Source organism: Paenibacillus sp. FSL R5-0810, from assembly GCF_038002285.1.
Classification (GTDB): domain Bacteria; phylum Bacillota; class Bacilli; order Paenibacillales; family Paenibacillaceae; genus Paenibacillus_AQ; species Paenibacillus_AQ lactis.
In genome coordinates this window covers 3404972-3520314 of the sequence record NZ_JBBOCF010000001.1, presented here as the reverse complement: position 1 = coordinate 3520314, position 115343 = coordinate 3404972, and the positions used below count along the sequence as shown (strand labels likewise).

The following is a 115343-nucleotide window of genomic DNA, read 5'->3' as shown; positions in this document are numbered from 1 at the left end:
CGGCCTGCAGTGGGGGGCACCGACGAATTTCAACCTGCTCAGCGGGAACGCCGCGTTTCCGATCAACTATGGGAACTCCCGGGAATTGGTCTACGAAACGCTGTTCATGGTCAACCAGCTGACAGGGGAACTGGAGCCGCTCCTCGGCACCAAGTACGAATGGACGGACGATCTGAACATGAAGGTTGAGCTTCATCCGGAGGCCAAGTGGAGCGACGGAAAGCCGTTCACTTCGGAGGACGTTGTTTATACGTATCAGCTCGGCAAAAAATACGACATCAATTGGAGCAGCTTCTGGACGTATATTGCGGACGTAAAGGCCGATGGCCCCCATGCCGTAATTATTACGTTGAATGAAAAAAATCCCAACAAGCTGACCGTGCTGGACAGCATTGAGCTGATTCCGATGCTGCCGAAGCATGTCTGGGAAGAAATCGAGAAGAAGGCGGGCAATGATCTTGCGACGATCCGTAAGGAAGTGAACGCCGACCCGATCGGAACGGGACCGTATAAGATGTATTTTTACAATGACCAGAAGATCACGATCGTCCGGGACGACAACTACTGGGGGCAGGTGCTGTTCGGCAAGCTGCCGGCACCGAAATACATTACCCACGTCATCTACAAGGATAACGCCGCGGGCGACTTGGCATTCAAGAGCGGTCAGGTCGACGTATCCCAGCAGTTCATTCCGCAGGTATGGAAAATGTGGGAGGACGGCGCCCCTGTCCGAACATACCTGAAGGATGCGCCGTACTATTTGCCGGGCTCCATGCCATCCATCTTCTTCAATATGTCGAAGCCGGGGCTTGATAACCCGGATGTCCGGAGGGCGATCGCCATGGCGATTGATTACGGGAAAATCTCGGAGCTTGCCATCAGCGGCTACTCTGCGCCAATGGAGCCTTCCTTAACGCTGAACACCGATGCTGAGTCGAAATACGTGGATCAGGAGGCCATCAAGCCGCTGCAATGGACGACCGACGTGGAGGGCGCAAACGCCTTGCTGGATTCGATCGGAGCCAAGAAGGGCAAGGACGGCATCCGCGTTTTGAACGGCACACGGCTGGGTCCGTTTGAAATTGAATGCCCGTACGGATGGTCGGACTGGAACGCAGCGTTGGAGATCGTTGCCCAGAACGCCAAGGCCATCGGCATCGAGATCCGCACGAAATTCCCGGAGGCGCCGGTATGGACCAACGATCTGCAGACCGGCAAATTCGACATCATCATGAACACGCCGGCCGGCGGCGTCAACCCAAGCCAGCCTTGGGACCGCGCCAGAACGATCATGTATTCCAAGGGCGTTGCTCCGATCGGCGAGATGGCGTTCTGGAATTGGGGCCGTTACAAGAATGACCAGGCGGATGCCATCATCGAGAAAATTCCGGCGACGACGGACGAGGCGGAATTGAAAGCGCTCTATACCGAGCTCACCCAAATCTGGCTGAAGGACATTCCGTCCATTCCGCTCATGTACCGCCCTTGGGTGTTCGATACCGTCAATGAATCGGTTTGGAAGGGCTTCCCGAGAGAAGGCGACGGCAGCAATATCCCGCCTCAAATCTCGATGGATGGAGCAGGCATCAAGGCGCTGTATCAGATTCATAACTGATTGTTAAATCAAACGCGCGTGAAAGACCTATATTAGCGGACGAATGAGGCCCTGATATAGGTCTCTTTTCCAGCGAAACATTTCGCGACAACTTACAGGCCATGGGGGTGAGCTGCTTGAGCGTTTACGGAAAATACATCGTCAAGAAGTTCTTCTGGTATTTCCTTACGCTGGTCATTGCGGTCGGGCTTAATTTCCTGCTGCCGCGCATGATCGAAGGCAATCCGGTGAGCATGATCGTCTCGGAGATGACGCAGGGCATGACGGACAGCGACACCATTAAGCGGGTGTACGAGACGTTCCTTATTGAGTTTGGCATCGACAAGCCCTTGGGCGAACAGTTTTTGATCTATGTGAAAAATCTGCTCAGCGGCAATCTGGGCACGTCCTTCGGGCTGTATCCGAAGCCCGTCACGGAAATTCTGGCCTCCGCCGTCCCGTGGACGATCGGCCTTCAGCTGCCGGCCATCCTGGTCGGATGGCTGCTTGGCAATATCCTCGGCGCCGTTGCCGCATACCGCAAAGGCGTGTTCGATAAAGTGATTTTTCCGGTCGCCTTGTTCGTGAATTCCATCCCGTTCTTTACGCTGGCGATCATTATGCTGTACGTGTTCGCCCTGTCCCTGAATTGGTTCCCGCTGCACGGCGGCTATGACTACCAGCTGGTGCCTTCCTTAAGCTGGGAATTTTTCGCTTCGGTCATCCGCCATCACACGCTGCCCTTTCTGTCGATCGTACTCGTCACGATCGGGGGCCAAGCGATCGGCATGCGGGAAATGTCCATCTACGAGCTGAACTCGGATTATGTGCTCTACAGCAAGCTGCTCGGCATCCGGGATTCCCGGATTGCAAGATATGTGTTCCGCAACGCCATGCTGCCGCAGATTACAGGGCTTGCCCTGTCCATCGGCACCATGGTCGGCGGCTCCCTGATCTGTGAGATCGTATTCAGCTATCCGGGCATCGGCACCTGGATGTTCACCGCCATCCGGCAGCTAGATTATCCGCTGATTTCGGGCTGCACGCTGCTCATCGCGATTGCCGTGCTGCTCGCCAACTTCACGATCGATATCATATACGGCTGGATCGATCCGAGAATCAAGGCCGCGCAGATGGAGGATCAGTGATATGAACAGTTCATTCCGCATCTTGATCAAGTCGCCGAAGTTCATGTTCGGGGCGTGCACGCTGCTGGCCATGATCGGTCTTGTGCTGATCTATCCGCTGTTTAACCGCAGCGACCCGTTGGAGATGATCGCGCTTGCGTACCAGCCGCCCGATGCCAAGCTGCTGCTGGGCTCCGACAACTTCGGCAGGGATTTGTTTCTGGAATTGATCTACGGTATCCGCACATCGCTCCAGGTGGGGCTTATTGCCGGCGTGTTCGCTACCGCGATCGGGCTCGTGATCGGACTGACCTCCGGATATATCGGCGGCATGATCGATAACCTCCTGACCGCGGTCACGAATATTTTCATCGTCATTCCGTCCTTTGTCATTCTCATTCTGATCTCGGTCAGCATCGATTCACGGAGCTCCTTCGTGACGGCGGTCATCATCGGGGTGACTAGCTGGCCGTGGACGGCGCGGGCTGTCCGGGCCCAGACCTCCTCGCTTCGGAACCGGGATCACGTGAATATCGCCAAAATATCCGGATACAGCACGCCGCGGATCATCGTGTCTGAAATTCTTCCGTATATTGCTTCCTATGTCGTCATGGCCTTCGTGCTGCAGACCGCGTCGGGAATCCTGTCTGAGGCTTCCATCTCCATGCTTGGACTCGGCCCGTACAATACGATTTCGCTCGGCATCATCATGAACTGGGCGCTCGTGTTTGAAGCCCCGGTAGCCGGCGCATGGTGGGCGTTCATTCCGGCGGCGATTTCGATCGCCATGATCACGTTCTCCTTGTACATGATGAATACGGGCATGGACGAAATATTCAATCCGAAGATTAGGAGCTGATGGATGACGTGAGTACGCATATTCTGGAAGTCAACGAATTGAAGACGTATTACCGGACCCGGCTCAAGGAGCATGTCTATGCGGTGGATGGCGTCACGTTCTCGCTGGAGGAGGGAAAGACGCTCGGCATCGCCGGCGAATCGGGCTGCGGCAAATCGACGCTGGCCTTAAGCCTGATGGGATTTTACTTTCCCCCGCTTCATTTCGGAGGCGGCTCCATTATCGTCGGCGGAAGGGATATCATGAAGCTCGGGAAGGAGCAGCTGCGCTCCCAAGTGTCGGGCAGGGAGATCTCCTACATTCCGCAGGCGGCGATGAATGCGTTGAATCCGACGCTGCGGATCATTCGTTTCATCGAGGACATCATGAAGGAGCATCGGCCCGAGCTGACCAAGAAGCAGGTATGGGATATGGCCGCCGAGCGGTTCGAGACGCTGAACCTGTCGCCGAGGGTGCTGAATGCGTATCCGAATGAGCTGTCGGGCGGCATGAAGCAGCGGACCGTCATTGCGATCTCCACCATTTTGAACCCGAAAGTGCTGATCGCGGACGAACCGACCTCCGCCCTGGACGTTACGTCGCAAAAGGCGGTGATCAAGCTGCTGAAGAGCTTGCTGGACAAAGGCTTTATCCGGTCGCTCGTATTCATAACGCACGAGCTGCCGCTCTTGTACCATGTCACGGATGACATTATGGTCATGTACGCGGGCGAGATCGTGGAGCGGGGAACCGCCGAGCAGATGATCTTTGATCCGATCCATCCATATACGAAGAAGCTGATGGGCTCCATCATCGTGCCGGAGGAAGGCATGAAGGGCCATAAGCTGGCGGCCATTCCGGGAACGCCGCCGAACCTGAAGAACGTCCCGGAGGGCTGCCGGTTCGCGGATCGCTGCACGTATGCCCAGGAAGCGTGCCGCCAGGGAAAGATTGCGAACAAAACCTTGGGGGACCGGACGTACCGATGCATCGTCGAGCCTGAAACGCTTAGGGAGTGGTATGCGAATGAAGGGGAATAACGTGCTGATCGAAGGAAAGAATCTGACGAAGGTATTCGGCTTCGGCGGCAACAAGACGACCGCGGTTGACAATGTCAGCTTCGCTTTTCATGAAGGCGAGATTATATCGATCGTCGGAGAGAGCGGAAGCGGCAAGACGACGCTGGCCAAACTGATTATGGGATTGCTGAAGGAAAGCGCCGGAACGATCGAATATATGGGCAAGCCGAGGCGACTGAAGCGGCATTCGGACCGGAGAAAATATTGGAAGCATATTCAGGCGATCTTTCAGGACCCGTTCTCTTCCTTCAATCAGTTCTATAGAGTCGAGAAGCTTCTCCTCGATTGCATCAAGCTGCAGGGGGAGAAGCTGACGAAGGAGGAGCAGCTGCGCCGCATGAAGGAGGCCTGCTCCTTCGTCAATCTGAAATACGAGGAGCTGCATAATAAGTACCCGTTCGAGCTGTCCGGCGGACAGATGCAGCGGCTTATGATCGCGAGAATTTTTATTCTCCATCCGAAGCTGCTTATCGCCGATGAACCGACCTCCATGGTGGATGCCTGCTCCAGGTCCACCATCCTGGATATGCTCCTTAAGCTGCGGGACGAGAACAATATGACGATTATTTTCATTACCCATGACGTCGGCCTGGCCTATTATGTGAGCGATACGCTTTACATCATGGAGCAGGGGAAAGTGGTTGAGAAGGGGCCGGCCGAGGAAGTCATCCTGAATCCGAAGCACCCGTATACCCGCCAGCTGATTTCCGATGTTCCGAAAATCCATTCGGAGTGGGAGCTCGCCTGATTGCTTATCACGCCGGCTGTTGCATGTCTGCACAGAGCTGCCCGTAAACGGAAACGAACCGTTTACGGGCATTTGTTTTTTCGGAGGTGAGAAGCAGCAGGCGGTCAAGGACGTCCCGCTTATTCTATTGGGGCAGATGCAATACTGCAGTCTGTGTGCAAAGATTTTTTTCGTTCGATATTCGCATTTGTGCAAAATTAGCCGATATATCATTTGGCTGCCCTTCGATTCATTCCATGGAGGTAGTGAGACTGGATCGGGCATGGCATCGACAGAATGGATGACGAAGAAGGGATGAACCGCTTATTGAGACACGAAAACTCCTGGACGGCGTTTGCTATCCTCGCCATATACGCGTTGATGATCGGCATGATCATGGTGAGGAGACATAAGCAACGAAATTCGATAAAAGACGACAAAAAAAGACTCGCGGAGGCGGAAAGCAGATTTCGAATGCTGGACGATCTGCTGCATACGCTCGATGTCGGCATCTGGTCTTATGACTGCGGAGCGGGGCGGATTGTTAACGCCTCCCTGGCCTTTCATGAAATGAGCGGCTATTTGGCGGAGCATTTCGAGAACGGCATCTCATGGAGAGCCCTGATTCACCCGGAGGATCTGCCATTGCTTGAATCATGCGTTCTACAGCTGCGGCAGGGAGAAGCTGTCCATACGCAATATCGGATCGTCCATGCCGCGGGCGATGTGCGCTGGGTCCAGGTGAAGATGATCCCGACCATGGATCAGCTGAAGCGGATGGTCCGGGTGGATGGAATCGCGATCGACGTTACTTCCCGCTATAAGATGGAAGAGGCGCTTCATGACATTACGGAGGGCAAAAAGATGGAGCAGGCGCTAAAAGAAAGCGTGGAGCGATACCGCAGGCTCGTCGAATCTTCGCCGGTGGCCATTGCCGTATGCAGGCAGCACAAGCTGGTCTATGTCAATCCCGCCGGACTGCGGATTGTGGGTGCCGGCGGCCCGGAGGATTTCCTCGGGACCGATCCTTGGGACTGGCTGTACGAGCCCTGGGAACAGAGCAAGCAGGGCAGGGTCATCGAGCGCATTCGCAAGGGGAATGTCGTCCCTGAAGAGCTGTCGATCCGGAGAATGGACGGGGCCAAGGTGGACGTTATCGTTACGGCATTGCCCGACGACGAAACGGATGCGGTCCGAATTTTCTTCGAGGATGTGACGGCCCGCAAAGCGGCCGAGCGGGCCCTGATCGACAGCGAACGGATCAACCGCCATATTTTGGATATCGCTCCGGTCGCGATGGTGCTTCATTCGAATTTTGAATGTATTTATATGAATCCGGCAGGCATGCGCCTGCTTGGCGTCTCGGATCTCGCTCAGCTTGAAGGGAGGGGGTATGAGCAATTCGTTCCCCCTGATCAGATTGACCTGGTTCGAAGGGAGGTCAAGGGAGTCTATGAGCAAGGGGCCACTGCAACGCTGGTGGAGAGCCAGATTATCCAAATCGACGGCACGGTCATCGATATCGAGGTCGTTACCGCCCCAATCCCTTATATCGGGGACAATACAGCACTGACGATTATCCGGGATATTACGGAGGAGAAGAGGGCGGAGCGGGAGCGGAATGCGGCGGAGAAGCTGATCCGGGAGAGCGAGGAGCGATATTTCCAGCTGCAGATGAGCCTTGACCGGTTCTCCTCGGACCTGTTCGGGATGGTGAAGATCAGTGAACTGAATACAAGGATCGTCGAGGAAATCCAAAAAGTGCTTAAAACCGAGAAGGTCAGCCTCGTCACCTTGAACTGCGGCAGCTCAGAGTTCTGCGTCTCAGGAGGTGTCGGGGAATTCTCCAAAGACGCTCTGTATGCGATTTGCGATCGCCATCCCGAGCAGCTTCCGCTCTGCAAGCTGCACGAGACGTCAGGCGGATATTTCGTGAAGATCGGCGAGATCAACGGGGATCACAGCATGATTTACATCAGCGAGAAAGTGGCGTTGCTTCAGTACGAAGCGATAAAAATATGGCTGGAGACAATCTCGCGTTATGTGAGCGTGCTGTATGATAATTTCCGCGTGATCGAGGATTTGACCGCAGAGCTGGAGAAGCTGGGGTCCTCCCGGCAGCCCGTATGGCTGCTGCGCCTTATGCTTCACCTCTCGGAGAACGAGCGGAAGCGCCTCTCCCAGGATCTCCATGATGCGGCTCTTCAAGAGCAGATTATATGGTACAGAAAGCTGAACCAGATCGTCACGGATACGGAGCTGCCTCCAAAGCTTCTGGGTCAGCTTGAGGAGATTGAGCAGGGACTGCTCGACGTCATCTATCAAATCCGGATTACGTGCAATGAGCTCCGGCCGCCGCTTCTGAAGGAAGAGGGACTTGAACGGTCGCTGGAGGCGCTGTTTGAATTCACGCAGCTGCGTACCAATTATTCCATTTCGTTCGATTGCTCGGCATTCGAAGATGATCTCAGCGACGACAGACTTATCGGACTTTACCGGATCGTGCAGGAGCTTCTTGCAAACGCGACCAAGCATTCCAATGCAACGGAGGTAAAGCTGGGCTTGTCCACCCGATCAGGCCAGGTCATTCTGAATTACGAGGACAACGGCATCGGCATGGAGCTGCAAGATCTGGAGAAGCAGAGGGATCAATTCAGCAGCATGGGCATACACGGGATGAAGGAGCGCGTGCGCTGCATGAACGGGACCATCGCGTTCGCTTCAGCCGCAGGCGGCGGACTGGCTGTATATATTTCGGTAACGGCAAGATAAGCCTGGACCTGGGATGCAGGCTGTAGATCGAGGGGGTTAAGGGATGATTGAAATTTTATTGGTGGACGACCATCCCTCCGTAATGGAGGGAACGAAGATGCTGCTTGAGCAGGAGGAGGATATGAGGGTCATGCTTGCATACACGCCGGAGCAGGCGCTCCAGCTCGTTACATCGCGGCATTTCGATGTGATGCTGATCGATATGCATATGCCGGGCATGAACGGCATTGATTTGGCGAAGAAGATTCTTGGGCTGATGCCGGATGCGATCATGCTTATCTATACCGGCTTTGAAGTGAGCTATCACTTCAATCTGATCATGGATGCCGGGTTGTCAGGCTTTGTACTGAAGACGGCGGGAAAGGAGCAGCTTGTCACGGCAGTCCGGTGCGCCCTTCGGGGGGAGGTCGTTCTTCCGCTCGGGCTGGTGAAGCAGCTTCGCCGGACAACGGGTACCATGCTGGAACGCGCCCCGGGCAACCAAGCCCAGTCGATCACGAACAAGGAATACGACATTCTAAAGGAAATAGCGCGGGGGAAGAGCAATAAAGAAATTGCGGGAACGATCATGATGAGCCAGCGTTCGCTTGAGTACTGTCTAACGAGCCTGTTCCAGAAGCTGAGTGTCAAATCCCGAATCGAGGCTGCCATCAAGGCGAAACAGCTCGGAATCCTGTCTGATACCGATTTTGTGCAAATGCAATAATAATGTAGCGAAGAATCGCATGGCTTTATTCTATCGATCTTCGTTTCTCTCTGATTGAGCTTTTAAAGGCTCATACCAAGGCAATTTACGATAAAGCAGCATTGTGAATAGGTACCCCGCAAAAAAAATGCGTGATCACGCAATAAAATTTCGGTTACGAACCGTAAGCGAGTGTATATGCTTAAGTTACTAGATGAATATAGTCTTAACGTAGGAAGGGAAGGGGCTCGTGGTATGACAAAAGACCTAGAGTTTGCTTCGGACGATCTCTTGTCGCCCGAAGAGATTGATGTCATCCTAGCTCAGCTAGAAGAGGAAATCATGAAGGCTGCAACCAGAAGAGGCGGGGGGAACGATTGATGGGATTACGGGAGAGGTTGAGATCATTATTTGCCATGAAGCTTCGGACGCGAATGATGTGGGTCATTCTAGGGTCGATTACGATTTTGCTGGGAGGAATGATTACATATATCAGCTTTACGACGAAACATGAAGCGCTGGATTCCGCCAGAACACTGGCATTTACGCAAAGCGAGAAGATTGGCGCCCTTGTACAGCGGGAGCTTGATGATGTGATGAACAGCGCAAGAACCTTGTCCGCCAGCTTTATCGGGATGAAACAGACCGGCTCGGCTGACCGTGAGGTGGTAAGTGAAATGCTGCGGATGAATTTGGAGGGCAATCCGTCCTGGGAAGGAATTTGGACCATTTGGGAGCCTAATGCCTTCGACAGCCGGGATGCGGAATTCCGGAACAAGCTGGGGAGCGATGCTTCCGGACGGATGATCTCTTATTGGGCCAGAACGAAATCCGGTCTTGAGCACACGCCGATTACGGATGATTACACCGCGGAAGGAGAAGGAGATTTTTACCTGCTTGCGAAGAACAGCGGCAAAGAGGTTATTATGGATCCTTACCTCTTCAAAGTCGGCGGTGAAGAGATGATGATGACATCGCTTGTCGTGCCGATTATCGAGAACGGAAAGACGATCGGAGTCGTTGGCGTGGATGTTTCGCTGGAGGCGCTGCAAACCGTGATGGAGCAATTCAAATTGTTCGAAACCGGGTTTGCCCATATCTACTCCAATACCGGGGTGATCGTGACCTCTCCGGAGGATGGAAGGATGGGACAGCGGCTTGAAGATGCCTATCCGGGCGAGACGGCCGGCGATATTTTGAATGCCATTGCAAAGGGCGAGGCATATTCGGAACAGGATGACGAGCTGTTCAAGCTCTACACCCCGGTCCGGACAGGGCATACGGAGACGCCGTGGTCTGTCGCAATCATTGTTCCGACCGATGAGATTACGGCCCAATCGGACAGGCTGCTGCAGTTGATTATCATCGCTGGCGTTGTGACGCTGCTTGAAATGGCGATTGTCGTTACGCTTCTGACAAGGTCCATCGTGAAGCCGCTTGGTCAAGCGGTTGCGATCGGCGAATCCATGTCGCGCGGAGACTTTACGCAAGAAATCCCGGAAGCCTATTTGGCCAAAGCCGATGAGATCGGAACGCTGTCTCGGGTATTCAAGCAGCTGGGCGAGAGCATGCGGACGATGATCGGGCGGGTGAACGGCAATGCCCTCTCGGTTGCGGAGGCTTCCCAGCAGCTGTCGGCAGGGGCAGAGGAGCTGGCGGTTGGCAGCAGCACGCAAGCCGAGTCCGTACAGACGATGAGCGAGCTGTTCCAGGAATGGTCGACGGCCATTACATCGGTGGCAAGCAGCGCTTCGTCGGCATCCGAGCTCGTCAATCAGACAGCCGAGGTGGCGTCCGAAGGCGGAGCGGTGGTCCACCAATCGGTTGAAGGGATGAATCGCGTTCGCGAGCATATGGCGAGATTGGAGCAGGATTCGCAGCGGATCGGGGAGATTACGCTGGTGATCGATGACATTGCGAGGCAGACGAATCTGCTTGCGCTGAACGCGGCGATTGAAGCCGCACGTGCTGGAGATCACGGCAGAGGCTTCGCGGTTGTGGCTCATGAAGTGCGCCAGCTGGCCGTGCGAAGCGGAGAAGCGACGAAGCAGATCGCCGACATTATAAAGGGCATGCAGCAAAATACAACCGACAGCGCGGAGGCGGTGCACGAAGGGGTCAGGTACACCGAGCAGGCCGGTGAAGCCTTTGAGCGCATCGTCAGCATGGTGAACGAGTCTGCCGCGAAAGTGATGGATATCGCTGCTGCGAGTGAGGAGCAGGCGGCTCAGGCCGTATCCGTGGGATCCGCGATTGAGAATATCTCATCCTCAACGCAGGAAACCGCTGCGACGAGCGAAGAAACTGCGGCTACCGCGCAATCTCTCGCCGAGCTGGCGGATGAGCTGAACCATACCGTTTCGGCGTTTAAAATCTGATGGCAACTCCTTGAAAATGGTGATAAGCTTGGCCCTAAGGCCAGGCTTTTTTGCTTGGGAAGAGATTGGAGGATAGCGGCATGTTTGGCAGCCTGTTTCAGCGGCAGTTGTTGAGCGGCAATTTTATTCCCCGGTTTTATGCGTATTACTATAAGCAGTGGACGGATTATACGATGCCGTTCCATCACCATGATTCAACGGAAATTATGTACATGATTTCAGGAACCTGCCGCATCGAAGTAAAGGACGGAAATGAGGAGAAGGGGATCAAGCTGCGAAAAGGGGAGTTCATTATTTTGGATGCCAAGGTTCCCCACCGGCTGATCGTAGACAAGTCGGCTTCATGCCGCATGCTTAACGTGGAATTCGGTTTTGCGGAGCGAGAGAGCAGCTCACCCTCCTTGCGCCATATCGCAGACGAGGAAGCGGCGGTGTACTCCTTGATCGGACAGACCTCTCCTTTTGTGGTGTTAGCTGATCGGGAAGAGGTATATCCGGTGCTGAAGAGCCTGGTGCTGGAGCTTGACCAGCGGGGAACGGAAGGAACGCTCATGACACATCTGATGTTTATCCAGCTGCTTGTTTGTATTGCCCGGCTGTATAAGGAGCGTGAGAGCAGCGACGTTCCTTCCAGCGAATTCTATATCAAACGATGCGTTGATTTTCTGCATCATAATTATGACCGGAACATCCAGGTGAAGGATGTTGCGGCTGAAGTCAATCTGCACCCGGGGTACCTTCACCGCGTGTTCAAGAAGGGGACCGGGAGAACAATCACGGATTATTTGACGATGATCCGCATGGAAAAAGCCAAGCTGCTGCTGGAGCAGACCGATATCCCTATCCATGAAATATCCGATTACGTCGGCGTTTCCAGCAGGCAGTATTTCCACCTGCTGTTTAAGAAATATACGGGGAGCACGCCGGTGGAATACCGGCATTCGAAGGACCGGAATTCCTGGAAACAGGACGAGATCAGCAATCACTCCTAGAGAGGTTAGAATATTTGACTCGGATGAAAGCAAAGAAGTCATTATATTGATAACGCTTACCGCGGGTTCGTTGCTACAATAGCTTCAACCGATATTGAAGCTGGGAGTGAAGAACGAATGTCGTTTAAGGTAACGTTTATCGGAGCTGGAAGCATAGGGTTTACCCGCGGACTGCTGCGGGATCTCTTGATTGTACCGGAATTCCGGAATATTCAGATTGCCTTCACCGATATCAGCGAGCGCAATCTCTCGATGGTCACCGAGCTCTGCCAGAGGGACATCAACGAGAACGGATTGCCGATCACCATCCAATCGACGACGGACCGGCGAGAAGCGCTGGCGGGTGCCAAGTACGTATTTTGCACGATTCGCGTTGGAGGGCTTGAAGCTTTTCAGACGGATGTGGATATACCGCTTAAATATGGCATTGATCAATGCGTAGGCGATACGCTATGCGCGGGCGGCATCATGTACGGTCAGCGCGGAATCCCCGAAATGCTTCGCATATGCAAGGATATCCGGGAGGTTTGCATGCCGGATGTGCTGCTTCTCAACTATTCCAACCCGATGGCGATGCTGACATGGGCTTGCAATAAGTACGGCGGCGTTCGCACGATCGGCTTGTGTCACGGGGTTCAACACGGCCATCATCAGATTGCCGAGGTCTACGGGCTGGACAAGAAGGACGTGGACATCGTCTGCGCGGGCATCAACCATCAGACCTGGTATATAAAAGCATCGCATCAGGGAAGGGATTTGACCGAGGGGCTGCTGGAGGCGTTCGAGCGCCATCCGGAATACAGCCGTACCGAGAAGGTCCGGATCGATATGCTGCGGCGCTTCGGCTATTACAGCACGGAGTCCAACGGCCATTTGAGCGAATACGTGCCGTGGTACCGCAAGCGTCCGGAGGAGATCCCGGATTGGATCGACCTGGGCAGCTGGATCAACGGAGAAACCGGCGGCTATCTTCGTGTCTGCACGGAGGGAAGGAACTGGTTCGAGACGGACTTCCCGAACTGGATGAAGGATCCGGCTGTCAGCTACACCCAAGAGAACCGTGGGGAAGAGCACGGCTCCTATATCATTGAAGGCTTGGAGACCGGGCGGGTCTATCGAGGGCACTTCAACGTCGTCAACCAGGGAGTTATCTCTAATCTGCCGGACGATGCCGTCATCGAAGCGCCGGGATATGTCGATCGGAACGGGATCTCCATGCCGCTCGTAGGCGAGCTGCCGCTTGGTCCCGCAGCCGTGTGCAATGCGAGTATTTCGGTACAGCGGTTAGCGGTGGAAGCGGCCGTACATGGCGACGATCAGCTGCTTCGGCAAGCATTCATGATGGATCCGCTCGTCGGGGCGGTGTGCAATCCGAATGAAATCTGGCAGCTGGTTGACGAGATGCTTGTAGCCGGGGAAGCTTGGCTGCCCCAATACAAGGACGCCATTGCCGAAGCGAAGCAGCGGCTGGCCGCAGGCAATCTTCTTCCGACCCGAAGCTATGAAGGCGCCGCCCGGCTGAAGGTGAAGACGATCGAGGAGATGCGTCAGGACCGGGATCAGGCTAATCGGAATGCGGGTGAATCCGACAAGGGGAAAGACCGCGAGAAAATATCGCCCGGTCTGGAGTGAATGGAAGAAAATGGAGTCCATGAGTTAATGGAGTTAATAGAGTTAACGGAGTTAATGGAATCGTTGGAAGCAATGAGTCAATGGAAGCGATCGATGTAATGAAAGCCATAAAAGTCGATGAATCATTGAATCTAAGCAGCATTAATCATGAATCATGGATCAAGGGTGCTCGAGATCGCCGCAATGGTAGACCTCCGGCCGTTTTATGCGGCCGGAGGTCTTTTTTGGCCGCACTTGCCCAAGCAAAAGCGCGTATCTTGCGAAAAGTTGTACTAAAGGGGAGCAAAGGCCCCATTTCACAAATTTGACGAATATTTCAAAAAATGAGACTGCTAAATCTATGCCCTCAGAAATTTTGTACAAAAAGTCGTGCAAAAGCCATTGCGAAAGCGTCAACCCTCATGCATTTATACGAAAAATCATACAAACGCGAACACGTAGCGTCCCGTTGCAAACATCTTCTCTTTCAAAATTATGAATGGATAAACTTGACTTTAAAACAGGTAAGCGTGCACAATGGAAATGGTTTACAATGCATGCAAGTGGAGAGTCAAGTTTTAATGAAGAAGGAGGCCATAGGATGATCATTGGGGTTCCTAAGGAAATTAAAAATAATGAGCATCGTGTCGGCATGACGCCGGGCACTGTCGTCAGCTATACAAAGGCCGGGCACGAAGTGCTGGTGCAATCCGGTGCCGGTCTCGGCGTCGGCTTCACCGACGAGGATTACATCGCGGCAGGGGCGAAAGTGGTAGGAACTGCCGCAGATGCATGGAAGGCCGAAATGGTCGTCAAAGTAAAGGAACCCCTGCAGGAGGAATACGATTACTTCCAAGAAGATATGATTCTCTACACCTACCTGCATTTGGCTCCCGAGCCGGAGCTGACAAAAGCATTGGTAGACCGCAAGGTATGCGCGGTGGCATATGAGACGATTCAGCTTCCGGATGGCAGTTTGCCGCTCTTGACGCCGATGAGCGAAGTGGCCGGCAGAATGTCCATTCAGATCGGCGCCCATTTCCTGGAGAAGGCGCACGGCGGCAAAGGAGTGCTGCTCAGCGGCGTTCCCGGCGTAGCTCCGGGCAAGGTGGCTGTCATCGGAGGAGGCATCGTCGGTACGAATGCCGCCAGGGTTGCCCTCGGTCTTGGCGCGGATGTCAGCATTCTGGATATCAATCCGGTCCGACTTCGTCAGCTGGACGATTTATTCCAGGGGAGAGTTAAAACCATTATGTCGGACCCGTATCATATTGCGGAAACGGTGAAAACGGCAGACCTCGTCGTTGGAGCCGTCCTTATCCCGGGTGCCCGAGCCCCTCGGCTCGTTACCGAGGAGATGGTCAAGGAGATGAGCCCCGGATCCGTCATCGTGGATGTGGCGATTGACCAAGGCGGCTCTATCGAGACGATTGACCGGATTACCACCCACGATCATCCGACCTACGAGAAGCACGGCGTCATCCATTACGCCGTTGCTAACATGCCGGGTGCCGTAGCGCGCACCTCGACGCTGGCATTGACAAACGTTACGGCTCCGTATGGACTGAAGATCGCGAATAAAGGCATACGATCCGCCGCCCGGCAGGATCAGGCGCTGGCCAAGGGCATTAACGTGATCGGCGGCAAAGTAACGTATGAAGCGGTCGCAGCTGCACACGGATATGCTTATACCAGCATAGACGATTACTTGCTGTCTTAAGGCTGCAGCAGATGTGTTTTACATATAAAAAAAGCTCTTTTTCGAAATTACGAAAAAAAGAGCTCTTTTATAACGGTCATCGCCTTGGCACAAGCGGCGAATCAGAAGTCCCGGTTCATGCTCTCTTCATCGGCAACCGATTGAATTTCTTCCGATCCGATGCTGAGGACCTGGTATCCGTCCTTCGCTTGCTGTTTTAATGCGCGTTCCTTTATGAATTTCGGGCTCGCTTCGCCTGCGTCTTCATCATAAACGAGGAGGATGCCGTCGGTTTTGCGAAGAAGGAGATCATCCCTGGCCGTGAATTGCCATGGGCCACGATAGGGCTCCTTGCTGACAGCGGCATAAAAGTCGACCCCCTTCATGAGCTGCTGGAAATAGGACTTCTTGTCATCGTTCCACTGCTCCTCAGGATTCAAGTAGGCGGTAAGAATGGAGCACCTCAGCTGGGGATACGTTGTCTTCAGCTCGATGGCGGCCTCGATCGCCCATAAGTCGACTCCGTATTGTCCGGGGGTGATGACCCATTGCAATCCTTCCTCAAGCAGCGGAATGAGCCGGTTCGCTATCGCTTTGCGGATATAGGGGATGCCTTGATGCTTGTTGCTGTAGATACCGAGCTCATGGGCCCGATATCCGGTGACCAGAATGTTTTCCATCTGCGTACACTCCTTGATGGGATGTAGGATCAGTGTATAGTTTTCAGAAACATCTAGCAACATCGTTTCACAAAGTTTCGGTTTGGGTAAGTAAGCGAGAATACATATTTTAGGAGGACATTCTTTTGAAGAAATGGACAGCGGTACTACTTGGAACAATTTTGGTTATGGGATTGGCTGCATGCGGCAATGACAAAGAGGCTAAAGAAGAGCCGGTAACCCCGGCTGCCGGACAGGAAGCGACGACGCCGGAAACGCCGCCGGCTGAGGACGCTAAAGAGGAGCCGAAGGAGGAAGCTGCACCGACGGCTGACGAGCTTCTGGAAAAATCGGTGGAAGCTTCCCAAAGCATGAAGAGCTTTGCCATGCAAGCCGATATTAAACAAAATATCGTTGTGGAAGGCACGGAGAATGCCGAGCAGAACATCGACATGGTGCTGGATTCGGAAGTAACGCTTGAGCCGATGGAAATGATGCAGAACATGACGATGGAATCGCCGGAAGGCAAAGTCGAGATGAAGCAATATATTACAGAGGAAGGCATCTATATGTTGATGGATGGACAATGGATGAAAATTCCTCAAGAATCGGAGCAGGAAATCCGCAGCAGCTTGGATATGGCCGCAGCCGGCCCTAAGCAGCAGATCGAGCAGTTCAAGTCGATCGCCAAGGATATGAAGGTAGCCGATGAAGGTGACAAGTACGTCTTGACGGCGGAGGTTTCCGGCGATAATTTGAAAGAGCTCGCAACGTCCATGATGAATCAGGCAGGCGGTGACCCGCAAACGGCTGCAATGATGGAGCAGATGGACATCAAGAGCATCAACATCGTGTACGGCATACAGAAGGATACCTACTTGCCGACCGCGACCGATCTGGACATGGTGATGGAAATGGAAGCCGAAGGTCAGAAAGTGACGCTCGACATGAAGATGAAGAGCACGTATTCCAAGCATAATGAGGTAAGCAAGATCGAAGTACCGAAGGAAGCGTTGAGTGCGGAATAATCGGATATTATATATTAATTAAGGAAACAGCTGTCCCGCCGTGAACTGTGACCCGATTTGTGGACAGTTTGAAATAAACCGCCTAGAGCTTAGCTAGCAAGCAGATGACCTCTGAATTCATCGGGGGTCATCTTTTTTAATGTCCACTGGTATCGTTCTGAGTTGTAGTAGCTTATGTACTCCTTCACTCGCACCCTCACTTCATCAATAGTTTGGCAATCGCTAAAATCAACGTCGTCTTTCAAGTGACCGAAGAATGATTCCATCGGGGCGTTGTCCCAGCAATTGCCTTTGCGCGACATCGACTGCTTAAATCCTGCCTTAGCAATGAGAAGACGGGTTTTAGGATGCGTGTAGTGCATCCCTTGGTCGGAGTGCAGAATCGCTTCTGGATGAATGTTTCCATCTAATCGCTCTAAAAGACGCTGTAGCGTCCGCTCGACAATTGGAAGCTCGAGTGTTGCTGCCACGCTGTCGGCAAGGATCTGCCTGGTCGCCCCGTCCTTCACGCAGGAAAGGTATGCCCAGTGTCCGCTTCCATAGCGCAAATAAGTGATGTCAGTGAGAAACACTTTCTCAGGTTCGCCTTGGTCAAACTTTCGCTCCAGCAGGTTCGGACACGTCTTGTGCTCTTGAGTTGCCTTAGCCATCTTGCGGTAGGGGTTCGCCTGACGGATTACGGCTACCAAGCCTGCCTTTTTCATAAGCCGGCGAATCTTCTTGTGGTTCATGACAACGCCGCTTATCTGTTCCAGCCGCATCTTAATCACAAGCGCACCTGCTTTGCCGCGGAGCGCGTCAAAGTGCTGCTTGATGAGAAGGATGTCCTGCTCGTCGGCGGCAGCACGAAGTTGACGATCTTCTTCCGTCCCCAGCCACCTGTAATAGCCGCTTGGACTTACTTCCACGAGCTCGCATAGATAGCGTGTCATTCGTTTCAGGCCATATGCCCGAATGGTGCGATTTATGATCTCATAGCGCTCGGAGGGCGTCAGCGTTTCTTCTTCTGCCGATCGAGCGCTTCGAGCTTTTTTAGCATGTCCACTTGAGCTTCAAGCAGTTTGATCTGGGCCTTAGCCCGTTTCAATTCTTCTTCGGCTGACAACTGACCAGTTGGCTTGCGCCCTGTACTGCCCTTACCGCGCCGCTCTGTAGCCAAACCTTCCTCACCGTACAGTTCGAAGGTTTCACGCCACCGTTTTAAGCTGTCCTTGGGCTTCTTATGACCAATAACGTCCAGGTCGAAGCCGGCACGAATAAAGATTTCTGAAGGTGTCTGCCCCTGCTTGTAGGCTTTCAGCGCCTCCAGCTTGAATGCAGGTGTGTATGTAATGGCCGCCTCGGTCACATGGTGTACGTTTGGATTCTCCTCCAGCTTCCTCATTTGCTCCTCGGTAAAGAGCACCCGTTTCAACTTCCCCATTCTCGTATCACTCCTCGTCACATACCTTGATTAAAACACAAATGACCCACAAGAAGTCACTTTTTTCAAAGTGTCCATCTTATGGGTCACAGTTCACCGGATGCGGGACAGCTGTTTTTTTAGATGTGTGTGCTCGTCGGGCCGTTTATCAGCGGGCATTGTCGACATCATGGATCAGCTCGGGCAGGCCTATCGAACCTCTACAACCACGCTGCCAAACAGCTGTCCGTCAATCGAAGCCATAATCCGCCATAATCCCGGTGAAGGCAGCATCATCATAGACGGGAGCATCGCATCTGCGCCGTACATCGGGGAGGGGCGGATTTCCGTCTGAAATACATCGATCAGCTCATTGGAATGCTGTTTAACGGCGGTAAACGTCAAGTCGCCGGTCAGCTCCTCGTCCTTTCCCCAGAAATGCCACATATACTTATTGGGTTTGCCTGCAGCAAAATCCATGCCGAGGAAAGCGAGCCGCCCCTCCACGCCCGTTACGCTTCTCGGAGAGGCGCCCTTGGAAGCGGCGATCTTCGCTTCTTCTGAACGATCGGTAACGAAGGAGGGGCTCGGCGCCCAGCTTCCGTCAGGCACATCGAAGACGATATCGCCGTATTTTTTTCCGTCGATCAGCAGATCGAACTTCCATAGCCCTGCGAGCGGCAGTCCAAAGCGGGAAACAATACGCGTCGCGTCCTTGAAGGACGAGTCCGGTCCGCCTTCGTATGCCATGTCCGCCGTAATTTCCGTCTCGGCCAGCTCCTCCAGGATCGTGCCGGAATCCCGATGAACGGCCGTAATGCGGACATGCTTGCCCTCAAGCTCCTCGATCGGCGACATAAGGAACCATGCCGCTCCCGCAGGAGCGCCAGCAGCGTAGTCTCCACCGGCAAACACTTGAAGCTTTGGCTCCCCGTTCTCCGTATACAGCGTATGCGGTGTCCATTCGGAGGCCGAGCCGGGGCCCTTAAGAGGCACAAGCTGTCGAAGGGCGGGAAACGCTTGCCATCCCCATACTGCGGTTAGCAGAAGGAGCGCACATATTCCGGCTGTCAGGACAGGGACGCGGCGCCTCCAAGAAGACGCCAAGCCTTGCGAATGCTGCAAGTCAGCGGATTTCCGGCGATTCAGAATATCGGCCTTCATCTCCTCCGTGAACATTGGCTCCCGGAACGGGGAAGCTGCAAGCTCCCGGGCCCATTCCGGCCGATCCGGCTTCGATTCCTTATTCATTAGGCATCCTCTCCTCTCAGCAAATTTTCCATTCTTACGCGGGCGCGGTGGAGCCTGGATTTGATCGTCCCCTCCGAGATGCCTAGCAGCTCGGCCATTTCCTTGCGGGTCAGCTGAAAATGAAATTCCAGCAGGAGCACCTCCCGGTATGCCTGGGGCAGCTGCATGACATGCTTCCAGATCTGCGATACCGCTTCCGTATCCAAAAACTCCATTTCGGCGGAAGGGCTGGCCTGTCTGGTTGTAAGCCATCCCGCAAGCGAGACTTTGGATATGAAGGAGGATTTGAGATAATTCAGGGACAGATTGCGGGTGATGGTCAGAAGCCAGGTCTTGACGGAGCTGCGGCCTTGGAAATCCTTCAAATGCCGGAAGGCTCTTAGGAAGACGTCCTGGCTGATATCATCGGCAGCATCGCGGCGCTTCGTAAGGAAATAGGCATAATTCCATACATCCTGGCCAAAAGACTCCATAAGCTCTTTCAGGACTGAGCCGGCATCGTCTGCGGCTACCATCGTCTTTAGGTACTCCAATATTCGTCACCTCATGAATTAGACAAATGAAGACATCATCGGTTCCCGGCTTGTTGTCATTTATGCGAAACGAAATCAGGCGGTTAAACGTTATATAATTATCGGCATCCGAACAAGGCGCGAGGGGAGGAAAGGGTATGGATCTGTATTTTAAGGATAACTTTTTTAGCGCGGGCTGGACAGATATTATGAATGTGAATGGGGAAAGCATCGGCACACTGGATTTGAAAAGCGCCTTCAGCTCTTCACTGGATGTATACGATGCCTCAAGGACCAAGGTATGCAGCGGCTCCTTCCGTTTCTTCTCGAACAAATGGAATGTCGTTGACGCGGAGGACAGGGAGCTTGGCGTGCTGCGTATGCGAATGAGCTTTGTAACCAAGAAATTCGAATATGATGCGGGAGATCGGGGCATTTATGAAATTGTATCTCCGGCTTTTTCCAATGAATATGAGATAAGCGATGGCAGGGGAAGCCTTGTCGCACGGTTTTCGAGGATCAGCGGATGGCTGCAGCCAGGCGCTTACCGGCTGCACAACAGCAGCGGGGTTCTCGGCGATTATGAGCTGATTGCCGTCGTGATGGGAATCCATGAAATCCGCAAGCGCAATAACAGTGAGGCGGCAAGCGCATCCCATTAACGCCGTCTTACGGGCAGGAGGGAATAGGGCAGCATGAATACAGTCAGCGATCATTTGGATTATGGCTTGACGATTATTTTTATCGGATTTAATCCGAGCTTGCGATCCGGGGAGGTTGGGCATCATTATGCGAATCCTCGCAACAATTTTTGGAGGATCTTGCATCAATCGGGCTTGACGCCCCGGCTTTATGACGCTTCCGAGGACGGGGAGCTGCTTAAATTGGGCTACGGCTTCACCAATATCGTGGCAAGGCCGACCAGGGGGGCGGAGGATATTACGCGCGAGGAATACCGGGCAGGACGGGAGACGCTTAGGGAAAAGCTGCAGAAATACAGACCTCAAGTCGCCTGCTATGTCGGCAAAGGCGTATACACCGAATTCAGCGGCAGGACGAAGGCGCAATGGGGCTTGCAGTCCGATTCCGTTGTTGACGGGGTCCGCGATTTTGTGGCTCCCTCTTCCAGCGGACTGGTCCGCATGCCCATGGGGGAGATTGTGTCAATATACCGGGAGCTGTACGGGCTGGTTTCCGAAAGCCCGGAGATGTAAGCCAGCTTTACGCTTTACATGTCCTTTAAATGAGTGATAGATTTCCCTAAAAAAGAGGAACGCCTCATAAGACACCGATATCCGGTTCTTGAGCGTTCCTCTTGTTGTGCTGCAATTTTTATGGGCTGTGCCGGCTTACAGCCGCAGCAGCGAAGGGTCGATCCGCGGGACAAGCCCTTCGTCAGCCGCGCGATCCAGCAGGGACGTAATAGCATTGTAACCGTCCGAACCAAGATCGGCCGTGAACGGGTTGACGTACAGGTTAATGTGAGCCTCCGCTACCTTCGGATCCATCTCCTGCGCATGCTCCAGTACATAGGATCGGGATTCCTCCGGATGCTTCCACGCATATTCGACCGAGGCGCGGGTCCATTCGGCAATGCGGCCAAGGTCAAGCGAACGGCGGGCAACGATGGCGCCGAGCGGGATCGGCAGGCCCGTATCCTCTTCCCACCAGCTTCCGAGATCCGTCATTAGCTTGAGGCCGTAGGAAGGATAGGTGAACCGCGCTTCATGAATGACAAGACCGGCGTCGATTTCGCCGTCCCGTACGGCAGGCATGATCCGGTCAAACGGCATGACGACAATTTCGCCAAGCCCGCCGGATACATGCTTTGCGGCCCATAAACGGAACAGCAGGTAGGCTGTGGACCGATCGCTCGGAACAGCCACGCGGCGACCGGACAGAGATGCAGGGCTGGCCGGGGTTTGGCCGTCCGTGAGCTTGTCCGCCGTCAGCACGAGCGGGCCGCAGCCGCGGCCAAGTGCGCCGCCGCACGGAAGCAGGGCATACTCATCGAGTACCCACGGCAAGGCTGCATAAGATATTTTCAGAATGTCATGTGTCCGGTCCTCCGCAGCCCAGCGGTTCGTAATATCGATATCGGCATAGGATACATCAAGCTCTGGGGCACCCGGTATCCGTCCGTGCACCCAGGCGTGGAATACAAAGGTATCGTTCGGACAAGGGGAAAACGCAATTTTCATGACAGCACCTCCGGAAGTAGTGAACTGGCGGTCTCAAGCTGGCGCAGCGCTTCGGGAATCCGCCATGCGCTGCGATCCCTCGGACCGACCTTATTGGATATTGCGCGGATTTCCATGACCGGTACGCAGGCCATAGCGGCAGCCGTCGCCACGCCGAAGCCCTCCATTCCTTCAGCGGCAGCGCCGGGCACCTGCCCGGCTAACCCTGCCGCGCGTTCTGCACTGCCCGTTGTCGTGGAGACGGTCAGGATCGGACCAAGACTTACGGGCAAGCCGGCGCGCTTCAGCGCTTCGACAAGCCGAATGGATGCGTTAGTCTCGGCTTCAATCCGGTCGGTTCCGAAACCGAGCTCCCGAACGCTGGCAAAGCCGTCCGCCGTTTCCGATCCCAAATCCGCGGCGACGATCGAATCGGCGATAACAACACCGCCCACTTCCGCTCTTCCGTCGAAACCGCCGGCGATGCCGGCGCTGATGACGAGGCGGTATGCCGAACGGACCAGACGGGTTGCGGCAGCAGCAGCCGCGGCAGCAGGGCCAACGCCCGCTGCAATGACATCGAAGCCGTCCGCATTCCTTAATCCCCGCATGACGGCATCCCGTTCCGCCTCTACCGCGGTAACGATCAGCACGCGACGGGCGGACGGATCCTGCGTGTTATGATTCCCGGCTCTTGCCGGGTCTGATTGAGAATGATCTTGCATGTTCTGCTCTCCTTCATGGCTGAATTCCAGCGACCTACCCTTTAACGTTATCTCGTTACGGCTCTTGTGTAAAGTCTTAGGGCTTTCGTCTTGCCTCAGTTTTTGTAGCAGGAGCTTCCCTGCATAGAGTATAATGGACAAAAACTACGTACATCGGATGAGATTCGGAGGTTGGATATCTTTGCGCAAGAAGGGTGCGAACGGACAAGAGAGCAGGGCGAAACTGCTGATGATCGCTGCTAATGAATTCGCGAGATCAGGGTATCATCATACGAAGATCAGCACCATCGTATCCCGGGCAGGGTTAACCCAGCCGTCGTTTTACCTGTATTTTGAGAGTAAAGAAGCGATCTTTCGGGAATTGGTCGGGAATTTCCGGTCCGGGCTGAAGGAGCTGATCGAAGGCAGCAGGCTGGAGGGCGGCATAAGGGAGGATGATGTTCCCGATCGGCTGCTGGCTGTCTTAACAAGCTTATTTGAGTATTTGGGCAAGGATCCTGATTCAACCCAGATCGGATTTTACATAAGCGAGGAATCTGCAGCCATCAAGTCGGAAATGGCCGCAATGATCGCGAATAATTTAAGGGCCGAGCAGCAGGAAGGTTATTTCCGGGCCGAAGCGGATATGGCGGTCATTTCGGAAAGTCTGGTCGGGGTCATCGAAAGGCTGACGCTGCAGGAGCTACTTAACGGCAAGCGGCCTTCCGGGGATTTGGCGCGTCATGTCGTGAATCTCTTCATGCACGGCATCTGCGAACACCCGTATGGCCGAGTGTCAGGCGATAAGTTCCAGGGAGTATGACATCGATAATCTGCATTATGGATACGAATACGACTGCATCCTTCGCTTCATGCGCCGATTGCAGTCTGTTTTTGCTGTCTTTCGCGCTGCAGCATCGTTTGAAATATGGCGGGAAAGTGGAGTATATTCGTAATACACATGTATGTAACCGATTCCATCAGGAGAGTCAGAGGAGAATGATCGGAGGATCCGCTAATGAAGAAGATGATGCTGGTTTACGGTGCGCTGATTGTCGCATTTCTCCTTTACGTATTCATGTACCGTCTTGAGGACAAGCGGACATCCAGCTGGGAGGAAGGCGGGCTTCACGGCAGCATCGGCGAGAGCTACGTTATGGTCACCTTTCAATCAGGCATGGAATATTGGAAAAATATTTTGAAGGGCTTCGAGGACGGCGGAGACGCGCTTGGCGTTACCGTCGATTACCGCGGCGCTACGCAATATGACGTCAAGGAGCAGATTACCGTCCTGGAGCAGGTTATCGCCAAGCGGCCGGCAGGGATTGCTTTATCGGCCATCGATTCGAAGGCGCTCACGCCAACGATCAATAAAGCCGTTGATGCGGGAATTCCGGTCGTCCTGTTTGATGCGGACGCTCCTGACAGCAAAGCCTACTCCTTCCTGGCGACCAACAATTACAATGCCGGGGCGGCAGCTGCAGATAAGATGGCTGAGCTTCTTGGACGGGAAGGGGAGGTCGGCATCATTACCCAAACCGGCCAGCAGAACCACGATGACCGGACGGCGGGCTTCCGGGAAACGTTAGAGAAAAGCTATCCGGCCATGTCGGTGGTGGAGATTAGGGAAGGCAAAGGAGATATTATCGCCTCCAAGGAAGCTGCCGCCCGCATGATGGAGAAGTTCCCCGAGCTGAAGGGCATCTTTGCGACGGAGGCGAACGGGGGAGCCGGCGCCGCCGATGCCGCCATTGCCGCGGGCAGGGCCGAAGACGTCCGAATTATCGGGTTCGATACGAATAAAGTGACGCTCGACCGGATATCGGACGGAACGATTTCGGCCACGATCGCGCAGGGAACCTGGAATATGGGGTATTGGTCGCTGCAATATTTGTTCCATCTCCATCATGGCCTTACCGTTCCTGCGCCGACGCTCGGCAATGATGTCGCTCCTCTGCCGCCCCGGGTCGATACCGGCATTACGATCGTGACCCAAGAGAATGTGAAGGATTACTATGCGAAGTAACGGATTGGGCGCGTGGCGGCAGGGGCTGAAGCGGTGGCTGCATTTTGGGGATCTGCCGCTTCGTTACAAGCTGGTCATTTTGTTTCTGATGATCGGCATTCTCCCCTCGATCGGGCTCGGGGTGCTGGTGAACTGGACGGTTAATCGGATTGTGGATCAGCAGGTGACAAGTCATACCATACAATTGATCGGGAAGGTTAATCAGACGCTCGACAACGAGATGGAGAACCTTCAGAACATCACCTATCTTATCGGCTTCGATCCCCGCACGGAGCGGTTTATGAAAGGACATATCCAGGGGGATATGCCTCCGGCCCAGGCGGGGAACAGCGTACAGGCAAATGCCGGATACGCCTCGGACCGCCGCCTGATGCAGCAGGATGATGCGGACAATTACGAGATCCACCAGTATCTTCAAGGCTTTACGACGCTGTATCCGGAGATTGCCGCTATTCTGGTGGTCAATCGTGAAGGGGCCTATATCAGCAACGAAATGTATGCCCGAGGCAGCGGGAAGCTGACGGATGAGGCTTGGTACCGGGAAGCCGTTAACAATGAAGGAATCTTTACCGTGCTCGGGCATCCGTCGGACCGCAATGTGACAACGCACGTGCATTATGCCGATGAGGAGCTGGTTTCGGTTGTCCGTTCCTTTGTCGATCCGGATACCCGAGAGGTCACCGGGGCGGTCCTTATTGATTTGAAGCTTCGGACCGTAGCACGTGCGGCCCGGGATGTGACGCTGGGCAAGAACGGGTACCTTATGGTGACGGAGGCTGGGGGATCCAGCATCTATAAGCCGGACGACTCCCTGCTTCCAAGCATACCGCCGTCTTGGTTTCCGGAGCAGGACAGCGGCACGTTCATACGCGAGGTGAACGGCGAGCGGGTGCAGCTGATTTACGGTACGTCCTCCTTCACCGGATGGCGGACCATCGGTGTGTTCCCAACGAACGAAACGGTTTACGAAGTGAAGGAAATCCGATTCTATTTAATCTGCTTCCTGTTTATGGTCTGCCTCTTCGGCGTTACTGCCTCGTATACATTGTCGCAATCGATTTCGCGGCCGATCTGGCAGCTGATGTCGTTCATGCAAAAGGCGGAGTCCGGCGATCTTGCGATCCGCTACTGGGGGAACCGGCAGGATGAAGTCGGCATGCTTGGCCGGAGCTTCAACCGCATGCTGCTTCAGATTCGCAAGCTGATGAAGCTGAGCGAGCTGCGCGAGCGGCAGAAGCGGGAAGCGGAGCTGCGCAGCCTTCAGGCGCATATTAAGCCGCATTTTCTGTACAACACGCTCGATACGATTCATTGGATGGCCCGCAAAAAAGGGGCGGATGAGGTGTCCGAGCTGGTGGAATCCTTGTCGACCCTGTTCAGGATCGGTCTCAGCAAGGGGGATGACATCATTCCGATGCAGGATGAATGGACGCATATCAGCAGCTACTTGCAAATTCAGAAGACCCGGTACCGGGACAGGCTGCAGACGCAGCTGGAGCTTGCGCCCGAGGCCGAAAGGCTGTATGTCCTTAAGCTGCTTCTGCAGCCGATCGTGGAAAATGCGATTTACCACGGCATCAAAGCGCGCCGGGGACCCGGGCGAATATCGATCAGGGCGTATACCGAGAATCATGCCCTGGTTCTGAACGTTCAAGACAATGGTGCGGGCATGCCGCAAGACAGGCTCGACGAGCTTCGCCGAAAGCTTCGGGACCCGATCTCCGCCATGGATGAGGATGCGGGCGGGACATCTGCGGGTAGCCGCAGCTACGGCATGCTGAATGTTCAAGCCCGGATACAGCTAACGTTCGGCGAGGCTTACGGAATCACCATAGAAAGTACGGAAGGCGAAGGAACTTCGGTGACGATCCGTCACCCGCTGCTCGCTGCGATTCCTCCGCCGCCGGATAACGATAGGGGAGATAGGCTATGAATAAGGCTAACCAGGTGCTTTACCAAGTGCTGATCGCCGATGATGAGCCGATCATCCGCGAGGGGATTCGGGATGCGGTGGATTGGGCTGCGCTCGGCATGGAAGTGGCAGCCGAAGCGGAAGACGGCGAAGAGGCGCTTGAGCTTGCGCTCAGCCGCGTTATCGATATCGCGCTTGTGGATATGAACATGCCGTTCATGGACGGCATCGCGCTGATGAAGAGGCTGAGAGAAGAACGCCCTGATTGCCGTTTCGTGATCATCACGGGCCATGACGAATTCGCATATGCGCAGGAAGCGATCCGGCTTGGCGTAAAGGATTATATTTTGAAGCCGGTGAATGCGGAGCATCTCGTATCGGTGCTGCGCAGCGTAAGGGAAGAGCTGGATGAGCGCCATATTCAGAGCAACTATTTGAAGAAGGCATCGGAACAGATCGAGAAGAATATCCCGCTCCTTCGCGAGCGCTTCTGCCAAGAATGGATTGACGGACAGCTTGAAGAGTCTGAAGCCGTGGAGCAGCTGGAATTCCTCGGCCTGCCGCCAAAGCTGCCCCTTCAGGCAGGCATCGCGAGATGGCCCGAGCTGACCGTCCCCCAGCCGCTCATGAAGGAGAGCGACCGGCAGCTGTATCTGTTCGCTATGGAGAACATGATTGGCGAGCTGCTGCAGCCGGCTGCCCATGTGCTGTTCCGCGACCGAACGGGCCATATCGGCATGCTGCTGTGGGATGAAATCCCTGCGAAGACGTGTGCGGATGCCGAGCAGGCGGTTCAGAAATACTTGAAGCTTTCGATCCAAATGCATGTCGAGCCGGTACGGGACGACAGTGGAGGAATATCGGCCGCGTACGAAGCCTGCCGGGAGGCGGTGCTCCGTGACGCCCAGCTGTCTCCGCTGGTTCGCCGGGCCAGGCAGCTGATTCAGGAGCAGTATGCCGATCCGGAGCTGACGCTGGAGTCTTTGGCTGCGGAGCTTCAGGTGTCGCCGGTTTACCTCAGCCGTACCCTCAAGAAGGAGCTGGGCACGTCGTTTGTCGTTTTCATCACCCAGACCCGCATCCGGAAGGCGATCCAGCTTCTGAATGGCACCGATCTGTCTATTCTTGAAATCGCGGAGCGGACCGGCTATGACAGCCAGCACTACTTCAGCACAGCATTCAAGAAGGTGATGGGCGTATCGCCGAACGGCTATCGCAAGGGCCTCGCTTTTCAGGAAGAGAAGGGCGGTTGACGTATATTAACAAGCAGTCCCTGTTTGGTTGGAGCTCCCAACGAAGCAGGGACTTTTTCTTTTCGGGATTCATCGCTGGGATCGATTCCGGGAAGCCGGTGAAGGTTTACCATTCACACTCCTCCATTCATCCACTCACTCGTTCATCCATTCATCCATCCATTCATTTAACCATCCAATCAGGCCACAAAAGTATGAAAATTATAAAAAAGGTTGTATCTGTCGAAAGACCCTTTCCATCCGCGGGTGTATGCTGATTCATACAGAGAGGCTTTTACGGATGGTAAGGATGTAAGCGCTCTCGATCCAACTTTTCGGAAAGGGGAACAACCGATGAAGAGAGGAATGCTGGGTGTTCTTATTGCGGTCATGCTGGTTGCCCTGACGGCCTGTAACCTGGCCGAAACGGATGCCGGCGATGCGAATAAAGGCTATGTCGGGCTTGCGATGCCAACCAAGTCATCGGAGCGCTGGGTGGCCGACGGTAAAAACATGGAGCGGCTGTTTCAGGAAAAAGGCTATAAGACCGATCTTCAGTTTGCGGAGGACGTGATTGAGAACCAGATCGCCCAGATCGAGAACATGATCACCAAGGGCGTGGATGTCATCGTGATTGCATCGATCGACGGCAATACGCTGACGGATGTTATCAAGAAGGCCCATGATCAAGGGATCAAGGTCATCGCGTATGACCGTCTGATCCGCAATACCGAGCATTTGAGCTACTACGCGACCTTCGACAACTTCAAGGTCGGGGTGCTGCAGGCTTCCTATATCGAAGAAAAGCTCGGCTTGAAGGAAGGAAAGGGGCCGTTCAATATCGAGCTGTTCGGCGGCTCGCCGGACGATAACAATGCGTACTTCTTCTATGACGGGGCGATGTCGGTGCTGAAGCCGTATATCGATTCCGGCAAGCTCGTGGTGCGCAGCAAGCAGACGACCATGGCGCAGATCGCGACACTCCGTTGGGACGGCGCGCTGGCCCAGTCCCGGATGGATAATCTGATCAGTGCGAATTATTCGAACGCTCATTTGGATGCGGTCCTCTCCCCTTATGACGGCATCAGCATCGGGATCATCTCCTCGCTTAAGGGTGTAGGGTACGGTACGCCGGATAAGCCGCTGCCGATTATTACGGGGCAGGACGGGGAGCTTGCTTCGATCAAATCGATCGTGGCCGGCGAGCAGACGCAGACGGTGTTCAAGGATACGCGCCAGCTGGCGGAACAGGCAGTAAAGATGGCCGAAAGCGTAATAAAAGGTGAAGAGGCCGAGGTGAACGATACCGAGTCCTACGATAACGGAGTCAAGGTCGTGCCGGCATACCTCCTTCCACCGGTGTCAGTGGACGCTAGCAATGTCGAGAAGGAGCTTGTGGATACGGGCTACTACACGAAGGAAGAAATCGGTTTGAAGTAAATAACGGCCTTATGGATACGAAACAGAAGGGAAGGTGCAGCCCGAATGTCGGAATACATTCTTGAAATGCGGAACATAACGAAAGCGTTCCCAGGCGTGAAGGCGCTGGATAGCGTGAATCTGAAGATTCGCGAAGGCGAAATCCATTCCTTGTGCGGGGAGAACGGCGCCGGCAAATCTACGCTGATGAAGGTGCTGAGCGGCGTGTATCCGCACGGTACTTATGATGGTGATATTTTGTTCAAGGGGAAGGTATGCGAATTCAAAAGCATTAAGGACAGCGAGGACCTCGGCATCGTCATCATCCACCAGGAGCTGGCGCTGATTCCTTACTTGTCGATTGCGGAGAATATTTATCTCGGCAATGAGCGCGCCCACAAAGGCATCATGGACTGGAACGAGACGATCCGCGGAGCGAAGGAGCTGCTGGGCAAGGTCGGGCTTACGGAAAATCCGAACACGCCGGTGGGCACCATCGGGGTCGGCAAGCAGCAGCTGGTCGAAATTGCGAAAGCGCTCTCGAAGAAGGTAAAGCTGTTGATTTTGGATGAACCGACGGCAGCCTTGAACGAGGATGACAGCGAGAACCTGCTGCAGCTGATGCTGGAATTCAAGAAGCAGGGCATCTCATGCATCCTGATCTCCCATAAGCTGAACGAGGTTTCCAAGGTGTCGGATTCCATTACGATTTTGCGGGACGGCAAAACCATCGAAACGCTGGATATGCACGGCAAAGAGGTCAATGAGGACCGCATCATCCGCGGGATGGTCGGACGGGATTTGACGAGCCGTTATCCGGAGCGTACTCCGAAGGTCGGTGAAGTCATCCTGGAGATCAAGGATTGGACGGTATATCACGAGCTGCAGGCGGACCGCAAGGTGATTGATGGCGCGAACCTCCATATTCGAAGAGGGGAAATCGTCGGCATTGCCGGACTGATGGGATCGGGCCGGACCGAGCTTGCGATGAGCGTGTTCGGCAGGGCATACGGCCGGAATATCAGCGGCGAGCTGTATAAGAACGGGCAGGTCATTCAGAACCGGACGGTGACCGAGGCGATTGCGAACGGCTTTGCCTATGTGACGGAGGACCGGAAGGATTACGGCCTGATTCTGATCGATGACATTAAGCGGAATATCTCCCTTACGGGGCTGCCGAAGCTGGCGAGGAACATGGTGATCGATGAAAGGGAGGAAATCCTCGTTGCCGAGGAGATGCGCAGGAAGCTGAAGATCAAGACGCCGAACATCTTGCAAAAGACCGGCAATCTGAGCGGAGGCAACCAGCAGAAAGTAGTCTTGAGCAAATGGATCTATTCCGAGCCGGACATCCTCATCCTCGATGAGCCGACCCGCGGCATCGATGTGGGAGCCAAGTTCGAGATTTACTCGATTATCAATCAGCTTGCGGACGAAGGCAAAGGGGTGCTGGTCATTTCCTCCGAGCTGCCGGAAATCCTCGGCATTTGCGACCGGATCTATGTCATGAATGCCGGCCGGATCACCGGTGAAGTGAGCAAGGAAGAGGCTTCGCAGGAAACGCTGATGAGATATATGACCAAGAACGGAGGGGCTTAAGCATGGAAACGCTCATGAAATTATTCAAAAACAATATTCGGCAGTACGGAATGATCATCGCCTTGGTCCTGATTATGATCTTTTTCCAGATCATTACGGGCGGGCTGCTGCTTGAGCCGATCAATATTACGAACCTGATCCTGCAAAACAGCTACATTCTCATCCTGGCCATTGGGATGGTGCTGGTCATCATTACGGGACATATTGACTTGTCCGTCGGCTCGGTGGCGGCTTTCGTTGGTGCTGTCGCAGCCGTGATGATGGTCGATATGCAGCTGCATCCGGTGATCGCCGTCATCGCCTCCTTGATCGTCGGGGGATTGATCGGCGCCTGGCAGGGCTTCTGGGTGGCGTATGTGAGAATCCCGGCCTTTATCGTAACCCTTGCCGGTATGCTGCTGTTCCGGGGCCTTACCATGATCGTCCTGGATGGGCAATCGATCTCGCCGTTTCCGGGCGGATTTCAGAAGCTCAGCTCGGGCTTCGTTCCGGATTTCGGCAACACCGGCACCAATCTGGTTGCGATTCTCGTCGGCATCGCGTTTACGGTGATTTATGTCATCAATGAGCTGAGAGACCGTAAATCCCAGAAAAAGTATAACTTCGACGTGCTTCCAGGCGGCCTGTTCCTGCTTAAGCTCTTCCTGATGGCAGCCGTTATTAATGCCTTTACGTTTATGCTGGCAAGCTACGCCGGCCTGCCGAATATTCTGATTCTGCTGCTTGTGCTCATCATCATCTATTCCTTCGTGATGAACAAAACCGTGATGGGACGCCATATTTATGCGCTTGGCGGCAATGAGAAGGCCGCTGCGTTGTCCGGCGTGAAGACGAAGAAGGTAACATTCTGGGTGTTCGTCAATATGGGCGTCATGGCGGCCATTTCCGGCCTGATGTTTGCCGCCCGTCTGAACGCGGCAACGCCTCGGGCAGGTACGAACTTTGAGCTGGACGCCATTGCGGCAAGCTTTATCGGCGGTGCATCCGCCACAGGCGGTATCGGTACGGTGTTCGGCGCAATCATCGGCGGCCTCGTCATGGGTGTCCTGAATAACGGCATGTCCCTCGTCGGACTCGGCATCGACTGGCAGCAGGGCATCAAGGGCCTTGTCCTTCTGGCAGCCGTCGCTTTCGATATTTATAACAAGAAGAAGAGCAGCGCCTCGTAATTGCATTTTGGCGAATATACAAAAAGCACGGCCGGCTCCGCGCAGATATTTAAAGTCTGCGGGAGCCGGCCGTGCTTTTTTGCGATAAACGACTAAGCTCTTAGGTGGGGTTCAATACTAGCTTATCTCAGCTTAATCGTCACTTTGCGTGTCAACAAGCGGATCAACACCAGCCCAAGAACCATGATGACGGCCGACCCGGCAAGCGAAGCGTACAGCGGCACGTCAAGGGTGAAGGCAGGCATCCAGCGATCCCATAGCGAGGCCAGTTCGAATTGCCACAGCGCATCCATGAAGCCGACAAGGACGATCGCTATGGCGATGAAGCCTAAACCTCGAATCCAGTCGTGCCGGTAGAAGCCGGAGCCGATCATCCATCCCATCAGGTAGTAAACGAAGATTTGGATGCCAAAGGACGCCAGGGCAAGGAACCAGTTGTGCTCGAATGCCTGCAGTACCGGAGAGTTCCCGGTGTCCGAGAAGTTCATCGCCGAGAGCAGCAGGCTGACGGGGCCGACGACGAGCGGAAAGGCAATGGACAGCAGCAGGGCGGCCAAGGCGGCTCCTTTAAAAAAGTCCCTTCTGGTGAAGCCATGACGCACATAGAAGCTCAGGAAGCCGAAGGAGGATATAATGCCGATGACCAGCATGAAGCCCTTGGTCGAGCGGTAGATGATGGAGAAGAAATCGTCCTGGCCGATGTTGCTGCTGCTGCCGGTAATCCCAAGCGCGAGGTTAAGGAGGAACACGATAACCAGATATCCTATGGCCCATGAGCCTTGGTGCCAAAACATCTCCATCATTATTCTCGAAGCGGCTGACGTTGGTTGTTTCATGTTCCCTGCTCCTCCCCTGTGATATGGATAAACAAGTCCTGCAGCGAGATCGGACCCAGCTCAAGCCCCGCGCGTCTAGCTGCATGCTTGGATTCCTCGCTCAGCTCTCCGTAGACGATGGCCGATTTGGTGGAGCCCAGTTGTTGAACATTCAGCACCTTGAGTCCCGGCGTGAATTCGTCCACCTTCTGCGCTGGTCCCGTAATCGAAACGCCGCGGGAGGTTAACGATTCGTAATCGTCTTGGAGGATGAACCGGCCTTTATGGATGATAATGACTTCCTCAAACAAATAATCCATCTCCGACACGAGATGCGTGGACAGGATGAACGTCCGCGGGTGCCGCTCCTGATCCTCGAGGAGCTCCCGGTAGAAAATTTCCCGGGTGGGTGCATCCATGCCCAGGTACACCTCGTCCAGAATCGTAACGGGCGAGCGGCTGGCAAGCCCGATCGTAACGTTGAAAGCCGACTGCATGCCTTTCGAGAGCTCCTTAAGCGGTTTATCCAGCGGCAGATTGAATTTGCGTGCCAGCCCGAGGGCGTATTCCGTATCAAATCGGGGCCTATACCCGGCTACCGTCTCAATCGCCGCTTTGACTTTGTCCGACTCGTCCTTGTAGTCGATGTCATAGAGGAAGGAGACCTCCCGCATGATTTTTGCATTTTCAAACGGCTGCTCCCCGCCTACCTTCACCGTGCCTGATGACGGCTCGCGAAACGAAGCCAGCGCGGACAGCAGCGAGGTTTTGCCTGCGCCGTTCCGTCCGAGAAGGCCGTAAATCTTCCCGCCGTCCAATCGGAAGGACATATCCTTTACGGCCTCAACGTCCCCGTAGCGAATGGAGACCCGGTCGAATTCGATATCAAGATTCATGGGCGTCACGCTCCTTTACTTGGGTGATGATCTCAAACAAATCTTCCGTGGACAGACCGAGCTTATCGGCCTCCTGCACCATAGGCACCACATAATCATCTGCAAATGCATTTTTCCGGGTCCGAAGCAGCTGCTCCTTCGCCCCTTCCGCAACAAACATGCCGACACCCCGCTTTTTAAAAATGAGGCCGGATTCAACGAGCAGGTTGATCCCCTTCAAGACCGTAATGTGATTGATTTTGTAAAAGCTTGACAGCTGCGTCGTGGAAGGCACCTGCTCCCCTTCGAGCAGCTGGTCGTTCACGATCTGATCTTCGATCTTCTCCTTGATCTGGAGGAACAAGGGCTTGTTATCCGGATATACCGAGCTGCTAATTCGAATCACCGCCTTGCCGTTGATGTTTCTGTAAAGGTTATATGCTTATATATATGACTATATAACCAAAACGTGCCGAGCATGTCAAGGTCATTTTGGAAAAATTTGCACCAAAGGTTGCTAACCGATTAATCTTAAAGTGAGTAGACGTATTAAAGGGAAGGCTCCAGTCATAGATTGTAGGCTAGCAAGCTGCTGATCTGTGGAGCAAAGAGATTTTGACAAGGATGAAGAGGAGATCGTCGACGATGAATACATTACATAATGAATTATACAGTCAGCCTTATGATCCGGCACATATGGAACCTGTAACAACTGTACTTTATTCCGTTAAAAACAACAGAATTGTTGCCAGGAAAATTTCCAGCGGGGGCCTTGAAGTCGTGGAATTCGTATTCGACCAGCAAGAAATGGCGAACGTGATTGAAAACCACATTGAAATCCAGTTTGCGTTATATCAATTCTATGTAATGAGTAGCGACTATAAAGATACACTGACCCGTTCGAATGAGAAGATATCTTGTGGGATCCATTATCCAAATAAGGGAGACAAGTTAAAACATTCGACATTGTCCAACCTGCTTTCCATTTTCGACTCGTTAATTGTGGTTTATCAGAAAAACAAAGCAAAGGTTTCGGGCATACTGTCCAGCTTGGATTCAAAAACAACAATCTATCGTTTATACCATAGCCTGTACATCGATTCGCGTCTAAATCCGTTTATCATTTCTTTCATAGACCATACAAAGGGCTGCAAATTGGAAGACGGCGCTACGGAGGTCTATCGCTTTCAGCCCCGGGAAGACGACGTTCAGGCGGCTGTCCTTGATCATACGGAAATGGAGGCCATTCATTATTTAGAGCAGCAATTGCAGCTTTCCGACGAATGCTTTACGTTTGTATGTTTAGGCTGGAATGAAGAGGACGTTGCCGAGAGCACGACGCTCATAAAGCTAGCGAAATATTTTGAGAGAATTTATGTGGTCTCAACTCAGAATAGATTCCGTTCCCAACTTCTTGCTATTTATAAAAAATAATCGTCAAGCGTCGTCGTATAACTGCATGAATCTCCCAAAACTCTGTACTTCCTAAACTGCAAAAAGACACATGCGCTTGTGTGCGCATGTGTCTTTTTGCAGTTCAAAACCTTGAGAAAACAGGCCGGTCCGTGCGTTCACGGCAAATCGTTATTTCGATTTCGCTCCCTCCGAATACTCATGGATATCCGCATCCGGCAGCTTGCCGCGCTGAAGTTCGCGGATCGTCAGCCCGAAATCCATCTGCAAATGCGGATAGTCAGGGAATTTGTCCCAATCGCCGCCCCATTCGAACCCGAGCTCTTTGGCGATGGCCACCACTTCCATCCAGTCGGATTTGCCATTGCTGTTACCGTCGTATTCCATGTCCCAGATGACGCTTCCATCTTCGAGCTTCAAGGCAAAATCGATAGCGAGCCCGTAGTTGTGGAGAGATTGGCCGGCTTTGGCGTTCGTAACGATATCCCCCTCGGTTGTCCGGCCCTGATTGTAGATCCGGGTCTGTTCTTCATGGCTCCGGTATCCGTCGGTGATGACGATCGTGATGCCCCGCTGCTTGGTGAGGCGGACCAGCTCGTTTTTTTGCTTCAACACATAAGGGTGTAGGCCGGTGATCGCCGGCGTTTCTTTTTTATCAAGATCAAAATCCATGTCGTTGATGATGCCGGGAATAGCGGTTTGCATCTGCATATAAAATATGGCGAGCAGCAAGGCGGCCAGGAGGACAAGGGTCTTTCTTCTACGTTTAATCATCGGAGTTTCGTTTCTACCTACTTTCACAAGAATCACTTACGATCAATCTTCTCTCAATCTATTATATCGGCAACCGGGCCCAGGTTCCAACAGCGCCGGACTCCTGACCATAAGCAGGAATGAATAGCAATCCCTGGTTCTTCGCATGCTAAGCAACAAGATGGAAAATGCTTGTCCCGAAACGATGGCGGCGAAATCGTCGCCGGGAAAGCCGGGGCAGGGAAAGGAGAATCGTAATGAGCAGCATTCAACAGTTGCAAGGTACACTGAGTCAGCTGTCCGGCCAATTGGCGGCAGCGGAGCAGAGCGGCAGTATGGAGGAGGTCGGGGCGATAGCGGGCCAGCTGGGGCAGCTTCAGACTGCGCTTCAAAGCGCACAAGCGGGGCTTACGTCGGAAGCCTCCGAGTCAGCTAGGCAGGAGCTTGTCAATTGCCGCATGCTTCTGCATGGCATGATGAACGCCGTGGAGGCCATTCAAGCCCGGGCAGCCGAGCAGTACCGCCAGGTTCTTGGCGAGAACAAGGCCGCATTTGAACAGCTGGCTGATGCAGCCAAGCAAAGCGGTTACCCGGAAGCCTACCAGTACAGGCAAATATTCCAGCAAATGGCGGAGGTCAGTCAGCAGCTGCGTCAATTGGACGGCTCCATGCTGGATATGGGTTATCAGATGGAGCGGGGGGCGCAGACCGGTGGCAGCTTAAACGGAGCAGTCCCGATTGAAGAGACGACCATGGATACTCATGACGGCTGGACCATATGACTGGACGCATCGAATAAAAACCAATGAGGGCGGCCCCTGTTTTCGTAGCAGGAGGTAAGCTGCTGCGCGGACCATCCATCCCTGTTATACCGAAGCTTCAGACCCATTTTAGCGAGGGTTCTGCAGGCTTCTTTTTTGTGATTGAAAGAAATATCTTTTTTAATATATAATCAAGGAGAAAATATCCATAAATCTATTGGGAAATGGACTAGATAAAAGAACCATTTGGAAAAGAGGGAGTTGCGATGGCGAGAGTAGGACCCAAACTGAATCAATCCAATACGCTGCTGATGATATCCAGCATCTATTCGTCACTGACCAAGACGGAGAAGAAGGTGGCCGATTACGTCAAGAGTTATCCGGAGGAGACGGTGCTGGCCACCGTTACGGACCTATCGGAAAAGGCGGGTGTCGGCGAAACCTCCGTCATCCGTTTCTGCAGAAAGCTGGGGTTTCGCGGGTTTCATGAGTTCAAGCTTTCCGTAGCCCAGGATTTGGTGGATCGTCCCCAGTCTGTGGTCGATACGGCCATCGATGAGCAGGATGACCTCATGACGGTAGCCCGCAAGCTTACGATGCAGCATGAAATTTTACTGAAAAACACGCTGGATCTCGTAAATGCCGATCATCTGAGAATGGCGGTCGATAAGCTGCTAGCCGCGAGTAAAGTGTATGTTTATGGGGTCGGATCTTCGGGCATTACGGCGCTGGACCTGCATTACCAGCTGATGCGTCTTGGCCTGAACGTCGAAGCGCACCGGGATGCTCATATCATCGCGATGTCGGCAGCTCTGGTGAAGGAGGGGGATCTGGTATTTGCCATCTCCACCTCCGGCAGCACACGCGATCTCGTGGATCCGGTGAAGGAAGCGAAGAAGAACGGGGCGGACGTCATTTGCCTGACAGGACACCTGAGATCGCCGATCGCAACCTATGCGGACACGGTGCTGCTTGTCTCTTCGCGGGAGATGCCGACTGAAGGCGGGGCGCTGGCAACCAAATTCATGCAGACGTATATGCTCAACCTCCTTACGACACTGCTGTCAATGAAGAAGGAGGACGCAATCGAATCACTCGAGAAAACGGCGAGATCGGTAGCCGATAAGCTGTACTAACATCTGTACTAACGTTACTGTACTAACGGTCGTTCCCTTATTCCTAGACAGCAGGCACGAGGCGAATCGATTTTTGGATTATGAAAAGGGAGGTCTTTGCATCATGGAGTATGCAATTGGCGTTGATATCGGAGGAACTAAGGTGCAATTTGCGGTAGTCAACCGGCAGGGGGAAATCGTCAGCCGGTATCTTGTGCCTACCGAAGCGGATAAGGGAGCCGGGCAGCTGATGGATAAACTGCTGTCCGGCATCGACCGCATGATGAATGCTGCGCAGCAGCATGGGGAAGTCTGCGGCATCGGCATTGGCAGTGCAGGTCAGATCGATTACCAGGAAGGCGTTGTTTTGTATGCCGGCGATACCTTGCCAGGATGGACCGGTGTTCCGATTAAGCAGCTCGTGTCGAACCGGTTCGGCCATAAGGTGTATGTTGATAATGACGTGAATGTGATCGCTTTTGCCGAGAAGAGGTATGGTGCCGGCATCGGCTACAGCAATTTTGTTTGTTTGGCGCTCGGGACGGGAATCGGGGGAGCGGTTATGGAATCCGGCCGTCTTCTTCGAGGTGTCTTCGGAGGCGCAGGAGAGCTGGGGCATGTCTGCGTCGATGTGAACGGTCCACGCTGCAGCTGCGGCAATAACGGATGCATCGAGCTGTATGCCTCCGGCAGCGGAATTGCGAGGATAGGTCGGGAGATGCAGGAAAATGGAAGCGCTTTATATTTGTGGAAGCCTCATTCCAGGGAAATTATTCATGCCTGGCTGCACAACGATGAGGGAGCTGCGCTGGTCATGACGAAGGTGATGCGCGCCCTTGGCGCAGCGATTGCGGGATATATCCATACCTTTAATCCTGAGGCAATTCTTATTGGCGGCGGGGTTGCGGAAGCGGGACCGCGCTTTTTCGCGGAGCTGGAACAGGAAGTGGACGTTCGGACTTCTTCGTATATGCGCAAGTGCTGCCGGATTATTCCTGCGGGTCTGGGAGTTGATGCAGGCGTGATAGGGGCAGCGGCTCTGGTATGGAATCATAACGATGAAGGGGAATTAATTTACGTAATTTAGGAGAATAATTCCTCCATTATTTAAATAATTTAAGGAATACATTTTATTTCTATTACATCAAAAGATACGAAAAACCATTGGATACACAAGGATTTTCGCCGAAATATTGCTGGGTCAATGAGTTAAAGCGCATACAATGCTCAGAAAATAAGGATTGACTAAAGAAAATATATCCATTATTTTTCTTGTAGGAGGATTTTTCCTCCAAAAATTATTTTTATGGAATCCAGAACATGTTGGAGGGTGAGTCATTTGAAGAAGAACTATAGAAAGAGGTCGTTTCACGCCACGCTGCTGCTGGTACTGGCCTTTTCGGTTGTGCTAAGCGCTTGTTCCGGTTCGAAGGAAGGTGGTCCGGGCAAGGGCGGAAAGGTTGAAATCCAGCTGTGGAGCTCGGCAACCGGAGACGGTGCGAAGCCGATTGAAGCGGCTATAGCCAAATTCAATGAAAGCCATGACGACATCGTTGTAAAGACACTCAGCAATCAGGATCACCAGAAGCAGTTGACCGCGATTTCAGGCGGCAATGCCCCCGACATCATCATTACGCAGTGGAACAACATCGGCCCGTGGTCGGAAGCCGGAGCCGTTAAATCATTGGAGGAATTCATTAAACGGGACGGTTACGACACCGGCCAGATTATCCCGGCTGCGCTGGAGCGCATGAAGGTTGACGATGAAATTTATGGGCTTCCGATCTCCATGAGTATGGCGAATAAATTGTTCTATAACAAAGAAGTGTTTGAGGAGGCAGGCCTTACCGCGCCGCCTGAAACGCTGGAGGAATTGTTCGAATACTCGAAGCGGCTGACCAAGAAGGACGACAAAGGCAATATTACGCAAATGGGCTTTATTCCGGATTATCCTTGGATCGATAACGTGTTCTGGCCCATCATATTTAATGGCTCCTGGGTGGACGAAAGCGGGAAGCTGACCGCTAACCAGGAAGCAAACGTTAAAGCGATCGACTACCAGATGAGTTACTACAAGGAATTTGGGCAGGAAAGCATCGATAAATTCAAATCGGGCATGGGCGGACTCCAAACCCCGCAGGATCCGATTCTGACCGGCAAGCTGGCCATGATCATCGGCTGGGAGAACTGGTATGTGGACGACCGGGGTGAAGGCAAGGATGTCGGTGTCGCACCGTTCCCTTATCCGGCGGCCAACCCTGAGCTTAAAGGCTCCGGAATGGTAAGCCCGATTGCGATGTTCATTCCTTCCAAAGCGATGCATCAGGAGGAAGCGTGGAAGGTGCTGCAGTATTTGCTCAGCGAGGACGTGCAGATTCAATACAGCATCGATTTCGGCTCGATCCCGGTTTTGACCAAGGCGCTGGATAATCCGAAGCTGACGCAGAATGAAGAGACGAAGGTGCTGTGGGAATATTATGAAAGCGCTAAAAGTCCGAATTTGAAAGGCTTCCCGAACAGCATTTACATTAATGAATACCTGCAAACCTTGAATGAAGAGACGGAGAAGGCGCTGAAGGGCCAACTTACCGCCCAGGAAGCCATGGATAATGTTGTGAACAAGATGCAGCCGATTGCGGACAAATACAAAAAATAACATGGCAATTTGCCTGCAGGATACCGGGGGAGAAGGATGGTAGATGGAACCTTAGCTCCCGGCATTCCCGGCATGCTTTGCAAGGGTTATTAGGAGGTGAACCCCCGCATGGATCGTTTAAAGCTCCATAGCGGTATCAAGAGCAGGGAGAGAAAGCGGCTGTTCATCGGCCTCATGTTTCTGAGTCCATGGATTTTCGGCTTCCTGGTATTCCAGCTCTATCCCATCATCATGTCGCTATATTACAGCTTTACGGAATATAACATGTTTAACCCGCCGCAATGGATCGGTCTGGACAATTACAACGAGATGTTCCGGGACGATAAAATGTTCTCTTCGCTGTACAATACGGTATTCATGGCATTGTTCGGTTTTTTTCCGCAGCTGGTGTACGCGCTTGTAATCGCACTGCTGCTGAACCAAAGCGTAAAAGGGCTGTCTTTATACCGCACCGTTTATTTTCTCCCGACACTGGTTCCGGCCGTCGCAGGTTCTCTTCTGTGGATATGGCTGCTGAACGCGCAGTACGGTCTGGTGAATCAAATGCTCGGCGCCATTGGGCTGCCTGAACCGAACTGGCTCATGGACGAGAATTGGACGAAGCCTTCCCTGATATTAATGGGCTTCTGGGGAACGGGGACGATTACGATCATGTATCTGGCCGCCCTTCAAGAGGTGCCGAAAATGTACTATGAAGCCGCTTCGATCGACGGAGCGAACAAGTGGCACAAGTTTTGGCACATTACGCTGCCGGCAATATCTCCGATGACCTTTTTCCAGCTCATTATGGGACTTATCGGCTCATTTCAATATTTTTCACAAGGATATGTGTTCGCGGATTCCAGCAGCCAAGCCATCGGCGGCCCGGGGAATTCGATTCTGTTCTATGCGATTTATTTGTTCCAGAATGCGTTCATGTACCTGAAGATGGGATATGCCTCCGCAATGGCGTGGATTCTGTTCATCATCGTGCTGCTGCTGACCCTGCTGATCTTCAAATCATCGAGCAAATGGGTCTTCTATGGAGGTGAAAAATAATGAATGCGTCGATCCTGGGCAGAAGGCTTCTCACCCATCTGATCCTGATTTTGGTCGGCTTGATGTTCCTGGCGCCATTCGCCTGGCTGCTGCTGACAACGTTCAAGACGGAGGATGAGATCTTTGTCATCCCTGTGCAATGGTTCCCTTCGGAATGGATCTGGGATAACTACCGCAATGCGGTTCAGATGATCCCGTTCATTAAATACACCTGGAACACTATCGTTATTGCCCTGTTGAGCGTTGCGGGCGTGGTCATCCTTTCGCCGCTCGTCGCTTACGGCTTCTCGAGAATCGATTTCAAGGGACGGAACGTACTGTTCATCATTATGCTCAGTACGCTGATGCTTCCGATGCAGGTGACGATGATTCCGCTGTATGTCGTGTTTAACAAGGCGAACCTGCTGAATTCCAACTGGCCGCTCGTCCTTAGCGCGTGGTTTGGAACGGGGATGGCATTTAACGTGTTTTTGATTCGGCAGTTTTTTAACGGGATTCCGATCGAGCTGACGGAATCGGCCAAGATCGATGGCGCATCGGAATTTCGCATCTATTCTCAAATTATTCTGCCGCTGGCGAAGCCGGCGCTGCTCACGATTGGTTTGTTTACGTTTTTGGGAGCATGGGGCGATTTCCAAGGCGCGCTGATTTATTTGAACGATCAGGAGACATGGACGCTCTCCATCGGACTGAAGCAGTTCATCCGGGAAAATTCAGTGGCATGGGGGCCTCTGATGGCGGCAGCAACGCTGTTCACGGTCCCGATCATCATCCTCTACTTCTTCGTGCAGAAGAAATTCATCGAGGGGATTACGATTACAGGCATGAAATAACCGAAAAATAGGCTGCGGAGGGCTGTCATACTAAAACAGATTTAGGAGCTAACTTATGAGGCGGATGATTACAGAAAGAGGATTAGTCGTATCTTGTCAGGCTTATGAAGGTGAGCCGCTCTTCGGTCCCCATCATATGGCGGAGATGGCCAAAGCGGCAGTGTTGGGAGGGGCCATCGGCATTCGGGCGAACGGAACGGCCGACATCGCGGCGATCAAGGCTGTCGTGAATGTGCCGGTGATCGGTTTGTTGAAACGGCGGGTGGGAGACTGCCCCGTATATATTACGCCGACATTGGAGGATGCATGCGCCGTCAATGCCGCGGGTGCGGACATTGTGGCCATTGACGGGACGCGCAGGCTGCGGCCGGACGGGACAACGATTCGGCAGGTCGTAGAGGAACTGACTCGCCTTGGGGTGTGCGTCATGGCGGATGTATCTACCTTGGAGGAGGGGCTGCATGCGGCAGAGCTTGGTGTTCGATATATTTCGACGACGCTGTCGGGTTATACCCCGTACAGCCCCGGAACGAATAAACCGGACATCGAGCTTGTTCGGTGTCTCGCACAGGAAACCAGGCTGCCGGTCGTTGCCGAAGGAAGGTTCACGAGCTCGGAGCAGATGATTCAGGCATTGAACGCAGGAGCTCAATTCGTGGTGGTGGGCAGCGCGATCACCCGCCCGCAGGATATTACCGAGCGCTATCGGAAAGCGATTGAGGACAAGGTTGTATTGAATAGCTAGAAGGGGGTGATCAACGAAGAGGGGATGTGCATTTATTCCGGAAGAACAATACATGTTGAAGGGGGTGAGATCATGAAACGGCTCGGATCCGGGAGCAGCGAGTTCTGAGCAAGCTGGCGATCCTAGAGCAGGTTCCACCAAGAAATGAGTTGATAGGCAGCAGCTGCAGTATCTTATGAAGTTGGTCGCAAGCTTAGAAGGAAGAAAGATGACTAATAAGGAGGATGATGACATGAAATCGTCTAGAAAACGGATATCCTTGGTTCTGGCACTCCTGATGATGTTTTCGCTCGTCCCGGCCGCCTATGCGGATGAAGCGAAAGCGGAGGCGCGGAATTTGGCCAGGGATGCGGTCTACATGTGGTCGGAAGCGCCGGAGAGCGCTTATCCCGACCCAGGGAACAAGCTGAATGACGGCGTCTTCGGGACGCGTAACGTGCTGGATCCGGCCTGGGTCGGGCATTTACGGAAGAAGACGCGGGAGGTCGTATTTGATCTCGGCGAGCCGAAATCCATCTCCGGCATTAAAGCGCATTTTCTGCAGGATTGGCCCGGGTCTGCCGTCCTGTTCCCGCTGACCGTTTCGATGTACGTATCGGATGATAATGTTCATTGGGCAACCTTGACCCATAAAGCGACCCAGACGCTATGGATCGACGGACCTCCGGTCGACGAAACCTATGCCTGGGATGCAGGCGCGGACGGCGTGCCTGGCGCGGAGGATGCAAGTCACGCCTACGCACGTTATGTTAAGGTGACGTTCACGATGCATACGAGAGCATGGACCTTCATCGACGAGATCGAAATTACAGGCACCGACGGCCAGGCGAAAGGCGCGGTCCGGGTTCCGCCGGAGGAATTCAAGATGCTGGTGCCGGGCGAAGCCACGGCGGGCATACGGGATTTGTCCCTTCTGTATAACGGGCATTACGCCAATGGAGACGGAGACTGGAGCAAAGAGGACATCATTCCGCAGATCAGTTATGTGAATCAGGATGGCGAGTCGGTCGACTGGTTCTTCGACGGCGTTCTGGTTCTCGGATTGCTGTCGCCGGACGGCAGAGATTTCGGAGGCGGCTCGAATCTGAAGGATTGGAACTGGTATCTTGATAAAACATTTGCTGCGGACGGCGATATGTTCCAGCTCAATGAGGCTACCAAGGAAGCGGGCACCAAGCTCGGCGAGCCGGACCACAAAACGAAGGTCGTCGTCATGATTCCCGACCCGGGCGAATACGTAACGGACTTCGGCGATGTGGACGGGGACGGCAAATCCGAGAATTTCAATGCCGGCAGCGTGGGCGAGCAGCAGGCCATGGCCAACAGGCAGAAGGCTGTCCGGTGGTGGATGGATGAAGTTCTTAAGCGTTGGGAGAGCAGCGAATATAGCCACCTGGAGCTTGTCGGGTTGTATTGGCTGTCCGAACAGGTAAGCACGAGCGCTTCGGGACCGGATATGCTGAAATACGTTAACGGCGAAATCCATGCCGAAGGCTTGAAGTCGTTCTGGATTCCTCACTTTTTGGCTTACAAAAGCTATATGTGGAAAGAAGTCGGGTTTGATGCGGTGGCATTCCAGCCGAACTACTTCTTCGAAGAGATGAGCAGCGAACGTCTGGACGATGCGGCCTATACGGCCGAACGGTTCGGAATGGGCGTCGAGATCGAATTCGATGGGCGGATGCTCACGGATCCGGTATTCCGCCAGCGTTACAAGGAGTATCTGGATGGCGGCGTGAAATACGGGTACATGACGGATACGTTCAAAGCCTACTACAAAGGCTCCGGACCGGTGTTGGGCACAGCCGCGGCCAGCGAGGATCCTGAGATCCGGATTATGTACGATTGGCTGTATCAATTCGTGAAGGGAACATATCAGTTGGATAATACCGGCACCGTTCATATGAAAGAGCTGGTGAATCAGCTGGAAAAGGGCGGACAATTCAAAAGCCACGGGGCAGCCCGCTCTCTGACGGCGCATTGGGATTCGGTCGTTCGTTTTGAGGAGCAAGGGAACAAGGAACAGGCCTCCGGCCATTTGGACCGTTTCCTTGAGCTGCTGGAGCAGCATAAGCAGAATGGGCTGGTATCCGGCAAAGCCTATCCGTTGTTGAAAGCAAACGCCGATTATGTGGCTAAACGGCTGCGGTAAGCGCATATAAGGATACTGACAGGGGAACCCGAGGGATTTCAAATTCCAAGGGTTCCCTTTTTTTGTTCAATGGAAATGATTTATTTAAAAAAGCACCGTTGGATTTAGCGGACGAACCGGCGGGACCAATACTTCTAATTCTGAAGCAGGCTCGTTTGCAGCAGGTCGAGATACTTCTCGACAGCCTCGCGGTTCATTCGATAGTAGATGCGGTTCGCTTGCTTCTCGATTTGCACGAAGCCTTGCTGGATTAAGGCGTTCATATGGTGGGAGATCGTTGCGGTCGACAGGCCCAACTGCTCGGCAAGCTCCGAGCCGTAAGCCGGCTGACGCCGAATGTACTTTAGAATGGCGAATTTGCTCGGATCGCTGAGCATTTTCAGCGTTCGGCAAATCTCCTCGTCGGATACCGACTGCCGGGCGATCTCCTCCAGCGTTTCAAACAGGACGCCGATGTACAGCGTTTCGGCCTCTGCTGTACCGGTATGGCTGAGGTATGTAACCATATTAAAGCCGATGACTTGCGGAACGATATGGACCTGTTTATCATCCAGCAGTTTGATTTGAAGCTTGCTGTTCAAGCGCTCGATGGGCTTCGAGGCGACCAGTTCCCGGTAACGGGCCTCAAAGCCTTCAAGCAGCGGCGAAACGATGTCCAGCTTTTCGCGGTATAACGAAGCCGCCCGATTCAAGATGGGAAGCAGCTCTTGCATGTACGCGTCGTAATTTTGGTAGAGCAGGCTCAGGAGCCATTTCTCCTGCACGTCCACATCGAATGAATCGATCCAATTGATAAGGTCGGCATCGTTTTGCACAACGAGGTCGGCGGAGCCGTCCAACTCGCCCGCAAACCAATGCTTGAGGTGTCGGGTATATTGCTGGAGCCGTTGTTCCTTCGGCATGGGTACGAGCGGCTTGAAGTCCGCGTCGGGGGCCTCGGGATGAGGCATATACGCATGCAGCGAGGAATGCAGGAGCATTCGGGCGCAGCACCACTTCTCATGACCCTGGCTCCTGAAGAAGAAGGCCAGACGCTCCTCATCGGCATTGACGCCGTTATACACGTATTCGCCAAGCTCAATGATAGGTTCGAAGGCTTGCAGCAGTTCAGGGGTATCCAGGCGGTATTTATCCTGAAGCCCGCACAAGACCGCTCTCGTGTCTTCGTTATTCGCATATCGGCAGAGCAATTCCAAGCATTCGAAGAGAATATTCGGCTGTGAATATACCGCGACTTTCATAGGGAAATACTCCTTTACAGCTGTCGTAATGTCTTTATGAAGAGCATACCAACAAACAGCAGGATTGTAAAAATCCCTGTAATCCCGAAGAGCTGTAGCAGGTTCAATTCCGTCATGACGGCCGCAATCAGCATGGATCCGAGCGGGATCGTTACGCTTGCGATCGCGTTGAAAATCGCGCCGACGCGCGATAAATACGCCTCTTCGATATGCTCCATAAAGGATACGCCGATCACCGTTTCGACGAAGGAAGCGAAAAAGCCGAATACAAGCATGGTAATGATGAGTAAGGTATAGACGAACACGCGCTGGTCCGCATATGCAGCGATCCAGACCCAAATGAGATAACAGGCCCCGATTACGACTCCCCCCGAGATGAACAGGATGCGGGACGACAATGTTTTACGCAGATAAGGGAACAGAATCGCGCCCAAACCAAGACCGATCGTCGAAGAGATACCGGCTGCGGACATTCCGTTCGCGGATAAACCGAGGAAGTCGGTCGTATAGGGAGCCATCATGGAATTGATCGGGATCAAGAAAATGCCGATGGCGCCTCCCAGCAGGCATATCGTAAATACGGTGCGGGTGTTGCTCAGGTAATCGAAGCCTTCTTTAAGCGTATGCATGTAACCTATCATATCCAGCTTGAGCCTGCCGCTAATCGATGTTTCTTTACTGTCGATTCCCAGGATGAGAGCAGCCGAAATGATGAAGGTGGCAGCATCGATCAGAATGGCGGTCCCAAGGCCGAACATTCCGATGATCGCGGCAGCGGAGCCGAGGCCGATCAGCTCCATCATTTTTTTGAGCGTCGTATTGAAGGCGATGCCGTGCGGGTACATGGATTTCTGAAGCAGCCGGGGGATGATGGCGAGCCCTGCCGGGATGCGCAGGGATTCCAAAGTCGAATTCATGAAGGTGAGCAGGAGGAGAAGCCAGGGCTGCAGCAGACCAAGCATGAACAGGATGGCCGTCGCTGCCACTGCAAGGCCGCGCCCGATGTCGGCAGCCGCCATGACATACCGCTTGTTCATTCCCTCGACGATCGCACCGGCAAAGGGCTGGAACAGAATGGACGGCAGTGCGTTGACGCCGAAGATGACAGCAACCCAGGAAGCGGAGCCCGTAAGCTGATAGACCATGAGGGAAAATGCGATCATGTCGATGGAGTCGCCGTAACGGTTGACGGCATTGGCGGCCATTAGCTTCATGTACTCTCTTTGGGTTAGTAAATCCCGGTACCGATGTGCTTTTGCTCTTCTTTGCTCTTGTAAGACCATGATCTAACCTCCTTTATAGATATAAATAAAACACAATGGTTAGATGATCGTCAATATAAATGTTAGACAAAAATAAAACTTTCGACTTCGATGCATATAAAAAAGAGAAGCCGTGCACATGGGCACGGCTCCTCTAGCTATGGGACGATCTCTCGCCTATTTCCGCATTTCCCGCCATTGTCGTATCGCATTATGCAAACGTGACATGGCTTCCTCAACCGTAGCCCGGGTGCAGGCTACATTCATACGCATGAAGCCCTCGCCATCCTTGCCGAAGGTCGCCCCGCTGTTTAATCCCAGCTTCGCCTCTTCGACGAGGAAGCGGTTCAGCTTGTCATGCTCCATCCCGAGCGAACGGAAGTCGATCCACAGGAGGTATGTAGCTTCGGGCAGGGCCACGCTCAGCTCCGGCAGATGCTCGCGGATATAATTCGCAACGAGCTCCATGTTTCCGCGAATATAAACCAGCAGCTCGTCCAGCCATGGTCCTCCTTCGCGGTATGCAGCTTCCGTTGCCACTGCTCCGAGCGGCGTAATGGAGCCGATGTGATACCGGTTCAGCACTTTCCGGAAGGTCCGGCGAAGCTGCTCATTAGGAATGATCATGTTGGCTGTGTTCATCCCTGCGATATTGAAGGTTTTGCTCGGCGCAGTACAAATGATCGAGCGAGATGCCGCGTCGTCGGACAAGGCGGCGAACGGCGTATGGCTGCCCTGCTCAAAGATGAGGTCGGCGTGAATTTCGTCGGATACGACAAGCACGTCGTACTGCCGGCACAGATCGGCCAGACGCTCAAGCTCTTCGCGTCTCCACACCCGTCCGACCGGGTTGTGCGGACTGCACAGAATCAGCATTTTTACACGGCCGCCGGCAAGGCTCTTCTCCAGATCCTCGAAATCCATTGCATAGTCCCCGTCCTCCCCGCGAATAAGCGGGTTAAGCACAAGCTCCCGCTCTTGGTCCTTGACCACGCTATGAAACGGAGGATATACCGGCGTCTGAATGACAACCTGATCTCCCGGCTCCGTAAATGCGTCCACGATCAGGCTCAGCGCGGGCACCACGCCGGGGCAGAACTGGATCCAATCCTTTTGAATGCTCCAGCCGTGACGGCTTTGCATCCATTCCGCAATAGCCTCCTGGTACGACTCCGTCGGGAAGGTGTAACCGAACACCCCATGCTCTACCCGGCGGTGAAGAGCCTCCAGCACGGCAGGCGGGGCTGCAAAATCCATATCCGCAACCCACATCGGAAGAGCGTCAGGCACGCCGAATACAGCGGGAACGTTATCCCACTTGTGACAAGCGGTGCAGCTTCGGTCAATGGTCAAATCAAAATTCATATGTCATTTCCTCCTAAGCAAAAATGGAATTAGGCTATCGTTTTGGCCAGGGATATCAAGCCAGTAATGGTAATTACATTTAGTATGGTCGAGATGAGCACCGTTTGTGCAGCAAAGTCCGGCTCGTTCTGATATTCTTCCGCGAGAATGGACGAATTGACGCCGACCGGCATCCCCGAGGCGATGATGAGCGCCTGGGCCGGAATTCCCTTAAGTCCGAGCAGGAGGACAAGCGCAATCCCGATGGCGGGAGCAACAAGCAGGCGAAGCAGGACGCTCAAATAGACGTCGAGCCGGCGCAGCCGGAGCGGATATTTGATAATTTGCGCACCGAGCGTCAGCAGGGCGACGGCGACCATCGATTGGTCGGCATAGATCAGCGGCTGCGAGATAAATACGGGCAGCGGCAGGTCCAGCGCATGCAGCGCAATCCCGAGAACGAGCGCGTAAGGGACGGGCATTTTCAGAAATCCGATAATGGCTTGCTTATAGAGGCCGTTCGTCTTGGCGCCCTGAATGGAAATGACGCCGTAGGTGAACGTCAGCAGACTCTGAAAGGACATGATCAGCGCCTGAACCGAGGTTGCCATCGGATCGCCCTTGAAGGCCAAGTTGTTGATCGGAAGGCCATAGTTGCCGGAGTTGTCGAGAATTAGGCTGTTGGTGAACGCGGCCTTCATGCCGCGGTTGAACTTCCGCTGCCGAGCAACCAGCATGCTGATCCCATACAGGACGGCGATATAGAGGGCGTAGAACAAGGCGACCGTCCCCAGCAGCTGGGGCGACATCTCGGACTCGTACATGCTCATGAACACGGCAGCGGGCGTGATGTAATAAAAATTGATTTTGGCGAGTGTGTACAAATCCAGCTTGAATGCATACTGCATCGTTACGCCGAAGCCGATCAGCACGAAGATCGGGAGTACCACTTCCAATAAAATGTCGGCGATCATGCTGTTGTCATCTTCTTTCCCCGTAAATGTAGCTGAAGGTGAATGCCCTCATTGAATGATAAATGCCTTGTCATTATATCATGGCATCGCGAGGTTGACACGAGAGAACCGCGAAGAGGGCTGCATAACCGGGCGTACTTCGGGAAAAGGCCCGTCCTGGTATGTATCGGTATCGAGGGAAAATTGGATCAGGGCAATACTGGATGCTTCATTTATCGTCGTTGTGTCGCGGTAGAACACGCAACGGATGGTACCGTTGCCATGCCCAGGCATGGTCCGACAAAAAAACCTCGGTGTGGATCACAGACGAGAGCTGATCGTCCAAGACGAGATGAAGGAAAGGCCGACTGACCGAAGCCAGGGCAGCTGCGTTTGAGCGCAAACAAAGGGTACCGCTGGTTAGTGCATTCGCGCGGTTAAAGCACAACAAAACGGGTGCCCCGCTGCAGGCGGGCACCCGTTTGGATGAGCTTCGTGAGAGAAGCGGCTTTTTACTGCGGATTCGTTGTCCAGATGCCGGCGGTTTTGACAAACACGCGCTGCGGCAGCTTCAATGCGGCCAGTACAAGCTCGGCCACATCCTCCGGCTGCAGCATACGGTCCTCATCGCCGATCTTCAGCCCGGCATTGACCGCAAGCTCCGTGTTGACGGTGCTTGGCGTCAGGGCGGTGACGCGGATGTTATGCTTTCGTACCTCCTGCAGTACGGCCTCCGTCAGGCCCATGACGGCGAATTTGGAGGCGTTATAGGCCGAGCCGGTCGCAAAGCCCCGCTCTCCGGCCGTGGAAGAGATGTTGATTACGTCTCCCTGACTGCGCTCGATCATGCCTGGAAGCGCGGCGCGGAGCATATGGTAGGTTCCCATCAGATTGACGTCCACGATCCGCTTCCATGCCTCCGGCTCCATCTCCAGCAGATTGCCGAACTGGGCAATGCCCGCGTTGTTAATCAGAATGTCGACGGAGCCGAGCTCCATGCTTACCGCTGCAAACGCCGCTTCCGCTTCCTCTTGCACCGAAATGTCGGCGACGGCAGCGACAGCTTTTACGCCATACTGCTCTGCGATCAGCGCGCTCAGCGATTCCAGATCCGAGGCGGTTCGGGCTACAAGTCCGACATGTACGCCTTCCTTCGCGAGGGCGATGGCCAGCGCGCGGCCGATGCCTTTGCCTGCGCCGGTAATCAAGGCTGTTTTATTTTTCAGGGTCATGAAACACTCACTCCTTTATTTTGAATAACTTCATATGGTTTCGTTGATCAGTATACCTCGTCAGGCCCTCCTGCGCCAAATGCCGGCAGGTCCATTTGTCCGCACAAGTCCCTTTTGGGGACGTGCACGGCTGCCGGAGCTCCATATCGCCTGCACAAGTCCCTTTTGGGGACTTGCTCGGGCACTGGAGCTCCATATCGCCCGCACAAGTCCCTTTTGGGGACGTGCACGGCCCCCGGAGCTCCAATTCGCCGGCATAAGTCCCTTTTAGGGACGTGCACGGCTGCCGGAGCTCCATATCGCCTGCACAAGTCCCTTTTAGGGACGTGCACGGCTGCCGGAGCTCCATATCGCCCGCACAAGTCCCTTTTGGGGACGTGCACGGCCCCTGGAGCTCCAATTCGCCGGCATAAGTCCCTTTTAGGGACGTGCACGGCCCCCGGAGCTCCATTTCACTCGCACAAGTCCCTTTTAGAGACTTGCTGCGATCGCTTAAAGAAGGATCTGATATAATCATAACCAGACTACGGGAGGGATAACTCCATCCTGTCCATAACCTAGGAAAGCGGAGGATGAATTTATGCAGGAATCGCTGGAGATGATCAAGGCCTTTCGCGGCGGGGACGAGTCGGTATGCAGGACGCATCCCTGGCTGTTCATGCTGGTTTCGGCTGAAGAGCGAATCGTGAACCTGGAGCGGATCTCGTCCATCGGGGAATTGGCCCATGCCAATCCTGTATTGGATTATGTAGAAAGGACGTTAACGATCCTCGACAGCTTGCCGCTGTCCTACTGGATCAAGGAGCTGCTGGAGGAGGTGCTGGCATGGGCCGAAACCGCCAAGGGCGGGACGGTACGGGAGCGGCTCCATTGGACCCAATCCGGCGTCAATCTGTTCCTCCACCATATCGGATCGGCCCAGCTGTACGAACGGCATGTCCTGGAGCGCCGGGGGAGCATGACGCCGCATGAACAAATGGTACATACGCTGATCCGGACCCACGGGCTCATCGGCCAGCATATTCGGGGCGAGGTCGCCCTTGAGGAGAACGCCCCGCTGTCCGGGCTGGTTCAAAGCGGGCAGCTTACGGCAGAGGAGCTAAGCCGGCTGCTGGTTCCGCTAAACCAATGCATCATAGGCGCGGTGTCCGAGCCATTGTGGCATGCCGTCAAAGAGGAGACCGCCCAGCTGGTGGTCCGCATAGCCGAAGGCGCCTTTGATGAGGAATGGAGCCTGCATGACCGGCTGCGCCGTCTCCGCGCGGGCTCGATCCAAAGCGGCGAAGATTTCGAATCGGAGCTTAAGCGAATCGGGGAGCGGGTCGATCTGACGACTGCCTTAAACGATTTGCGGAACATGACGCTATGGTATGTGGAAGCCGCACTGCAGGATTTTTCGCTCGAGGAATTCGTGAAGGTGATGCTCTTGTCTCTCAGGGCCGAGGTTGAAGGCTCTGCGGAAGGACGGAAGGGAACGGACGGCATGAGCGGGCTGGGCGTGCATCCGGACTCGCTGCCGCCGATCCGTCATTTAAGCTTCGAGACACTGATGAATGACATGTATTACGACTACAAAGGGGCCAAGAAGCTGAATGTCTATAAAAAGCGCATGATCGAGCAGTATTTGCGCCAAGCGGACTGGGAAGCCTGCCTTAAAGGAGATGTCAGCGCAAACCCGCATCTCCGTCACCGCATCGTGCGAAAGCCGGGTCTTCCGGACACCGTGTTCTTCACGTTCGAATTTTCCAAGGCGGCGGAAAAATTGATCGAATTCTGCATCGAGGCTGAGAAGTCTCCGCTATATGAGAAAGCCGTACTGCTGCTGTTCGATCTGTTCGGCCTCCGCCGGGACGCTTACGACCGGTTTCATAACGAGGAGAGCTATCTGGAGGATATGAACAGCACGGGGGACTACAAGCAAGTCATCCTTGAGTACGTCACGGGAACGGTGGTGCTGGACATCGGGCCCGGCGGCGGCGTGCTGCTTGATCTCATGGAGGAGCGGCTGCCGCAGGTTCGCCCCATCGGCATCGATATTTCATCGAACGTGATCGAAGCGCTGGAAAAACGGAAGCGGCTTGAGCAAAGGTCATGGGAGGTAATGAAGGGGGATGCGCTGCGGCTCAAGCAGTATGTTGAGCCGGGCAAGGTCGATACCGTCATCTTCTCATCCATATTGCATGAGCTGTACTCTTACATCGAAACGGACGGGAGACGGTTCAATACCGCGACCGTCGAAGCCGCCCTCAGGAGCGCGTACGAGGTGCTGTCACCCGGTGGACGCATCATTATCCGGGACGGCATCATGACCGAAGGGGACGCATGGCGGCGAATTCGTTTTCTCGAGGAGGACGGGATGGCGTGGCTGGCCCGTTATGCCGCGGACTTTCAAGGAAGAGCAATCCGGTATGAGCCCTTGTCTGCAAATGAGGTGCGCATGCCGGTCAATGATGCGATGGAATTTTTGTACACCTATACCTGGGGGGCGGAAGCGTACGTACACGAAGTCCAGGAGCAGTTCGGCGTCTTTACGCCTTCAGGGTATGCCGCATGCATACGGAAGACGCTGGGCCCCGAGGCCCGTATTCTTGTACAGCGGCATTATTTGCAGGAGGGGTATGCCGAAGCGCTGGCAGGCCGGATTGAACTGACCGATGATGCAGGCCGGGTGACGGCCCTGCCGGACAGTACATGCCTGTTCGTTATCGAAAAACCGGCCGAGCCGGTGAAATAAAATACAAAAGGCGGTGCAGCATTCATGGCTGCACCGCCTTTTGTTGTAAATATCAGGAAGCAGAATCTCAGGGGATCCGCTCCCTGATATCGCAAGGAAATTATGATTGCTTCTCAGGCTCCGGATAATCCTTGCCGAGGGTGTCGACCGTCACTTTTTTCATGATTGGCATTTTGACCGGCGTTTCGCCATTCGTTTCTACATTCACGATCCCCATTGCCACGTCCATGCCTTCAATCACTTTGCCGAACGAGGCATACAGCTGATCCAGATGAGGCGCATCCGCCACCATAATGAAGAATTGGGAGCCGGCGCTGTTCGGATCCTCCGTCCGGGCCATGGATAAGACGCCCGTCGTATGCTTCAGGTCGTTCTGGAACCCGTTGGCGGTAAATTCGCCGGGAATGCTGTAGCCGGGTCCGCCGGTACCGTTCCCGTCCGGGTCGCCGCCCTGGATCATGAAGCCGGGAATAACGCGATGAAAGCCGGTTCCGTCATAGAAGCCCTGCTTGATCAGGGAAATAAAATTGTTGACGGTATTCGGCGCCACCTCCGGATACAGCTCGGCCTTGATCACGCCTCCGTCTTCCATTTCAATCGTCACGATCGGATGGCTTGCATCCGGATCGGGTACATTAGCCTCCGTTTCGGTTGTTTCAGGGGTTTTCTCCTCAGGTGCGGCCCCGTTCTCAGATCCGCTTGAGGACCCGGTCGTGGAATCGCCTGTCGAGCCTGTAGAGCCGCTTGCGGATTCACTGGCAGTTCCGCTGCCGTTTGCGCTGCCGGTTCCTTTGTCATTGTTGCCGCATGCGGAGAGGACCAGCAGCACGGCAAAGACGATACCGAGAACAGGCATCCAGCGCATTCTCTGTTTCAGCATTTCATTCTCCTCCTGTAACTAGCTATTCAGGTTAGATCGTATACCGTAACCCATTTTAACACAGGTAGGACAAGTACTGAAAACAACATTCGCAGCGTAAACATAAGTAATAGCCCCCGGAGCTTGGCGGCAAGTCCGGAGGCTACAGGCTGCAGGATGTACGTTGATAAGGCCAAAGAAAGCTTCGAGTCTTTATTTCACTTGATAGATGCCCTCCACTTTGTTCAGCGGGAGCAGGATCCGGGAGCGGTTCTTATCCTTGGCGAGCAGCTCAATGAAATCCGTGCCGATCCGGACAAGCCGGATCCGGCTAAAGGCGCCGCCCGTGGAAAAGGTGGTACGCACGCCGACATGAATCGTCCGTTTCGGCGGCTTAACATCAAATACCCGGATCGACTCGAGGCTTGCGGGCACGAACAGCTCACCCTTCACCACGATAAATTGGCTCTTCAGCACCCGCTGCAGCCGGCCGGGTTCGAGCCCCATATTCGGGCCGTTAATTTCTGCAAGATGCCCGACTAAAGAGGCCAGCCGCTGCTGCAGGGAGATATTTTGCATCAAGCGGGTCAATCGAGGTCCGCTCATCTTCACATCATCCTTCCGAATTCATATGGTGTAGTGTATGTGGGAAGGCATCCTATGGGTGAAAGATGAGAAGGACTCAGCACAGCTTTTGTACCTATATCTTTGTAGTGGATGCAAGGCTTCAGCCGTTTGAAGACTCGTTTCCGCGATGGCTGGTATCGCTGCCATCCGGCTTCTCTCGCTTGACGCTGTCGGGAATGGGAACGCTGTCCGGATAGGACCCTTCTACGAAAAGACCAAATTCCTCGTCGATGTCACGCTCGGTGACAAGAGGGGTGTCACGGTCGGAAGGCTGTTTCATGGCGAATCCTCCTACTCCTAGGTTATGGTACATCGTAGATTACAAGATAAAGAGCTTGGCCGGTATAAGAAATAGTGGCTTGACCCATACTGAATTACTATAAAAGACAGAATATGGGAGGCTCGGTATGGAACGAAAGGGCAATATACTAACAGCACTCATATGGGGAACCCTGATCGGTATCCTGCTATGGATGTCATTGCTTGGCTGGCTGGACATATTGTTCGGAAAATAGATTCATATAACAGGACCCGCTTTCACTCTGACGAAGAGAAGGCGGGTCTTGATCATTCATAGGCTCAAAACGAGCAGCTGGAATCCGGATTAATCCTCTTCACCGTTGCTGCCGTTCAAAAGATCCGTTCCATGCATTAGATCGGTCTGCGGGGCAGCGGGGTCAACCGGGCTGTCCGCTGCAATGGCGTCGGCATCCGGGACGTCCTGAAGCGGCGTGTAATCCTCATCATCACCGGCTGAATCGGTGATGAATAGATCCTGTCCCTGTCCCAGAAAAGCCGTGCCGCTTCCGGAAAAGGCAGCATCCGCTGTCACGCGGCGTTCAGCATCGCCTGCGTATTCCGCGATCACCTCATCTCCTGGCCGCGTCGGCGGCTCACCTTCCATATCCAACCATTCTCTTGCCTCACGCTCATCCCTATGGACGAAGGCGGCATTTGCCGATGCCTGGTCCAGAGGGAGCCGGCCCTCCGCTTTGAGCTCCTGCCCATCGATGGCATCTGCCGAGGACCCGGATGCCGGCTCCCCGGCGATCGTCCGGTTATCAGGCTCAGCGCCTGCCGCTTCCCAAGCATCAAGAGCGCTATGGTCCGGATTTATCACTGCTGCGGGCGGCTTCGCGTCCGCGGGGGCGGACTCATTCTGGTCGTATCCGCTGTGGTCGGCCTCCTCACTGCTAAGGCTCTGGGTTGTGTAGGTGTTTACATCCCGAATGTCATCCTCCGGAATCATATCCGTCTCGTCGATCTTCCGCTTGGTCTCATATTCCAGGTATATCAACTCAGGCAGCGTATTCCGATTGTTCTCGTCGCGCATCGGTTGATAACTCCTTTCCATACCATCCCGCTTCGGGATGTTTTATATATTCCGACTTTACCCGCTGGATCAGGAATGAATCGCTTTTCAAAGGCCGTGAGGGAAGTCGTAAGTCTTTTGATAGCATTCCCGGCCGCAAGAATCATTATGAAATTCTTGAAAATGGGATATCGATGCGTGATCATTTGAATTTAAGAGGAATTGAGAGATAAACCGCAATGAATGCGCTTTATTAATATCTGAAAATAGGGACCGGCTTGATATATAATCGGAAAAGTGATTATCGGACCCGGGCAAACCTGAGAGTGGGGCGCCAACCATAAGATACGAACAGGATGTGATTTTCTCTTTGTTTGCATGGATTAAACAAGGCTTCTTTGGCAATACGCGCAAAGATATTTTGTCGGGACTTACCGTAGCATTTGCACTTATCCCCGAGGCGATTGCCTTCTCGATCATGGCCGGCGTCGACCCGATGGTCGGCTTATATGCTTCCTTTGTCATCGCGGTCAGCATTTCATTCTTCGGCGGCCGGCCGGGCATGATATCCGCGGCGACCGGGGCGATGGCTTCCCTGATGGGACCGCTCGTAGCCAAGCACGGCATTGAGTATTTATACGCAGCGACGGTTCTCACGGGACTTCTGCAATGGCTGATGGGGGCATTGAAATTCGGACGGTTTATTTCTTTCGTGCCGCAGCCGGTCATTACCGGCTTTGTGAACTCGCTTGCCATCATTATCTTTTTGGCCCAGCTTCCGAACTTTGTCGGGGAGTCATGGCCGATGTTTCTGATGGTGGCCGGGACGCTCGTGATCATCTATGTTCTGCCGCTGCTCACGAAAGCTGTTCCTTCAGCGCTTGTGGCGATCATTGTCATGACGATCATCGCGGTATGGACAGGGGCTCCCGTGCGCACGGTCGGAGATATGGGCAACATAACGCAGACGCTTCCGTTCTTCCATATTCCCGATGTGTATATCAGTCTGGAGATGATCATGACCATACTTCCAATCTCCTTGGCGCTTGCGGTCGTGGGGATGACCGAATCGCTGCTGACGGCTTCGCTCGTGGATGAATTGACCGAGACCGACAGTGACAAGAACCGAGAGATCCGGGGACAGGGAATCGCGAATATCATTACCGGATTTTTCGGGGGGATGGCCGGCTGCGCGATGATCGGACAGACGGTCATCAACGTTAAATCCGGCGGCCGCACACGGCTCTCTACGCTCGTTGCCGGCGTGTTCCTGCTGTTTCTGATCATCGTCCTTGGTGATGTCGTCAAGCAGATCCCGATGGCTGCCCTGGTCGGCGTCATGTTCATGGTGTCCATAGGCACCTTTGAATGGAACTCGCTTCGGACGCTCTACCGGATCCCGCTCGGAGATACGGTGGTTATGCTCACGACGGTCATCATCGTAGTTGCAACCCATAATCTGGCCATCGGCGTCATGATCGGCATCGTGCTCAGCGCGCTGAATTTCGGCTGGAAGATGGCGAGAATTTATGCCAATCCGCATATCGAGGCCAATGGAGTCAAGGTATATGAAATTCGGGGACAGCTGTTTTTCGGGACGGCGATGTATTTCATCAAACTGTTCGATGCTCATAACGATCCGGACCATGTCACGATTGATTTCTCCAAGTCGCATGTGTGGGATCAGTCCGGAACGGACGCAATTTCCAAAATATTTAATAAGTACAAGGAGGCAGGCAAGCATATGACCATCGTCGGCTTGAATGAGGAAAGCAAGCGGATGGTTGAAAGAATGGGGCTTGCTTCCAGTTCTTCACACTAACCTTAAGGGATTGCTGCTTGCCACTGTGATGGCAGACCAGCAGTCCCTTTTCATTTTCTTAACAACTAAAATTTTTCTGACAACGGGTGTTGCTTTTCATGGTATATTGGTTGTAAATCAAGACGAAGTTTGTCGAATCGACATGACGCATAAACGCAGTAAAACCCTACATTATGAACGAAGGACGGTTAGAGGTGCGCACAAAATGAAGGATGTACCTAAATACATACTCCTGCTGCTGCTGATGATGCCGCTCATGTCATTCTGGGACGCGCCCGCTCATGCGCAAGCTGCTCCCGCGGTAATCTCCGATTGGCAGGTGTTGTGGGAGTTCGAGGATCGGGAAGGGGACGTGAATCCTGCAAGCATCAGGAGCCGCAGTCAATGGATCGATGCAAAGAAGGGGATGGCATCCCCCCCTCGGCCGGACGGGGCTGTTTCGTCATGGAACCGGTTCACGCTGCCGAAGCTGCCGCCGGGACAATCGGCTGTACTGATCGAGCGGGTCAAGGGGCAGGATGTGTCGGCTTTTCTGGAAGAGCTGCCACTATACGAAGTAAAGCGGGATTTTGTATATATGAACCATACGCTGCTGCTGCCGGTTACCGGAGAGGATGCCGGCAAAACCGTCTATATATGGTCGAAGGGAACGGATACTGCATTAGGGATCCAAGGGGACATCGTGCTCGGAGAGTATGAACATATGCGGGGCGTATTCATCAAGAAGGATCTGGAGGATTTCATACTTGGCGGCTCCTTATTGTTCATCGCCGCGGTCATGACCGTATGCTGCCTGTTTCTTCCGCGGCATACGGTACCCAGCTGGCTTGCCCTGTGCATCGTTATTTTTGCGTTCGGTGCGCTGCTGATTGCCTATTCGCCTTTCCTCTACACGTTCTATGGCGATCTGGGAAGCGTATGGGTAACCCTGTTTGATACGGCTTTGTTTGCTATCATGCCTGCCATGTTTTTTTATTTTGAAAAAATATACGGTCCGGGTCCTTACCGGATCATCCGCTATGGCCGAAGATTCCAGATGGGCTATTCCGGGCTGTGCCTGATTTTGCTTATCGTTCAGCTGGTCGGCACGCATCCGTTTCCTCAGCTCTACTATTTATTTACAGTGAAGATCCTCGGTATTCTGATTATTCTGGAGCTGTCGCTGCTTATCGGAATTACGATCCTCTATGCATCCAAACGTAATAAAGACGCTTATATTTTCTCGTTCGGATTCGGCATAATGGCCCTGCTGACGCTGGGTGACCTGATAAGCTTCTATATGAAAGACCGCAACTATGAATTCTATTTATGGAAATGGGGCGTTATTGCGCTCGTCGTATCGCTGATCGTCATGCTGGGGCGAAAATTCGTCCGGAGTCATCAGCAGGTGCTCGAGTACTCCCGGGAGCTGGAGCTGTTCAATAATGAACTGCAGCGCTCCGAGAAGATGGAGATTATTAGCGAATTGGCCGCTTCGGTTGCGCATGAGGTCCGAAATCCGCTGCAGGTGACGCGCGGCTTTATGCAGCTGCTCTCGCAGAGCGCCAAGCCGGATGAGAAGGAATATTTCGCTTTGGCCTTAAAGGAGATGGACCGGGCGTCGGGGATCATTACGGATTTTCTGACGTTTGCCAAGCCGCAAGTCGAACAGATTGTGCCTCTGAACGTGTACGAGGAGCTAAAGCATGTTACCGGCATTCTGCTTCCGCTAGCCAACCTTGCAGGCGGTACGATTGAGCTGGAAGAAGCAGAGGATTTATGTATTACCGGTAATTCCTCCAAGCTGAAGCAGGCGATGATTAATATCGTGAAGAACGGTATTGAAGCTCTCGACGGGGAAGGTACTGTCCGCATTTGGGCTTATGCTCAATCGAACGAGGTCATTATCCATATCCAAGACGATGGGGTCGGGATGGATGCTCTTGAGCTGTCCAGGCTCGGAGAGCCGTATTTCTCGAATAAATCCAAGGGAACGGGCCTCGGTCTGATGGTTACCTACCGGATCATCAAGTCGATGAACGGCACCATACACTTCAACAGCAGGAAAGGGTTCGGCACCGAAGCGATTATCCGCTTCCCTGCCTGTGCATCGAACCATCAAGGAAACCCAACTTAAACGCGTTTTTAGGAGATACCGGATCGGTATCTCCTGTTATTTTAGCAGCAAAAGAATAGAAAAATTTTTCATAATTATGAATTTTAGAAGGGGGAATGTTTTAACGCATCGAATACTTTTAGGAGGTATTCATTATAATGTTTGAGGTGCGTGCATGAGATCTGGATGGAGAATCGGTATGTCCCTGATCATCACAATTGGTATTACCCTCGGCATTCCGGGGTTATCCTCCGGCGCTGCCAGTGCGCCAGCGTCAGCTGTGATTAAGGAGTGGCGAATTCTATGGTCGGATGCAGGGGAAGTGCCGGATCGTGCGCCGCCAGAGGGGGAGATTTGGGTGGAAGGCTCCGCCCGGATTTCCGAACACCCGAAGCCGCAGAGCAAGACGTCGGCATGGATTCATATGAAACTTCCGGATATCTCCTCCTCCTCGCAAGGCATACTAATAGACAAGCTCCACGGACAGCAGGTAGCGGTGTTTGCCGGCGAACGGAAAATCTATGAATCCGCGAGAACCTACAATTATGAGCTGAACCATATCTTGCTCCCGCTGCATGAGGATTTATCCGGCCAGGACCTGTATGTATGGCTGGAAACGGCAAGAGATCATATTATGGTCGACGGAAAAATCGTGATCGGCCCATACCACGAGCTTCTGAACCGGTTCGTCCGATCGAATCTGGGCGATATCATTTTAGGCAGCGCCTTCTTATTCATTGCCTTCGTGATGCTCATATGTGCTGTCTTTTTGAACAATAAATATCTGGTCGCCGTCCTTTCTTTGGCCTTTACCATCCTATCTGTCGGCATCCTGGTGTTTACTTACTCCCCTTTCCTTTACACCGTTTTTGAAGAATACGGAAACATCTTTACACACATGTATGATATTTCATTACTCGTCCTTCTGCCTTCGTTCAGCCTGTTTTTCGAAAAAATATTCGGTCATGGCTGGAAGGGCATGCTTCACAAACTGCGCAATTTCCAAGTGTTTTACTCCTTGTTTTGTATTCTGTTCCTGATCGCCAATCAACTGGCCGCAAACCAGTGGTTTGGGCTGTACTACTTCTTTTCCGTGCAGGTGCTCGGCGTTGTTATGATCCTGCAATTCACGCTGCTGATCGGAAGCTCGATGTATTTTGCCATCAAAGGAAACAGGGATGCCGTCATTTTCAATGCAGGCTTTGCCGCGTTTGCCGTTATCGGATTGGGCGAGCTGCTGCAGTTTTTCCTCAGCCGGGGAAGCTATAATCTGTTTCTATGGAAATGGGGCGTTGTCGTCTTTATCGTATCGCTCATTGTCATTCTGGGGCGCCATTTTGCCAAAAATCATGAACGGATTCTCCAATACTCCAAGGAGCTGGAGATGTTCAACAATGAGCTGCAGCGCTCCGAGAAGATGGAGATCATCAGCGAGCTTGCAGCCTCGGTAGCCCATGAAGTCCGCAACCCGCTTCAAGTAACACGAGGATTTCTACAGCTGCTCATGGGCAAGGCCAAGGCGGCTGAACGCGAGTATCTGGATTTGGCGCTGGTGGAGCTGGATCGGGCGTCGGGCATTATTACGGACTTCCTGACCTTTGCCAAGCCGGAGTTCGGCAAGGACACCGTGCTTCAGATCTCCGACGAATTCAAGCATATCGAGGGGATTCTTGCACCGCTAGCGCATCTGCATGGCGGAAAGATCACCGTAGACATTCCAGAGGACCTTGCCGTACGCGGCAATTCCTCCAAGTTCAAGCAGGCGTTCATTAACATTATCAAGAACAGCATTGAAGCTTTGCAAGAGGAGGGGGTCATCCAGATCCGCTGCTATCAGAAGCAGGGGCGGGTATACATACACGTCGTGGATAACGGCGAAGGAATGGGGGAGGATGTGCTGGCCCGGTTAGGCGAGCCGTACTTCTCCAACAAGACGAAGGGGACGGGACTCGGGCTTATGGTCACGTTTCGAATTATCGAGGCCATGGATGGCAGCATTCAATTTACAAGTAAAAAAGGAGTGGGGACGGATGCCGTTATCACGCTGCCCGCAGCTTACGAATAAAATCGTAGGCTGCGGACTTGGCGGAAGGCTTCCAGTCCCCACTCTTTGCTTCGTGTTCTTCCATGTATGAGTAAATCCCGGGCTGTTATGTAGTCTTTACCAGATGGCTCTTTCTTTGGCTTCGGACTTGATCACGCCTGCCGGATTCGGAGGGATGACCAGGTACAGCTCATTGGGCTGCTCTTCGAGCGTTCTTACTTCAATGTGGTCGGGGATTCGCACGCCAAGTACTTCCTTGATCGCTGATTTCGGATCGCTGACCAGCTTTGCTTTAAAGCTAGGATCCTCCCATGCTTTTTGAATCAGTTGTGTTTGAAAGATGGCTTCTGTTGTCATTAGAATCACCCTTTCAAATAAATGGTTATAATTTACTCTTTAAGGATACCATGGAATAAATTTAAAATCTATTATTTTTTGGTTGATATAGACAAATAATAATTCAAACCGCCTAAAGCCAGGGTTTGCTTGCTGTTTTCGATATGATTTGCATCCGAAATGAGCTCGTCCACCATCGTATAATGGAAGGATATCAGATTCGGCGCGTCAAGCCTGGTCTCTGTCAGGCGGGTATGCGTCTCAGCTGCAATCGCTGCATAAGGCTTCAAGAGGTTGCGGATATAAATCGCCTCTTGAGCTTCCGCTTCGGTTAGCGCTGCATCCCAGGGACGCCCTAGCCTTGCTTTAATCATGGCGAGCAGGCAGTTGTAGCTGCCGTCTGCAAGATCCTGCTTCCAGTCCATCCAATCGTCCATCATCTGCAAGGTCAGCAGCACGTGGTTCATCATGTCATTCGCGGCAGGAATCAGCTCAGGGCGTTCCGCCAGAAGGAGGACGGCAGTGCTGCCGAGTTTAACCGGAGCGGCCTTCTTGGCGACTCCAATCGGCACGTTCACGAAATAATCAGCGCTGCTCTCGTGAATGACGCCATCCGACCATTCTTGATTATAAACTTTGAAAAATTGCCAGAATGCGGAGTCAGGCGGGAAGTAAGCTTGGTACATCGCAAGGAATTCCGAATATAAAAGGGTCGCGAGTGCAAGATGCTGTTTCACATGGAGCGGGGATGGACTCTCCCGAACAGAGTCCATGATGTCGTCTTGAATGAAATAGTAGAGCATGCCGATGATGTTGGCTGCTGCCAGGTGGCGGTAACTTTTTGCTGGGAGTGTGGTAAGTTCTTTCATCCAGAAGGGAAGTAGATAACAGATGTAGTTTTTGGAGCTGTCTTGCTCGAAGACGTCAAAAGCGCGCAAATACGAAATTCCGAGTTCATTCAACGGAGGGGGCAGGTCCGACAATCGAGCTTCGCATTGCGCAAATACGGCAGCAAGATCGTCCTCGAATGGCTTAAACCAATTCATCGAATCACCAGCCTATTTCTATTTTATTGGGAATTACTTACTTTTAATTCTAGCATGAATAACTTAATAGTTAAATATTACCATTCAAATTCAGGGGAGATTCTTCCGCTCGGTATGGAAATCGATGGAACGATGCCTTTTGTCCGAGATCTGTTGTTTGATCAAGTCCTCAGACGTTTAAGAATGAAGTGTACACCGATAACTGAAATGACCATAAGGAGGTAACTCATATGACTCAGAAAATTGTTGGTGCTTTTCGTTCGGAAGAGGAAGCAACTCGCGCTATAGAGGAACTAAAGTCGCAAGGGTTCAGAGCAGATGAAATCTCTGTCATTGCAAAGGATCGCGGTGAAACGTCGGCGATTGAGGAAGAGACAGGGACGAAGGCGCCGGAAGGCCTGGCGTCCGGGGCAGCAACAGGCGGCGTCCTGGGCGGCGTAACCGGACTGCTTGCCGGGCTCGGCGCGCTTGCTATACCGGGCATCGGCCCGATTGTCGCTGCAGGTCCCATCGCTGCCACTCTTACGGGAGCTGCCGTCGGAGCAGGCGCAGGCGGGCTGGTTGGAGGATTGATCGGACTCGGCATACCGGAAGATCAGGCGAAGGAATACGGAAGCTATGTGGATGAAGGGCATATTCTCGTCATGGTGGATGCGGATGAGAGCCGCGGCGGAAAGGTATATGATATCTTCCGCAGCAACAGCGCGCTTAATGAGCATCATTACCGTCAAGGAACAACGTACAACGGCACGGGCTCCCCAATCGATTCCCGCACGGAAGCGGCGGCGGCTACCGAGGATGCCGTTCCGGATCCGAATTTGTATCACGGCTATGGCAACGGGGACGGAGGCGCGGTGAGACCTGATGGTGTAAGCACGGGCCGCGAAGGGTCATCTAAGAGACTTTAAGATACTATATATTACTCTATAAAATGAGGGGCTGTCCCACAAGATCATCGATCTGGGGCAGCCCCTCTTCCTGCTGTCAAGCCACTTCAGTAACCGTTATGGATTTCCTTTCGCAGTTACGGTTTGCCATCAATCACTTTATGCCTATTAAATCTGGAAAAGCGGCTCATCTCTAGGATAAAAAATTTACTATCAGGCCAAACCTCGGTGAACATTCGGTTCGATGAGTATTCGGTATCCGTTGGCTTATTTAAATATACTGCAGCCCGGAGGTATACGGCAGCGGAATCGGGTCGAACGCTGCTGTCCCTTGAATCCGGTACGGAGACAAAGGGTCGAACAGGAGCGACAGCAGTCCTTCGTCATCCAGGACAACAGTCTCCCCCGAGAGCGTAATGCGATAAGGTCCATGCTCCCCATCGGCTTGGATGGCGCCTTCCGGCAGCAGCGGAGCCAGCTGATCCAGAAGCCGGATTCCGTTCACCAGGTAAACCGTCCCGTCATTCTGGATCGATTCCGGCATGGCACCGGCGGATTGAAGCAGCGCGGCGAGCTCTCGGTCCTGCCAGGCCAGTGGAATGATCAGCTCCGGCAGGTTAAAACCGGCGATTGCTTCAGCAATGACCAGCGCGGCGGCTTCCGGGCTGCCGCCCCATTCCACAAGCGTGGATGCGCGGGAAGGCGTCATCACGGTTCCGGGCACGGCAATGATTGCGAATGCCGACAATTCCCCGTTCTGCTCGGCGACAAGCACTTGCTGCTCAAGCCGGATCACGTTGGAATAGGCGCTTGCGTCAAGCAGCTTGCCAAGCTCGGTAGGCGTCGACATATACCCAGCTTCCCGATCTTCCATAAGCGCGTGCACTTGCAACAGATCCTCCGGCTTCATGGCCCGGATCTGAACCTGCTTTGCGGTGGAGGACCGAAGGGGCTCGACCATGGAAGGGGTCACCTGAAAGCGCTGGGCCCGGCCGAACAAACGGCTGCCGGCACGGGTGTACAGGGATCTCCCTCCGGAGATGAAGATCAGGGATGCGCCTGAAGCTTCGCCATGCTTGATGCATGCTTGAAGCAGCGAACCGGCAAGCCGCTGTCCCCGATAGTCTGGGTCCGTACATACGGATCCGATCGAGAATACGTTCAGCCTTGCTCCGTGGATCTTCATCATAAACGGGACAAATCCCATGAACGAGACAAGCTTCTCTTGATCCCATGCTCCGTATGAATGGCTGATACCCGGAGAGAAGATAAGCGGGAAGGATACGCCCATGGAGGGCTGCTCGGGCTGCTTAAGAAAAATACGATCGGATAATTCAATCGCTTGGGTCAGTTGATCGGAATTCATGATAGAAATATGCACTGGGGTATTTCACCTCCCTATGATTGTCACTTAACACCAGTATAAGGTGACAGACCTCGGGATTTCCAGTAAACGTTTACAAATTAATAGATTTTTATGGATAAAACGCTCTCAGCACCCATCACCTGAAGAACAACATGATTCAATTCACAGCCGGCTCGGCAAAGAGCACTTATGATAGGGTATAAAAACAGAGAAAAATCTTCATCCTAACTTCATCTAAGAAATCGTGAATTGCTTTGCAAATAAGATGAAAATCTGATATTATAAAGACAAGGATTTAGAATAAGTCTAAATACAATATCAACTAAAGGAGACGATATAGATGATGAATACAAATACGAACGCGAATGTAAATTTGACTCAAAACCTGCAGGGTGAAAACGAGCTCCACAGCATCCTTAATCTCCAAGTTGCGAACTGGAGCCTGCTGGGCGTAAAGCTGCACCATTACCACTGGTATGTGAAAGGGCCACAGTTTTACGTGCTGCATGAGAAGTTTGAGGAGCTGTATAACGTGGCAGCCGATTACGTGGACGAGCTGGCTGAGCGGCTGCTGGCCATCGGTGGCAAACCGGCAGCAAGCATGGCCCAGTATCTGCAGCTGACGACGCTTCAAGAAGCGAACGGTGAGAACAGCGCTGAAGAGATGGTGAGCCAGCTTATCGCTGATTATGAAACGATCGCAGCCGAGCTTAAGCAGGGGATCGCGGCAGCCGATGCAGCAGGTGACGATGCGACAGCCGACTTGTTCACGGGCATGATGACCGATATTCAGAAGCATGCCTGGATGTTGAACGCATTTTTGGGCAAATAAGCGGCGTATACAGGTTGCTTGATGTTCATTACATTTCGAAAAACATCGTAAAATGGCCATCCCAGATGGGATGGCTTTTTCGTATGATTAGCTGGCTATAATGGGGCTGCTCGATTTGGGCGATATCGTGCTGAGGCATCAGTTTTGAAAAATACTGCGCCGTTTTTACGTTTGATGCGTATATACTCCATAGTTAACGCTGAATTGAAGAGGAGATTGTGAACATGGCAGAAATGGAATCACGGCAAGTGTTGGAGTCACAGCTTCAAGAGATATTGGTCTGGGAAAAAGAACAGAAAGACGTGATGTTCTGGGAAAAGCTCGGCAGAATCCCCTTCATGCTTCTGGATCGGCTGACACCGAAGGCCGTGCGGAATAAAATCGGCGAGGCGCTTAACGATGTCGGCAGCTTTATCCAGACCGGAGGCCAGTATCTGGTGCGCGAGCAGTCCGTAATGAATCTGTTGGCCAAAACGGCGGGAGCTGAGGGGACCGCTTCCAAGGAAGCCGAAGCGTGGGAGATCGAAGAAGAAACCGATCCTTCCCGTACAGGTGGCAACGCGGCGGATGGCTCAGGCGATCAGAAGCTGACCTTGACCGAGGCTTCTCGTTTGCCGCTGCAGGTGATGGATGCCGCGGCGGATATTTTGACAGCTAAACGTGTCAAATTTGCCGCCGCCCAAGGGGCAGCCACCGGGATCGGCGGCGTCTTTACGATTGCAGTCGATATTCCGATGGTGCTCGGACAGTCACTAAAGGTGCTTCAAGAGATGGCGCTATGCTACGGCTATGATCCGAACGATACCAGGGAGCGGGTGTTTATCGTGAAGTGCCTGCAGTTCGCTTCCGCCGATATAGTGGGCAAGAAGGCGGTGCTGGAGGAGCTCGCCAGCTTTGATGACGAGAAGGGGACGGATCAGGTATTCTCCCAGCTGCAGGGCTGGAGGGAAGTGATCCAGTCGTACACGGACAGCTTCGGAATGAAGAAGCTGTTCCAGCTTATTCCGATTGCCGGGATTGTATTCGGCTCGATCAACAACAAGGGCACCATCGGGGACGTGGCGGAAGCCGGAAAGATGCTCTACAAAAAACGTCGCCTGAACCACCGACTGCGCAATATGGAATATCCGCTGTAAGTTTTCAGCTAAGCCAGAAGAATGGGTGCAGATTGAGACTAAAAAGAGGGCCGCTCCGTAAATGGAGCGGCCCTTATGGATATGAATGCCTAGAGGAAAGCATCGTATAAGAAGTGATAGATTGCTTGTAAATCTAACTTGTACCTGTACTTGTTACCAGTACAGGTAACTTGTATTTAACGGTTATCCACTTTTTCCGGATACAGATCATGATTCATGAGACGCTGTGCAGCCATTTCCTCGTATTTGGTTCCGGGACGGCCGTAGTTGCAGTACGGATCGATGGATATCCCGCCGCGCGGAGTGAATTTGCCCCACACTTCAATATATCTCGGATCCATCAGCTTAATCAAATCGTTCATGATGATGTTGACGCAGTCTTCATGGAAATCGCCATGATTGCGGAAGCTGAACAGATACAGCTTCAGGGACTTGCTCTCCACCATTTTAATATCCGGAATGTAGCTGATGTAAATGGTGGCAAAGTCCGGTTGGCCCGTAATCGGACACAGGCTTGTAAACTCGGGGCAGTTGAATTTTACGAAGTAATCCCGATATGGATGCTTATTGTCGAAGCTTTCCAGGATGCCGGGATCATACTCGAAGGTATATTTCGTGCCTTGGTTGCCCAGCAGGGTAACCTCTTGCATTTCCTCTCTTTGTCTTCCAGCCATGAATGCATAACTCCTCTATATTATAATCGTTTTCTGTTCAGGTTCATTAGGCCATCAAGCGGTATGCCGGACAGCTGTCTAGACGCCGCGCTTATTGCCCCATACGAGCGTATGCAGCTGGGGAAGGACGCGCACATCGTTGAGCCGATCGGATTGCATAACCGCATTCACCAGCCACTCGTATCGCTCCAGCAGGTAGCTGACATGGGAGGACGTATCACTTGTGCTGACATCCGGGTTGCCGGTTTGCAGGTAAAACGGGACATTCGGATATCGCTCATGCACCGTTTCGGCGTAAGCCAGATCGGCATCGTCGAATACGACCACCTTCAAGCTGAAGGAGCGGCCGGGCTGGCGCGCGGACAAGCGGGAGATCATGATGTCAAGCTTCTCCCAATCCGTCTCCATACCGGAGCTCGGCGGCTTCGGCGATATGGTGACTTCATCGATGTCGTTCAGCCAATCCTGCCAGCGGGAGCCTTGCGTCTCTACCGCAACGGTAATGCCGTGCCGGTGCAGCTCATCCACAAGGGAGCCTAATTGGGACAGCAGGGCGGGGTTGCCGCCCGAAAGGGTGACGTGGTCGAACCGTTCTCCCCCAAGACGATACAGCTCCTGCCATATTTCATCAGTGCTCATCTTGCGGATCGAATCTGCCGCCGATCCGTCCCACGTAAACGCGGAATCGCACCAGGCGCAGCGGTAATCACAGCCCGCCGTGCGGACGAACATCGTTTTTCGGCCAACGACCATCCCTTCGCCTTGTACGGTAGGGCCGAAAATTTCCATTACCGGAATGGGGCGGTCGACGGTTGCCGCAGCGAATGCGCCTCCGCTTGTGCCGGTCTCTGCCTTACTATGCTGATTATTCACCTAGCATCCACTCCCGTCTGACCTCGGCATAGCTGGTCGGTGTTTCGAACAAACGCACGAATTCGGTGCGCGTTCCCTGCTGCTCATGGGATGGCTTGGCGCTGAGGGCGGCTTCCATTTTCTCAAACAGCCATACGACCATATTCTCCGCCGTGGTGTTCATCGGAGGCAGCGTTTCGTTCAGATATCGATGGTCGAGATAAGGCTCGATCTCCGATTTCCATATGTCCTTAATTTCACCGAAATCAACGGTAATTCCGACTTCATCCGGAATGCCGCTGATGCCGAATACGACTTTATAGGTATGCCCGTGGAGGTTCTTGCATTTTCCTTCATAAGCATGCAGATGATGTGCTGCATCGAACGTAAATTCCTTGGAGACGAGCACGCGCTTCCGGTGGTAGCGCAGGCTGCCGGCATCGATATCCTCGCCGAGCTTCTGCAGCCGTTCAACGATCCGAAATGCTCCAGGCTCTCGGCTCATACCGTGCGCCCCCCTTCAACGCTCGCGTTCCTGCGGCTCAAATATTTATCCAATCCGGCTTTTCTCAGCTTGCAGGCAGGGCATTCCCCGCAGCCGTCGCCTTTAATGCCGTTATAGCAGGTCAGCGTATGATCACGGATATATTCCAGGGCGTTCATCTGGTCTGCGAGCTCCCATGTTTCCGCTTTGTCCAGCCACATGAGCGGGGTATGAATGACAAAAGGATAGTCCATGGCCAGATTCAGCGTCACATTGAGCGATTTGATAAAGCTGTCGCGGCAATCGGGATAGCCGCTGAAGTCCGTCTCGCATACGCCGGTTACGAGATGCTTGGCTCCGATTCCTTTCGCAAGGACGGCAGCGAAGCTAAGAAAGAGGAGGTTCCGACCCTCCACGAACGTGGTTGGCAAGCCTTGGTCGCCTTCCTTGATTTCAATATCGGTGCGTGTCAACGCATTGGGAGCCAGCTGGTTCAACAGGCTCATATCGAGCACGGTTTGCTTCACGCCTTGTTCTTTGGCGATCTGGGCGGCGCATTCGATCTCAAGCTTGTGGCGCTGGCCGTAATCGAAGGTGACCGTCTCCACCTGGGCAAAGCGTTCCTTCGCCCAGAACAGACAGGTGGTGCTGTCTTGGCCGCCGCTGAACACGACGACCGCTTTTTCATGTTTAAGCATAAAAAAACCTCTCATTCTTCATAGTTTTAGGGGAGCCCGAAGGCCGATCCCGTAGAAGAATAGAGAAGTTCTTGAACTGAATCCGCAAAAAAACAAGCCTTATTTTCACGGCAGCTTAAAAAAGATAATTCGATGCCGAATAAGACAATGTAGTTTTTTATAGAGGGAGTTCGCGAACCTCTCCCATACGCTTTGCAGCGTATGGACTTGTCTTCTGTTGTCACTAGCGGCCGCTAGCGGCTCTTGCGCTGCAGCCGGGTACTTATGCCCTACATTATAACACGGGGACATTATTTGATAAACACTCCGCCAAAGGGAATTGCTTCCCGTAAGAAGCGCTTGATAATCCCTTCATCGTTGAATTCGTCGACCAGCCGCTGGTTCTGCCGCCCGGCCTGAAACAGGACATATCCTTCTCCGGTAAGCTTCCAATGGTAATTCATATGCTGGCTTGCCAGGTGGTTACCGTATACGGTCAAATCCAGTTTGGCTCCTTCCGGATAGGCAATGATGCTGCCTGCATCGACGTATAGCGGCTCCGTAGGGTGCAGCTTCACCTTGCAGACCGGACCTTGGGTCAGGATGCCGATGCTGCCGCTGCCGGAAAACTTCATTTTAATGGCGTCCCGCGTAACGAGCATATTTTTAAATTTCAAAATACGGGTCTGCATTGTTACATTACTGGTATAGAAGAATACATGCCTGAAATCGTAGAGCATGTCCTCCCCGCCTTCCAGCCGGATCTCATGCATGTTGAAGCCCGGAGGGAGGGCCGCCGTAAACTGGCTGGGACCGCTGATGTCGGCGCGGATCAGCTTCTTCTTCCGGTATATCCCTTTCACGTTCATCAGACGGTCGCTTCGCCCGGTCGAGGGACCCCGGTACGCTACAATCTGATCGGGATGCAGCACATGTGCAATGTCGCCGTCGGCCAAGGAAAAGGTAACCGCTTGTCCAGCCCCGCCGCCGGACGTATCTTCCATTCGGATAATCACACGCCCACCTCCTTTATCAGTCTGACTGGCTGCTTATTTAAAAGCGGTTCGTTCGGCGCATGCCGAATCGAAGGGCGCGTATCAGCAAAAAATATCCTGCAGCTAGCGCGGCCGCCGTAATCGCCAGGTTCTTCAGCCGTTCCGCTCCCCGCTTTCGGGCGGCTTCCGCTTCCTGCAGCTGGTTCACCATTTGCGTCAATTGCCGATTTTGCTCCGCTAGCTCCGCATTTTGCTGCTGGAGCTTTTCCGTATTCATCCGAGCCCGATCCAGCTCTTGCAAGGTTTGATTATAGCTGTCCTTCAGCTCGGTAACCTCTTGCGGCAATTCACGAAATTGCTGTATATTGTCGTACAAATTACTGATGTAGCCGGCGCTGGCCGTGCGGCCTCCGAGGGGAAGCGCGATCCCTGTCGCCAGTAATATCAAAGAAAGTCGGATCAGCTTAGATCGTGCAGACTTGTCCATGAGGGATCACCGTCCTTTGATATATAATAGTACATACGAAATGATAGAGGAACAAGTTTCCATAGTATCATTTACCCACTGGAGAGGCGGCGTTTCATCTCGGGCCGCCAGGATGTTTAATAGGCGGTTGAATCGGGTAAATAGATGTTGGCAAGCAGCGGCCAAGCATGCTCAGGCATGAAAGGCAGAATCCGACAAGGAATAATAGACACGCTTTTGAACAAGATGACAAACTAATAGAATTTTCGAAATAAGGAGATTATGCATATGAATAACAATAACGTGAAAAAAATCATGATTACCGTAAACGGCAAACCGGTTGGAAACGGCCTGGTTATTGATAAAGTCACCTACGCGCCCGGCGGGCGTGCAGAGGAGGCCCGCAGTGAAGCGAGCAGGGCTGCGAGCACGGTGATTGGTTAAGCAGGTCATACAGCGACTACTTTTTTTAGAAGGAGCTTTGGGTTCCCTGGGAGGAATGACAAGGCGGTTGCCGGTTATCTAATCGGCTCTGACAGAATCCATGACAAAGACTGCAGCGATAGAGGCTGCGGTCTTTTTTTGTCGAAAACATTTATCGAACATATGTTCCATGACAGTAAGATGTCCATCTCTATTGGTACATTATTAGAAGAAGAGGAAAGAGGTGGATGTATTGCAGTCAGGGTTGTATTCGGATTTTTTATGGAGCCATAACCAGGTAGCAGCTAGCGGCTGTAATCAAGTCTTTCTGCTGATCGAGTGGAGGGGTGGAGTCTTAGGGCCGAAATTGCCGGCAAAAGGTTCCAAACAGCTGCTCGCGGATCAAGTTCAACTGCATCTCCAATTGGGTGAGCGCGTGCAGCTTGGTGGTATGTACGGATGCGAAGGCGAAATGCTGAATGACCGGAATCTCTCATTATCGCTGGGCACATTGTCCGAAGGAAAGGTAAGGCGGCTGGTGCTCGATCTGTCGGTCGGCCCCCGGCCGTCAGGTGTTTACCCCATTGTCACGATGCTGTGGACTTATCTGGATGTGATCAAACAAAAGATGGTGCTGCAGCCGTCTCGAACAATCCCCCTCCAGTTCAGCAACAGTACGGCATTAATAAAGCGGGGCGCCGATCATCGTGTGGAAAAGGCACTCAAATTGCTGCAGAATCCGATGATCGTGGAGCAAGCCAGACAGGAAATGCAGCGTGGAAAACTGGCCGAAGGGGAAGCGATTATTCTTAGACGGGCCGATGAAATGCTGCTGTACGCCGCACGTTTAGAGGATGCCGATTATTTAAAAGAAGCGGAGGCTTTGTATAGGTTAAGCACTTTGTATATGGATACATACCGTAAGTTCCGTTCCCGCATTGCGAAAAGACAAGGACTTAAGGCTTATTCTGATGCTAGTTATTAAGAATCTTTGTCCAAAAAAGGAAAAATGATATCAGGGTCGAATGTACTATTTTATAGTCATAAAATATACGTCTAATTTACTAGAGAGATAGGGAGAATGCATATGACAGACAGACTGATCCGACTAATGAGAATCATTACCCTTGTACAAGCAAGACCCGGAATTTTGGCGAGAGAGCTTGCGGAACGCTGCGGAACGAGTGAAAGAACCATCTATCGTGATATGGATGCGCTCAGCGCGATGCATATCCCCATCACCCACCAGGGGCGCGGGCGCGGATATACGTTTATCGGCCATTTTGCCATGTATCCGCTTGGTTTGACGGAAGAAGAGGTGCAGGCACTATTCAAGCTGATGCCCGTAATGGACAAAATCAAACCGCTGCTGCCCATAGAATTTGAAAGCGCTTATGAAAAAGTGCTGGCTGCCGTATATAAACAAAGTGCGGAAAAGGCCGAAATCCAGGCGGGGGACCGTGATGATTCCTCTGTCCAAGCCTAATTTTCGCAGACGAAATCGCACATCGTAAATGTGAAGCCCCGAATGAAGCACATGGAATTGGCATGTGACAGTCATTCGGGGTTTTTGTTGTTTAGGACTATAAACTCATTCTTCTTCAATGCGAATAGTGTCTTAAAGACTATGAAAATATAGGGATAATATACCAAATTATATGAATATATGATAAAATGACTACAATTTATCTCTAGGGATCAGAATCTGTCAATTGCTGATCCGGATGGGGGTATAGCGGCACAACGTCCCTAAGCAAGGGCGTAGAAAGGAGATCCGTGCAAGGGATGCACGACATGCATAACTAGTTTATGAGAAATGGAGAGGGGAGCATGAAGATCGATGAAAAAAATCATTCTGACGATGTTGTTGAGTATGGTGGCATTATCCGTAGTGGGGACCTATGGAGCAGAGGCCTCGAGCCCAAGTCAGGTTGAAGTCCTATTGAACGCTAACAAGCTGAGCTTTCCGGATGCCAAGCCGTTCCAAGATAGCCAAGGCAGCGTCATGGTACCGATCCGGTTCGTCTCCGAAGCGCTCGGCGGGAAGATCAGCTACAGCAAGTCTGGCGGCAAGACGATCGTTGAAATTCGAAAGGGCGATGACCTTGTAAAAATGACCGTGGGCCAAACGAGCGCCCAGGTGAACGGGAAAGCGAAAGACTACGGGACGAAGGTGATCTTGAAACAAAACCGTACCTTTGTGCCGCTGCGGCTTGTCAGTGAAGGGCTGGGCGAAAAGGTGGAGTGGGATAAGGTTGGCCGGTGGGTCTGGATTGGTGAGAAAACATTCCGGAATACCGATGATGCGGAGTTTAAGCTGCGGCCGTTGAGTGATTTTAAGGCGTATATGAAAAATCCGTATTTATTTGAAAAGACTACTGATGTTGGTCAATTATTCAAAGGGATAAAGGTTATTACGACGAAACAGTTGCCAATCAAGCTAGGTAATGGTGAGATTATTTATGACATCAAGTTAGTGAAAAGAAAAGGTTATGAATACATTGCCATACGCAGTTCAGAGAGGGGAACACCAATTTTCTTTATGGTTAAAAATGATTATGCAAAATATCGTACCGGGGTAGATAATGCATTCGAGAATAACAGGGATGGTACTGCAACAAATTATTATCCGGTCGTAAACGGTACGGATAAATTCCAAACAGGAAAATACATTCAGACCCATGACTACACCAAATTTAAATTAAATAAAGCTGATTACATTGCCTTCAGCACGTACAAAGTTGATGACTATATCGTGGCACTCATTAATCCATTTAAATAAGGGAGTCACGGTATGTTGAGTGCGAAATTAAAAAAGTTTGCTCAGATTACGTTTTCCTTCCTAGTGCTAGTCACTACTGTACTTATTATAAATCCCGGTAAAGCAGAAGCCATCGGAGTCAATCGGATGTTTCAAGATCCCAACAACCATGATAAATTTTATTTTGTTGGAATGGTATACTATGAAACTTGGAGCAATGCTGCTGGGCAATGGGTTAATACACCACCTGGCGGTAAGACAGATGTAGATGGCTTTGATTACATGTTTGAATTTAACTCCTCTCGTAAAATAAAGGATATTCGGGTAAGCAAATTTGATTATAATCGGCAGTATGGAGATAAAATCTTTGAAGCTTCACGTTCCGTTGAAATGGCTCAGAATCCTAGAGATTATTACATACGAGCTACGTCACCTTCATATTTTTTTTCTGGAAGACAATGGACAGGGAAAGGTACTAACATTGCCAACGTTCCTGTGTATGTTACTGATGCTCTCCTAGTAGCTCCAATGGCTATTGACCGGAGACAAGAGGAGATGGATAAAAACGGAAAACACTTTGAACCGCTCGTCGAAGGCTGGCGCTACTACTTCCCTACCTTATTCGAAATCGAGCTTGAACCGGCGGAAGGAAATGCGATTATTAAACACTACACCACTACAGGGAAACCGCTACATGGAGTCCCCGGTTTTTCAGACCGGGAGGAGAAGCTGGAGAAGGATAAGCCCTATGCTTTTACGCACACACCGGGCAATGCGGATTATACATACAAGGGGCATAAGAAGAGCACAATAGCTGCTCCGAGCGGCGGCCCAATTACGCCGGGGGATCCGTATCCGTTTACCTATGACGGGTCTTTCCCTACCTATTACCTGTACTTTTACTACGAACCAACCAGGGACACACCGCCCCCGCCTGACCCGTCAACCGGAGCCTGTACGGAGCCCGCTCCAGGGCAGACGATCAACGGACGGTATATGGACCCGGTGGTGACGGCGAAGATCCTGGCCGATCAGCGTGGCAGCGAACGCTTTGACGTGCTGCAGGGAATTCCGACCTCCGAGAGCTTATACGGCAACATTCTGGCTCGCAGCTATCTTGTTCAGAACACGTTTGTCAAAATGACCGGGGTATGCACATTTGAAGTGAATGTGGAGAAGAGCTGGACACTGCACTGGGATCCCGGCAAGCCCGGACCAAAAGGACCGGACGGTAAGCCGACCACGGTACCGGATCCCCAGCAAGCGGAAGAGAAAGTGACGGAGCGATATACGGTTAAGCGTCCCTACTCCTATTGGGTGATCGACAACCTGGAAGTATACAGAATCAACCAAGGCCTGCTCCGAAATTATGCGCTCCCCGGCAATGAAATCCGCCTTGATCCGCAAGGCTATCAGCCGCCGCAGTATTCAACCAGCCAAACGGGTGCTTTCTATCCGCCTTCCCCGCCGGATCCGATCATAGCGCCGTCCGGCTCCTACGGAGGCAGCTCTTACAAGAGCAAGCCATCCCCGCCTAGCGAAAATCTGCAAAGCATCGCAGAGGCCGGCGTGGATCAAGTGGAGGTCGCCAATGACTCCCTCATTTTTAACGGAGCAACGATTATGGACAGCCGCCGGACTGTGGAGAGCGGTCCCACGCCGGGAAGCATTCCCGAGCCGCCTCAGATCCGCGAGAACGTGCTGTACAAGCCCGGCAACATGATTAGCAGCGATAAGGCCAATCGGGCGAATACAACAAGCGCCGGTACAATCGCGTATGGCCTGCTGCCGGGGAGCATAAATGGAGGCAGCGACAAGGAGTTCCCGATTTACGGTATCAATACGGTCACCGTTCATACTCCCGTGGTCAACTATTCCTCCGTAACGGATGATCGGGCTCATAATCAAAAGACGGTGCCGAATCCGGACCGGTCTGCCTTTATTTTGGACAGACCGTTTACGGTACGCATCCCGACGTCCGGACAGCATCGCAATATTCCGGGTTACGGAAATCGGGATTATGCCAAGTATGTAAGAGCGAAGCAGGTCTATTTTCCGTTTGATGTGTACAGCGGTGATAAGCGGACGTTCTACCCGAAAAATACGTGGATCACGATCCCGACAGCCCAGCTCGATACGGAATTTTTCCTGCCGGTCTGGGTTGATGAAGGGGATTATCAGGTGTATTTCCGTACGATTGCTGAGAATGCGCCGCCCGATTATACGACGCAGTCGGGCGCAAATGTGGATTTGATCCACCATGCAGCCACAGACATCGAGCCTGTAGAGGTGATCGGGCGGATGTATGATTTTCATATTACCGATATCGCGGATTATAACTGGGAGGGGGTCTTCCGCAAACAGAAGGGGAGCGCCGTTCCAAGCGGTGTCTCCTATTGGACGGGACTTCGGGATATCGATGGGGGAGTCCGGGGGAATACCGCTCCATACATGCTCCCAATCGCGCCAGGGAAGCATCCGGCTAAAGGGTATAACAATGCCGCCGTGAAGACGGGCTACCATTTCAAATTCGATTTGAAGACCAAGGGCAATATGTTCGGTGCCGCAGACGGGATCGCGATCACGCCTAGCTTTTATTTTGTGGGCAAGGATGGAACGGGACGGCAGGAGGTGGATCTGTACTACCACAGCGGAGACCGAAAGTTTATACGAATCGGCTCCCCTGAGGACACGGAGAAGCGATATGTCATTCTGAACGAGCGGCTTCGAAACGTGCCGTTAGCAGAGCTTCGGGATACAGCCGACCATCTGTACCGTCAAGGCGGGGCATCAGCCGGCATGCCTGCTGAAGCGTTCACCAAGCAGTATATCGAGAAGCTTAGCAAATCCAAGACCTGGGTTGGCCGGTATGACTGGCTTCTGCTTCCGTCAGGGGTGCGTACGTTGATCGGGCCGAAAGCAGGGCTGCCGGCAACGGTGGATGCCGGGCGAGCCAACGCTGCAATCCAGCGGTGGTATGGGGAATACAGCATTCCCTCTGATGTATATGTCGTCAAGAAAGGAACGAATATTGCAGAGTACGGTCGAACCCGGCGATTGGATGAAAAGTCCGATATTTTTCTGAAAAAAGGATATATCATCGTTCGGTTTAACCTCGAATCGATCCGGGATGGCAACACGGCAAGGCCGCATCTGCAGTATATTCATGCTCCGCTGATGAACCAATGGAGGCTGGAGGGGTACGCAAGTTCTTATACCGATCCCTACGGGCACCGATTCAGCCTGCTCGATGGCGATGTCGTATTCTATCATGGCGACAAATCCAGTAAGGGGGACTTCCTTTCCAGGGTACCGCATTAATGTCTTTACAGCAGGTTTGCTGCAACCTGGCTTGGAGCGTCATTCAAAGATGGGCCAATCAAGCTTCGAAATGCTTGATTGGCCCGTTTTTTCCTTTGTGCCTGCGGTCCATCTAATTTCAGCAGACTTGATCTCAAAAGTGTTCGACTAGTAATCGGGCCATGCCTGGTGATCATATAGATAACGGGCGAAGGCCATCGGATTGCGGTAAGCGGTTCTCCACGCTTCCTCCATCCCTGCCTCTAAGAATCCGTAGCGCTGATCACATCCGTTGCATTCGATGAAATATAGCTTCCCATCCGCAGTAATTCCGATGTCGAGACCGAAGTCCGCTGCATACGGTATAAACAGGGACAGCACGTGGGCGATATGAAGGGAAAATTCCGTGATTCGTTTCATCATGAGCGGAACCGGCAGGTCCGGCAGGCTGTTCTGCAGGATATACGGGACCTGGTAAGCCGATCCGCCCTGGGCGATGTTCGAGACAAATGTGCGCGGCGGCGAGGTCTTGGCGAACATGCCCGCTACCTCCCAGGCTCCGCTGCCTCCCCGCTGAACGGTGACGCGGATGTCGAAAGGGCGTCCCTTATACTCGGCCAGCGGAATGCGTTCCTGGGCAAGAAAGGGAGCCCGCCGGATTCGCTGAAAGATCAGCGGATGCAGATTTCCGGCTGCAAGCTTCACGGTTCGCCAGCCCTTCGCTGAAGGAGAGGAGCGGGAGTAGGTGAGCAAGCTGCCCCCCGGCGGACTGCTTCGCAACCGCATGATCCCTACGCCTACGCTGCCGCTGCAGGGCTTCAGGACCAGGTCGCCATACTCGTGAAGCATCGTTCGAATGGAGGCAGCGGTAGCTTTTACCGTATGCGGCAGGGCAGGTGTGACCTCTGGGTCCTGCTCCAGCATACGATGTATAGCATCCTTGCCGTACCGGGTGCGGCCGTTGTATACGAAGAATCCGTGCTGGATAAGATCTTCGATCTGGGATCGTTCCCGCCGATGGGAATAAATGGCCCGCATATGAATCGCCCGTGGAATCGGAATACGCACGCGTGTATATCCGTACGGCCGCTTCGGCATAAATCCGGTGACCTCTCCGGTTTCAAGCGAAATATGGCGGATGGTAAAAAAACAAGGAACCAGTCCGTATATGGCAGCTGCTTCTTCATAGTTGCTCAGTGATTCGGTACCGATTCTCCCGCTGGAAATTCTGCGATACGTGCTGTTGTTAAGCAGAATGCCGACAAATTCCGGATGCATGGTCATCCTCCTTGCTGCCACAAATCTTTGTAGTTTTTTCGTATCTCATCGTATGCATAGGAAAGTTTGTCCCGGATGGACGGGTGTCGTGCATGGTTGGCCTATTCTTTCAGGGGAGCATGTTCGCTTCCCTATGGGACGGGGGAGAAGGCACATCGGATACGGTGAAAATCAGGCACCGGAGGAGAGCATGGCCGGAATATTTATGAATCGTATCAAATTCTATACACCGAACGGGTTGCCGCGAAATTATGAATATCGGGAATCCAATGGGGTGGATAAGGAAATTTTTAATAGATATGCTGCGAGAAGGATGTGAAGATATGAGTTTACGGAAGGTGGCGGTCGTGACGCCGGGGTCTTTTGTCATTCCATCAGGAAGGAGCAGTTCCGTGGAGCGGGTCGTCGAACAGATCATTCCTTTAGCTCAAGAGGCGATGGACGTCCGAATCTATGGTGTGGTGGGCAAAGGACTGCCTGTTAAAGACACGATTGGAGGAGTGCCGTGCTACCGCCTGCCGGCCGGTGCCAGCTACTATTCCTCCCTGCTGCGAAGACTTCAGAAGTGGAGACCCGACATCATTGAAGTGCACAATCGTCCGCTTCTGGCCCAGCGTCTGAAGATGCATCTTCCGGATATCAAAATCGTGCTGAATCTTCATTCGAATACCTTCATCTCCCCGCCTTATATAAGCCGGCAGCGATTTGGGAGCATCGCCCGCTGGATGGACGGAATTGTCGTCAACAGCCGGTTTTTGCTGGAGGAAATAACCTCGCTATACCCATGGCTCCATGAGAAAATGACGATCAATCATCTCGGTGTCCGCCTCGAGCATTTCACTCCGCCGTTCAGTCCGGCGGCCAAAGCGCTGAAAGAAGGGAGGCTGGCGCACTTTGGCTGGAGCGGACGTCGTATTGTTATGTTTGCCGGACGGCTCATTCCGGACAAAGGCGTTCACCATCTCATCGCAGCATTGCCTCAATTGGTCGAAAGACATCCGAATGTCCTGCTTCTTATTGTCGGAAGCGCGGCTTACGGATCCGACCGGGAAACCGCTTATGTCCGGGAGCTGAAGCAAGCGGCAAGGCCATATCAGAAGTGGGTGCATTTTCGCCCCTTTGTTCCGTATCCGGCTATCGCGGACTGGTACTCGCTGGCGGATGTCGTTGTCGTCCCGTCCGCTCCAAGGGAGGCGTTCGGACTCGTGAACGTAGAAGCGATGGCAGCCGGTGTGCCGGTCATCGCCGCAAGTGCAGGAGGTATACCGGAAATCGTTGAAAACGGCGTTACGGGATATTTGGTCAAAGGGGATGAGCTGCAGACCGGACTCGTTGAACAGATTGACCGTCTGCTGAAGAACGAGGAGCTGCGCATTCGGCTCGGGATGGCTGGCCGTGAAGCGGTCCGCCAGCGCTTTAGATGGGACCATACCGCGGAGCGCTGGGTGCGGCTGATGCAGACGATCTGAGTCCGACCATCTGAAACAAACGGGACAAAAGAAATACGCAATCTTAACGGTTTATATTTATACGATCTACAATCGATCATGGATGCCTGCCCTTTTTACGGAATCCTCATAATCGGGCCGGCTCGGAATGGATACTAGTACACCGGCTGCAAGTAAGCCGGGGTGCTCTAGCTTATAGCCCGGGAAATAACATGTCTGCATGCAAAACCCGGGTGCAGTGGCAGGAGCCCTCCTTCCCGAATAGGATGAATGTAACGATTAGAGCAGAGGAGAGAGCCGACAGTGAACAAAGCCAGAAGGATTACGAGAGGGAGAGGGATACGCCCTTGCCGGCGATATTCCGGACGTCTCCGGACATCCGCCTTCAGGGGAAAAACAACGGCCGGAGCCGATCGGGCAGACGGCGACTCGGAGTATGCTTTGGCCGAGGATACGATCAGCGCTTCCCATCTTAAGCATCGGAGTGTGCGAAGCGAAGCCATCGAAGATTATTCCGTGTACAGCATTCATCTGTCTCCTGAATCGATTACATCCTCCAAGATCGCGTTAAACTCCGTGGAATTAGAGCATCTGAATTTTAATCCTGTGCAGGGAGCGGCGGAACGGCCGGTGATGCAGCAGTTCGGTCAAATACCGTTCATATTCCCGGAAGGCGCCACGGAAATGGATGTATCCGTAACACTGCAGGCCTTTTACCCGGATGGAAATTATGTGATGGTCGTTTCATGCAATGACCCGGCATTCCAGGCGGGCGTTCGCGCAAAAAATGAACTGCAGGCGGTTGTAGGAATTACAAGACCCCAAGACAGCCTCGCAGGTGAAGGGTGGCTGTCCTGGATTGCCATCGGCTTGAAGTAGGCAGAGCATAACGGTCAGCAGGGCTGGAGGCGACTCCAGCCCTTTTGTATGCATCCAGGATTCACGAGGTAAGTCAAGCAGAGATGACTGTACATATGCCGTTACGGTGCCGGATGTCTTACATACAATAGCATAGATTGCCGAGGAGAAAAGAGACCCCTTTGCGGAGGAGGAATACGATCATGCGTCACGTGCAGCGGTTAAGACCAAGAAGATCAAGGGTCCGGCGCCCTTCCGCGCCGCAGGTCCCGGAGACGGCGCCGGTAAGGCTGACCTACCGTTTCTTTGAACCGCTGATCCCCAAGCAGAACCATCCGGAACCGTTGGTATCGGTCATTATCCCGGCTATGAATGAAGCCGGCAAGATTGCCGCCGTGATCGCCGAAGCGAGGGCCGTCCATCCGGCAACGGAGGTTATCGTTGTCGCGAATGGTTGCAGGGACCATACGGAAATGGCAGCGGAGCGTATGGGAGCGAAGGTTTTGGCTTTTGCCGACCCGCTGGGCAACGATGTGGGAAGAAGCGTGGGCGCACAGGCGGCCAAGGGCCAAATCTTACTGTTTACGGATAGCGATATGGTGATTCCTTCTAGCGAATTGAAGCCATTTGTGCATGCGGTGCAATCCGGAGTCGATGTGGCGTTAAACGATTATACGGGTCCTACTGACCGATCGCTGGTGCACCGGGTCATTCTTGCGAAGTATACATTAAATTCCATGCTGGGCAGGCCCGATCTGCGGGGAGCATCCATGACCGCTGTTCCGCATGCCATAAGCCGACGTGCCCTGCAGACGATCGGAGCCGAGATCCTGTCCGTGCCGCCGAAGGCCCAGGCTGCGGCGGTGTGCAGGGAATTGCGCGTCGAGGCAGTGCATCGGGTAGAGGTCGGCCGGTTGAACCCGGGTCGGGCTGCCGGAGGAGATCCGCTCGAGAAGCTTGTGCTGGGCGATCATCTGGAGGCATTGGCTGCATTGGTGGCGGAGCGCGGTGTGCGCGGAGGATTTCATGATGGAGAACGAAGACGGAGCATGGTGAGGTGACGAGTGTGAAAAGGCACGGCCCCAAAGCATCAGCGCTAATCCGCCGGCGAAGCCGGAGGCGTCCGGGAAGAAGCTTAGTACGGAACGCAGGCTTACGTTTCCTGCGGAACGGCAGGTGGGGGAGGATGGCAGTGACGGCCGGCCGCTTGGCGGGAAGAAGGGGAGGCGCCGCAGCCGCCGCGTTTGGGCAGTGGCTGGCATCGGCCGCATTGCCTGCCGGACAGCTGTTTCGCCTGCTGCCCGGCGTTGCGGAATCCTTCCGCCGCGGCTTCGTCCGAAGCTCCGGCAGCCAGATTCCCTCCCCTCTAATGCCGCCTCTGGCAGGACGTCCTTCGGTGGTTGTATCCGCCTGCAACGAGGCGGGTTCGCTGCCGGCGGTATTGAGGGAGCTCAAGCGGCTTCCCTTCCATGAAATCATTGTGGTAGTGAACGGAAGCCAAGACGGCAGCTTTGCTGCAGCGCGTTCCTTCGACGGTGTGATCGTCGTTCATATCGCCGAGCGGCTTGGGCATGATGTGGCGCGTGGAATCGGAGCGAAGCTGAGTACGGGAGACTTCGTTTTGTTTATAGATGGAGATATGCCGGTGTCCGCTCATTTACTGTCCGCCTTTTTGGTGGCGGCAGATCGGGGCGTGGACGTGGCACTCAATGATATTATGCCTCTCTTGCCTGCGTTTGACCGGCAGGATGAGGTCACCCGCTGCAAGACCTTTCTTAACCGGATGATGGGACGTGATGATCTGGAGGCGAATTCGATGACCGCTGTCCCCCATGCCCTGTCAAGAAGGGCGATCGAGATGATCGGATACGATAATCTTGCCGTACCGCCGAAAGCGCAGACGCTTGCCATCCGGGCAGGGCTTCGAATCCAGGCGGTTCAAACGGTAGATGTGCTCAGCGTCAACCGTAGACGAACGATGAACCGAGGCAGGGATAATCCGGTAGCCCGGCTGATCATTGGGGATCATATCGAGGCCCTGATGGAAGCCATGAAGAGTGCCGGCACCCGCCTGCAATGGGGACAGGTGTCCCGGGACGAATTCGCAATACGGAGGAACGGCATATGAGCGGACTGACGAGCATTATTATTCCAACGTATAACGGGCTTCATCTTCTTCGGACATGTGTGGAGCATATCCGCGCTTATACCAACGTGCCCTACGAAATAATCGTGGTGGATAACGGTTCCCGTGACGGCACAGCTGCATATTGTATTCGTGAGAAGCTGCTGCTTGTATCCCTGCCGGATAACGCAGGGTTTCCCGTCGCCTGCAATCGCGGTTTGAGGATCGCCTCCGGCGACAATTTGCTCTTGCTGAATAACGATTGCTTTGCCTCGCCGCGCTGGCTGTCCTATATGCTGGATGCGCTGTACAGCAGGGAGGACATCGGGATTGTGGGACCAGTAACGAATTACGCCAGCGGCATCCAGCAGGTGAAGGTCGGATACAGCGATTTAGCGGGCTTTATTCGTGAGGCCGAGTCCTGGAATGTGCCGGACCCCGCAAAGTGGAAGGAAGTCCACCGCATCGTCGGGTTATGTTACTTGTTTAAACGTACGGTGATGGAGCGTATCGGCCTGTTGGATGAGATGTATTCCCCGGGACATTACGAGGATGATGATTACTGCTACCGTGCCCGCCTGGCTGGCTTCAAGCTGCTGGTAGCCGGTAATGTGCTGGTCCATCATGAAGGAAGCGCTAGCTTCCGAAACCGGTACCCCGGAGGGTTCCAAGAGTTGGTGGAGCGGAACCGCAAGCGGTTTGTAGATAAATGGAAAGTGGATCCGTTACAGTTCATCGAGGAGAGAGGTGACGCATCATGAAGGGGGTATTGCTGGCTGGAGGAAACGGAACCCGTCTTCTTCCGCTAACGAAATATATGAATAAGCACCTGCTTCCGGTAGGCAGGCATCCGATGATCGCATACGGCATTCACAAGCTCCATCAAGCCGGTATCGAGGATATCATGCTGATTACCGGCTCCAAATCGGTTGGATTATATGCAGAGTATTTGGAGAACGGCCGGGATTTTGGCGTGAACCTGACCTACCGAGTCCAGGAGCAGGCTGGCGGGATTGCGGAAGCACTGGAGCTGGCGCGAGGTTATATCCTGCCTGGGGAAAAGTTTGTCGTTCTGCTGGGCGATAATCTGTTTCAAGATGAGTTGAAGCCGTTCATCCAGAAATATATGGGGCAGCCGCCGGGCACGGCGATGGTGCTGCTTAGCCCGACGGATCGCCCGCATAGATATGGCGTGCCCGTATTTGCCGAGGACGGGAGCGGAAAGCTGCTCTTCATCGAGGAGAAACCGATTAATCCCCGCAGCCGCCAAGCGGTGACCGGAATCTATATGTATGATGATGCGGTGTTTGACATCATTCGCCGGATCCATCCTTCGGAGAGAGGCGAATTGGAGATCACGGATGTCAACAACCTGTACGCAGCAGACGGCAAGCTGATGTATGACATCCTGCAGCAGTGGTGGTGTGATGCCGGCACCTTTGAGTCATTACAGGAGGCGGCGGCTCATATGAAGGATGTTCTGCCATGAACAGACGCCGAACTGCACGCATAGCATTCCACCCTGTGGAGGAGAGAGGGGCGGCTTCCGGCGATTACCGCGCCGGTTATCAAGCGGGATATGCACTAGGGTATCAGCTCGGCCGGGAAGACAGCGGAACGGTATTCGAGGGACCGAGCATCATTATTCCCGCCCGTCCCCACGACGATGCGGTGATCCGCATCATCCAGCAAATCGAGGCCGCAACGCCCCACCCTTACGAGGTGCTTATTGCAGATGCCGGTGCGTCGGTTTCCAGCAGGCGGTATTTTCACGACCGAAGCGGAGCGCTCCGGCATATTAAAGGCAGTCAGGGGGAGAACCTGGTTCAAGTGGTCAATCGGGCGATGAAGGTATCGCTCGGCGAGTACATTGCCGTGTTGACCGATTCTGCCCCCGTCTGCGACAACTGGATCGGTGAAATGCTCTTTGAGCTTGAGCATCATCCGGAAGCGAAGGTCGTATGTGCTGCATCCCGAGCCTTGAGTCCCCCGTTTGACCAGGCTCAAGAGCAGTCCGCATTTCAAGAGGAACAGACGGTTAGGGACAGGATCGGCTGCGTGCTGTTCCGGAGGAAGCTGCCGGCCGAAATCGGATGGTGGGACGAGGGCACAATGACGGTGGAGGAGCATCTGCAGAAGTGGCTTGATCGGCTAGAAAAGACGCAGCGCATCTTCCGATCCGATATTTTCAATGAGAACAAAACGGCCGCTACGTGATTCCGGCGGCTTTTTTGTGTTCCGGCAAGCTGTAGCACGTGCCCGAAAAGGATGCGGGGGATGAAGGGGTTTGGCACAGGGAATCTCTTCTCCGCATATGCTGGAGGGTAGATGAGAGTGAAGGAGTGTACTGACATGGAAAGCCGGATCGATGATATGCTTGCGCATCTCTCGCATTCTCAGCAGCAGTTGGCTCGGATTCTGGAGGCGCAGCGCCATTCTGCTGTTCGCATGGCTCAAATTATACATGCATTGCCTGAATATGAGTTTCGAGTGGCCGATGGAGCGCGGTCTTCCGGCGGTCAGGCGGAGCAAATCAACCGCAGCATCGTAGCCTACCTGAACGCGATGGCTGATTTGCAGCAGACTGCAGCGGATAACCTGGAGATCGTGCTGAAAGAGCTTCGTGAGCAAGAGGAAGAATAACCGGTCCTATACCGGATGACAAGGGCGGGAAAATAAAGTGAGCAAAGAAGAGTCTTTGATGCGTATGCTGGATGCAGCTGTCGCTATTCAGCGGGAGACCTCTTTGATACTGGAGGGGAAGGCCGTTGAAGCGGAAAAAGTCCGTGAATGGGTCGTTTCGCAGGAGCCCTCTGCCATGAATGGCTTGAAGGAAACCCTGACCATTCACGAGCAAATCGTGGAGCAGATTGAGGGGCTGACACGGATCGGATCCGGACTATGCCGGAATTTGCGGATCGCCATCGGTACGGAGGAGCGGAGTGCCGGCGGAGGGTTTGATGAATTTGAATTTGGAGATTCCGATTAATGAATACGCGCACTCACCGTGAACATGCGGCGAGAGTTGCGATTGTCTCGTCGATTGCGAGAAGCCAGGAGGCCCTTGCCGGTATATTGGAGAGCATTGCCGATATTTCTGCCCATTCCGATCTGACTGCGCGAACGCTAGCGGAGAATATCAGGCTTCTGACCGCCTACCAATCGGTGATGACAGAGATGCTGACCGGCATATCGCTGAACCGGACGAAGACGGGAAATCCGACGTCGCCCTGGCTTGCGGACGGATGCTCGGCAAGCCCGAATGAGAACATCGCAAGAATGAATTGAAGCGGGACAGGAGGCTATTGAAATGAAAATAAAGATTTCCGCCGTGCGAAAGAGAGGGAGAATTCGGCCGGCCGGCAGCAGAAGGTCATTTCCCGGCATGCATCGTCTGAAGGTGGTTCAAGGCCCAAGGCGCCGTCGCCGGGCCAAATCCGGACTATCCAGACGCCGGGGAGCTCGTGGAGGCTACCGTTTGAGAAGGGTAGGACGTGTATTTCCGGCTTCTTCCCAAGCCTATAATCAAGGCTACAGCCAAGCCTATGATGAAGGCTTCAAAGCCGGATTCGCGAAAGGCTATGAAGACGGTCTGGCAGCCCCTCCTCCAATCTCATGAAGGAGCTGCTCCAAGCGGTTCTCATGGAACATACCCATCCATGAGAACCGCTTTTTGGTTGGGACAAGCTTGATGCATTACGGGCATGCGCCAATTTCTTGGCATTAGTGGACAATCGTCCATGATGCATCCGTCCTCCCGGCATATAGTTATATGAACCTGAGCAAATCTCACAAAAGACAGGGTGAAAAGCCGTGAGTTTAGCGATGCGTAAAGGTCAGAAGGAAGGCTATCAGGCCGGCTATAACGAAGGCTACCGCGTTGGAGGATATCGCGCGCTTATAGAGCGCATTCCGCCTGCGGCGCCGCCATTTTTCGATGCAAGAATTTTGTATATTCCCCAAGGGTTTGAATCGATTGACGAAGGGATCACGAAGGCGCTTGGCGGCATGGTCCGTGAATGCATCGTCGGGCGCCCCGAAACCTTGCTGGAGACGACGCTGTCGGTAAAACCGGACTTGATTCTGGTCATGAACGGCCTGCATGTATTTCCGGAGCATTTCCGTGAATCGTTGGACCAAGTGCGTCAGCAGGGCTTTCGAACAGCGATCTGGTTCGTGGATGACCCCTACTTCACGGATGAAACGCCCGAACTGTCCCGGCACTTTGACGTCGTGTTCACGCATGAGCTCAGCTGCGTTCAACTGTATCAAAGCGTTGGAGCGCAGGAGGTGCATTATATGCCGCTCGCCGTTCACCCGGAGCTGTTTGCCCCGACCATGGCAGGACCCGCCTATCAGTCGGATATTTGCTTTATCGGCAACGCCTTCCGCAACCGCGCCGCCTTATTCGATGAGCTGGCTCCGTTTTTGGCCGGTAAGCGTGTGCGCATTATCGGCGGTTTTTGGGAGAGGCTGGCCCGTTACAAGGAGCTGTCGCCTTTTGTGTACAGCGGATTCATTCCGGCAGCCGAAACCGTTAAATTCTACAACGGGGCGAAGATCGTGATCAATCTGCACCGCCCAAGCGAAAGAGGGAGCGACAATCGCAACATTATGAATCTGCAAGGACGTTCGATCAACCCGCGGACGTTTGAAATCAATGCTTGCGGAACACTGCAGCTGACGGACATCCGCGAGGATTTAACCATGTACTATACACCCGGCGTCGACATTGAAACCTTCGGTTCTGTCGAGGAGCTGAAGCAGAAGATTTCCTATTATCTTGCCAACGAGGATCACCGCCGGAGCATAGCCATGCGTGCGGTTGCCTCTACGATGTCTAAGCATACCTATGCGCACAGGCTTCCCGAGCTGCTGGGAAAAATCCCGTTATGAACGGTCGCGTGTGTCGGAAAACACAAAAACGTTAGGAGTGAAGCGGATGCCCAGAATGTTTGCCGCAGGCCCGAAACGGGCTGCTGCCGATGCCTACGAGCAAGGGCGCAGCTCCGGCTTGCAACAGGGTTATATGGATGGATATTTCCGTGGAAAGTCGCAAGGAATCGTGAATCGGGTGTTGTACGCCCCTACGCTGCGGAATCTGCATGTATTATTTGTCAGCTCGGGTAAAGGCTTCCCGTACTCTCCGATCGATGAGGCGATTATTGCAACTCTGCATACGATGGTTTCGCAAGTGACCGTATCGGATGCGAAGCAGGATGTGGCGGCCGAGGCTAGCCGGACCCGACCGGACCTCGTGCTGGTGCTGGACGGGATGTATATGCCTGTGGAGCAGATGGACGCCATCCGGTCGATGGGGCTGCGGACCGCCGTTTGGATGACGGATGATCCGTACTACACGGATATATCGGTCGGCTGGATTCATCACTATGATTATATATTTACGCTGGAGCTGAACTGCGTAGCACATTATCAGAATTTGGGGTGTGCACAGGTTCACTATTTGCCGTTCGGCGCCTTCCCGCTCCATTACCGCCCCATCGCCATGCCGGCGGCAGCGAGCCGGGACATCGGATTCGTCGGCACGGCTTATCCGAAGCGGATCCGTTTTTTCGAGCCGATCATGGATCAGCTGATGCGGCATCGTACCTTCATCAGCGGCAACTGGTGGGAACGGCTCCCGGGTTACGCCAGATTCAGCAACAGGATCGAGGTCAATAAGTGGATGGGCCCTGCGGAGACCGCAGACGTCTACAACAGCGCCAAAATCATCATTAATCTGCACCGGGCTGTCGATGACGATGATATCAATCAGAACAGTGGCCGAATTCCTGCCGCATCGCCGAATCCGCGAACGTTCGAGATCAACGCTTGCGGAACGCTGCAGCTAGTCGACGAGCGAGAGGACTTGGCGCGTTTTTATACGCCGGGCATCGAGATTGAGACGTACCGTTCGCAAAGTGAGCTGCTGGAGAAGATCGAATATTATCTTGCGAACGATCAGCATCGAAAAGACATTGCGCACCGCGCGTTGGAGAGAACGTATGGGGAGCATACCTATGCGCACCGTCTGAATACGCTGCTCTCGGTCATCTTTCCTTAAGGGCATGAAGCCATAAATAGTTGAATGCTGGAGGAACAAGTGTCGTTACGGTATCTTTGTCTCTCTAATATATTGTACCAACTGGGTGAAAAGGAGGTGGATCGCATCCGGTACTGCGCTCAAACCACGGTTACTGGAGATGCGGACAATGCCGATGGTCCTTAAACCGAAGATGTTGATATTCTCGCACGTTTGTAATCCGACAAGCATAACGGGAGCGGAAAAACTGCTCCTGTTCTTCTGCCAGCAAATCTCCCCTTATTTCGAATGCGTTCTGGTTGCCCCAAATGAAGGCAGGCTGACAACACTCGCCAGAGCGTCGGGGCATGATGTCAGAATCTACAAGGTCCCTCTGCTGCACAGTATATACACCCCTGGTCCGGGTCTGCTTGCCGAGGCTGACAGGCTGGTATCCACTTCGGTATTCCGCTCCTTCGTCCAGTGGATCGCTGGCGAGTCGCCGAGCGTCATCGTTACCAACACCTGCGTGCATTTGCTTCCGGCTGTTGCAGGGAAGAAGCTTGGTATCCCGGTTCTATGGCAGCTGACCGAGATGATTACGAATAACGGGTACGCCCACCTGTCGGCTAGTCTGATACACCAATACAGCAGCTGGATCATCAGTATCTCCGAATCCGTGGCCCAGTATTTTCCTGTGGATGTCAGGCAGTCCAAGATGACGATTCTTCCTCCGTCCTGGAACGATCTCGACATTCATCCCGAAATATGGCCCGCACTTAGGGAATCCTTTCGGAGCAGACTCGGCATCGGCCCGGACATTCCGGTTATCGGCATGATCTCCTCGTTTCTCATCGAAACGAAGGGCGTGCACCATTTTATTGACATGGCCCTCTCCCTTAAGGACACATTCGCTAAAGCGCTGTTTCTAATCGTAGGCAGTGTGATGGATCCAGGCTATGAGAAGCAATGCAGGGAACGCATCGAAGCTGCCGGCGCGCAAAGCCGGTTCATATTTTCCGGATCCAAGGAGGATATGGAGCAAGTGTACCCTGCACTGGATATTGTGGTAGTGCCGAGTTTGGTTCCGGAAGGATTTGGCCTTACGGCCCTTGAGGGACTGCTCTATGGGAAACCGGTCGTTGCCTATGCTGCCGGCGGGCTTGCGGAAATGCTTACGGCTGTAGGATGCCCGCAGATGCTGGCAGAACCTTCGAGCCCGGCCTCTTTAGCGGAAAAAGTGGCGGCCGTTTTGGAGCAATCCGATCACGGGGAGGCATTGGGGCAGCAAAACAGGGCACAGGTGGTGTCCGTCTATGGTCCTGAACTCTACAGAGCACGCGTCAACGGCATGGTTACTCGCTGGATGACGGAGCAGCCTTCATGGTTCCAAATTAAAAAGGCGATCAACTTCCGGCATTTGCTGCCTTCATCACGTCATAAAAGCCGGGGACGGAACCGGAAGAAGAGAGGCTTCTCGTTTCCGCATCTACGCACTGCCCGAAAGAGCAGAAGATTTGAGCTTAGAAAAGCAAGACGCCGGGCGACAAAAATAAGAATACGCAGAACGTCCGTGAGGCGAAGAAAGGCATAGCACAACGAACTAGCAGAGCAAAGGACCAGACCAGACAGCTGCTGTCTCCGCTTAAAGCAGAAGAATGATCGTGCTGCGTCAATGATCGCCCTCGGATCTGTGATTAAGTTGGCAAGGGAGAATCCAATATGAAAGTCATGACGATCTTGGGTACAAGGCCTGAAATTATTCGGCTAAGCTTGATCATTCCTCTTCTGGATCGGTATGCGAAGCGGCATGTGCTTGTTCATACGGGGCAAAACTTCACGGAAACGCTAAGCGGAATATTTTTTTCGGAGATGGGTCTCCGTGCCCCGGATTATGTGCTTCAGGATCGGCAGGCCACTTTGGGTGGACAGCTATCCGTCATGTTTAGCCGCATCGAGGAAATTTTGCAGAAGGAGCAGCCGGACACTGTACTGCTCCTTGGCGATACGAACAGTGCGTTATGCGCCATACTGGCCGAGCGGTTGGGATATCCCGTCGTGCATATGGAGGCGGGGAATCGCTGTTTTGACCTGGAGGTGCCAGAGGAGAAGAACCGCCGAATCATCGACGCGGTTTCCACCATCAATATGCCATATACAAGCTACAGCAAAAATCATCTGCTCCGGGAAGGATTTCCCAGTCAGCGCATTGTCCTAACCGGTAATCCGATCTATGAAGTTTTGAAGCATTATGATGCCAAGGTCAGTAAAAGCATGATTATGGAAAAGCTGTCCTTAACCAGCCGGCAGTACTTTCTGGTAACGATTCACCGGTCGGAAAATGTCGATCGGCCTGAGCATTTGAGAGAAATCTTCAGAGGGCTGAATGCCGTCGCGGAAAGCTTCGGCCACCGTTTGATCACCAGCCTGCATCCTCGGACGGCTTCGCGTTTGCAAGAGGTGGCGGACGTTCCGCTTCATCCGCTAATCGAATTTCATGAGCCGTTCGGCTTTTTTGATTTTGTAAGGCTGGAGAAAGAGGCACTATGCGCTATTACGGACAGCGGTACCGTACAAGAAGAATGCTGCATTATGCATGTGCCCACGGTAACGGTTCGACGGACGACGGAGCGGCCCGAAACGGTGGACTGCGGCAGCAATATCGTTTCCGGCCTTGATGCCGAGCGAATTCACGGGGCGGTTAAGCTCATGACGCAGCTGAGCCGTGACTGGAAGTGCCCGGAGGGCTATCTGGCGGACAATGTGTCGCATACCGTCGTAAAATTTGTGCTTGGGGGGAAAATGAATGTTCACTAATCAACGGATTTTGGTGACCGGCGGCACAGGCTCTTGGGGACATGAATTGATCAGCCAGCTGCTGCCGATGGATCCGAAGCAGGTTATCGTTTATTCCAGAAGCGAGGCGACGCAGGTAGCGATGGACCGTGAGTTCGAGGATCCGCGGTTGACGTTCCGGATCGGAGATATTCGCGATAAGGAGGCGCTTACCGCGGCTTGTCAGGGCGTCGATTACGTATTTCATCTGGCGGCGCTGAAGCATGTTCCCGTGTGCGAGGAGCATCCCTACGAGGCGCTGAAGACCAATGTGGTCGGCACGCAGCATGTGATCGAGGCCGCCATTGAGAACAATGTGAAAAAGGTCATTTATATATCGACCGACAAGGCGGCCAACCCGTCCAATTTCTACGGCATGACCAAAGCGATCGGCGAGAAGCTGATCGTCTACGCGAACCTGCTGAGCCCGACGACGAAGTTCGTCTGTGTCCGGGGCGGCAACGTGCTGGGAACCAACGGAAGCGTCGTGCATGTATTCAACAGCCAAATTAGGCAGAAGGGTCAGATCAGTATCACCGATAAAAATATGACGCGCTTTTTCCTTACGCTGAAGGATGCCATCTCCCTGCTGTTCAAAGCATCCGTTGAAAGCGTAGGCGGCGAAATCTTCGTGATGATGATGCCGACCTGCCGGATCGTCGATTTGGCGGACGTGCTGATCGAGGCATCCGGAAGAAGCGAGGTCAGCCTGGTTGAAACCGGCACACGGCCCGGCGAGAAAATCCATGAAATTCTGATGAGTGATTTCGAAAGCTTGACGACCGTCGTCTATGACGACGAGTACCTGGTTATTCTTCCGACCCTCGACATTCCGAATCTGAAAGAGCGGTATCAAGGCCTGCCGAAGGTATCGTTCAGCAGTTTCAGCTCCGAGCATAATTTAATGAATAAAGACGAAATTCGCGAGATCCTGCGGCGCGGAGGCTTCTTGTCATGAAAATGCTCATTCTCGGGGGAAACGGAATGGCTGGGCATATCCTTGTTCAGTACTTTCAGCAATCAGGCAAGCACCATGTCTTTTATACCACCCGAGACAGTTGCGATTCCAAAAGCCTGGTGCTGGATGTTACCGATATGAGCGCAGTGGAGCATGTCGTTCGGGCGGTAAGGCCGGATATTATCATTAACGCCGTCGGGGTCTTGAATCAACGGGCTGAGGATGACAAAATAAATGCATATCATATCAACGGCTTCCTGCCGCACCGTCTGCGTTATTTGGCGGACGCCATCTCGGCACGTCTTATCCACATCAGCACGGATTGTGTGTTTCTTGGGAACAAAGGAGGCTATCGGGAAGATGATCTTCCCGATGGAATCTCCGCCTACGCGCTTACGAAGGCGCTGGGTGAGGTGCGTGAGCCCGATCATTTAACGATACGGACTTCTATTATCGGTCCGGAGATCCGCCCGAGCGGAATCGGCTTGTTCAACTGGTTCATGAAGCAGCGGGGGGAGGTTACGGGATACCGTGCCGTCAAATGGAATGGAGTCACGACCCTGGAACTGGCGAAAGCCATCGATTTCTTCATGAATAAGGATGTCGGAGGATTGATACATCTCGGTCATCCCAATCCGGTTAGCAAATACGATTTGCTGCTGTTGTTCAAGGACATATGGGGAAAGCAAGACGTCGATGTTGTGCCGTCCGATGAGTTCGTTCAGGACCGTACGCTCCGGAATACACGGCTGGATGCCGTGTATCCGTTCCCCGATTATGTTCGCATGTTAAAGGAGATGTATGAATGGCAGCAGGCACATTAAATAAGAAAAAGCTTCTCATTACAGGAGCCTCCGGGTTTACCGGCCTTCATGCCTGTGCGTATTTTATCCGCCAGGGCTGCACAGTTATCGCTGCTGGACGGGATTTGACACGGCTTAAGGCCATCCCGGATGTGCTTCCGCGGGAATGCCATTTGGAGGATCGGGAGCAAACCGAACGATTGGTGAAGGAGAGTCTTCCTGATTATGTTCTGCATTTGGCCGGAAAAAATTCAGCTTCCGAGTCGTGGGAGCATCCTGATCAATATATGGAGAGCAATGCGATGGCTCCCGTCTACTTGTTTGAGGCGCTGCGCCGCCATCGTCCGGATAGCGTCATCCTCATGGTGGGCTCGCGTCTCAGCATCGATCCGGCCAAAGGGCCGGCCGCCGTGCCGCATCCATATAGTCTCAGCAAAACCTTTGGCACATGGGCCGCTGCCGCCTGGCACAGTCTGTATAACCAGCCGATTATTTTAGCGGAGCCATCCAATCTAATCGGCCCGGGAGAATCCAGAGGCTTTTGCACGCTGCTGGCTCGCTATATCGCCGACTTCGAAGCCGGAAGACCGCGTCCGGTATTTAAAATAAGCTCGCGTCACGAATCCAGGGATTTCCTGGACGTGCGGGATGCGGTGTGTGCATACGGATATCTATTAAGCCACGGTACGCCAGGCGTAACCTACCCGATCGAATCCGGAGAAAATCATACGCTCGAAGAGCTGACCCAGGCGCTCCTTGGTTTGACGCAGGAAGCGGTGCCTATCGATTGGGGCCCTGAATCGAGTCCTTTGTCGGCCGATTCACTTAATAAAGGAAGCGGTGATGGGCAAGGAGCCGCTCTTCTGAAGTCGCTAGGCTGGACGCCAAGGTATAGGCTGGCGGAATCGGTCGCCGATATTATGGAGTATGCGCGAAGCCGAGCCCGCTAAGTCCGTAAGCTGATCCATATCAAATGCCGATGGAATTCCATCGGCATTTTTTATATGGCAGCGGACCGAAAAGCGGGTGTTTCGCATACAGGAGTGCCGTTGAACCGAGGATACACTTATATTCCATGTTAAAACCTTTCAGCATACCGCTACTGCCGCAAAGCCATCCTAACGGTGTTACTACACTTATTATAGAGATGGAGGATGAACATGATTAAATCGAAAGCCCTCAACCTGACCGTCTCCGCGGCCCTGCTTCTCAGCATGACCGCAGTTGCAGGATGCGGCAATGCGAACAACGGCAAAGCGAACAACGGCAATACGACGCGCACGAATAATGTCGACGGCGGCCGTGTCGGGGTAAATTCCATTCGGAACAACCAAACTCCAACAGGCACGCAGCACGACCTTACAAATCTGAAATACAGCCGGGAGCTTTCCGCTAAAGTGTCCCGCATCAGCGGCGTAGGCTCTGCGCATGTGTTTGTAACCAACCGTAACGCTTATGTCTCGCTGGCTCTGGACAACCAGAACGGCGGAGCACAAACCAACAGCATCAACGGACGTACGACGGGAATTAGTCCCGGTACCGGCAGAACGATGACGACTAGAACCCGCAGCAATGCGATGGACGGCACGTATAACACAAGCACCGGTAGTGTCGGTCTTCTTCGCGATATGACCGACAATACCAGACGTACCGTAGATAACAATACCGGATTTGGTACAGGCCTTGGCGGCAATGCGGATACGCGCGGTTTCGGAGTTCGCGGTACGACGCGGAACAACGGCTTCGCTGACGGCGGCTTCAATACGATGAATACCCCGCGTACCAACACGATGACAGGTACGAGAGGCACTGACGGCAACATGAACGACACCCGAATCGGAACAGGCATTAACGGCGTGCCTTATGGAACTTATAACGGTAACAATATGGGAATGATGAACACAAATAATAACGCTAATGATGTTCCGCAGCATATCCGTATGGAAATCAGCAGCAAAATTCGCAAGACGGCTCCGCATATCCAGCAGGTTTATGTTTCCTCGGATCAGGATTTTTATCAGCAAGCAAACGGATTTGCTACCAACGGCAATGCCGGCAACACGTTCGGTACGCTTTCCCGTGATTTCGGTTCATGGATCAACCGCATCTTCCCGCTTAACCTTGGCGGACGTGACGGCATGAATGATACCCGCGGCAATCTCATGAGAAACGATACGGACGATGGATGGTTCGGCGGGAACCGGAACAGCCGGTAAAACCGAAACATTCGCTGTAGCTAAAGGAGCTGCCCGTTAGGATGAGTACATCCTTAACATGGCAGCTCCTTTGCATGTTCCTTCATACTTCAATCCCTGTTACAGCTTAATGTTTGCGCGTTCCTTGAATCCATACGCCCTGCAGCTCAAGCTTATGATCAAGCAGCAGCACATCGGCAAGCTTGCCGGCTTCAAGCGATCCGGTGCGGTCGTCGATGCCGATCTTCCTGGCCGGGTTCGTGCTGGCGGCAAGCGAAGCCTGCTCCAGGCTTAACCCAACCTCGCGAACGAGAAGCTGGAAGCCCTTGATCATGGTCAAGGTACTGCCTGCCAGACTGTTGCGGTTGCTCTTGAGCGTAGCGATGCCATCCTCTACGACGACAGGCAAATCGCCTATGGTGTATTCGCCGTCAGGCATCCCTGCTGCGGACATCGCATCCGTAATAAGGATGAGCTTATCTTGAGGCTTCACGCGAGCCAGAATTCGCATCGCTGCCGGATGAACATGGATGCCGTCGGCAATGATCTCGCAGCTCAGACGGTCATCGCTCAGCATGGCTCCGACGACGCCGGGTTTGCGGTGATGCAGACCCGTCATGGCATTGAATGTATGCACGCCATGGCTCAGACCGGCCTCAACGGCCGCCTCGACTTCTTCATAGGTTGCATCGGTATGACCCAGCGCAGCGACAATACCATGGCTGCTAAGCCATTTCACGGCTTCCAGTGCGCCTTCGCGCTCAGGGGCAAGGGTGACCTGCCGAACAAGGCCAGGATACGTCGATACCCATTCCTCGAGCCACTCGATGTTCGCCAGGACGATATGCTCGGGGTTTTGAGCTCCAGGCCATTTTGGGCTGATGAATGGCCCCTCGAGATGTACGCCTTCAAGCCGGGTATAAGGCATCTCTTGATTACGGTAATTCTGTACCTCATGCAGAACCCGGTCGATATCTGCCTTCGGCGCGGTCATCGTCGTCGCCAGCATTGCCGTCGTGCCTTGGGAGCTGTGGAACGATGTGATTTTATCCAAAACTTCCTTGCTCGAATCCATGAAGTCTTCGCGGTTGCCGCCATGGACATGAATATCGATGAAGCCGGGAATGATGTAACCATCCGGGTGCTTGAGCACTTGAGCATTGTTTTGCTGAAGCTCGGCCGGCAATCCGGCAGCTTCACCGGCATAAACAATCTTCTCTCCTGCGATGGCGAGCACGCCTTCCTGGATCAGACCTGTTGGTGTCAGCACGTTTCCATACAGCAGTTGCATTTGAGCTAAGGTGTCGTTTTTCATACGAACAGTCTCCCTGCGCCTTGGTCGAGAAGCACGACCACATTGGAGTGGCACTGAAGAAGGGATGCAGGACATTCCGTTGTAATAGGCCCCTTCAGTGCGCGATGCACGATTTCGGCTTTATCCTCGCCCCGAACGAGAAGAAGGATCTGACGGGCCTTTAGAATGCTGGCCACTCCCATCGTGATGGCATGGGTAGGGACATCGTCCAAGGAAGGGAAGAATCTTGCATTCGCCGTGCGAGTCTTCTCCTGAAGCTCAACCAAATGGGTTCCCCCGGTAAGGGATTCGCCAGGCTCGTTGAAGCCGATGTGACCGTTATGGCCGATGCCGAGAAGCTGAAGGTCGACCGGGCCGTGCTCTTCGAGCATCCGGTCGTAATTCAGGCACTCTTCTTCGAGATTTGCTGCATTGCCGTTTGGCACATGCGTCCGCTCGATCTGAATATCGATATGGTTGAAGAACTTTTCGTTCATGAAGGTCCGGTAGCTTTCCGGATGGTTCTCAGGCAAACCGACATACTCGTCCAGATTGTAAGTCGTAGCCTGCGCGAAGCTGACAAGCCCTTGCTTGTTCATTTCAATCAGCTTGGCGTACAAACCGATCGGCGTGCTGCCCGTAGCCAGACCCAGGGTTGCCCGTGGATTCGTGTGCAGCAGTCCCGAGATCAGGCTGGCGCCTGTTTGTACAAATTGTTCTTCGTCACGCAGTATGAAAATATTCATGTCTTCAATGTCCTCCTCGGCTTTTGCGGTAGTTTTTAACATTCAGATAGGACTGTTCCAGCCTCGGTACATACGTGGAAAAGTCACGGCTGGCCATTCCCATGAACAGGATGTCGATAATGTGAAGCTGCGCGATCCGGGAAGCCATATCGCCCCGGCGCATGCCTTCCTCCAGCGAGGAAGAATACAGTGTGATATCCGCCAAGGCAGATATGGCGCTGCTTCGATAAGAAGTGATGCTGATCGTAAATGCGCCGGCGTCCTTTGCGCAAGCAAGCGCATCAATCGTTTCGGGCGTTTCGCCCGAGTAGGAGACCGCTACGGCCACATCGCTTGACGTCAAGGTCGAAGCCGATGTGATCTGCATATGGGAGTCTGCGAAGGCCGTGCAGTTCTTGCCGATCCGGATCAGCTTCTGATAGAAGTCCTGGGCCACGATCGATGAAGTAGCAACGCCGTACAGATCGATCCGCTTGGCGCGGCACAGGGCATCCACTGCCCGTTCCAGCTGCCCGAGATCAAGGAGCTCCGTGGTGTCCCGAATCGAGGTCAGATGATTGGATTCGATCGCCTCGACAATGCCTGCGAGCGGATTCCCCGCCACGATATCCTGATAGCGGGTGTTGCCGGTCCGCGCTGCCATCTCGGCATGCGCAATCTCAGAGGCAAGCTTGAGCTTAAAATCAGGATACCCTTTGCATTGAAAATTTTTGCAAAAGCGGGTTACCGTCGCGGCGCTGACTTCGCACTGATCGGCAAGATCCTTAATGCCCATGTGCACGATCTCGGACGGGGCCGCCAAAATGAACTCTGCGAGCCGTCTTTCCTGCCGGGGCAGGCGGTCCTTTTCGACAGAGATAATATGCAGGATCGGTGTCATCGCAAGCCTCCTTTTTTCACTGATTCCCGGTAAGCTTATCGTGCGGCACCAGGTGCGAATTCATGAAAATAATTTTATTGAAAATGAAAATAAAAAGAAAATAATTTTTAACAACATCATCATAGAACAACGTGTGCGGATAAGCAAGGATAAAAATCACTAATCGTCGATAATACGCCCAAATGGCGGCAGCACGCGCACCATCCCCCCATTTTCAACATAATATGAGTTGACTGTATCCCTAAACCTTGTTAGACCACACATACCCGGGCAAGGAGGGGTGACACCATTGAAGGGGACCGACCATAACAGCAAGTTCTTGTTAACCCACCGTGAACGCGAAGTGTTTGAATTGCTCGTTCAAGACAAAACGACTCGCGACATCGCCGGGCAGTTGTTTATTAGCGAAAAGACGGTGCGTAACCACATTTCCAACGTCATGCAGAAGCTAAACGTCAAGGGCCGTTCGCAAGCTGTCGTTGAGTTGATAAAACTCGGTGAGTTAAAGATCTGACATCATGCCGGTTGTATGAACGAGAGCACAGCGAAAGCCTTCTTCCCCTGTAAGGGGAGCAAGAAGGCTTTTTTGTGTTGGAGGAAGGTGACTTCTCCCAGTATCCTTGCTGCTATGTTAGCGAAACAATACAAACCGAAGGCACACATGAAAACATAGCATATGATGAAGTAACGACCGGCGAGGTCCAAACCAGTCAAAAAAGGAGCGAACCATGTATGAGCAGTGCGTATGATGCTGCACCATTGCTTAACAAGCAATACAACAACGCCGGCGAAGCGATCAACCTGGCCGACAGCGATGATGGAGGTATGAAGGTAAAGATCAAGGCAGATGCGGCTGATGATACGCTGGGGGATGGGACGGCGTTTGCTCCTGCTAATGGCAATGCTGCAATGGCCATCAAAGAGAAGGCGGTGGCATCCGATGGACAAGCAAATCCGTGATCAACAATTCGATTTTGGAGTGAGCATTTCTCAATTTGGTGCGGCTGGTGATGGCTCCGATGATACTCAAGCTTTTTTGGACGCGATCGATAAATTGGGGGGCAAGGCTGGGACTATCATTCTTAATGGGACTAAAACTTACGGCATTAAGAATACAGTCAAAATCCCACATAATGTGAGCATTGAAGGGAATCTGGCCAAGATAATCCCTTTGAGCGGCGGGACGTTGACAGGTGGATTTTTGTTTTACGTGAACTCAACCCTCCAAAACTCGACCATCGTGAAATGGGGTGGGGAACAGGTTCCTACCATCCAAAACCTCAAATTCGAAAATCCTCATCAATTGTCGGACGCTAAGGCGTTCTACACCAGAGGGAAAACAAATTTTCGTAACATCACATTTAGAGGTGTGTACAAAGGGATTTTGAAAGAGGGGTTCAGTGACGGCGATTACTCCGATATGATGCATCTTGAGAAACTTTATTTTGTGAACTGTATGGGCACAGACCCGCTTATTGACATTAAATACAACGGCGACGGGCTCTTTATCGATCGGTGCCATACAGCAGGTGCCGCGGACAGCAATTTTAATCTGCTGAACCTGGAATATTGCAATGGCGGAAAAATCGCTGGATGCATAAATGGGGATATACGGATCAATAAATCCATGGGCGTTTCCATCGAGAATTTCCATTGCGAACACGGAAAGATTCATATCATCTCCAGCCAGGTAACGCTGAGGGACATATATCACTGGTACCACAAGGATTATCAGCCGATCCCATTAACGATAACCGGTGCAGCCAACGACAAACCGTCCATGCCGTGCATCATCGAAAACTATGCAGTTATACACTTAAGGGGCAGAACCGATCAGTCGAAGAATTACACGGATCCCGATTATTTTGATGCTTACTTCAAGAATACGAATGTCAAAATCACAAACTTCTTCCGGCGTCCGCAGTTCGCATTGGATCCTTCATTCGGAATGGCTACGGCGGCAAAAATAAGCTTTGACGGTACCAAAATTTCGGAACAGTGGGAGAACGCCAGCCCGCTCTACTCGAAAGACAGTTACATTTCGGATAATCGAATATTCACGAGTATCAATGAGGCAGAGTTCACAAGGAATTTCGTGCTGTTCGGGGTGCCCGTCACAAACCATACGAGCTTTGATGAAGCTGCTGGGACGTATTACTATCAGGCAGTGTACTACTTCGGCCCTGTAGATCGGGAGGTTGGAAGATGGGGCGGAGGGGAACAAAGTGCTCACGTGACCAATCCGGCAGCTCAAGTTCCATATCTCAATGTGTCGTATCGGCCTGAAATGCAATTGTCAAAAATCAGACTCTACCGAGGCAAAATGGCCGGGCAGTATACGCATTGGGTTGATATCCCTGTAGGCAATGGCGTGCACGTCTATGATCTCGGATATTTCCTCTCGACGGGCGAACGATGGAAAACGCGATCAGCAGGCCCTGTGGGTTCATTTAATTCAACGTATACCAAGATTAGAATGGAAGGCGACAACGTTGCTGTTACAGGCCCGGCCATCCCAACACAGGGTAGCTGGAAAAAGGGTGATCGTGTTGTGAACGAAAATAGAGCGGAGCTGGGCACGGTAGGAACCAAATATATTGTTGATGGTTGGGAGTGTATTACTGCGGGGGCCCCGGGAGATTGGGTCGAGAGGCGTTTTTTAACAGGAAATTAAGCTTTAGCCAGAAGCAAGGCGCACAAGGCGTATTCCGATCTTTCGCTTGTATTGCGGTCATTTATGGGCACCTCCATCGGAATGGGAATAGGGTTTAATAGGCTGCTTTCCGAACGGGCACCTCATTTGTTAGACTGTAAGAGACAGAAGGGAATCCGGAAGAGGGCATAGAAGCCGGAATCCAGACAGGGCCAAAAAGCGGGTTCTGGCGCCCTAAAGAGCGAGGAGGTGGGCCGGCGTGGAGTTGGCGGTCGGAATTGCGGTCATAATCATCGCAGTTTTCGTTTCCGTATTTTTCGCTCGATTAAGACGTACACGGCAAGCTGCGAAGGGCGGTAACGTGATCGATCTGAAATCGAGAAGCCGAAGAAGCGGAGGTGCGGGCAGAGGACAGGTCTGCAGCCGATGCAAGCAGCGGCGCAAGCTGACGTTTTATGCCGATGCTTCGGGGGCTGTCAGAGGATTGTGCAAGGCGTGCCGAAGAGAATTGGAGCGGCATCAGGAGCTGTATCCCGTGTAGAGCTGAGCATGTGCGAATGAGGAAGGGCGAGAGAGTCATATTCTGCGCCCTTCCTCTTTTTTGCCTAACAGCGATTGAAGGAATACTCTACATACTTGCCCTAACTACATTCATTTGTTCAACTTACAAAGGATTTCCTTACGAGTATAAACATAGCCATAGACTTAAGCCGATATCGTTTGTTATAACTTTCTCATGAGGCGAAGCTTTCGCTTCGCTCACTCATGATGTGCACAGCGAATAACAGTCTGTTCATCCACGGGAAGGGGTGTGCTTGGAACATGAACCGATTCGGCAGGCTGAATACGCTGCGAAATCAAATATTTCTCGGGTTTATGCTGGTCATGGTGATCGTGCTTGCGCTGGTAGGCGCATTTGTATACGAGCAGGTATCCGTGCTGCTCCGCAACAGTGCGGAAAAGCATATTCAGCAGACCGCCGTTCAAGCCACGGGCAAGCTGGATGTGCTGCTTAAGCAGGTCGATACGCTGACCGCCCAAGTGTCCACGAATGCCACGGTCCAGCGATTCCTGACCCAGGAAACCGGAGGCAAACCGATTACGTTCGGCGAGCGGCAGTCTTTGCAGCAGGAGGTTCGCAAATATGAGGCCTACGCGACCGGTATTCGATCGCTGGAGCTGTATACGACCGATTATCGGCGATTGTTTCCGCTGGATGAGGGGAGCCTGGCGAGCCGGGTGAGGGGCGAATGGATCGCGATGGCGGACGAGGGAATGGGCAAGCTTGTATGGTTCGGGCAGGATCCCCGGGATCAGGATGTGGTCGTAGCCATGCGGCGGGTCCGCCTGGTTGACCAATCCTTCGCACATGGCGGGTACTTGCTCGTCCGGCTGGAGAAGAGCTATTTCGAGCTCGCCGACTCGGCGGGCGATACGGGGCAATCCCGGGAAGCGATGGGGCTGTTCGATCAAGCCGGCCATGAAATATCCTCCGATTTCGACGTGACGGTGGATTCCAAGGAGATTTTGCATCGCGAGGGCGAGACGGTCACCATAGGTAACGAGGATTATATCGCGGTGCAGAAGCAGTCGGAAGCCACGGGGTGGACGCTCGTGATTTTGACGCCGGTGGATTATACGACAGAGGGCATTTCGGTGCTGCGGACGGCGGTTATCGTATCCGGCGCGGTCGGCGCGCTGCTGTTCCTAATCCTTAGCTTCATCTTGACGACGATGATTATCCGCCCGATTCTCAAGATGATCAAGTCGATGCGAGGGGCAAGGTTCGGCACGCTGAAGCCGATATCGGTCACCTCGAAGACGATGGAGATCAACGAGCTTACCAATACGTATAACCAGATGGTCGATTCGCTTAACGAATTGATCGAGGTGGTGTATCAGAAGGAGCTTATCCAGAGCCGGACCGAGCTGAAGGCTCTGCAGGCGCAGATTAACCCGCATTTTCTGTTCAACACCCTGGAAGCGTTTTATTGGGCGCTCGATGATCAGGGCGAAGAAGAGCTGGCTCAAATCGTAGTGGCCATGTCGGGCTTGTTTCGTTACGTGATTAACCGGAAGGATGAGGATGAGTGGGTGATGATCGGCGATGAGCTGGATCATGCCGAGCGCTATTTGATCATTATGAAAATGCGGATGCTGGACCGCCTCTCTTGGAGGATTGAAGCGGACGAGGCGAGCAGGGCGGTTCCGATCCCGAAGCTGCTCATCCAGCCTATTGTGGAAAATGCGATTCTCCATGGCGTGGAGCAGCGGCTCGGACCGGGCACGGTCATCGTGCGGGCACAGCCATCCGAACGGCCGGGGCATACGGTGGTGTCCGTATCGGATGACGGACCCGGCATGGACGGGGAAACCCTCGCGTCCCTGTATGCCTCCATGGAAAAAGGGCATGTGCCGTCTTCCAAAAACAGCGGCGTCGGCCTGTCCAACGTCGAGCAGCGCTTGCGGTTGTACTATGATGCCGGACAAGCGGGCTTGTGCATTCAGAGCGAGGCAGGCGCAGGAACAACCATCTCATTTGAGATCCCGAACGTGTACCGTAGAAATCCCGGGGAGGAAGAGACGCATGAAGACGATATTGATCGTGGATGATGAACCGAGAACAAGAGAAGGCATTCGAAAAACACTGGAAGCATGGTCTTCCGGACGCAACCGGATCGAGACCGCTGCCAGCGGCGTTGAGGCGCTGGCATGGCTGCAGGAGCACGAGGCGCAGCTCATTGTGACCGATATCCGCATGCCGGAAATCGGCGGGCTGGAGCTGATCGAGCGACTGCAGGATCTGAGGCATCCTCCGGTGATTATCGTGATTTCCGGTTATTCGGAGTTCGACTATGCAAGGAAGGCGCTCCAATTCGGCGTGGTGGACTATTTGCTCAAGCCGATCGATAAGCGGAAGCTCGTGGAAGCGGTGGAGATGGCGCTTCAGCGCGGCGACCAGAAGGAGCGCGTAGCGCGGATGGAGAAGCTCGTTGATCCGAAGCTCCTGGAGGCAGCAGGGCAGGAGAAGGTGTACAGCGTCCAGGTGCAGGAGGCGATGCGGTATGTGGATGAGCATCTCCAGGCGCAGGTATCCCTGAAGGAGGTGGCTGAAGGGCTTCACTTGAATGCGAGCTATTTCAGCGTATTGTTCAAGGAACAGACCGGGCTGACCTTCAGCGAATATTTGACAAGACGGCGCGTGCAGCGGGCGAAGGAGCTGCTGGCGGCAACGCCCCTGTCCGTTGCTGAAATCGCGGAGCAGGTCGGCTACCAGACATCCAAATATTTTGTCAAAGTGTTCCGGGACATGGAGCAGGTAAGCCCGAGCCAATACCGGCAGAGCGTGACGGATGCAGGAGAGAAGATCCAATAATAGTGGAATTAGACCCAATCGTTATGACCTTATCCGTTCATCCCCTCATTGCTACAATTGAACTAAAGCGGTTTCATTACGCAAAAGACATCCTAAAAAAGGGGTTGGAAACGTGTTCAACAAAAAATGGACAGTTCTTCTTCTGACATTGTGCCTGGCTGTATTTGCGGCAGGCTGCGGATCGGGCGGCGGTACCGAAGGGGCCGGCGGCGATAAAAGCAGCGGCAGCGGCGAGGGAGAGAAAGTAACCGTAAACTTCATGCATCTGTGGCCGGCCGGCGTATCCGCGGGCCAGAACAAGATCGTTAACCAGATCATCGAGGATTATCAGAATGAGAATCCGAACGTGACGATCAAGCAGGAGGTTCTGGATAACGAGCAGTACAAGAACAAATTGAAAGTGCTTTCTGCATCGAATGAGCTGCCGGATGTCGGCGTAACATGGGCTGCCGGATTTTTAAAGCCTTATGTGGAAGGCAATCTGTTCGCGCCTGTCGATGATCTGCTCAGCGGCGAGCTGAACGGAAAATTCGTCTCGGGTACGACGGAGGCCTATGCGATCGATGGCAAGACCTATGCGCTGCCGCTGGAGTTCAACATCGCTCCGGTGTACTACAATAAAGCGATTTTTGAACAGTATAACCTGCAAGTGCCGCAGAGCTACGAGGAATTCAAGCAGATTGTGAAAACGCTCTCCGATAGCGGAATCGCACCGATTGCGTTGGGTAATAAGGACCGCTGGACCGGCTCCCTGTGGTATATGTACCTCGCCGACCGGATCGGCGGACAGGACACGCTGGCGAGCGCGATTAGCGGCGACGTATCGTTTAAGGACGAATCTCTTGTGAAGGCTGCCGCAGAAATTCAGTCGCTGGTCGACGGCAATGCTTTTGTTAAAGGGTTCAACGGCTTGTCCAACGAAGAGGCCAAATCCGAATTCCTGAACGGCAAAGCCGCCATGTATATGATGGGAACCTGGGAGCTGCCGAACTTTACGACCAATGAAGAGATTCCGCAGGAGTTCCGCGACAGCGTCGGATTTTTCAAATTCCCGACGGTGGATGGCGGCAAAGGCGACATTAACAGCTGGGTTGGCGGTCCGGGCGTCGGACTGTTCATCTCCGAGGACTCCAAGGTGAAGGAGGAAGCGAAGAAATTCGTGGAATACTTCGTCACGAAATGGGGCGAGCAATCGGTGACCGGCGCGGGCGTCATTCCGGCAACGAAGGTGGATACCGCATCGCTGGAGCTTCCGCAGCTGTATATCGACCTGTTCAACGAAATGAACCAGGCAAGCAGCATTACCTTGTTTGCGGATGTCCAGATGGAAGCGAATGCCGCCGAGACGCATTTGAATATGATTCAGGCCCTCTTCGGCAAAGCGGTCACGCCGGAGAACTTCTCGGATGAGCACGACAAGGCCGTATCCAAAGGGAAATAAGACGATCAGGCAACCAAGAGACTGGGAATCCCATTTATCCGGCAGCGATGCCGGATAAATGCTTCCTGGAGGACCGATTCGGGAAAGGAGTCGATAACTTTGGATAAAGTAATGTCCAATAAAAAAGTCATTGCCTTGTACGTGCTGCCGGCTTTGCTTGTGATCATGGCGATCGTGTATATTCCAATCGTGCTTACGGCGTTTTACGGCCTGAACGAGTGGAACGGCATCGGCGCGATGACGTTTATCGGGCTGGACAATTACCAGGCGCTGTTGTCCGACGGCAAGTTCTGGGACAGCGCATGGCACTCGCTGCTGCTTGCGGTATTCTCCGCGCTCAGCCTGATCGTTTACCTGGCTGTGGCGATGGTGCTGTCCTCAAAGATTAAAGGCGCCGGCCTGTTCCGCAAAATCTATCTGATTCCGATGCTGCTGTCTTCCGTAGCCATAGCGCAGCTGTGGCTTCGCATGTACCATCCGACGAACGGGATCGTGAACAGCTTCCTGGAGTCGATCGGGATCACGAACCCGCCGGCCTGGCTCGCCGAGCCTTCGCTGGTGCTGTACGCCCTGTTCATCCCGATTTTGTGGCAGTATGCGGGCTTTTACATTCTGATCTATTACGCCGCCCTCAAGAACATCCCGGCATCGCTGGTGGAAGCGGCGAAGATCGATGGGGCGACCTCGCTGCAAATTGCATTCCGGATCAAGCTGCCGCTTATCATGGAAGTCATCAAGGTAACGATTGTACTCGCCGTCGTCGGCTCCTTGAAATATTTCGACTTGATCTTTGTTATGACCGACGGAGGACCGAATGGCGCGAGCGAGGTTATGGCGTCCTATATGTACCATACGGCCTTCCGCGCTTATGATTTCGGTTACGGCAGCGCTATCGGCTTCTTCCTGCTGGTCATCTGTCTGCTGGTGACTTGGGTCATTCGGAAATTAACGGCAACCAAAGATACGATCCAATATTCATAAGGAGGGATGTTTCATGATTCAAGGAGCCGCAGGACAGCTCCGGAGCCGGCCATCCCGATCCGGCGGCGGGGGTGCGCGTAAGCTGGGGTACACCCTGCTGTATGTCGTGCTGATCGGAGTGGCGGTATTCCAGCTGTTTCCGCTCGTATGGCTGCTGCTGTTCTCGCTGAAGAACAACCAGGAGGTATTCGATCTGCCGCCATTGTCGCTGCCGATGAATCCGCGCTGGGAGAACTATGAAAAGGTATGGAGCGCGGGCAACATCAGCGTGTATTTTCTGAACAGCGTCTGGATTACCGTCGCCGCCACCGTATTGACGATTATGCTGGGCAGTCTCGTGACGTTTGCCATAACGAGAATGAAGTGGAAGGGCAGCTCCTTCGTTCTCGGCTTATTCATGGTTGCGATGATGATCCCGGTTCACTCCACGCTGATTCCGTTGTTCAGCCTGTTCAACAAAGCCGGGCTGACCGACCATCCGGTGTCGCTCATTCTTTCGTATGTGGCGTTCAATATGCCGATCACGATCATGATTTTGCTCGGATTTTACTATACGCTGCCGAGGGAAGTGGAGGAGGCCGCAGTCATGGATGGCTGCTCGGTTCACCGCGTATTCTTCCGGATCGTGCTTCCGATGACAGGCTCGGTATTGGCCACGACGGCAATCATCAACATGATCTATAACTGGAACGAGTTTATTTTCGTGAACACGTTCATCAGCTCGGATATGTTCAAGACGCTGACCGTGGGGGTCCAGAACTTTATCGGGCAGTATACGACCGATTGGGGAGCCATCGGCGCGACGCTGATGATCAGCATTTTGCCGATTCTGCTGATGTTCCTCTTCCTGAGCGACCGGATTGTGGAAGGCATTGCAGCCGGTTCGGTGAAGGGATAATTGCATGCGTTTTGATAAAGGGTGACAAGTAGAGTCACATATTAAGCAGCCCGGTCTCAGAATGAGAGACCGGGCTGCGGCATTGATATCGTTGACCATGACAGATTTGGTGTATCAGACCCACCCGAGCGCTCGCGCGGCTTGGGCGACAATAAATGTAACTAGAATCGCAATGGCCGTCGGAATGGCAAAGGACAGGAAGGTCCACTTGAAGCTTTTCGTTTCCTTCCAAATATTGAACAAGGTCGTGCCGCACGGATAGTGAAGCAGGGAGAACAGCATCATATTCAGCGCCGTCAGCCAGGTCCAGCCTTGATCCACGAAAATCTGCTTCAAAGCAAACATGTTCTCCACCTCGGTCAGCGACCCGGTTGCCAAGTACCCCATTAGGAGGATCGGCAGCACGATCTCGTTCGCGGGCAGTCCGATGATAAACGCCATCAGAATGAAGCCGTCCAATCCGAGCGCCTTGGCGAACGGATCCAGGAATTGGACGAAGTGAAGCAGAATGCTCGTATCCCCGATATAAATATTCGCCAGAATCCAGGTGAGCACGCCTGCCGGCGCGGCAACGATAACGGCTCGGCGCAGAACATAGATCGTCTTGTCGAGCGTTGCCCGCAGAATGGTATTCAGTATTTTCGGCTTCCTGTAGGGCGGCAGCTCCAGGGTATAGTGGGAAGGAACGCCTTTGAGCGCCGTTTTGGACAAGGTCCACGACACCGTCAGCGTAACAACGATCCCCAAGAGAACCATGCCCATAACAACCGATGCGGTTACGAGCGTCTGCACGCCCCCTGAAAAACCTGCAGCCATAAACAGGGAAGCCAGCAGAATGAGCGTCGGCCAGCGTCCGTTGCATGGCACGAAGTTATTGGTCAGGATGGCCAGCATCCGCTCGCGCGGCGATTCGATAATCCGGGTTGACATAATCGCTGCGGCGTTGCAGCCGAACCCCATGGCCATGGTGAGGGATTGCTTGCCGTGAGCGCCTGATTTTTTGAACAGGCGGTCGAGATTGAAGGCAACCCTAGGCAAATATCCGTAGTTCTCGAGCAGGGCAAACACCGGAAAGAAAATCGCCATCGGCGGCAGCATGACACTGATGACCCAGGCGGTGCCGCGGAACAATCCAAGGATCAATATCCCATGCAGCCAATCCGGAGCGTGAACCGCTTCGAATGCCGCCGTCAGATAGCCTTCAATCCAGCCGAAGAAGCTTGACAGCATGGAGGAGGGGACATTAGCTCCGGCAATCGTCAGGTAAAATATAACGCCGAGCATGGCCAGCATGATCGGGAACCCCCACAGCTTGGAGGTGAATATGCGGTCCAGGCGCTCCGAACGGTACAATCGTTCGCGATCCGTGACGGTGACCGCTTCGGCGCACAGCTCTCTGGATTTTTTGAACAATTCCCCGACGATCGACTCCCGGACGTCATCCACCTGGTCGGCAGGAATGCTACCGGTTAGTGCTTCCAAGCGCTTTAGCTGCTCCATAAATCATTCCCCCTCTATCCGAAGCGGCAAGTTTCTGTTTCAATGTGTCGATCAGCTTCCGGTCCCCGTCAAGAAGACGGATTGCCAGCCATCTTGCCGGATATTCATCGCCAACGATCAACTTCAGCTCCGTCTCAAGCTTGGCGATCTCCTCCTCCAGCCGTTCGTTATATTTCATGCGGTAAGGAGTCGTTCGAATGCTTCCTGTGCACATGAGAAGCAGCTGCTCGGACAGCGTATCCAGGCCTTCATTGTTTCTGGCGGATATCGGGATAACCGGAACGCCGAGTTTTTGCGCAAGCTTGCCTGCATCAACCTTAATGCCTTTCTTCTTCGCCTCATCCATCAGATTGAGGCAGACGATCACCCGGTCCGTCATTTCAAGCACTTGAAGCGCCAAATTCAGGCTGCGTTCCAGCGCCGTCGAGTCCAGCACCAGCAGCGTCACGTCCGGTTTCTCAAAGACGATGTAATCGCGGGCTACCTCTTCGTCCGCAGAGTTGGAGAACAGGGAATACGTTCCCGGCAGATCGATGAACCGGAAACGGGAATTCTTGTATTCGTAATAGCCGCTGGCCAAGCTTACCGTCTTGCCCGACCAGTTGCCGGTATGCTGCTTGAGGCCGGTGAGAGCGTTGAACAGCGTGCTTTTTCCCGTATTCGGATTCCCGGCCAGCGCAATCGTATAAGTTCTCATGACGGCATCACCTTGCCCCAGATTAACTGACTCTCCTCTTGTCTCAATGCGATGACCGTACCAGCTACTCTATAAGAGATGGGATCTCCCAGCGGACTCGCCTTCAGCACTTCAATGACGGCCCCCGGAACAAAGCCCAGGTCCAGAAGCCTGCGTTTCAGCTCACCCTGTATATCGACTCGCTCAATCAGGAAACGTTCCCCGAGAGACGCCTGATGCAAATGCTGCAAAATATTAGTCTCGTCCATAAAGTTTAACCTCTCCCTATTAAATTGGTCCGAGCATATATTGTTTCCTTAAAGCAACTTTACGCCTATAGTATGACCGATTCGCTCTATTGTCAACTGGCAGAAGAAATTTTTTCTATTCAGATTCCGATTCGGATATTACCGGATCACCCATACTTCCTCTTTTGCTGGATCGTTGGTCGGTTGCCACGGAAGAGGACGGCTTGACGATTAGATTATATGACGTTTCTAATGCAGAATTGGGATCATGATGGATTGGCATCATGGTGGACCTGGCATTACGACGGACTGGTATTACGATGGACTGGCATCATGATGGACTGGCATCATGATGGACTGGCATTATGGTGGACCCGACATTATGGACCTGGTGGACCTGGCGTCATGATGGACTAGTAATAGTGGATTGGGATTGCGGGGAATGATGATCCATGATATATCTATATATGAGCAATTATTCATATAAATATTCATACGATCAGGGATAAGATTACATTTTAAAGATGAGGTGAACCGGACATGATTTATGATGCGATCGTTATAGGGGCAGGACAGGCTGGAATGGCGGCAGGGTATTGGCTGAAGCGGGAAGGGCAGCATTTTCTCATATTGGACCGGGGGAGGGAGGCGGGAGAAATGTGGAGTTCGCGTTACAAGTCGTTGAAGCTGTTCACCCCGCGAACCCACAGCGCTCTCCCCGGGTTGAAGCTTGAAGGGGATCCCATCGGCTTCCCGAACAAACAAGAGATGGCTGCTTATTTGAAAAAATACGCCGCGAAGTTCGAGCTGCCGATTCGGTTCGGGAGCGAAGTGGTCGCTGTCCGGAAGGAGGAAGGGACCTTCCTGATCCATACCGAGCGTGAAGTATTCCAATCACGTGCGCTGATTGTGGCGACGGGCCCGTTCCAGCAGCCGAGAGTTCCCGATTTTGCTTCACATCTGCCGAGGGACATTATGCAGCTCCACTCCTCTGCCTATCAAGAGCCTTCCCAGCTTCAAGACGGGCCGGTGCTCGTCGTTGGCGGCGGCAACAGCGGAGCCCAGATTGCGGCGGAGCTGGCCGATACCCGTGAAACTTACCTGGCACTGGCTGAGCAGCCGCGGTACTTGCCTATGTCGCTTTTCGGCCGCAGCCTGTTCTGGTGGCTGGATCTCGCGGGCATTTTGAGAGCCGATTCATCTTCTTGGGCAGGACAACGATTACGACGTCAAAGAGATCCGATCTTCGGCTATGAATTGAAACAAGCGGTGAAGTGCGGTAAAGTGGTGTTAAAAACGAGAGCCGTCCATGCCGGGGCTGCCGGCATTCAATTCGCCGATGGCTCCCGGCTGACGGTCCGGAACATCGTTTGGGCGACAGGCTACGTTACATCATACGGCTGGCTGCAGGTGGATGGGGCGCTGGATGCCAACCGGAAGGTTGTCCATACGCGCGGCGTCGGTCCGATCGAGGGATTGTATTATGTCGGATTGCCTTGGCAAACGCACCGCGGCTCATCACTGCTGGCCGGTGTCGGCCGGGACGCCCGCGAGGTTGTGCGAGCGATGATGATTCAGAAAGAGGGGATAAGGAATGGAAAAGGAACACCATGAGCTTCTACATGAGGAGCAGGCGATGGAAGCGTCCCGGCTGCTTAAAGCGATATCGGATCCGACGCGGATCCGGATTCTGCATCTGCTGTCCCAAGAGGAATGCCCCGTGGGTCATATCGCCGAGGTGCTCGGCATGAGCCAGTCTGCGGTATCCCACCAGCTAAGCTATCTTCGAAGCTTGCGGCTGGTCAAATACCGGAGAGACGGCAACACGTATTACTATACATATGAGGATGAGCATGTCATCGGCATTCTGCGCCAGGTGCTGGACCACCTTGCTCATTAAGGAAGCTTGAACTGAAAGCTTAACCTGCTTGACATGACAGGCGACTTGGCTGTAATGTATTGGGAAATAAATGTTCGCGAAAATAACGATGACCAAGGACATGAGTCCGCAGGATCCGGCGAGACAGAGAAGAGGCCCACGGCTGAAAGGCTTCGCTCGCAAGGCTGCGTGCTTCCTACCTTGCAGTTGCCCTGGCCTTGTGCAAGCAAGCCGGTGCCGGCACGGCCCGTTACAGCCGAGGATAAGGATCTTTCCGAGACCGCTCTTTGGCTATTTCGGAAGGTTGAATTAGGGTGGTACCACGAGCACATTCGTCCCTTTGGGATGAATGTGCTTTTTTATATTTGCCCGATCGATTCAGCCCTGGCTGCCGCTGTTGGTCGGGCCCTATCAGGTATTCGTTCACGAACGCTACGAAATAAAGGAGGATGATGGACATGCGGCAAAGCCGACTGCTCATGAACACGAAGCGCGACGTGCCGTCCGAGGCGGAGGCGCTGAGCCACCAATGGATGCTGCGCGGAGGTTATATCCGTCAAAACGCGGCAGGGATATATTCCTATCTGCCGCTTGGGCGGCGCGTGCTGCGCAACATTGAAGAGATCGTGCGCCAGGAGATGGATGCCTTCGGCGCGCAGGAGCTGCTGATGCCCGCGATGCAGCCGGCCGAGCTGTGGCGGGAATCGGGAAGATACGGTGTGTACGGGCCGGAGCTGA

Annotated in this window: 112 protein-coding genes (2 of these 112 running past the window's edge); 76 read left to right on the top strand and 36 right to left on the bottom strand. The window is 53.3% G+C overall.

The annotated features are described in order from the left end of the window. The 13 genes from MKX76_RS15980 to ald all read left to right on the top strand — a co-directional run. A protein-coding gene (locus MKX76_RS15980) for an ABC transporter substrate-binding protein (protein WP_007130876.1) crosses the window boundary here: on the top strand, positions 1-1615 show its 3' portion. 227 nt of this gene lie to the left of the window's left edge; the window shows 1615 of its 1842 coding nt (coding positions 228-1842); its start codon lies beyond the left edge, outside the window; it ends in the stop codon at positions 1613-1615. A 116-nt stretch (positions 1616-1731) separates the two neighbouring features. Beyond that, positions 1732-2742, top strand: a complete 1011-nt coding sequence (locus MKX76_RS15975) for an ABC transporter permease (RefSeq protein WP_007130875.1) — start codon at positions 1732-1734, stop codon at positions 2740-2742. Between the two features lies 1 nt (position 2743). Further along, complete coding sequence (locus MKX76_RS15970) at positions 2744-3580, top strand: ABC transporter permease (RefSeq protein WP_007130874.1); 837 nt, start codon at positions 2744-2746, stop codon at positions 3578-3580. Between the two features lie 8 nt (positions 3581-3588). Beyond that, the gene (locus MKX76_RS15965) at positions 3589-4599 is read left to right on the top strand and encodes an ABC transporter ATP-binding protein (RefSeq protein WP_144878450.1); all 1011 of its coding nucleotides are present in this window, start codon (positions 3589-3591) and stop codon (positions 4597-4599) included. Beyond that, positions 4586-5386, top strand: a complete 801-nt coding sequence (locus MKX76_RS15960) for an ABC transporter ATP-binding protein (RefSeq protein ID WP_341034162.1) — start codon at positions 4586-4588, stop codon at positions 5384-5386. The genes MKX76_RS15965 and MKX76_RS15960 overlap by 14 nt, the downstream gene beginning before the upstream one ends. Before the next feature lie 306 nt (positions 5387-5692). Continuing rightward, complete coding sequence (locus tag MKX76_RS15955; RefSeq protein WP_341034161.1) at positions 5693-8137, top strand: sensor histidine kinase; 2445 nt, start codon at positions 5693-5695, stop codon at positions 8135-8137. 43 nt (positions 8138-8180) lie between these two features. Continuing rightward, positions 8181-8843 (top strand): response regulator transcription factor, encoded by a 663-nt coding sequence (locus tag MKX76_RS15950; protein ID WP_007130870.1) that lies wholly within the window; start codon positions 8181-8183, stop codon positions 8841-8843. 234 nt (positions 8844-9077) lie between these two features. Further along, positions 9078-9203, top strand: coding sequence for a hypothetical protein (locus MKX76_RS15945; protein ID WP_260842840.1), 126 nt, complete (start codon positions 9078-9080; stop codon positions 9201-9203). Then, positions 9203-11200: a methyl-accepting chemotaxis protein gene (locus MKX76_RS15940; protein WP_341034160.1), complete on the top strand. Its 1998-nt coding sequence runs from the start codon at positions 9203-9205 to the stop codon at positions 11198-11200. Before MKX76_RS15945 ends, MKX76_RS15940 begins: the two co-directional genes overlap by 1 nt. A gap of 80 nt (positions 11201-11280) precedes the next feature. Further along, positions 11281-12192, top strand: coding sequence for an AraC family transcriptional regulator (locus tag MKX76_RS15935; RefSeq protein WP_341034159.1), 912 nt, complete (start codon positions 11281-11283; stop codon positions 12190-12192). 117 nt (positions 12193-12309) lie between these two features. Continuing rightward, on the top strand, positions 12310-13824 hold the full coding sequence (locus MKX76_RS15930; protein WP_341034158.1) for an alpha-glucosidase/alpha-galactosidase: 1515 nt from the start codon (positions 12310-12312) through the stop codon (positions 13822-13824). Between the two features lie 80 nt (positions 13825-13904). After that, positions 13905-14132: a hypothetical protein gene (locus MKX76_RS15925; RefSeq protein ID WP_040738904.1), complete on the top strand. Its 228-nt coding sequence runs from the start codon at positions 13905-13907 to the stop codon at positions 14130-14132. 272 nt (positions 14133-14404) lie between these two features. Continuing rightward, positions 14405-15523 (top strand): alanine dehydrogenase, encoded by a 1119-nt coding sequence (gene ald / locus MKX76_RS15920; RefSeq protein ID WP_007130866.1) that lies wholly within the window; start codon positions 14405-14407, stop codon positions 15521-15523. A gap of 101 nt (positions 15524-15624) precedes the next feature. Here the strand turns inward: ald and MKX76_RS15915 are convergent, their stop codons facing one another. Beyond that, a complete protein-coding gene (locus MKX76_RS15915) occupies positions 15625-16182 on the bottom strand; it encodes a DUF1273 domain-containing protein (protein ID WP_341034156.1) in 558 nt (185 codons plus the stop codon). 125 nt (positions 16183-16307) lie between these two features. On the opposite strand from MKX76_RS15915, the gene MKX76_RS15910 reads away from it, so the two are divergent. Continuing rightward, positions 16308-17189 (top strand): DUF6612 family protein, encoded by an 882-nt coding sequence (locus MKX76_RS15910; protein ID WP_007130864.1) that lies wholly within the window; start codon positions 16308-16310, stop codon positions 17187-17189. Positions 17190-17278: 89 nt separating this feature from the next. On the opposite strand, the gene MKX76_RS15905 is transcribed toward MKX76_RS15910, so the two are convergent. The 4 genes from MKX76_RS15905 to MKX76_RS15890 form a co-directional block, all read right to left on the bottom strand. Then, the gene (locus tag MKX76_RS15905; protein ID WP_244152659.1) at positions 17279-18145 is read right to left on the bottom strand and encodes an IS3 family transposase; all 867 of its coding nucleotides are present in this window, start codon (positions 18143-18145) and stop codon (positions 17279-17281) included. 35 nt (positions 18146-18180) lie between these two features. Further along, on the bottom strand, positions 18181-18612 hold the full coding sequence (locus tag MKX76_RS15900) for an HTH domain-containing protein (protein ID WP_007127449.1): 432 nt from the start codon (positions 18610-18612) through the stop codon (positions 18181-18183). A 189-nt stretch (positions 18613-18801) separates the two neighbouring features. Continuing rightward, positions 18802-19842: a DUF4871 domain-containing protein gene (locus MKX76_RS15895; protein WP_341034155.1), complete on the bottom strand. Its 1041-nt coding sequence runs from the start codon at positions 19840-19842 to the stop codon at positions 18802-18804. After that, positions 19842-20357, bottom strand: coding sequence for an RNA polymerase sigma factor (locus tag MKX76_RS15890; RefSeq protein ID WP_144878478.1), 516 nt, complete (start codon positions 20355-20357; stop codon positions 19842-19844). Before MKX76_RS15890 ends, MKX76_RS15895 begins: the two co-directional genes overlap by 1 nt. A gap of 155 nt (positions 20358-20512) precedes the next feature. Here MKX76_RS15890 and MKX76_RS15885 point away from each other — a divergent pair, with 155 nt between their 5' ends. Together MKX76_RS15885 and MKX76_RS15880 are read left to right on the top strand one after the other, a co-directional pair. After that, positions 20513-21016 (top strand): hypothetical protein, encoded by a 504-nt coding sequence (locus MKX76_RS15885; RefSeq protein ID WP_341034154.1) that lies wholly within the window; start codon positions 20513-20515, stop codon positions 21014-21016. Between the two features lie 33 nt (positions 21017-21049). Next, positions 21050-21568 (top strand): mismatch-specific DNA-glycosylase, encoded by a 519-nt coding sequence (locus MKX76_RS15880; RefSeq protein WP_341034153.1) that lies wholly within the window; start codon positions 21050-21052, stop codon positions 21566-21568. A 135-nt stretch (positions 21569-21703) separates the two neighbouring features. On the opposite strand, the gene MKX76_RS15875 is transcribed toward MKX76_RS15880, so the two are convergent. Together MKX76_RS15875 and MKX76_RS15870 are read right to left on the bottom strand one after the other, a co-directional pair. Beyond that, positions 21704-22555, bottom strand: a complete 852-nt coding sequence (locus MKX76_RS15875; RefSeq protein ID WP_341034151.1) for a 1,4-dihydroxy-6-naphthoate synthase — start codon at positions 22553-22555, stop codon at positions 21704-21706. Continuing rightward, complete coding sequence (locus MKX76_RS15870) at positions 22552-23259, bottom strand: futalosine hydrolase (protein WP_210095175.1); 708 nt, start codon at positions 23257-23259, stop codon at positions 22552-22554. Before MKX76_RS15870 ends, MKX76_RS15875 begins: the two co-directional genes overlap by 4 nt. Positions 23260-23440: 181 nt before the next feature. Here MKX76_RS15870 and MKX76_RS15865 point away from each other — a divergent pair, with 181 nt between their 5' ends. From MKX76_RS15865 to mmsB, 7 genes are all read left to right on the top strand, one after another. Beyond that, positions 23441-24061, top strand: a complete 621-nt coding sequence (locus MKX76_RS15865) for a TetR/AcrR family transcriptional regulator (protein WP_007130857.1) — start codon at positions 23441-23443, stop codon at positions 24059-24061. 195 nt (positions 24062-24256) lie between these two features. Further along, positions 24257-25264, top strand: coding sequence for a substrate-binding domain-containing protein (locus MKX76_RS15860; protein WP_007130856.1), 1008 nt, complete (start codon positions 24257-24259; stop codon positions 25262-25264). After that, positions 25254-27197, top strand: a complete 1944-nt coding sequence (locus MKX76_RS15855; protein ID WP_341034149.1) for a cache domain-containing sensor histidine kinase — start codon at positions 25254-25256, stop codon at positions 27195-27197. The genes MKX76_RS15860 and MKX76_RS15855 overlap by 11 nt, the downstream gene beginning before the upstream one ends. Next, positions 27194-28429 (top strand): response regulator transcription factor, encoded by a 1236-nt coding sequence (locus tag MKX76_RS15850; RefSeq protein WP_341034148.1) that lies wholly within the window; start codon positions 27194-27196, stop codon positions 28427-28429. Before MKX76_RS15855 ends, MKX76_RS15850 begins: the two co-directional genes overlap by 4 nt. A gap of 333 nt (positions 28430-28762) precedes the next feature. Next, positions 28763-29848 carry a multiple monosaccharide ABC transporter substrate-binding protein gene (chvE, locus tag MKX76_RS15845; protein ID WP_007130853.1) on the top strand — a complete coding sequence of 362 codons (1086 nt, stop codon included), beginning with the start codon at positions 28763-28765 and terminating at the stop codon, positions 29846-29848. A gap of 45 nt (positions 29849-29893) precedes the next feature. Then, entirely contained in the window at positions 29894-31426 is a 1533-nt protein-coding gene (gene mmsA, locus MKX76_RS15840) for a multiple monosaccharide ABC transporter ATP-binding protein (RefSeq protein WP_341034147.1), read from the top strand. A gap of 2 nt (positions 31427-31428) precedes the next feature. Further along, complete coding sequence (gene mmsB / locus MKX76_RS15835; protein ID WP_007130851.1) at positions 31429-32595, top strand: multiple monosaccharide ABC transporter permease; 1167 nt, start codon at positions 31429-31431, stop codon at positions 32593-32595. 122 nt (positions 32596-32717) lie between these two features. Here mmsB and MKX76_RS15830 read toward each other — a convergent pair whose 3' ends face one another. From MKX76_RS15830 to MKX76_RS15820, 3 genes are read right to left on the bottom strand one after another with little or no spacing between them, the layout of a single operon-like run. After that, the gene (locus tag MKX76_RS15830) at positions 32718-33431 is read right to left on the bottom strand and encodes a hypothetical protein (protein WP_007130850.1); all 714 of its coding nucleotides are present in this window, start codon (positions 33429-33431) and stop codon (positions 32718-32720) included. Next, positions 33428-34306 carry an ABC transporter ATP-binding protein gene (locus tag MKX76_RS15825; protein ID WP_341034146.1) on the bottom strand — a complete coding sequence of 293 codons (879 nt, stop codon included), beginning with the start codon at positions 34304-34306 and terminating at the stop codon, positions 33428-33430. The genes MKX76_RS15830 and MKX76_RS15825 overlap by 4 nt, the downstream gene beginning before the upstream one ends. Then, positions 34296-34682 (bottom strand): GntR family transcriptional regulator, encoded by a 387-nt coding sequence (locus MKX76_RS15820; protein WP_040739034.1) that lies wholly within the window; start codon positions 34680-34682, stop codon positions 34296-34298. Before MKX76_RS15820 ends, MKX76_RS15825 begins: the two co-directional genes overlap by 11 nt. Positions 34683-34930: 248 nt before the next feature. Between MKX76_RS15820 and MKX76_RS15815 the strand changes: the two genes are divergently transcribed. Next, complete coding sequence (locus MKX76_RS15815) at positions 34931-35719, top strand: hypothetical protein (protein WP_341034145.1); 789 nt, start codon at positions 34931-34933, stop codon at positions 35717-35719. 150 nt (positions 35720-35869) lie between these two features. Here MKX76_RS15815 and MKX76_RS15810 read toward each other — a convergent pair whose 3' ends face one another. Beyond that, the gene (locus MKX76_RS15810; protein ID WP_341034144.1) at positions 35870-36472 is read right to left on the bottom strand and encodes a M15 family metallopeptidase; all 603 of its coding nucleotides are present in this window, start codon (positions 36470-36472) and stop codon (positions 35870-35872) included. Positions 36473-36708: 236 nt separating this feature from the next. Between MKX76_RS15810 and MKX76_RS15805 the strand changes: the two genes are divergently transcribed. The 8 genes from MKX76_RS15805 to MKX76_RS15770 all read left to right on the top strand — a co-directional run bounded on the left by MKX76_RS15805 (position 36709) and on the right by MKX76_RS15770 (position 45751). Next, complete coding sequence (locus MKX76_RS15805; protein WP_144870783.1) at positions 36709-37233, top strand: hypothetical protein; 525 nt, start codon at positions 36709-36711, stop codon at positions 37231-37233. A gap of 245 nt (positions 37234-37478) precedes the next feature. After that, positions 37479-38348, top strand: coding sequence for an SIS domain-containing protein (locus MKX76_RS15800; RefSeq protein ID WP_144870781.1), 870 nt, complete (start codon positions 37479-37481; stop codon positions 38346-38348). A 103-nt stretch (positions 38349-38451) separates the two neighbouring features. Continuing rightward, a complete protein-coding gene (locus MKX76_RS15795; protein ID WP_144870779.1) occupies positions 38452-39414 on the top strand; it encodes an ROK family protein in 963 nt (320 codons plus the stop codon). Between the two features lie 252 nt (positions 39415-39666). Further along, positions 39667-40983: an extracellular solute-binding protein gene (locus MKX76_RS15790; protein WP_144870777.1), complete on the top strand. Its 1317-nt coding sequence runs from the start codon at positions 39667-39669 to the stop codon at positions 40981-40983. Positions 40984-41091: 108 nt separating this feature from the next. Continuing rightward, positions 41092-42021, top strand: a complete 930-nt coding sequence (locus tag MKX76_RS15785; protein ID WP_007130842.1) for a carbohydrate ABC transporter permease — start codon at positions 41092-41094, stop codon at positions 42019-42021. After that, positions 42021-42854, top strand: coding sequence for a carbohydrate ABC transporter permease (locus MKX76_RS15780; RefSeq protein WP_007130841.1), 834 nt, complete (start codon positions 42021-42023; stop codon positions 42852-42854). Before MKX76_RS15785 ends, MKX76_RS15780 begins: the two co-directional genes overlap by 1 nt. A 55-nt stretch (positions 42855-42909) precedes the next feature. Then, complete coding sequence (locus tag MKX76_RS15775) at positions 42910-43599, top strand: putative N-acetylmannosamine-6-phosphate 2-epimerase (protein WP_144870775.1); 690 nt, start codon at positions 42910-42912, stop codon at positions 43597-43599. A 232-nt stretch (positions 43600-43831) separates the two neighbouring features. Continuing rightward, on the top strand, positions 43832-45751 hold the full coding sequence (locus MKX76_RS15770) for a DUF4855 domain-containing protein (RefSeq protein ID WP_341034141.1): 1920 nt from the start codon (positions 43832-43834) through the stop codon (positions 45749-45751). A 134-nt stretch (positions 45752-45885) separates the two neighbouring features. Here the strand turns inward: MKX76_RS15770 and MKX76_RS15765 are convergent, their stop codons facing one another. From MKX76_RS15765 to MKX76_RS15745, 5 genes are all read right to left on the bottom strand, one after another. Further along, complete coding sequence (locus tag MKX76_RS15765; RefSeq protein WP_007130838.1) at positions 45886-46992, bottom strand: ArsR/SmtB family transcription factor; 1107 nt, start codon at positions 46990-46992, stop codon at positions 45886-45888. A gap of 14 nt (positions 46993-47006) precedes the next feature. Further along, positions 47007-48275: an MFS transporter gene (locus tag MKX76_RS15760; protein ID WP_341034140.1), complete on the bottom strand. Its 1269-nt coding sequence runs from the start codon at positions 48273-48275 to the stop codon at positions 47007-47009. Between the two features lie 156 nt (positions 48276-48431). Beyond that, positions 48432-49619, bottom strand: coding sequence for a MalY/PatB family protein (locus MKX76_RS15755; RefSeq protein WP_028406331.1), 1188 nt, complete (start codon positions 49617-49619; stop codon positions 48432-48434). Between the two features lie 29 nt (positions 49620-49648). Then, complete coding sequence (locus MKX76_RS15750) at positions 49649-50572, bottom strand: AEC family transporter (RefSeq protein WP_341034139.1); 924 nt, start codon at positions 50570-50572, stop codon at positions 49649-49651. 491 nt (positions 50573-51063) lie between these two features. After that, a complete protein-coding gene (locus MKX76_RS15745) occupies positions 51064-51783 on the bottom strand; it encodes a 3-ketoacyl-ACP reductase (RefSeq protein ID WP_007130834.1) in 720 nt (239 codons plus the stop codon). 580 nt (positions 51784-52363) lie between these two features. Between MKX76_RS15745 and MKX76_RS15740 the strand changes: the two genes are divergently transcribed. Continuing rightward, a complete protein-coding gene (locus tag MKX76_RS15740; RefSeq protein ID WP_341034138.1) occupies positions 52364-54517 on the top strand; it encodes a class I SAM-dependent methyltransferase in 2154 nt (717 codons plus the stop codon). 100 nt (positions 54518-54617) lie between these two features. Here the strand turns inward: MKX76_RS15740 and MKX76_RS15735 are convergent, their stop codons facing one another. The 4 genes from MKX76_RS15735 to MKX76_RS15720 form a co-directional block, all read right to left on the bottom strand. Beyond that, on the bottom strand, positions 54618-55397 hold the full coding sequence (locus MKX76_RS15735; RefSeq protein ID WP_341034137.1) for a peptidylprolyl isomerase: 780 nt from the start codon (positions 55395-55397) through the stop codon (positions 54618-54620). Between the two features lie 192 nt (positions 55398-55589). After that, positions 55590-55982 carry a hypothetical protein gene (locus tag MKX76_RS15730; protein WP_051425184.1) on the bottom strand — a complete coding sequence of 131 codons (393 nt, stop codon included), beginning with the start codon at positions 55980-55982 and terminating at the stop codon, positions 55590-55592. Between the two features lie 121 nt (positions 55983-56103). Beyond that, positions 56104-56283 (bottom strand): hypothetical protein, encoded by a 180-nt coding sequence (locus tag MKX76_RS15725; protein ID WP_341034136.1) that lies wholly within the window; start codon positions 56281-56283, stop codon positions 56104-56106. 324 nt (positions 56284-56607) lie between these two features. Next, positions 56608-57336, bottom strand: a complete 729-nt coding sequence (locus MKX76_RS15720) for a hypothetical protein (protein ID WP_341034135.1) — start codon at positions 57334-57336, stop codon at positions 56608-56610. A gap of 349 nt (positions 57337-57685) precedes the next feature. On the opposite strand from MKX76_RS15720, the gene MKX76_RS15715 reads away from it, so the two are divergent. From MKX76_RS15715 to MKX76_RS15705, 3 genes are all read left to right on the top strand, one after another. Further along, complete coding sequence (locus MKX76_RS15715; protein WP_341034134.1) at positions 57686-59137, top strand: SulP family inorganic anion transporter; 1452 nt, start codon at positions 57686-57688, stop codon at positions 59135-59137. A gap of 205 nt (positions 59138-59342) precedes the next feature. Beyond that, on the top strand, positions 59343-61253 hold the full coding sequence (locus tag MKX76_RS15710; protein WP_341034133.1) for a HAMP domain-containing sensor histidine kinase: 1911 nt from the start codon (positions 59343-59345) through the stop codon (positions 61251-61253). A gap of 154 nt (positions 61254-61407) precedes the next feature. Further along, the gene (locus MKX76_RS15705) at positions 61408-63297 is read left to right on the top strand and encodes a sensor histidine kinase (RefSeq protein WP_007130824.1); all 1890 of its coding nucleotides are present in this window, start codon (positions 61408-61410) and stop codon (positions 63295-63297) included. A 96-nt stretch (positions 63298-63393) separates the two neighbouring features. Here the strand turns inward: MKX76_RS15705 and MKX76_RS15700 are convergent, their stop codons facing one another. Both MKX76_RS15700 and MKX76_RS15695 read right to left on the bottom strand, forming a co-directional pair. Next, the gene (locus MKX76_RS15700; RefSeq protein WP_007130823.1) at positions 63394-63633 is read right to left on the bottom strand and encodes an NHLP leader peptide family RiPP precursor; all 240 of its coding nucleotides are present in this window, start codon (positions 63631-63633) and stop codon (positions 63394-63396) included. 71 nt (positions 63634-63704) lie between these two features. Next, a complete protein-coding gene (locus tag MKX76_RS15695) occupies positions 63705-64658 on the bottom strand; it encodes a hypothetical protein (protein ID WP_341034132.1) in 954 nt (317 codons plus the stop codon). 230 nt (positions 64659-64888) lie between these two features. On the opposite strand from MKX76_RS15695, the gene MKX76_RS15690 reads away from it, so the two are divergent. Beyond that, a complete protein-coding gene (locus MKX76_RS15690; protein WP_007130821.1) occupies positions 64889-65566 on the top strand; it encodes a general stress protein in 678 nt (225 codons plus the stop codon). A gap of 250 nt (positions 65567-65816) precedes the next feature. Here MKX76_RS15690 and MKX76_RS15685 read toward each other — a convergent pair whose 3' ends face one another. Further along, entirely contained in the window at positions 65817-66926 is a 1110-nt protein-coding gene (locus MKX76_RS15685) for a GNAT family N-acetyltransferase (RefSeq protein WP_341034131.1), read from the bottom strand. A 328-nt stretch (positions 66927-67254) separates the two neighbouring features. Between MKX76_RS15685 and MKX76_RS15680 the strand changes: the two genes are divergently transcribed. Further along, complete coding sequence (locus tag MKX76_RS15680) at positions 67255-67743, top strand: Dps family protein (protein ID WP_341035049.1); 489 nt, start codon at positions 67255-67257, stop codon at positions 67741-67743. A 224-nt stretch (positions 67744-67967) separates the two neighbouring features. Next, entirely contained in the window at positions 67968-68879 is a 912-nt protein-coding gene (locus tag MKX76_RS15675; RefSeq protein ID WP_028406451.1) for an EcsC family protein, read from the top strand. A gap of 176 nt (positions 68880-69055) precedes the next feature. Here the strand turns inward: MKX76_RS15675 and queF are convergent, their stop codons facing one another. The 6 genes from queF to MKX76_RS15645 all read right to left on the bottom strand — a co-directional run bounded on the left by queF (position 69056) and on the right by MKX76_RS15645 (position 73048). Continuing rightward, a complete protein-coding gene (gene queF / locus MKX76_RS15670; protein WP_007130817.1) occupies positions 69056-69553 on the bottom strand; it encodes a preQ(1) synthase in 498 nt (165 codons plus the stop codon). 78 nt (positions 69554-69631) lie between these two features. Further along, on the bottom strand, positions 69632-70426 hold the full coding sequence (gene queE / locus MKX76_RS15665; protein ID WP_445669844.1) for a 7-carboxy-7-deazaguanine synthase QueE: 795 nt from the start codon (positions 70424-70426) through the stop codon (positions 69632-69634). Then, positions 70419-70910: a 6-carboxytetrahydropterin synthase QueD gene (gene queD, locus MKX76_RS15660; RefSeq protein WP_007130815.1), complete on the bottom strand. Its 492-nt coding sequence runs from the start codon at positions 70908-70910 to the stop codon at positions 70419-70421. The genes queE and queD overlap by 8 nt, the downstream gene beginning before the upstream one ends. Next, positions 70907-71587 (bottom strand): 7-cyano-7-deazaguanine synthase QueC, encoded by a 681-nt coding sequence (queC, locus tag MKX76_RS15655; protein WP_341034130.1) that lies wholly within the window; start codon positions 71585-71587, stop codon positions 70907-70909. Before queC ends, queD begins: the two co-directional genes overlap by 4 nt. A 290-nt stretch (positions 71588-71877) precedes the next feature. After that, a complete protein-coding gene (locus tag MKX76_RS15650; RefSeq protein ID WP_007130813.1) occupies positions 71878-72582 on the bottom strand; it encodes an AIM24 family protein in 705 nt (234 codons plus the stop codon). 37 nt (positions 72583-72619) lie between these two features. After that, positions 72620-73048: a hypothetical protein gene (locus tag MKX76_RS15645; protein ID WP_341034129.1), complete on the bottom strand. Its 429-nt coding sequence runs from the start codon at positions 73046-73048 to the stop codon at positions 72620-72622. Positions 73049-73315: 267 nt separating this feature from the next. Between MKX76_RS15645 and MKX76_RS15640 the strand changes: the two genes are divergently transcribed. The 5 genes from MKX76_RS15640 to MKX76_RS15620 all read left to right on the top strand — a co-directional run bounded on the left by MKX76_RS15640 (position 73316) and on the right by MKX76_RS15620 (position 79532). Then, positions 73316-73471, top strand: a complete 156-nt coding sequence (locus MKX76_RS15640; protein WP_341034128.1) for a hypothetical protein — start codon at positions 73316-73318, stop codon at positions 73469-73471. Positions 73472-73694: 223 nt separating this feature from the next. Then, a complete protein-coding gene (locus MKX76_RS15635; protein WP_341034127.1) occupies positions 73695-74435 on the top strand; it encodes a hypothetical protein in 741 nt (246 codons plus the stop codon). A 102-nt stretch (positions 74436-74537) separates the two neighbouring features. Next, on the top strand, positions 74538-74936 hold the full coding sequence (locus MKX76_RS15630; protein ID WP_007130808.1) for a helix-turn-helix transcriptional regulator: 399 nt from the start codon (positions 74538-74540) through the stop codon (positions 74934-74936). Positions 74937-75290: 354 nt separating this feature from the next. Beyond that, entirely contained in the window at positions 75291-76232 is a 942-nt protein-coding gene (locus MKX76_RS15625) for a copper amine oxidase N-terminal domain-containing protein (protein WP_341034126.1), read from the top strand. A gap of 534 nt (positions 76233-76766) precedes the next feature. Further along, positions 76767-79532 carry a DUF5704 domain-containing protein gene (locus tag MKX76_RS15620; protein WP_341034125.1) on the top strand — a complete coding sequence of 922 codons (2766 nt, stop codon included), beginning with the start codon at positions 76767-76769 and terminating at the stop codon, positions 79530-79532. Positions 79533-79679: 147 nt separating this feature from the next. Here the strand turns inward: MKX76_RS15620 and MKX76_RS15615 are convergent, their stop codons facing one another. Beyond that, positions 79680-80789 carry a YheC/YheD family endospore coat-associated protein gene (locus MKX76_RS15615; protein WP_341034124.1) on the bottom strand — a complete coding sequence of 370 codons (1110 nt, stop codon included), beginning with the start codon at positions 80787-80789 and terminating at the stop codon, positions 79680-79682. Between the two features lie 323 nt (positions 80790-81112). Here MKX76_RS15615 and MKX76_RS15610 point away from each other — a divergent pair, with 323 nt between their 5' ends. From MKX76_RS15610 to MKX76_RS15520, 19 genes are all read left to right on the top strand, one after another. Then, the gene (locus tag MKX76_RS15610; RefSeq protein ID WP_007130804.1) at positions 81113-82258 is read left to right on the top strand and encodes a glycosyltransferase family 4 protein; all 1146 of its coding nucleotides are present in this window, start codon (positions 81113-81115) and stop codon (positions 82256-82258) included. 282 nt (positions 82259-82540) lie between these two features. Continuing rightward, positions 82541-83116 (top strand): WIAG-tail domain, encoded by a 576-nt coding sequence (locus MKX76_RS15605; RefSeq protein ID WP_341034123.1) that lies wholly within the window; start codon positions 82541-82543, stop codon positions 83114-83116. A 182-nt stretch (positions 83117-83298) separates the two neighbouring features. After that, entirely contained in the window at positions 83299-84156 is an 858-nt protein-coding gene (locus MKX76_RS15600) for a glycosyltransferase family 2 protein (RefSeq protein ID WP_341034122.1), read from the top strand. 125 nt (positions 84157-84281) lie between these two features. Then, positions 84282-85223 (top strand): glycosyltransferase family 2 protein, encoded by a 942-nt coding sequence (locus MKX76_RS15595; RefSeq protein ID WP_007130801.1) that lies wholly within the window; start codon positions 84282-84284, stop codon positions 85221-85223. Continuing rightward, positions 85220-85981: a glycosyltransferase family 2 protein gene (locus tag MKX76_RS15590; RefSeq protein WP_028406440.1), complete on the top strand. Its 762-nt coding sequence runs from the start codon at positions 85220-85222 to the stop codon at positions 85979-85981. The genes MKX76_RS15595 and MKX76_RS15590 overlap by 4 nt, the downstream gene beginning before the upstream one ends. Further along, positions 85978-86709 carry a sugar phosphate nucleotidyltransferase gene (locus MKX76_RS15585; RefSeq protein WP_007130799.1) on the top strand — a complete coding sequence of 244 codons (732 nt, stop codon included), beginning with the start codon at positions 85978-85980 and terminating at the stop codon, positions 86707-86709. Before MKX76_RS15590 ends, MKX76_RS15585 begins: the two co-directional genes overlap by 4 nt. Beyond that, positions 86706-87437, top strand: coding sequence for a glycosyltransferase family A protein (locus MKX76_RS15580; RefSeq protein WP_341034120.1), 732 nt, complete (start codon positions 86706-86708; stop codon positions 87435-87437). The genes MKX76_RS15585 and MKX76_RS15580 overlap by 4 nt, the downstream gene beginning before the upstream one ends. Before the next feature lie 135 nt (positions 87438-87572). After that, on the top strand, positions 87573-87863 hold the full coding sequence (locus MKX76_RS15575; protein ID WP_007130797.1) for a hypothetical protein: 291 nt from the start codon (positions 87573-87575) through the stop codon (positions 87861-87863). 37 nt (positions 87864-87900) lie between these two features. Beyond that, a complete protein-coding gene (locus MKX76_RS15570) occupies positions 87901-88209 on the top strand; it encodes a hypothetical protein (protein ID WP_007130796.1) in 309 nt (102 codons plus the stop codon). Then, positions 88209-88508, top strand: a complete 300-nt coding sequence (locus tag MKX76_RS15565) for a hypothetical protein (RefSeq protein WP_007130795.1) — start codon at positions 88209-88211, stop codon at positions 88506-88508. Before MKX76_RS15570 ends, MKX76_RS15565 begins: the two co-directional genes overlap by 1 nt. A gap of 22 nt (positions 88509-88530) precedes the next feature. Further along, positions 88531-88839 (top strand): hypothetical protein, encoded by a 309-nt coding sequence (locus MKX76_RS15560; RefSeq protein WP_007130794.1) that lies wholly within the window; start codon positions 88531-88533, stop codon positions 88837-88839. Positions 88840-89045: 206 nt separating this feature from the next. Further along, positions 89046-90116, top strand: a complete 1071-nt coding sequence (locus MKX76_RS15555; RefSeq protein WP_007130793.1) for a CgeB family protein — start codon at positions 89046-89048, stop codon at positions 90114-90116. 46 nt (positions 90117-90162) lie between these two features. After that, entirely contained in the window at positions 90163-91284 is a 1122-nt protein-coding gene (locus tag MKX76_RS15550; protein WP_007130792.1) for a CgeB family protein, read from the top strand. 148 nt (positions 91285-91432) lie between these two features. Continuing rightward, positions 91433-92836: a glycosyltransferase family 4 protein gene (locus MKX76_RS15545; RefSeq protein ID WP_341034118.1), complete on the top strand. Its 1404-nt coding sequence runs from the start codon at positions 91433-91435 to the stop codon at positions 92834-92836. Positions 92837-92964: 128 nt separating this feature from the next. After that, entirely contained in the window at positions 92965-94059 is a 1095-nt protein-coding gene (gene wecB / locus MKX76_RS15540; protein ID WP_251537046.1) for a non-hydrolyzing UDP-N-acetylglucosamine 2-epimerase, read from the top strand. After that, positions 94049-95035 (top strand): polysaccharide biosynthesis protein, encoded by a 987-nt coding sequence (locus MKX76_RS15535; protein WP_007130789.1) that lies wholly within the window; start codon positions 94049-94051, stop codon positions 95033-95035. Before wecB ends, MKX76_RS15535 begins: the two co-directional genes overlap by 11 nt. After that, positions 95032-95859, top strand: coding sequence for a dTDP-4-dehydrorhamnose reductase family protein (locus MKX76_RS15530; RefSeq protein ID WP_007130788.1), 828 nt, complete (start codon positions 95032-95034; stop codon positions 95857-95859). Before MKX76_RS15535 ends, MKX76_RS15530 begins: the two co-directional genes overlap by 4 nt. Further along, complete coding sequence (locus MKX76_RS15525; protein ID WP_213616057.1) at positions 95841-96788, top strand: NAD-dependent epimerase/dehydratase family protein; 948 nt, start codon at positions 95841-95843, stop codon at positions 96786-96788. The genes MKX76_RS15530 and MKX76_RS15525 overlap by 19 nt, the downstream gene beginning before the upstream one ends. A 210-nt stretch (positions 96789-96998) precedes the next feature. Next, a complete protein-coding gene (locus tag MKX76_RS15520) occupies positions 96999-98054 on the top strand; it encodes a YhcN/YlaJ family sporulation lipoprotein (protein WP_007130786.1) in 1056 nt (351 codons plus the stop codon). Positions 98055-98160: 106 nt separating this feature from the next. On the opposite strand, the gene nagA is transcribed toward MKX76_RS15520, so the two are convergent. The 3 genes from nagA to MKX76_RS15505 are packed head-to-tail and all read right to left on the bottom strand — an operon-like array spanning position 98161 to position 100953. Then, a complete protein-coding gene (gene nagA / locus MKX76_RS15515; protein ID WP_341034116.1) occupies positions 98161-99348 on the bottom strand; it encodes an N-acetylglucosamine-6-phosphate deacetylase in 1188 nt (395 codons plus the stop codon). Next, positions 99345-100073, bottom strand: coding sequence for a glucosamine-6-phosphate deaminase (gene nagB, locus MKX76_RS15510; protein ID WP_007130784.1), 729 nt, complete (start codon positions 100071-100073; stop codon positions 99345-99347). Before nagB ends, nagA begins: the two co-directional genes overlap by 4 nt. 4 nt (positions 100074-100077) lie before the next feature. Continuing rightward, positions 100078-100953, bottom strand: a complete 876-nt coding sequence (locus MKX76_RS15505; RefSeq protein WP_007130783.1) for a MurR/RpiR family transcriptional regulator — start codon at positions 100951-100953, stop codon at positions 100078-100080. A gap of 289 nt (positions 100954-101242) precedes the next feature. Between MKX76_RS15505 and MKX76_RS15500 the strand changes: the two genes are divergently transcribed. From MKX76_RS15500 to MKX76_RS15460, 9 genes are all read left to right on the top strand, one after another. After that, on the top strand, positions 101243-101467 hold the full coding sequence (locus MKX76_RS15500) for a helix-turn-helix domain-containing protein (RefSeq protein ID WP_006208732.1): 225 nt from the start codon (positions 101243-101245) through the stop codon (positions 101465-101467). Between the two features lie 74 nt (positions 101468-101541). After that, positions 101542-101913 (top strand): hypothetical protein, encoded by a 372-nt coding sequence (locus tag MKX76_RS15495; RefSeq protein ID WP_213616061.1) that lies wholly within the window; start codon positions 101542-101544, stop codon positions 101911-101913. Next, positions 101894-103627, top strand: coding sequence for a hypothetical protein (locus MKX76_RS15490; protein ID WP_341034113.1), 1734 nt, complete (start codon positions 101894-101896; stop codon positions 103625-103627). The genes MKX76_RS15495 and MKX76_RS15490 overlap by 20 nt, the downstream gene beginning before the upstream one ends. A 238-nt stretch (positions 103628-103865) precedes the next feature. Next, on the top strand, positions 103866-104147 hold the full coding sequence (locus tag MKX76_RS15485; protein ID WP_007130780.1) for a hypothetical protein: 282 nt from the start codon (positions 103866-103868) through the stop codon (positions 104145-104147). A gap of 281 nt (positions 104148-104428) precedes the next feature. Continuing rightward, positions 104429-106219, top strand: a complete 1791-nt coding sequence (locus MKX76_RS15480; protein WP_341034111.1) for a cache domain-containing sensor histidine kinase — start codon at positions 104429-104431, stop codon at positions 106217-106219. Further along, positions 106194-106982: a response regulator transcription factor gene (locus tag MKX76_RS15475; protein WP_028406779.1), complete on the top strand. Its 789-nt coding sequence runs from the start codon at positions 106194-106196 to the stop codon at positions 106980-106982. Before MKX76_RS15480 ends, MKX76_RS15475 begins: the two co-directional genes overlap by 26 nt. 112 nt (positions 106983-107094) lie before the next feature. After that, a complete protein-coding gene (locus tag MKX76_RS15470; RefSeq protein WP_340901234.1) occupies positions 107095-108423 on the top strand; it encodes an extracellular solute-binding protein in 1329 nt (442 codons plus the stop codon). 99 nt (positions 108424-108522) lie between these two features. Continuing rightward, complete coding sequence (locus tag MKX76_RS15465) at positions 108523-109404, top strand: carbohydrate ABC transporter permease (protein ID WP_028406781.1); 882 nt, start codon at positions 108523-108525, stop codon at positions 109402-109404. A gap of 13 nt (positions 109405-109417) precedes the next feature. Further along, entirely contained in the window at positions 109418-110302 is an 885-nt protein-coding gene (locus MKX76_RS15460; RefSeq protein WP_007130775.1) for a carbohydrate ABC transporter permease, read from the top strand. Between the two features lie 114 nt (positions 110303-110416). On the opposite strand, the gene MKX76_RS15455 is transcribed toward MKX76_RS15460, so the two are convergent. Genes MKX76_RS15455 through MKX76_RS15445 form a run of 3 tightly spaced genes read right to left on the bottom strand, consistent with a single transcriptional unit; the run spans position 110417 to position 112747 of the window. Next, complete coding sequence (locus MKX76_RS15455) at positions 110417-111802, bottom strand: nucleoside recognition domain-containing protein (protein ID WP_007130774.1); 1386 nt, start codon at positions 111800-111802, stop codon at positions 110417-110419. Next, the gene (locus tag MKX76_RS15450) at positions 111765-112499 is read right to left on the bottom strand and encodes a FeoB small GTPase domain-containing protein (protein ID WP_210095148.1); all 735 of its coding nucleotides are present in this window, start codon (positions 112497-112499) and stop codon (positions 111765-111767) included. The genes MKX76_RS15455 and MKX76_RS15450 overlap by 38 nt, the downstream gene beginning before the upstream one ends. Beyond that, positions 112496-112747, bottom strand: a complete 252-nt coding sequence (locus MKX76_RS15445) for a FeoA family protein (protein WP_007130772.1) — start codon at positions 112745-112747, stop codon at positions 112496-112498. Before MKX76_RS15445 ends, MKX76_RS15450 begins: the two co-directional genes overlap by 4 nt. Before the next feature lie 255 nt (positions 112748-113002). On the opposite strand from MKX76_RS15445, the gene MKX76_RS15440 reads away from it, so the two are divergent. From MKX76_RS15440 to MKX76_RS15425, 4 genes are all read left to right on the top strand, one after another. Then, complete coding sequence (locus MKX76_RS15440; RefSeq protein WP_341034109.1) at positions 113003-113143, top strand: hypothetical protein; 141 nt, start codon at positions 113003-113005, stop codon at positions 113141-113143. 123 nt (positions 113144-113266) lie between these two features. Continuing rightward, the gene (locus MKX76_RS15435) at positions 113267-114340 is read left to right on the top strand and encodes a flavin-containing monooxygenase (RefSeq protein WP_341034108.1); all 1074 of its coding nucleotides are present in this window, start codon (positions 113267-113269) and stop codon (positions 114338-114340) included. Then, complete coding sequence (locus MKX76_RS15430) at positions 114321-114626, top strand: ArsR/SmtB family transcription factor (RefSeq protein ID WP_007130770.1); 306 nt, start codon at positions 114321-114323, stop codon at positions 114624-114626. Before MKX76_RS15435 ends, MKX76_RS15430 begins: the two co-directional genes overlap by 20 nt. A 437-nt stretch (positions 114627-115063) precedes the next feature. Continuing rightward, positions 115064-115343, top strand: the 5' portion of a protein-coding gene (locus MKX76_RS15425; protein WP_341034106.1) for a proline--tRNA ligase. Its footprint extends 1439 nt past the window's final position; 280 of the gene's 1719 nt are visible here — the first part of the coding sequence; the start codon lies at positions 115064-115066; its stop codon lies beyond the right edge, outside the window.

Coding starts and splice junctions, on each gene's coding strand:
- MKX76_RS15970 (WP_007130874.1), top strand. CDS start 2,744: ATGAACAGTTCATTCCGCATCTTGATCAAGTCGCCGAAGTTCATGTTC.
- MKX76_RS15960 (WP_341034162.1), top strand. CDS start 4,586: ATGAAGGGGAATAACGTGCTGATCGAAGGAAAGAATCTGACGAAGGTA.
- MKX76_RS15950 (WP_007130870.1), top strand. CDS start 8,181: ATGATTGAAATTTTATTGGTGGACGACCATCCCTCCGTAATGGAGGGA.
- MKX76_RS15945 (WP_260842840.1), top strand. CDS start 9,078: ATGACAAAAGACCTAGAGTTTGCTTCGGACGATCTCTTGTCGCCCGAA.
- MKX76_RS15940 (WP_341034160.1), top strand. CDS start 9,203: ATGGGATTACGGGAGAGGTTGAGATCATTATTTGCCATGAAGCTTCGG.
- MKX76_RS15935 (WP_341034159.1), top strand. CDS start 11,281: ATGTTTGGCAGCCTGTTTCAGCGGCAGTTGTTGAGCGGCAATTTTATT.
- MKX76_RS15930 (WP_341034158.1), top strand. CDS start 12,310: ATGTCGTTTAAGGTAACGTTTATCGGAGCTGGAAGCATAGGGTTTACC.
- MKX76_RS15925 (WP_040738904.1), top strand. CDS start 13,905: ATGGAAGCGATCGATGTAATGAAAGCCATAAAAGTCGATGAATCATTG.
- ald (WP_007130866.1), top strand. CDS start 14,405: ATGATCATTGGGGTTCCTAAGGAAATTAAAAATAATGAGCATCGTGTC.
- MKX76_RS15915 (WP_341034156.1), bottom strand. CDS start 16,182: ATGGAAAACATTCTGGTCACCGGATATCGGGCCCATGAGCTCGGTATC.
- MKX76_RS15900 (WP_007127449.1), bottom strand. CDS start 18,612: ATGGGGAAGTTGAAACGGGTGCTCTTTACCGAGGAGCAAATGAGGAAG.
- MKX76_RS15895 (WP_341034155.1), bottom strand. CDS start 19,842: ATGAATAAGGAATCGAAGCCGGATCGGCCGGAATGGGCCCGGGAGCTT.
- MKX76_RS15890 (WP_144878478.1), bottom strand. CDS start 20,357: ATGGTAGCCGCAGACGATGCCGGCTCAGTCCTGAAAGAGCTTATGGAG.
- MKX76_RS15885 (WP_341034154.1), top strand. CDS start 20,513: ATGGATCTGTATTTTAAGGATAACTTTTTTAGCGCGGGCTGGACAGAT.
- MKX76_RS15880 (WP_341034153.1), top strand. CDS start 21,050: ATGAATACAGTCAGCGATCATTTGGATTATGGCTTGACGATTATTTTT.
- MKX76_RS15875 (WP_341034151.1), bottom strand. CDS start 22,555: ATGAAAATTGCGTTTTCCCCTTGTCCGAACGATACCTTTGTATTCCAC.
- MKX76_RS15870 (WP_210095175.1), bottom strand. CDS start 23,259: ATGCAAGATCATTCTCAATCAGACCCGGCAAGAGCCGGGAATCATAAC.
- MKX76_RS15860 (WP_007130856.1), top strand. CDS start 24,257: ATGAAGAAGATGATGCTGGTTTACGGTGCGCTGATTGTCGCATTTCTC.
- MKX76_RS15855 (WP_341034149.1), top strand. CDS start 25,254: ATGCGAAGTAACGGATTGGGCGCGTGGCGGCAGGGGCTGAAGCGGTGG.
- MKX76_RS15850 (WP_341034148.1), top strand. CDS start 27,194: ATGAATAAGGCTAACCAGGTGCTTTACCAAGTGCTGATCGCCGATGAT.
- chvE (WP_007130853.1), top strand. CDS start 28,763: ATGAAGAGAGGAATGCTGGGTGTTCTTATTGCGGTCATGCTGGTTGCC.
- mmsA (WP_341034147.1), top strand. CDS start 29,894: ATGTCGGAATACATTCTTGAAATGCGGAACATAACGAAAGCGTTCCCA.
- mmsB (WP_007130851.1), top strand. CDS start 31,429: ATGGAAACGCTCATGAAATTATTCAAAAACAATATTCGGCAGTACGGA.
- MKX76_RS15830 (WP_007130850.1), bottom strand. CDS start 33,431: ATGAAACAACCAACGTCAGCCGCTTCGAGAATAATGATGGAGATGTTT.
- MKX76_RS15825 (WP_341034146.1), bottom strand. CDS start 34,306: ATGAATCTTGATATCGAATTCGACCGGGTCTCCATTCGCTACGGGGAC.
- MKX76_RS15815 (WP_341034145.1), top strand. CDS start 34,931: ATGAATACATTACATAATGAATTATACAGTCAGCCTTATGATCCGGCA.
- MKX76_RS15810 (WP_341034144.1), bottom strand. CDS start 36,472: ATGATTAAACGTAGAAGAAAGACCCTTGTCCTCCTGGCCGCCTTGCTG.
- MKX76_RS15805 (WP_144870783.1), top strand. CDS start 36,709: ATGAGCAGCATTCAACAGTTGCAAGGTACACTGAGTCAGCTGTCCGGC.
- MKX76_RS15800 (WP_144870781.1), top strand. CDS start 37,479: ATGGCGAGAGTAGGACCCAAACTGAATCAATCCAATACGCTGCTGATG.
- MKX76_RS15795 (WP_144870779.1), top strand. CDS start 38,452: ATGGAGTATGCAATTGGCGTTGATATCGGAGGAACTAAGGTGCAATTT.
- MKX76_RS15785 (WP_007130842.1), top strand. CDS start 41,092: ATGGATCGTTTAAAGCTCCATAGCGGTATCAAGAGCAGGGAGAGAAAG.
- MKX76_RS15780 (WP_007130841.1), top strand. CDS start 42,021: ATGAATGCGTCGATCCTGGGCAGAAGGCTTCTCACCCATCTGATCCTG.
- MKX76_RS15775 (WP_144870775.1), top strand. CDS start 42,910: ATGAGGCGGATGATTACAGAAAGAGGATTAGTCGTATCTTGTCAGGCT.
- MKX76_RS15770 (WP_341034141.1), top strand. CDS start 43,832: ATGAAATCGTCTAGAAAACGGATATCCTTGGTTCTGGCACTCCTGATG.
- MKX76_RS15765 (WP_007130838.1), bottom strand. CDS start 46,992: ATGAAAGTCGCGGTATATTCACAGCCGAATATTCTCTTCGAATGCTTG.
- MKX76_RS15760 (WP_341034140.1), bottom strand. CDS start 48,275: ATGGTCTTACAAGAGCAAAGAAGAGCAAAAGCACATCGGTACCGGGAT.
- MKX76_RS15755 (WP_028406331.1), bottom strand. CDS start 49,619: ATGAATTTTGATTTGACCATTGACCGAAGCTGCACCGCTTGTCACAAG.
- MKX76_RS15750 (WP_341034139.1), bottom strand. CDS start 50,572: ATGATCGCCGACATTTTATTGGAAGTGGTACTCCCGATCTTCGTGCTG.
- MKX76_RS15745 (WP_007130834.1), bottom strand. CDS start 51,783: ATGACCCTGAAAAATAAAACAGCCTTGATTACCGGCGCAGGCAAAGGC.
- MKX76_RS15740 (WP_341034138.1), top strand. CDS start 52,364: ATGCAGGAATCGCTGGAGATGATCAAGGCCTTTCGCGGCGGGGACGAG.
- MKX76_RS15735 (WP_341034137.1), bottom strand. CDS start 55,397: ATGCTGAAACAGAGAATGCGCTGGATGCCTGTTCTCGGTATCGTCTTT.
- MKX76_RS15730 (WP_051425184.1), bottom strand. CDS start 55,982: ATGAGCGGACCTCGATTGACCCGCTTGATGCAAAATATCTCCCTGCAG.
- MKX76_RS15725 (WP_341034136.1), bottom strand. CDS start 56,283: ATGAAACAGCCTTCCGACCGTGACACCCCTCTTGTCACCGAGCGTGAC.
- MKX76_RS15720 (WP_341034135.1), bottom strand. CDS start 57,336: ATGCGCGACGAGAACAATCGGAATACGCTGCCTGAGTTGATATACCTG.
- MKX76_RS15710 (WP_341034133.1), top strand. CDS start 59,343: ATGAAGGATGTACCTAAATACATACTCCTGCTGCTGCTGATGATGCCG.
- MKX76_RS15705 (WP_007130824.1), top strand. CDS start 61,408: ATGAGATCTGGATGGAGAATCGGTATGTCCCTGATCATCACAATTGGT.
- MKX76_RS15700 (WP_007130823.1), bottom strand. CDS start 63,633: ATGACAACAGAAGCCATCTTTCAAACACAACTGATTCAAAAAGCATGG.
- MKX76_RS15695 (WP_341034132.1), bottom strand. CDS start 64,658: ATGAATTGGTTTAAGCCATTCGAGGACGATCTTGCTGCCGTATTTGCG.
- MKX76_RS15690 (WP_007130821.1), top strand. CDS start 64,889: ATGACTCAGAAAATTGTTGGTGCTTTTCGTTCGGAAGAGGAAGCAACT.
- MKX76_RS15680 (WP_341035049.1), top strand. CDS start 67,255: ATGAATACAAATACGAACGCGAATGTAAATTTGACTCAAAACCTGCAG.
- MKX76_RS15675 (WP_028406451.1), top strand. CDS start 67,968: ATGGCAGAAATGGAATCACGGCAAGTGTTGGAGTCACAGCTTCAAGAG.
- queF (WP_007130817.1), bottom strand. CDS start 69,553: ATGGCTGGAAGACAAAGAGAGGAAATGCAAGAGGTTACCCTGCTGGGC.
- queD (WP_007130815.1), bottom strand. CDS start 70,910: ATGAGCCGAGAGCCTGGAGCATTTCGGATCGTTGAACGGCTGCAGAAG.
- queC (WP_341034130.1), bottom strand. CDS start 71,587: ATGCTTAAACATGAAAAAGCGGTCGTCGTGTTCAGCGGCGGCCAAGAC.
- MKX76_RS15645 (WP_341034129.1), bottom strand. CDS start 73,048: ATGGACAAGTCTGCACGATCTAAGCTGATCCGACTTTCTTTGATATTA.
- MKX76_RS15640 (WP_341034128.1), top strand. CDS start 73,316: ATGAATAACAATAACGTGAAAAAAATCATGATTACCGTAAACGGCAAA.
- MKX76_RS15630 (WP_007130808.1), top strand. CDS start 74,538: ATGACAGACAGACTGATCCGACTAATGAGAATCATTACCCTTGTACAA.
- MKX76_RS15625 (WP_341034126.1), top strand. CDS start 75,291: ATGAAAAAAATCATTCTGACGATGTTGTTGAGTATGGTGGCATTATCC.
- MKX76_RS15620 (WP_341034125.1), top strand. CDS start 76,767: ATGGATAAAAACGGAAAACACTTTGAACCGCTCGTCGAAGGCTGGCGC.
- MKX76_RS15615 (WP_341034124.1), bottom strand. CDS start 80,789: ATGCATCCGGAATTTGTCGGCATTCTGCTTAACAACAGCACGTATCGC.
- MKX76_RS15610 (WP_007130804.1), top strand. CDS start 81,113: ATGAGTTTACGGAAGGTGGCGGTCGTGACGCCGGGGTCTTTTGTCATT.
- MKX76_RS15600 (WP_341034122.1), top strand. CDS start 83,299: ATGCGTCACGTGCAGCGGTTAAGACCAAGAAGATCAAGGGTCCGGCGC.
- MKX76_RS15595 (WP_007130801.1), top strand. CDS start 84,282: ATGGCAGTGACGGCCGGCCGCTTGGCGGGAAGAAGGGGAGGCGCCGCA.
- MKX76_RS15590 (WP_028406440.1), top strand. CDS start 85,220: ATGAGCGGACTGACGAGCATTATTATTCCAACGTATAACGGGCTTCAT.
- MKX76_RS15585 (WP_007130799.1), top strand. CDS start 85,978: ATGAAGGGGGTATTGCTGGCTGGAGGAAACGGAACCCGTCTTCTTCCG.
- MKX76_RS15580 (WP_341034120.1), top strand. CDS start 86,706: ATGAACAGACGCCGAACTGCACGCATAGCATTCCACCCTGTGGAGGAG.
- MKX76_RS15575 (WP_007130797.1), top strand. CDS start 87,573: ATGGAAAGCCGGATCGATGATATGCTTGCGCATCTCTCGCATTCTCAG.
- MKX76_RS15565 (WP_007130795.1), top strand. CDS start 88,209: ATGAATACGCGCACTCACCGTGAACATGCGGCGAGAGTTGCGATTGTC.
- MKX76_RS15560 (WP_007130794.1), top strand. CDS start 88,531: ATGAAAATAAAGATTTCCGCCGTGCGAAAGAGAGGGAGAATTCGGCCG.
- MKX76_RS15555 (WP_007130793.1), top strand. CDS start 89,046: ATGCGTAAAGGTCAGAAGGAAGGCTATCAGGCCGGCTATAACGAAGGC.
- MKX76_RS15550 (WP_007130792.1), top strand. CDS start 90,163: ATGCCCAGAATGTTTGCCGCAGGCCCGAAACGGGCTGCTGCCGATGCC.
- MKX76_RS15545 (WP_341034118.1), top strand. CDS start 91,433: ATGCCGATGGTCCTTAAACCGAAGATGTTGATATTCTCGCACGTTTGT.
- wecB (WP_251537046.1), top strand. CDS start 92,965: ATGAAAGTCATGACGATCTTGGGTACAAGGCCTGAAATTATTCGGCTA.
- MKX76_RS15535 (WP_007130789.1), top strand. CDS start 94,049: ATGTTCACTAATCAACGGATTTTGGTGACCGGCGGCACAGGCTCTTGG.
- MKX76_RS15530 (WP_007130788.1), top strand. CDS start 95,032: ATGAAAATGCTCATTCTCGGGGGAAACGGAATGGCTGGGCATATCCTT.
- MKX76_RS15525 (WP_213616057.1), top strand. CDS start 95,841: ATGGCAGCAGGCACATTAAATAAGAAAAAGCTTCTCATTACAGGAGCC.
- MKX76_RS15520 (WP_007130786.1), top strand. CDS start 96,999: ATGATTAAATCGAAAGCCCTCAACCTGACCGTCTCCGCGGCCCTGCTT.
- nagA (WP_341034116.1), bottom strand. CDS start 99,348: ATGAAAAACGACACCTTAGCTCAAATGCAACTGCTGTATGGAAACGTG.
- nagB (WP_007130784.1), bottom strand. CDS start 100,073: ATGAATATTTTCATACTGCGTGACGAAGAACAATTTGTACAAACAGGC.
- MKX76_RS15505 (WP_007130783.1), bottom strand. CDS start 100,953: ATGACACCGATCCTGCATATTATCTCTGTCGAAAAGGACCGCCTGCCC.
- MKX76_RS15490 (WP_341034113.1), top strand. CDS start 101,894: ATGGACAAGCAAATCCGTGATCAACAATTCGATTTTGGAGTGAGCATT.
- MKX76_RS15480 (WP_341034111.1), top strand. CDS start 104,429: ATGAACCGATTCGGCAGGCTGAATACGCTGCGAAATCAAATATTTCTC.
- MKX76_RS15475 (WP_028406779.1), top strand. CDS start 106,194: ATGAAGACGATATTGATCGTGGATGATGAACCGAGAACAAGAGAAGGC.
- MKX76_RS15460 (WP_007130775.1), top strand. CDS start 109,418: ATGATTCAAGGAGCCGCAGGACAGCTCCGGAGCCGGCCATCCCGATCC.
- MKX76_RS15455 (WP_007130774.1), bottom strand. CDS start 111,802: ATGGAGCAGCTAAAGCGCTTGGAAGCACTAACCGGTAGCATTCCTGCC.
- MKX76_RS15450 (WP_210095148.1), bottom strand. CDS start 112,499: ATGAGAACTTATACGATTGCGCTGGCCGGGAATCCGAATACGGGAAAA.
- MKX76_RS15445 (WP_007130772.1), bottom strand. CDS start 112,747: ATGGACGAGACTAATATTTTGCAGCATTTGCATCAGGCGTCTCTCGGG.
- MKX76_RS15435 (WP_341034108.1), top strand. CDS start 113,267: ATGATTTATGATGCGATCGTTATAGGGGCAGGACAGGCTGGAATGGCG.
- MKX76_RS15430 (WP_007130770.1), top strand. CDS start 114,321: ATGGAAAAGGAACACCATGAGCTTCTACATGAGGAGCAGGCGATGGAA.